Annotated in this window: 114 protein-coding genes, 3 pseudogenes and 1 riboswitch (2 of these 118 running past the window's edge); of the genes and pseudogenes, 67 read left to right on the forward strand and 50 right to left on the reverse strand. The window is 67.8% G+C overall.

The genetic code is table 11. The annotated features are described in order from the left end of the window. Positions 1–144, forward strand: the end of a protein-coding gene (locus NGR01S_RS21580) for an NPCBM/NEW2 domain-containing protein (protein ID WP_063039645.1). It extends 528 nt beyond the left edge of the window; the window shows 144 of its 672 coding nt (coding positions 529–672); its start codon lies beyond the left edge, outside the window; the stop codon is at positions 142–144. Between the two features lie 150 nt (positions 145–294). Here the strand turns inward: NGR01S_RS21580 and NGR01S_RS21585 are convergent, their stop codons facing one another. Continuing rightward, the gene (locus tag NGR01S_RS21585; protein WP_063039647.1) at positions 295–594 is read right to left on the reverse strand and encodes a DUF1540 domain-containing protein; all 300 of its coding nucleotides are present in this window, start codon (positions 592–594) and stop codon (positions 295–297) included. A 328-nt stretch (positions 595–922) separates the two neighbouring features. Between NGR01S_RS21585 and NGR01S_RS21590 the strand changes: the two genes are divergently transcribed. Further along, the gene (locus NGR01S_RS21590; protein ID WP_063039649.1) at positions 923–2,146 is read left to right on the forward strand and encodes a cytochrome P450; all 1,224 of its coding nucleotides are present in this window, start codon (positions 923–925) and stop codon (positions 2,144–2,146) included. Between the two features lie 56 nt (positions 2,147–2,202). Next, positions 2,203–2,877: a TetR/AcrR family transcriptional regulator gene (locus tag NGR01S_RS21595; RefSeq protein ID WP_307718778.1), complete on the forward strand. Its 675-nt coding sequence runs from the start codon at positions 2,203–2,205 to the stop codon at positions 2,875–2,877. 14 nt (positions 2,878–2,891) lie between these two features. On the opposite strand, the gene NGR01S_RS21600 is transcribed toward NGR01S_RS21595, so the two are convergent. Further along, positions 2,892–3,512: an antibiotic biosynthesis monooxygenase gene (locus tag NGR01S_RS21600; protein WP_084481554.1), complete on the reverse strand. Its 621-nt coding sequence runs from the start codon at positions 3,510–3,512 to the stop codon at positions 2,892–2,894. 246 nt (positions 3,513–3,758) lie between these two features. Here NGR01S_RS21600 and NGR01S_RS21605 point away from each other — a divergent pair, with 246 nt between their 5' ends. After that, positions 3,759–4,562, forward strand: coding sequence for an alpha/beta hydrolase (locus tag NGR01S_RS21605; protein ID WP_063039655.1), 804 nt, complete (start codon positions 3,759–3,761; stop codon positions 4,560–4,562). Between the two features lie 108 nt (positions 4,563–4,670). Here the strand turns inward: NGR01S_RS21605 and NGR01S_RS31135 are convergent, their stop codons facing one another. Together NGR01S_RS31135 and NGR01S_RS32020 are read right to left on the reverse strand one after the other, a co-directional pair. Continuing rightward, entirely contained in the window at positions 4,671–5,108 is a 438-nt protein-coding gene (locus NGR01S_RS31135; RefSeq protein ID WP_157107376.1) for a TIGR03364 family FAD-dependent oxidoreductase, read from the reverse strand. After that, a complete protein-coding gene (locus NGR01S_RS32020; RefSeq protein WP_063039664.1) occupies positions 5,041–5,484 on the reverse strand; it encodes an FAD-dependent oxidoreductase in 444 nt (147 codons plus the stop codon). The genes NGR01S_RS31135 and NGR01S_RS32020 overlap by 68 nt, the downstream gene beginning before the upstream one ends. Between NGR01S_RS32020 and NGR01S_RS32900 the strand changes: the two genes are divergently transcribed. Both NGR01S_RS32900 and NGR01S_RS21625 read left to right on the forward strand, forming a co-directional pair. After that, positions 5,418–5,711 (forward strand): UTRA domain-containing protein, encoded by a 294-nt coding sequence (locus tag NGR01S_RS32900; RefSeq protein WP_281179789.1) that lies wholly within the window; start codon positions 5,418–5,420, stop codon positions 5,709–5,711. The two genes, NGR01S_RS32020 and NGR01S_RS32900, sit on opposite strands and share 67 nt — an antisense overlap. A 131-nt stretch (positions 5,712–5,842) precedes the next feature. Then, positions 5,843–7,042, forward strand: coding sequence for a cytochrome P450 family protein (locus NGR01S_RS21625; RefSeq protein ID WP_063039668.1), 1,200 nt, complete (start codon positions 5,843–5,845; stop codon positions 7,040–7,042). On the opposite strand, the gene NGR01S_RS21630 is transcribed toward NGR01S_RS21625, so the two are convergent. Beyond that, positions 7,039–8,010, reverse strand: a complete 972-nt coding sequence (locus NGR01S_RS21630) for a helix-turn-helix transcriptional regulator (protein WP_169811945.1) — start codon at positions 8,008–8,010, stop codon at positions 7,039–7,041. The genes NGR01S_RS21625 and NGR01S_RS21630 overlap by 4 nt on opposite strands. A 285-nt stretch (positions 8,011–8,295) precedes the next feature. Between NGR01S_RS21630 and NGR01S_RS21635 the strand changes: the two genes are divergently transcribed. After that, entirely contained in the window at positions 8,296–8,958 is a 663-nt protein-coding gene (locus NGR01S_RS21635) for an O-methyltransferase (protein WP_063039672.1), read from the forward strand. Between the two features lie 121 nt (positions 8,959–9,079). Here NGR01S_RS21635 and NGR01S_RS21640 read toward each other — a convergent pair. Continuing rightward, positions 9,080–10,292 (reverse strand): annotated as a pseudogene (locus NGR01S_RS21640) (DUF2252 domain-containing protein). 48 nt (positions 10,293–10,340) lie between these two features. Here NGR01S_RS21640 and NGR01S_RS21645 point away from each other — a divergent pair. Continuing rightward, entirely contained in the window at positions 10,341–10,550 is a 210-nt protein-coding gene (locus NGR01S_RS21645; RefSeq protein ID WP_063039675.1) for a TetR/AcrR family transcriptional regulator C-terminal domain-containing protein, read from the forward strand. Positions 10,551–10,568: 18 nt separating this feature from the next. Here NGR01S_RS21645 and NGR01S_RS21650 read toward each other — a convergent pair whose 3' ends face one another. After that, a complete protein-coding gene (locus NGR01S_RS21650) occupies positions 10,569–10,949 on the reverse strand; it encodes a winged helix-turn-helix transcriptional regulator (protein WP_063039677.1) in 381 nt (126 codons plus the stop codon). 99 nt (positions 10,950–11,048) lie between these two features. Between NGR01S_RS21650 and NGR01S_RS21655 the strand changes: the two genes are divergently transcribed. Further along, positions 11,049–11,684 (forward strand): NADPH-dependent F420 reductase, encoded by a 636-nt coding sequence (locus tag NGR01S_RS21655; RefSeq protein ID WP_063039679.1) that lies wholly within the window; start codon positions 11,049–11,051, stop codon positions 11,682–11,684. 108 nt (positions 11,685–11,792) lie between these two features. Continuing rightward, the gene (locus NGR01S_RS21660; RefSeq protein WP_063039681.1) at positions 11,793–12,227 is read left to right on the forward strand and encodes a DoxX family protein; all 435 of its coding nucleotides are present in this window, start codon (positions 11,793–11,795) and stop codon (positions 12,225–12,227) included. 201 nt (positions 12,228–12,428) lie between these two features. Here NGR01S_RS21660 and NGR01S_RS21665 read toward each other — a convergent pair whose 3' ends face one another. The 5 genes and pseudogenes from NGR01S_RS21665 to NGR01S_RS33250 all read right to left on the reverse strand — a co-directional run. Continuing rightward, positions 12,429–14,177, reverse strand: a complete 1,749-nt coding sequence (locus tag NGR01S_RS21665) for an alpha/beta fold hydrolase (protein ID WP_063039910.1) — start codon at positions 14,175–14,177, stop codon at positions 12,429–12,431. 69 nt (positions 14,178–14,246) lie between these two features. After that, positions 14,247–14,801, reverse strand: a complete 555-nt coding sequence (locus tag NGR01S_RS21670) for a TetR/AcrR family transcriptional regulator (RefSeq protein WP_063039683.1) — start codon at positions 14,799–14,801, stop codon at positions 14,247–14,249. Positions 14,802–14,918: 117 nt separating this feature from the next. Further along, complete coding sequence (locus NGR01S_RS21675) at positions 14,919–15,917, reverse strand: oxidoreductase (RefSeq protein WP_218020814.1); 999 nt, start codon at positions 15,915–15,917, stop codon at positions 14,919–14,921. Positions 15,918–16,162: 245 nt separating this feature from the next. Further along, positions 16,163–16,363: an NAD(P)-binding domain-containing protein gene (locus NGR01S_RS32030; protein ID WP_218020812.1), complete on the reverse strand. Its 201-nt coding sequence runs from the start codon at positions 16,361–16,363 to the stop codon at positions 16,163–16,165. Positions 16,364–16,443: 80 nt separating this feature from the next. Further along, positions 16,444–16,596 (reverse strand): annotated as a pseudogene (locus NGR01S_RS33250) (hypothetical protein); the annotation flags it as partial. 83 nt (positions 16,597–16,679) lie between these two features. Here NGR01S_RS33250 and NGR01S_RS21685 point away from each other — a divergent pair. Next, positions 16,680–17,279, forward strand: a complete 600-nt coding sequence (locus NGR01S_RS21685) for a TetR/AcrR family transcriptional regulator (RefSeq protein WP_063039685.1) — start codon at positions 16,680–16,682, stop codon at positions 17,277–17,279. Positions 17,280–17,513: 234 nt separating this feature from the next. Here NGR01S_RS21685 and NGR01S_RS32655 read toward each other — a convergent pair. Continuing rightward, positions 17,514–17,618, reverse strand: a pseudogene (locus NGR01S_RS32655) (dihydrodipicolinate reductase); the annotation flags it as partial. 475 nt (positions 17,619–18,093) lie between these two features. Here NGR01S_RS32655 and NGR01S_RS31145 point away from each other — a divergent pair. Then, positions 18,094–18,549, forward strand: coding sequence for an NUDIX domain-containing protein (locus NGR01S_RS31145; protein WP_157107377.1), 456 nt, complete (start codon positions 18,094–18,096; stop codon positions 18,547–18,549). 284 nt (positions 18,550–18,833) lie between these two features. Here the strand turns inward: NGR01S_RS31145 and NGR01S_RS21695 are convergent, their stop codons facing one another. From NGR01S_RS21695 to NGR01S_RS21710, 4 genes are all read right to left on the reverse strand, one after another. Beyond that, positions 18,834–19,889, reverse strand: a complete 1,056-nt coding sequence (locus NGR01S_RS21695) for a PDR/VanB family oxidoreductase (protein WP_063039692.1) — start codon at positions 19,887–19,889, stop codon at positions 18,834–18,836. Between the two features lie 100 nt (positions 19,890–19,989). Then, positions 19,990–20,322, reverse strand: coding sequence for a DMT family transporter (locus NGR01S_RS21700; protein WP_063039694.1), 333 nt, complete (start codon positions 20,320–20,322; stop codon positions 19,990–19,992). 2 nt (positions 20,323–20,324) lie between these two features. Then, entirely contained in the window at positions 20,325–20,639 is a 315-nt protein-coding gene (locus NGR01S_RS21705; protein ID WP_063039696.1) for a DMT family transporter, read from the reverse strand. Between the two features lie 10 nt (positions 20,640–20,649). After that, positions 20,650–20,716: riboswitch (guanidine-III (ykkC-III) riboswitch) on the reverse strand. A gap of 56 nt (positions 20,717–20,772) precedes the next feature. Further along, complete coding sequence (locus NGR01S_RS21710; protein ID WP_084481556.1) at positions 20,773–21,852, reverse strand: DMT family transporter; 1,080 nt, start codon at positions 21,850–21,852, stop codon at positions 20,773–20,775. On the opposite strand from NGR01S_RS21710, the gene NGR01S_RS21715 reads away from it, so the two are divergent. Next, the gene (locus NGR01S_RS21715; RefSeq protein ID WP_063039698.1) at positions 21,851–23,299 is read left to right on the forward strand and encodes an aminotransferase-like domain-containing protein; all 1,449 of its coding nucleotides are present in this window, start codon (positions 21,851–21,853) and stop codon (positions 23,297–23,299) included. The genes NGR01S_RS21710 and NGR01S_RS21715 overlap by 2 nt on opposite strands. A 205-nt stretch (positions 23,300–23,504) precedes the next feature. Here the strand turns inward: NGR01S_RS21715 and NGR01S_RS21720 are convergent, their stop codons facing one another. The 5 genes from NGR01S_RS21720 to NGR01S_RS21740 all read right to left on the reverse strand — a co-directional run bounded on the left by NGR01S_RS21720 (position 23,505) and on the right by NGR01S_RS21740 (position 29,537). Next, on the reverse strand, positions 23,505–24,851 hold the full coding sequence (locus tag NGR01S_RS21720; RefSeq protein WP_063039700.1) for an FAD-binding oxidoreductase: 1,347 nt from the start codon (positions 24,849–24,851) through the stop codon (positions 23,505–23,507). 71 nt (positions 24,852–24,922) lie between these two features. Then, positions 24,923–26,287 (reverse strand): GNAT family N-acetyltransferase, encoded by a 1,365-nt coding sequence (locus tag NGR01S_RS21725; protein ID WP_063039702.1) that lies wholly within the window; start codon positions 26,285–26,287, stop codon positions 24,923–24,925. A 48-nt stretch (positions 26,288–26,335) separates the two neighbouring features. After that, entirely contained in the window at positions 26,336–27,634 is a 1,299-nt protein-coding gene (locus tag NGR01S_RS21730) for a cytochrome P450 (RefSeq protein ID WP_063039704.1), read from the reverse strand. A gap of 108 nt (positions 27,635–27,742) precedes the next feature. After that, on the reverse strand, positions 27,743–28,783 hold the full coding sequence (locus NGR01S_RS21735; protein WP_157107378.1) for an amidohydrolase family protein: 1,041 nt from the start codon (positions 28,781–28,783) through the stop codon (positions 27,743–27,745). Next, positions 28,773–29,537 carry a tryptophan 2,3-dioxygenase gene (locus NGR01S_RS21740; protein WP_063039708.1) on the reverse strand — a complete coding sequence of 255 codons (765 nt, stop codon included), beginning with the start codon at positions 29,535–29,537 and terminating at the stop codon, positions 28,773–28,775. The genes NGR01S_RS21735 and NGR01S_RS21740 overlap by 11 nt, the downstream gene beginning before the upstream one ends. Positions 29,538–30,003: 466 nt before the next feature. Here NGR01S_RS21740 and NGR01S_RS21745 point away from each other — a divergent pair, with 466 nt between their 5' ends. From NGR01S_RS21745 to NGR01S_RS21765, 5 genes are read left to right on the forward strand one after another with little or no spacing between them, the layout of a single operon-like run. Then, positions 30,004–31,233, forward strand: coding sequence for an ABC transporter substrate-binding protein (locus NGR01S_RS21745; RefSeq protein WP_063039710.1), 1,230 nt, complete (start codon positions 30,004–30,006; stop codon positions 31,231–31,233). 7 nt (positions 31,234–31,240) lie between these two features. Beyond that, positions 31,241–32,116 carry a branched-chain amino acid ABC transporter permease gene (locus tag NGR01S_RS21750; RefSeq protein ID WP_063039712.1) on the forward strand — a complete coding sequence of 292 codons (876 nt, stop codon included), beginning with the start codon at positions 31,241–31,243 and terminating at the stop codon, positions 32,114–32,116. Then, positions 32,109–33,875 carry a branched-chain amino acid ABC transporter ATP-binding protein/permease gene (locus NGR01S_RS21755; RefSeq protein WP_063039714.1) on the forward strand — a complete coding sequence of 589 codons (1,767 nt, stop codon included), beginning with the start codon at positions 32,109–32,111 and terminating at the stop codon, positions 33,873–33,875. Before NGR01S_RS21750 ends, NGR01S_RS21755 begins: the two co-directional genes overlap by 8 nt. Beyond that, a complete protein-coding gene (locus NGR01S_RS21760) occupies positions 33,872–34,606 on the forward strand; it encodes an ABC transporter ATP-binding protein (protein WP_063039716.1) in 735 nt (244 codons plus the stop codon). Before NGR01S_RS21755 ends, NGR01S_RS21760 begins: the two co-directional genes overlap by 4 nt. Next, positions 34,603–36,204: an AMP-binding protein gene (locus NGR01S_RS21765; protein WP_063039718.1), complete on the forward strand. Its 1,602-nt coding sequence runs from the start codon at positions 34,603–34,605 to the stop codon at positions 36,202–36,204. Before NGR01S_RS21760 ends, NGR01S_RS21765 begins: the two co-directional genes overlap by 4 nt. Here the strand turns inward: NGR01S_RS21765 and NGR01S_RS21770 are convergent, their stop codons facing one another. Then, the gene (locus NGR01S_RS21770; protein WP_063039720.1) at positions 36,205–36,822 is read right to left on the reverse strand and encodes a TetR/AcrR family transcriptional regulator; all 618 of its coding nucleotides are present in this window, start codon (positions 36,820–36,822) and stop codon (positions 36,205–36,207) included. It lies immediately after the preceding gene. 87 nt (positions 36,823–36,909) lie between these two features. Between NGR01S_RS21770 and NGR01S_RS21775 the strand changes: the two genes are divergently transcribed. The 8 genes from NGR01S_RS21775 to NGR01S_RS31615 all read left to right on the forward strand — a co-directional run bounded on the left by NGR01S_RS21775 (position 36,910) and on the right by NGR01S_RS31615 (position 44,431). Continuing rightward, a complete protein-coding gene (locus tag NGR01S_RS21775) occupies positions 36,910–37,878 on the forward strand; it encodes an amidohydrolase family protein (protein WP_063039726.1) in 969 nt (322 codons plus the stop codon). Next, positions 37,875–38,594: an SDR family NAD(P)-dependent oxidoreductase gene (locus NGR01S_RS21780; RefSeq protein WP_063039728.1), complete on the forward strand. Its 720-nt coding sequence runs from the start codon at positions 37,875–37,877 to the stop codon at positions 38,592–38,594. Before NGR01S_RS21775 ends, NGR01S_RS21780 begins: the two co-directional genes overlap by 4 nt. Further along, positions 38,591–39,412 carry an enoyl-CoA hydratase/isomerase family protein gene (locus NGR01S_RS21785; protein WP_063039730.1) on the forward strand — a complete coding sequence of 274 codons (822 nt, stop codon included), beginning with the start codon at positions 38,591–38,593 and terminating at the stop codon, positions 39,410–39,412. The genes NGR01S_RS21780 and NGR01S_RS21785 overlap by 4 nt, the downstream gene beginning before the upstream one ends. Before the next feature lie 13 nt (positions 39,413–39,425). After that, a complete protein-coding gene (locus tag NGR01S_RS21790; protein WP_063039732.1) occupies positions 39,426–40,184 on the forward strand; it encodes an SDR family NAD(P)-dependent oxidoreductase in 759 nt (252 codons plus the stop codon). Then, positions 40,181–41,860, forward strand: a complete 1,680-nt coding sequence (locus NGR01S_RS21795; protein ID WP_063039734.1) for a CocE/NonD family hydrolase — start codon at positions 40,181–40,183, stop codon at positions 41,858–41,860. Before NGR01S_RS21790 ends, NGR01S_RS21795 begins: the two co-directional genes overlap by 4 nt. Further along, positions 41,860–42,663: an enoyl-CoA hydratase/isomerase family protein gene (locus NGR01S_RS21800; protein WP_063039736.1), complete on the forward strand. Its 804-nt coding sequence runs from the start codon at positions 41,860–41,862 to the stop codon at positions 42,661–42,663. Before NGR01S_RS21795 ends, NGR01S_RS21800 begins: the two co-directional genes overlap by 1 nt. Position 42,664: 1 nt before the next feature. Beyond that, positions 42,665–43,420: an SDR family oxidoreductase gene (locus tag NGR01S_RS21805; RefSeq protein WP_063039738.1), complete on the forward strand. Its 756-nt coding sequence runs from the start codon at positions 42,665–42,667 to the stop codon at positions 43,418–43,420. A 729-nt stretch (positions 43,421–44,149) separates the two neighbouring features. Next, on the forward strand, positions 44,150–44,431 hold the full coding sequence (locus NGR01S_RS31615; RefSeq protein ID WP_169811946.1) for a DUF4254 domain-containing protein: 282 nt from the start codon (positions 44,150–44,152) through the stop codon (positions 44,429–44,431). Between the two features lie 343 nt (positions 44,432–44,774). Here NGR01S_RS31615 and NGR01S_RS21815 read toward each other — a convergent pair whose 3' ends face one another. The 3 genes from NGR01S_RS21815 to NGR01S_RS31150 all read right to left on the reverse strand — a co-directional run bounded on the left by NGR01S_RS21815 (position 44,775) and on the right by NGR01S_RS31150 (position 46,822). Continuing rightward, on the reverse strand, positions 44,775–45,668 hold the full coding sequence (locus NGR01S_RS21815) for an alpha/beta hydrolase (protein WP_063039742.1): 894 nt from the start codon (positions 45,666–45,668) through the stop codon (positions 44,775–44,777). A 77-nt stretch (positions 45,669–45,745) separates the two neighbouring features. Further along, on the reverse strand, positions 45,746–46,351 hold the full coding sequence (locus NGR01S_RS21820; protein WP_084481563.1) for a TetR/AcrR family transcriptional regulator: 606 nt from the start codon (positions 46,349–46,351) through the stop codon (positions 45,746–45,748). Between the two features lie 261 nt (positions 46,352–46,612). After that, positions 46,613–46,822, reverse strand: a complete 210-nt coding sequence (locus tag NGR01S_RS31150) for a FitA-like ribbon-helix-helix domain-containing protein (protein WP_063039746.1) — start codon at positions 46,820–46,822, stop codon at positions 46,613–46,615. Positions 46,823–47,104: 282 nt separating this feature from the next. Between NGR01S_RS31150 and NGR01S_RS21830 the strand changes: the two genes are divergently transcribed. From NGR01S_RS21830 to NGR01S_RS30450, 4 genes are all read left to right on the forward strand, one after another. Then, the gene (locus NGR01S_RS21830) at positions 47,105–48,277 is read left to right on the forward strand and encodes an aminoglycoside phosphotransferase family protein (protein ID WP_063039749.1); all 1,173 of its coding nucleotides are present in this window, start codon (positions 47,105–47,107) and stop codon (positions 48,275–48,277) included. A 292-nt stretch (positions 48,278–48,569) separates the two neighbouring features. Next, the gene (locus NGR01S_RS21835; protein ID WP_063039751.1) at positions 48,570–49,853 is read left to right on the forward strand and encodes a cytochrome P450 family protein; all 1,284 of its coding nucleotides are present in this window, start codon (positions 48,570–48,572) and stop codon (positions 49,851–49,853) included. Positions 49,854–50,059: 206 nt separating this feature from the next. Beyond that, a complete protein-coding gene (locus NGR01S_RS21840) occupies positions 50,060–51,286 on the forward strand; it encodes an acyl-CoA dehydrogenase family protein (protein ID WP_373861456.1) in 1,227 nt (408 codons plus the stop codon). A gap of 328 nt (positions 51,287–51,614) precedes the next feature. Continuing rightward, positions 51,615–52,373, forward strand: a complete 759-nt coding sequence (locus NGR01S_RS30450; protein WP_245664705.1) for a TetR/AcrR family transcriptional regulator — start codon at positions 51,615–51,617, stop codon at positions 52,371–52,373. A 264-nt stretch (positions 52,374–52,637) separates the two neighbouring features. On the opposite strand, the gene NGR01S_RS21850 is transcribed toward NGR01S_RS30450, so the two are convergent. Beyond that, positions 52,638–53,501 (reverse strand): SDR family oxidoreductase, encoded by an 864-nt coding sequence (locus NGR01S_RS21850; protein WP_063039753.1) that lies wholly within the window; start codon positions 53,499–53,501, stop codon positions 52,638–52,640. Between the two features lie 135 nt (positions 53,502–53,636). Next, positions 53,637–54,038 (reverse strand): hypothetical protein, encoded by a 402-nt coding sequence (locus tag NGR01S_RS21855; RefSeq protein WP_063039755.1) that lies wholly within the window; start codon positions 54,036–54,038, stop codon positions 53,637–53,639. A gap of 482 nt (positions 54,039–54,520) precedes the next feature. Here NGR01S_RS21855 and NGR01S_RS21860 point away from each other — a divergent pair, with 482 nt between their 5' ends. The 6 genes from NGR01S_RS21860 to NGR01S_RS21885 all read left to right on the forward strand — a co-directional run bounded on the left by NGR01S_RS21860 (position 54,521) and on the right by NGR01S_RS21885 (position 61,574). After that, on the forward strand, positions 54,521–55,129 hold the full coding sequence (locus tag NGR01S_RS21860; protein ID WP_063039916.1) for a DUF8020 domain-containing protein: 609 nt from the start codon (positions 54,521–54,523) through the stop codon (positions 55,127–55,129). After that, a complete protein-coding gene (locus tag NGR01S_RS21865) occupies positions 55,126–55,854 on the forward strand; it encodes an LppU/SCO3897 family protein (RefSeq protein ID WP_063039757.1) in 729 nt (242 codons plus the stop codon). The genes NGR01S_RS21860 and NGR01S_RS21865 overlap by 4 nt, the downstream gene beginning before the upstream one ends. An 85-nt stretch (positions 55,855–55,939) precedes the next feature. Next, positions 55,940–57,595, forward strand: coding sequence for an alkaline phosphatase D family protein (locus tag NGR01S_RS21870; RefSeq protein WP_084481566.1), 1,656 nt, complete (start codon positions 55,940–55,942; stop codon positions 57,593–57,595). A 91-nt stretch (positions 57,596–57,686) separates the two neighbouring features. After that, entirely contained in the window at positions 57,687–59,474 is a 1,788-nt protein-coding gene (locus tag NGR01S_RS21875; protein WP_063039760.1) for a GMC family oxidoreductase N-terminal domain-containing protein, read from the forward strand. 243 nt (positions 59,475–59,717) lie between these two features. Continuing rightward, positions 59,718–61,088, forward strand: coding sequence for an MFS transporter (locus NGR01S_RS21880; RefSeq protein WP_063039762.1), 1,371 nt, complete (start codon positions 59,718–59,720; stop codon positions 61,086–61,088). A 24-nt stretch (positions 61,089–61,112) separates the two neighbouring features. Next, positions 61,113–61,574, forward strand: coding sequence for a PaaI family thioesterase (locus tag NGR01S_RS21885; protein WP_063039764.1), 462 nt, complete (start codon positions 61,113–61,115; stop codon positions 61,572–61,574). Between the two features lie 75 nt (positions 61,575–61,649). Here NGR01S_RS21885 and NGR01S_RS21890 read toward each other — a convergent pair whose 3' ends face one another. Beyond that, positions 61,650–62,024 (reverse strand): Rv1352/Rv1906c domain-containing protein, encoded by a 375-nt coding sequence (locus NGR01S_RS21890; RefSeq protein WP_063039766.1) that lies wholly within the window; start codon positions 62,022–62,024, stop codon positions 61,650–61,652. Positions 62,025–62,410: 386 nt separating this feature from the next. Here NGR01S_RS21890 and NGR01S_RS21895 point away from each other — a divergent pair, with 386 nt between their 5' ends. After that, a complete protein-coding gene (locus NGR01S_RS21895; protein ID WP_245664706.1) occupies positions 62,411–63,517 on the forward strand; it encodes a CobW family GTP-binding protein in 1,107 nt (368 codons plus the stop codon). On the opposite strand, the gene NGR01S_RS21900 is transcribed toward NGR01S_RS21895, so the two are convergent. Genes NGR01S_RS21900 through NGR01S_RS21910 form a run of 3 tightly spaced genes read right to left on the reverse strand, consistent with a single transcriptional unit; the run spans position 63,469 to position 66,249 of the window. Then, positions 63,469–63,939, reverse strand: a complete 471-nt coding sequence (locus NGR01S_RS21900; RefSeq protein ID WP_084481567.1) for a molybdenum cofactor biosynthesis protein MoaE — start codon at positions 63,937–63,939, stop codon at positions 63,469–63,471. The two genes, NGR01S_RS21895 and NGR01S_RS21900, sit on opposite strands and share 49 nt — an antisense overlap. Continuing rightward, entirely contained in the window at positions 63,932–65,029 is a 1,098-nt protein-coding gene (gene moaCB, locus NGR01S_RS21905; protein ID WP_084481587.1) for a bifunctional molybdenum cofactor biosynthesis protein MoaC/MoaB, read from the reverse strand. Before moaCB ends, NGR01S_RS21900 begins: the two co-directional genes overlap by 8 nt. Next, positions 65,026–66,249, reverse strand: a complete 1,224-nt coding sequence (locus tag NGR01S_RS21910) for a molybdopterin molybdotransferase MoeA (RefSeq protein ID WP_063039768.1) — start codon at positions 66,247–66,249, stop codon at positions 65,026–65,028. Before NGR01S_RS21910 ends, moaCB begins: the two co-directional genes overlap by 4 nt. 135 nt (positions 66,250–66,384) lie before the next feature. On the opposite strand from NGR01S_RS21910, the gene moaA reads away from it, so the two are divergent. Both moaA and NGR01S_RS21920 read left to right on the forward strand, forming a co-directional pair. Continuing rightward, positions 66,385–67,443: a GTP 3',8-cyclase MoaA gene (gene moaA / locus NGR01S_RS21915; RefSeq protein WP_063039769.1), complete on the forward strand. Its 1,059-nt coding sequence runs from the start codon at positions 66,385–66,387 to the stop codon at positions 67,441–67,443. Continuing rightward, positions 67,436–67,678 carry a MoaD/ThiS family protein gene (locus tag NGR01S_RS21920; RefSeq protein WP_063039771.1) on the forward strand — a complete coding sequence of 81 codons (243 nt, stop codon included), beginning with the start codon at positions 67,436–67,438 and terminating at the stop codon, positions 67,676–67,678. Before moaA ends, NGR01S_RS21920 begins: the two co-directional genes overlap by 8 nt. Before the next feature lie 444 nt (positions 67,679–68,122). Here the strand turns inward: NGR01S_RS21920 and nadE are convergent, their stop codons facing one another. Further along, positions 68,123–68,947 (reverse strand): NAD(+) synthase, encoded by an 825-nt coding sequence (gene nadE / locus NGR01S_RS21925; protein WP_063039773.1) that lies wholly within the window; start codon positions 68,945–68,947, stop codon positions 68,123–68,125. A gap of 11 nt (positions 68,948–68,958) precedes the next feature. Then, positions 68,959–69,564 (reverse strand): TetR/AcrR family transcriptional regulator, encoded by a 606-nt coding sequence (locus NGR01S_RS21930; protein ID WP_063039922.1) that lies wholly within the window; start codon positions 69,562–69,564, stop codon positions 68,959–68,961. A 205-nt stretch (positions 69,565–69,769) separates the two neighbouring features. Between NGR01S_RS21930 and NGR01S_RS21935 the strand changes: the two genes are divergently transcribed. The 5 genes from NGR01S_RS21935 (at position 69,770) to NGR01S_RS21955 (ending at position 74,199) form a co-directional block, all read left to right on the forward strand. Next, positions 69,770–70,339 (forward strand): NAD(P)H-dependent oxidoreductase, encoded by a 570-nt coding sequence (locus NGR01S_RS21935; protein WP_063039924.1) that lies wholly within the window; start codon positions 69,770–69,772, stop codon positions 70,337–70,339. A 533-nt stretch (positions 70,340–70,872) separates the two neighbouring features. Continuing rightward, positions 70,873–71,103 (forward strand): glutaredoxin-like protein NrdH, encoded by a 231-nt coding sequence (nrdH, locus tag NGR01S_RS21940; protein WP_030521995.1) that lies wholly within the window; start codon positions 70,873–70,875, stop codon positions 71,101–71,103. Between the two features lie 119 nt (positions 71,104–71,222). After that, positions 71,223–71,672, forward strand: coding sequence for a class Ib ribonucleoside-diphosphate reductase assembly flavoprotein NrdI (gene nrdI, locus NGR01S_RS21945; RefSeq protein ID WP_063039775.1), 450 nt, complete (start codon positions 71,223–71,225; stop codon positions 71,670–71,672). Further along, entirely contained in the window at positions 71,669–73,828 is a 2,160-nt protein-coding gene (gene nrdE, locus NGR01S_RS21950; protein WP_063039777.1) for a class 1b ribonucleoside-diphosphate reductase subunit alpha, read from the forward strand. Before nrdI ends, nrdE begins: the two co-directional genes overlap by 4 nt. A gap of 116 nt (positions 73,829–73,944) precedes the next feature. After that, positions 73,945–74,199, forward strand: coding sequence for a hypothetical protein (locus tag NGR01S_RS21955; RefSeq protein WP_063039779.1), 255 nt, complete (start codon positions 73,945–73,947; stop codon positions 74,197–74,199). Between the two features lie 187 nt (positions 74,200–74,386). On the opposite strand, the gene NGR01S_RS21960 is transcribed toward NGR01S_RS21955, so the two are convergent. Continuing rightward, entirely contained in the window at positions 74,387–75,385 is a 999-nt protein-coding gene (locus tag NGR01S_RS21960) for an LLM class F420-dependent oxidoreductase (RefSeq protein ID WP_063039781.1), read from the reverse strand. Positions 75,386–75,772: 387 nt separating this feature from the next. Here NGR01S_RS21960 and NGR01S_RS21965 point away from each other — a divergent pair, with 387 nt between their 5' ends. The 4 genes from NGR01S_RS21965 to mgtE all read left to right on the forward strand — a co-directional run bounded on the left by NGR01S_RS21965 (position 75,773) and on the right by mgtE (position 79,925). After that, on the forward strand, positions 75,773–76,738 hold the full coding sequence (locus tag NGR01S_RS21965) for a fimbrial protein (protein WP_063039783.1): 966 nt from the start codon (positions 75,773–75,775) through the stop codon (positions 76,736–76,738). Between the two features lie 132 nt (positions 76,739–76,870). Then, positions 76,871–77,665 carry a helix-turn-helix domain-containing protein gene (locus NGR01S_RS21970; RefSeq protein ID WP_063039785.1) on the forward strand — a complete coding sequence of 265 codons (795 nt, stop codon included), beginning with the start codon at positions 76,871–76,873 and terminating at the stop codon, positions 77,663–77,665. Continuing rightward, positions 77,662–78,261 (forward strand): hypothetical protein, encoded by a 600-nt coding sequence (locus tag NGR01S_RS21975; RefSeq protein ID WP_063039786.1) that lies wholly within the window; start codon positions 77,662–77,664, stop codon positions 78,259–78,261. The genes NGR01S_RS21970 and NGR01S_RS21975 overlap by 4 nt, the downstream gene beginning before the upstream one ends. A gap of 299 nt (positions 78,262–78,560) precedes the next feature. Beyond that, positions 78,561–79,925 carry a magnesium transporter gene (gene mgtE, locus NGR01S_RS21980; protein ID WP_063039788.1) on the forward strand — a complete coding sequence of 455 codons (1,365 nt, stop codon included), beginning with the start codon at positions 78,561–78,563 and terminating at the stop codon, positions 79,923–79,925. A 240-nt stretch (positions 79,926–80,165) separates the two neighbouring features. Here mgtE and NGR01S_RS21985 read toward each other — a convergent pair whose 3' ends face one another. Next, positions 80,166–80,450: a hypothetical protein gene (locus tag NGR01S_RS21985; protein ID WP_218020813.1), complete on the reverse strand. Its 285-nt coding sequence runs from the start codon at positions 80,448–80,450 to the stop codon at positions 80,166–80,168. A gap of 371 nt (positions 80,451–80,821) precedes the next feature. Here NGR01S_RS21985 and NGR01S_RS21990 point away from each other — a divergent pair, with 371 nt between their 5' ends. From NGR01S_RS21990 to NGR01S_RS22005, 4 genes are all read left to right on the forward strand, one after another. Continuing rightward, positions 80,822–81,373: a DUF3558 domain-containing protein gene (locus NGR01S_RS21990; RefSeq protein WP_063039790.1), complete on the forward strand. Its 552-nt coding sequence runs from the start codon at positions 80,822–80,824 to the stop codon at positions 81,371–81,373. A 39-nt stretch (positions 81,374–81,412) separates the two neighbouring features. Then, positions 81,413–81,883 (forward strand): hypothetical protein, encoded by a 471-nt coding sequence (locus tag NGR01S_RS21995; RefSeq protein ID WP_245664707.1) that lies wholly within the window; start codon positions 81,413–81,415, stop codon positions 81,881–81,883. Between the two features lie 5 nt (positions 81,884–81,888). Next, complete coding sequence (locus NGR01S_RS22000) at positions 81,889–83,034, forward strand: WXG100 family type VII secretion target (RefSeq protein WP_084481588.1); 1,146 nt, start codon at positions 81,889–81,891, stop codon at positions 83,032–83,034. A gap of 123 nt (positions 83,035–83,157) precedes the next feature. Then, positions 83,158–83,931 carry an ESX secretion-associated protein EspG gene (locus tag NGR01S_RS22005; protein WP_063039794.1) on the forward strand — a complete coding sequence of 258 codons (774 nt, stop codon included), beginning with the start codon at positions 83,158–83,160 and terminating at the stop codon, positions 83,929–83,931. 35 nt (positions 83,932–83,966) lie between these two features. Here the strand turns inward: NGR01S_RS22005 and NGR01S_RS22010 are convergent, their stop codons facing one another. Next, positions 83,967–84,545: a hypothetical protein gene (locus tag NGR01S_RS22010; RefSeq protein ID WP_063039796.1), complete on the reverse strand. Its 579-nt coding sequence runs from the start codon at positions 84,543–84,545 to the stop codon at positions 83,967–83,969. Further along, positions 84,542–84,679 carry a hypothetical protein gene (locus tag NGR01S_RS22015; protein WP_157107379.1) on the reverse strand — a complete coding sequence of 46 codons (138 nt, stop codon included), beginning with the start codon at positions 84,677–84,679 and terminating at the stop codon, positions 84,542–84,544. Before NGR01S_RS22015 ends, NGR01S_RS22010 begins: the two co-directional genes overlap by 4 nt. Positions 84,680–85,002: 323 nt before the next feature. On the opposite strand from NGR01S_RS22015, the gene NGR01S_RS22020 reads away from it, so the two are divergent. Continuing rightward, positions 85,003–85,878 carry a helix-turn-helix domain-containing protein gene (locus NGR01S_RS22020; protein ID WP_084481571.1) on the forward strand — a complete coding sequence of 292 codons (876 nt, stop codon included), beginning with the start codon at positions 85,003–85,005 and terminating at the stop codon, positions 85,876–85,878. Then, positions 85,878–86,066, forward strand: a complete 189-nt coding sequence (locus tag NGR01S_RS22025; protein WP_063039802.1) for a DUF397 domain-containing protein — start codon at positions 85,878–85,880, stop codon at positions 86,064–86,066. The genes NGR01S_RS22020 and NGR01S_RS22025 overlap by 1 nt, the downstream gene beginning before the upstream one ends. Before the next feature lie 297 nt (positions 86,067–86,363). Here the strand turns inward: NGR01S_RS22025 and NGR01S_RS22030 are convergent, their stop codons facing one another. Then, on the reverse strand, positions 86,364–87,185 hold the full coding sequence (locus NGR01S_RS22030) for a mycofactocin-coupled SDR family oxidoreductase (protein ID WP_063039808.1): 822 nt from the start codon (positions 87,183–87,185) through the stop codon (positions 86,364–86,366). 84 nt (positions 87,186–87,269) lie between these two features. Between NGR01S_RS22030 and NGR01S_RS22035 the strand changes: the two genes are divergently transcribed. Beyond that, positions 87,270–87,890 (forward strand): pirin family protein, encoded by a 621-nt coding sequence (locus NGR01S_RS22035; RefSeq protein WP_245664708.1) that lies wholly within the window; start codon positions 87,270–87,272, stop codon positions 87,888–87,890. Positions 87,891–88,226: 336 nt separating this feature from the next. Here NGR01S_RS22035 and NGR01S_RS22040 read toward each other — a convergent pair whose 3' ends face one another. Continuing rightward, complete coding sequence (locus tag NGR01S_RS22040; RefSeq protein ID WP_063039812.1) at positions 88,227–88,646, reverse strand: TIGR03086 family metal-binding protein; 420 nt, start codon at positions 88,644–88,646, stop codon at positions 88,227–88,229. 49 nt (positions 88,647–88,695) lie between these two features. Here NGR01S_RS22040 and NGR01S_RS22045 point away from each other — a divergent pair, with 49 nt between their 5' ends. Continuing rightward, a complete protein-coding gene (locus NGR01S_RS22045) occupies positions 88,696–89,112 on the forward strand; it encodes a helix-turn-helix transcriptional regulator (protein ID WP_063039814.1) in 417 nt (138 codons plus the stop codon). Between the two features lie 34 nt (positions 89,113–89,146). Continuing rightward, entirely contained in the window at positions 89,147–90,058 is a 912-nt protein-coding gene (locus NGR01S_RS22050; RefSeq protein WP_063039816.1) for a helix-turn-helix domain-containing protein, read from the forward strand. A 72-nt stretch (positions 90,059–90,130) separates the two neighbouring features. Here NGR01S_RS22050 and NGR01S_RS22055 read toward each other — a convergent pair whose 3' ends face one another. The 6 genes from NGR01S_RS22055 to NGR01S_RS22085 form a co-directional block, all read right to left on the reverse strand. After that, positions 90,131–90,490, reverse strand: coding sequence for a hypothetical protein (locus NGR01S_RS22055; RefSeq protein ID WP_063039818.1), 360 nt, complete (start codon positions 90,488–90,490; stop codon positions 90,131–90,133). Positions 90,491–90,508: 18 nt separating this feature from the next. Next, positions 90,509–91,231, reverse strand: coding sequence for a thiocyanate hydrolase subunit gamma (gene scnC / locus NGR01S_RS22060; RefSeq protein ID WP_063039820.1), 723 nt, complete (start codon positions 91,229–91,231; stop codon positions 90,509–90,511). Positions 91,232–91,261: 30 nt separating this feature from the next. After that, positions 91,262–92,083: an SH3-like domain-containing protein gene (locus NGR01S_RS22065; protein ID WP_157107380.1), complete on the reverse strand. Its 822-nt coding sequence runs from the start codon at positions 92,081–92,083 to the stop codon at positions 91,262–91,264. Between the two features lie 412 nt (positions 92,084–92,495). Next, positions 92,496–93,458: a class 1b ribonucleoside-diphosphate reductase subunit beta gene (gene nrdF, locus NGR01S_RS22070; RefSeq protein ID WP_063039824.1), complete on the reverse strand. Its 963-nt coding sequence runs from the start codon at positions 93,456–93,458 to the stop codon at positions 92,496–92,498. Between the two features lie 171 nt (positions 93,459–93,629). Continuing rightward, positions 93,630–93,851, reverse strand: a complete 222-nt coding sequence (locus NGR01S_RS22075) for a glycine zipper domain-containing protein (RefSeq protein WP_063039825.1) — start codon at positions 93,849–93,851, stop codon at positions 93,630–93,632. A gap of 1,072 nt (positions 93,852–94,923) precedes the next feature. Next, positions 94,924–96,015, reverse strand: coding sequence for an ABC transporter substrate-binding protein (locus NGR01S_RS22085; protein WP_084481574.1), 1,092 nt, complete (start codon positions 96,013–96,015; stop codon positions 94,924–94,926). A gap of 573 nt (positions 96,016–96,588) precedes the next feature. On the opposite strand from NGR01S_RS22085, the gene ctaD reads away from it, so the two are divergent. From ctaD to NGR01S_RS22125, 8 genes are all read left to right on the forward strand, one after another. Then, positions 96,589–98,328, forward strand: coding sequence for an aa3-type cytochrome oxidase subunit I (ctaD, locus tag NGR01S_RS22090; protein ID WP_063039829.1), 1,740 nt, complete (start codon positions 96,589–96,591; stop codon positions 98,326–98,328). A gap of 607 nt (positions 98,329–98,935) precedes the next feature. Then, complete coding sequence (gene serB, locus NGR01S_RS22095) at positions 98,936–100,153, forward strand: phosphoserine phosphatase SerB (protein ID WP_063039831.1); 1,218 nt, start codon at positions 98,936–98,938, stop codon at positions 100,151–100,153. 154 nt (positions 100,154–100,307) lie between these two features. Next, the gene (locus NGR01S_RS22100) at positions 100,308–101,099 is read left to right on the forward strand and encodes an aminoacyl-tRNA hydrolase (RefSeq protein WP_063039930.1); all 792 of its coding nucleotides are present in this window, start codon (positions 100,308–100,310) and stop codon (positions 101,097–101,099) included. Between the two features lie 264 nt (positions 101,100–101,363). Next, a complete protein-coding gene (locus tag NGR01S_RS22105; RefSeq protein WP_063039932.1) occupies positions 101,364–102,197 on the forward strand; it encodes an ABC transporter ATP-binding protein in 834 nt (277 codons plus the stop codon). Positions 102,198–102,468: 271 nt separating this feature from the next. Then, entirely contained in the window at positions 102,469–103,302 is an 834-nt protein-coding gene (locus tag NGR01S_RS22110; RefSeq protein ID WP_063039934.1) for an NUDIX hydrolase, read from the forward strand. Between the two features lie 11 nt (positions 103,303–103,313). Further along, positions 103,314–104,096 (forward strand): enoyl-CoA hydratase-related protein, encoded by a 783-nt coding sequence (locus NGR01S_RS22115; RefSeq protein WP_063039833.1) that lies wholly within the window; start codon positions 103,314–103,316, stop codon positions 104,094–104,096. Positions 104,097–104,168: 72 nt separating this feature from the next. Further along, complete coding sequence (locus NGR01S_RS22120; RefSeq protein WP_063039835.1) at positions 104,169–105,149, forward strand: class I SAM-dependent methyltransferase; 981 nt, start codon at positions 104,169–104,171, stop codon at positions 105,147–105,149. Further along, positions 105,149–106,495: a THUMP-like domain-containing protein gene (locus NGR01S_RS22125; RefSeq protein WP_063039837.1), complete on the forward strand. Its 1,347-nt coding sequence runs from the start codon at positions 105,149–105,151 to the stop codon at positions 106,493–106,495. Before NGR01S_RS22120 ends, NGR01S_RS22125 begins: the two co-directional genes overlap by 1 nt. 27 nt (positions 106,496–106,522) lie before the next feature. On the opposite strand, the gene NGR01S_RS22130 is transcribed toward NGR01S_RS22125, so the two are convergent. Both NGR01S_RS22130 and NGR01S_RS22135 read right to left on the reverse strand, forming a co-directional pair. Beyond that, on the reverse strand, positions 106,523–106,744 hold the full coding sequence (locus NGR01S_RS22130; protein WP_169811947.1) for a hypothetical protein: 222 nt from the start codon (positions 106,742–106,744) through the stop codon (positions 106,523–106,525). Continuing rightward, complete coding sequence (locus NGR01S_RS22135) at positions 106,741–107,085, reverse strand: ATP-binding protein (protein ID WP_157107381.1); 345 nt, start codon at positions 107,083–107,085, stop codon at positions 106,741–106,743. The genes NGR01S_RS22130 and NGR01S_RS22135 overlap by 4 nt, the downstream gene beginning before the upstream one ends. Positions 107,086–107,432: 347 nt before the next feature. Here NGR01S_RS22135 and NGR01S_RS22140 point away from each other — a divergent pair, with 347 nt between their 5' ends. Then, complete coding sequence (locus NGR01S_RS22140) at positions 107,433–107,981, forward strand: DUF1697 domain-containing protein (protein ID WP_063039843.1); 549 nt, start codon at positions 107,433–107,435, stop codon at positions 107,979–107,981. A gap of 4 nt (positions 107,982–107,985) precedes the next feature. Here NGR01S_RS22140 and NGR01S_RS22145 read toward each other — a convergent pair whose 3' ends face one another. Then, positions 107,986–108,735: an acyltransferase gene (locus NGR01S_RS22145; RefSeq protein ID WP_063039845.1), complete on the reverse strand. Its 750-nt coding sequence runs from the start codon at positions 108,733–108,735 to the stop codon at positions 107,986–107,988. A 140-nt stretch (positions 108,736–108,875) separates the two neighbouring features. Here NGR01S_RS22145 and NGR01S_RS22150 point away from each other — a divergent pair, with 140 nt between their 5' ends. After that, a complete protein-coding gene (locus tag NGR01S_RS22150; RefSeq protein WP_245664709.1) occupies positions 108,876–110,186 on the forward strand; it encodes an outer membrane protein assembly factor BamB family protein in 1,311 nt (436 codons plus the stop codon). Positions 110,187–110,209: 23 nt separating this feature from the next. Here the strand turns inward: NGR01S_RS22150 and NGR01S_RS22155 are convergent, their stop codons facing one another. Further along, positions 110,210–110,670, reverse strand: the 3' portion of a protein-coding gene (locus tag NGR01S_RS22155) for a glycosyltransferase family 4 protein (RefSeq protein WP_063039847.1). It continues 793 nt past the right edge of the window; only the last 461 of its 1,254 coding nucleotides appear in the window; its start codon lies off the right edge, out of view; the stop codon is at positions 110,210–110,212.

A 110,670-nucleotide genomic window follows, 5' to 3' on the forward strand; every position in this document is an offset into this window, starting at 1 on the left:
CCGGTGGGGCAATCACCGACGGTGGACGTGCCGGTCGCGGGTGTCCAGAACCTGACGATCAGTTTCCTGTTCGTCGGCGGGAATATGGAGAGCTGCAGTCAGGCGGGTAACGGCGTGTGGGGTGACGCGGGGCTCACCAAGTAAGGCGATTCGGCGAACCCGCTCGGTGCCCGAGACGGTGTTCGGATGCTGTAGAGATCAACACCGTCGACGCCTTACACCGGCGGTTCGGTATTCCGGCGCAGCCGATCCGCTCCGCCGGGGTCCCCGGTGGTCGCGGAGCGGGTCGGCGGGTCAGCGCGGGGCGTAGGTCATGCAGCGGGCGGCGTGGTCGGTGCTGCCCGGGCCGACCCGGATCTCGGCGGCGGTGCATTCGAGGTCGACGTTGTGGGCGCAGTCGGTGCGCTGGCAGGCGCCGACCATGCTGGTGACGGTATCGAGTCCGCCCTTGGTCGCCAGCGGTATGAACGTCGTGCAGTCGGCGCTGCCGTTCTGCCCGGTGACATTGATCGCGTACGCGTGGCATCCGTCGTGGTTGTACGAGCAACTGTTCACTGTGCATTCGCTGACGTGCGGCATTTCCATGGTGGTCATGTGCTGCGTCCTCCGGAAGAGTTCGGGAGTCTTGCTCATGCGGCTACCCGCTGCAGGCCGGTTGGAATGGGCCCCAAACCTCATTATGGCGCTCTTTCCGCCGTTCGTGCGGGGCATTCGGCGGCGGCGGTGGAACGTAGCGAAATGGTTGCCGAACGCGGCGACCCCGTTGCCGGACGATTATGTGAACGGTATTTACTAAAACCTGTTCACAAAATCGATGTGGTGTGGTTCACTCCTCGGGAGAGGGTTCCTGCAGGGAGTGCGGTACCTCCGCCTTCGCTGCGGCCTCCGCGGACCGTATGTACCAGCTTCACAAGGAGGCACAATGACCACCGGTCTCTCTCACGACTTCGACTTCACCGATCCCGACCTCTTGGCGGCTCGGCTGCCCATCGAGGAATGGGCCGAACTGCGCCGGACCGCGCCCGTGTGGTGGGTCGATCAGCCGAACGGGGTCAGCGGGTTCGACGACGGCGGCTACTGGGTGGTCAGCAAACTCGACCACATCAAGGAGATCTCGAAGAACTCCGAGGTCTTCTCCACCCATGCCAATACTGCGGTGATCCGCTTCAACGGCGATATCGCCCGCGAGGAGATCGATATCCAGCGCGCGATGCTGGTCAACACCGACCCGCCCGAGCACGACAAACTGCGTCGCATCATCTCCCGCGGCTTCACGCCGCGTGCTGTGCAGAGCCTGCGTGACGCCCTGCACGAGCGGGCCGAGCGGATCGTGCACGAGGCCAAGCGGGCCGGTGGTGGCGATTTCGTCCAGCAGGTCGCGTGTGAGCTGCCGCTCCAGGCCATCGCCGAACTGCTCGGGGTGCCGCAGGAGGATCGCGGCAAGCTGTTCGAATGGTCGAACCAGATGATGGGCTACGACGACCCCGAATACGCCGACAGCTACAAAATGGCCAATGCGCAGGTGATGGGCTACGCCTGGAACCTGGCCGAAGAACGCCGCGGTTGTCCGGCCGACGACATCATCAGCCAGCTGCTCAGCGCCGATATCGACGGCGAGGCGCTGAGCTCGGAGGAATTCGCCTGGTTCGTCATCCTGCTGGCGGTGGCCGGTAACGAAACCACCCGCAATGCCACCACCCACGGGATGAAGGCTTTTGTTGACAATCCGGAACAGTGGGAGCTGTACCGGGCCGAGCGTCCGCGCACCGCGCCCGACGAGATCGTGCGCTGGGCCACCCCGGTCATCGCGTTCCAGCGGACCACCCTGCAGGACACGGAGATCGGTGGGCAGGCCATCGCCAAGGGGCAGCGGGTGGGTCTGTTCTACGCCTCGGCCAACTTCGACGAGGACCATTTCACCGAGCCGTTCGAATTCGATGTCACCCGCAACCCGAACCCGCACGTCGGCTTCGGTGGCACCGGTACCCACTACTGCGTGGGCGCCAACCTGGCCCGCCTGCAACTGGACCTGATCTTCAACGCCATCGCCGATGTGATGCCGAACCTGCGTCAGGTCGCCGAACCCGTTCGGCTACGGTCGGGTTGGCTGAACGGAGTCAAGAACTGGCAGGTCGCATACGAATGACACCACCCGCCCGGCGGGGCCGGATGCCCGCGGTCAGTGACGCGGACATCCGGCGCGTGGCTGTGGAGCTCCTGGTCGCCCAGGGAGCGGAGGCGCTGACCCTGCGTGCCATCGCGCGGGAACTCGGGATCACCGCCCCCGCCCTCTACCGCTATTACCCGTCTCGGGAAGAGCTGCTGGCCGCGTTGCGGCGCGATATCTGTATCCGGCTGGCCGAGGACCTCGGTGGGCAGGTGGCCGAACTACCGGACGACGGGGTGATCCGGTTGTTCGCCATCTGCCGGGCGTTCCGACGCTGGGCGCTGGCCCACCGCAACGAATTCACCCTGGTATTCGCCTCACCGGCGGCCGGCGGTCCGGGTACGGTGCGGCGTTTCGACGAAGCGTTCGGGCTGGTGTTCTTGGAAGCCGCGGGTAAGTTGCTCGCGGCCTACGACCTGGCGACTCCGCCCACCGAATCGATTCCCGAAGCGCTGCGCACCGATCTGATCGCATTCCAGAACGAGCTGCTGGCGCTGCTCGCCGGATCGGAGCAGAAGTTCCCGGCCGAGAAATTCGACCTCGGGGTGGCGTATCTGATGATGACGGTCTGGGTCCGGCTCTACGGCCACGTCACGCTGGAGGTGTTCGGCAACTACCCGATGCCGGTGAGCGACCCGGATGTGCTGTTCGACGCGGTACTCACCGACCTCGCCGCCGGTATGGGTCTCACCACAGGCGAGGCGGAGTAGACCGGTTCGCCCGGTCAGGCCATTTCCGGAACCCGCAGATGGGCGAGGGCCAGTTCGAACTCCCGCACGTCGAGCGCTTCGACGCCGGTGTGCCGGGCCGCGTCGACGCGCAGCGACGCCGACTGCTCACGGCCGGCTCGCATCGCCGCGGCGCTGTCGTAACTGGTGCAGGACACGGCACGGCCGGATTTCCGGTTGACCATCAGACTCGCACTGCAGAATCCCTCCAGGTTCTCCATGGCGGGCAGGGTGGCGGATTTGTAGATCTCGATGGCCGAATCGAGACGGCTCGGATCGGTTTTGACCCAGGTCGCACGCACGCAGGCGCCCTCGTCCGCGTGATGAGCCCGATGCAGGCCCGCGATCTCCCATTCCTCGACCTGTGCGCTACCGACGAATATCGCGAGTGCCCGATCGCGAATCGGACCGACCGGCTCCCGGCTGCGGTGCATCGCATCCACGGACTCCCACGCACTGGTGGCGATACAGTGCCCGTTGTCCCGGTCGACCAGCAGCGACAGCCCGATACACCCGGGGATATCCCGTAGGCCGGGTAGAACGACATCGCGCATATGCGTGATCCCGGCATCGATCGCGGAGGGTTGCGCTTGAATAGTGGTGGATCGCGCGAACACGAGCCACCCCCTCTCTGCTCGAGGCGGCGCCCCGGTGGCGCCACCGGTGTTCTCAACCCTGCGCTCCTCGCGTCGCGGTGGCAAGAGGCCGGTCCTCGCGACGGCCCCTCGTGGCGCGGGCGATCGGGCTCGCGCGGGTACCCCGCCCGGCTACACTGATCACCCGTATCACCTGTGCGGCGCTGCGCGTGTGCGCGCCGAACTGCTCGAATCGTGAGAAACCGAACGAGACGGGACAGGGAACCAATGACCATCATTCGCACGCTGCGTACCGCTCTGCTGAGCCTGATCATCGCCCTCATCGCGACGGCCGCCGTCGCGATACCCGCCTGGGCCGCGCCGCGGCCCACCGTGGTCCTGGTGCACGGAGCGTTCGCCGACCCGACCAGCTGGAACGGAGTCGCCGGGCGACTGCGCGGACAGGGCTACGAGGTACTGACCCCGGTGAACCCGCTGCGCGGCCCGGCCCACGATTCCGCCGCCGTCCAGCGCGCCCTGGATACCGTCGACGGGCCCATCGTATTGGTCGGGCACTCCTACGGCGGGACCGTGATCAGCAATGTGCACGACCCCGATATCGTCTCCATGGTCTACGTCGCGGCCTTCGCGCCGACCCAGGGTGAATTCGCCCAGCAGGCATTGGACCCGGTGCGGTTCCCGGGTAGCCGGTTGCTGCCCCCGGCACTGCAGGTGAAGGCCGTCGACGATCCGCAGGGCATCGCGGGACGCAATCTCGACGGCTATGTGGCACCCGAATACTTCCACGACGTCTTCGCGCAGGACGTCGCCGACGCCACTGCCGCCGATATGCTCGCCCACCAGCAATCGATCGCTCTGGCCGCCAATCTGGAAGCATCCGGGGCGCCGTCCTGGTCGGGTATGCCCACCTGGTACCTGGTCTCCGCGCAGGACCGGGTCATCCCGCCGGCCTCGCAGCGTTTCATGGCCGGCCGGATGGGCGCGCAGACCAGCGAACTCGACGCGTCCCACGCCTCTCTGGTCTCGCAGCCGGACGCGGTCGCCGCGACGATCGTGACCGCGGCGAGCTGATGTCGGCGCGGCGGCCGGGCGCGGCGGCCGCCCGGTCCGGTGCTCAGACCAGCTGGTCCACGACCGCCGGAGCCAGACCCAGTGCGGTGGTCATACCGATACCGGAGGTCACCGAAACCACGCGGATACCGGGCGCGGGCGCGGCCAATCGGTATGCGGCGAATCCGCGTAGATCCCGCGCCAGCGCCGTCGCACCGACAGCTCACCGGTCGCGAAGAGCCGGGCACCTTCGCGCAGCACCAGCCGGGCGATCTCCTCCTCGTCGAAGGGCGGATGGGGGCGGGCGTAGTGGTGGGTGTCGCCGAGAACCACCGAACCGTCCGGGCGCTGGGTGAACATCAGGTTCATCACGGCGTCCAGCGTTTCCGGCGCCCGGTCGGTGATCTCGCGCCGCACCGCGGCGGCGGAGGCGGTGGCGGCCAGACCGCCGTAGCGCAGCATGGAGTAGCCGGTGAGGACCGCCGGTGCGATGCGGATATCACCGGGCGGCGCGACCTCCAGCATCTGGAGCCGGCAGCGGCGCACCTCGTTCTCTTCGATGATCACCGGGAAGAGCCGGTCGATATCGTGGCCGGTTCGCGTGCACGATCGCGGTCGCGGTCAGATCACCGCGCGCGGCGTGCACGACACCTTCGTATACGGCGCCCACCTGGGTGTTCCAGACGAACTCGACGCCGCGTGCGGCCAGCCGGTCGGCCAGCGCCGGAATCGCGGCGCGCGGGTCGACCCGCAGGTCGAGCGGTAGATGGGCGCCGCCCACGATATCGCTGCCGGGGCCGCCGGCGGGTGGGAAGAGCCGGGCCGTTCCGGCGCGGTCGAGCAGTCGTACCTGCTCGGTACCGCGCTCGGCCGCGAATTCCTCCAGGACGCCGAGTTCGGCGGCGGTCCGGGCCACCACCACGGTGCCGGCCCGGCACACCATCGACGCGGTCGGCGCCGACGAGACCGACGCGGCCCTGTTTGGGAGTCGCCCCGGGGACCCCGCTGCTGCGGGCACGGCGGCATACCTCGTCCGCGGCCGGGGTCCCGCTCGAATACGGCGAGGACCGCTATCGGCCCGACCGGGTGACCTTCACCATCGACAACGCCCGGCCGGCCGCGGCGGGCGCCGGACAGGACCTCCGGGTGCGCAAACACGTCGAAGAGTGAGATCCCCGCGCGGAATTACGTTCCGGCGCGGTGGAATATCGGTGCGGGGCACGATGCGGCGTACCGATTGTGCGGCCCGCCCCGACATTCCAGACTCTCCCTGGTCGCATCGAAAAACTCAGGGAGACAGCATGTCCGAGCAAGTCATCCAACTTCCGACACCCGGCGAGCCGATGTACGAAACGCTGGAGCGGATAATTCGCGCGGGTGAGGTCGTGCCCATCGAACTGCTCGGCGGAGTCGGCGCCTACATCGCGGTCAGTCACCGTGCCGCCGGTGAGGTGCTCGACGACAAGGTCTTCGCCAAGCACCCGTCCAAGTGTCCCGCGCTGCACGACGGCCGGATCCCCGCCGATTGGCCGCTGCGCGCCCTGACCGACGCCGAACACATGCTGAATCAGGACGGTGCCGCGCACCGGCGGTTGCGCCAGACGATCAACAAGGCGTTCACCCCGGCTCGGATCGCGGCGCTGGAACCACGGATCCAGCAGATCGCCGACGACCTCATCAGCGCCTTCCCCGATACCGAAGAGGTCGATCTGGTCGCGAACTACACGGTCCCCTTGCCGGTCCGGGTGATCTGCGATCTGTTCGGGGTACCGCTGGAGGCGCAGCCGCAGCTCAAGGACTGGACCTTGACGATCGTCTCGGCGCACAGCACCGGCGAACAGACCCAGGCGGCCATGGCGGCGATGAGCGGCTATTTCGTCGAACTGCTCGCCCACAAACGGGCCGAACCGGGGGAGGATCTGACCTCGGCGCTGTTGCAGGCCAACGCGGCGAACGAGCTTTCCGAGGAGGAGCTGATCGGTGTGCTGTGGCTGGTCATCGTGGCCGGGCACGAGACCACCGTTCATCTGCTGGGTAATGCGGTGATCGCCCTGTACGACCATCCCGCACAGCTCGCGCGGGCGCAGGCCGAGAATCGCTGGGCCGATGTGGTCGAAGAAGCGCTGCGCTATCGCTCCTCGGTCGTCGGTGCGATCATGCGCTACCCACTCGACGATGTGACGGTCGCCGGTGTCGATATTCCCGCGGGTACGCCGACGCTGTGGTGGGGCGGCGCCGACCGGGATCCGCTGCTCGTCCCGAACGCGGAGGTATTCGATATCGACCACGAGCACCGCGACCAGCTCGTGTTCGGCCGCGGACCGCATTTCTGCCTGGGCGCACCGCTGGCCCGGTTGGAGAGCCGGATCGCGCTGCAGACGCTGTTCACCCGCTTCCCGAAGCTGGCCCTGGCCGTGCCCAGCGCCGAGGTCGAGTACGCGGTGCAGATCAGCACGGTGGGTCCGGAGAAACTTCCGGTGCGACTGAACCCCGGCTCCTAGGCCGGGTTCGGACCGGTCGGTTCACTGTGCCGGTCGGTGGAGTCGGCACGTCTGCGGCGCCGGAACTCCCGTGGCGTCACGCCGAACCGCTCCTTGAACGCCGCCGAGAACCAGGCCGGGGTGAAACCGCAGCGGGCCGCCAGTTCCGCGATGGTCAGGGTGGCGCGCGGGTCGGCCAGGAGTTCGCGTGCCACCCGCAGAGCCTCGTCGCGGCGCAGGTCTCGGAAGGTCGTCCCGGTTTCGTGCAGCACCACCCGCAGCTGCCGGGGCGACCAGCCGAGCGCGTGCGCCACCGCGGGCAGGCGCACATCGGCGCGGCCGATGTGCTCGCGCAGATACCGCCGGATGCTCTCGGCGACCTCCGCGTGATGGGTCTCCTGCGGGTCGGTCTCGCCGACGGCCATCATGCACAGCAGTTCGGTGATCCGGTCGCACACGGCGTTGAATTCGCGTTCGCTCAGCCGGGACTGTTCGGCGTGGACGCCGCGGATCATATCGCCGGCGACCCGGCCCAGACCCCGGGTCATATCGAGGACGACGTTCATATGTCCGCGCGGCCGGACCCGGGCCTCGAACTCGGTCCGCGGCACCTGGAACCCGTAGGCCGCCGAATCGGGAATATGCAGCCGGCACGGTATCTCCAGTCCGGCCACGACCGCGTGACCGCGCGGGACCCGGGTCACCTCGTCGCGGAAACGGATCGCGAAATCACCGCGATCGGGGACGACGACCCAGAAGAAGTCGTCGCCGGGGACGGTGCGGATATGCCGGTGGGTCCGTTGGCACAGGCGATTTCCGTGCTGCTCCCAGCGCAGCAGGGTGTAGGCGACCGACTCCTGGGTGGTGAGCCCGGCGTGCCAGTCCTCCGGAGCGCCGAATTCGTGTGCCATGGGCACGAAGCCGTCGGCGAGCTCGGAAAAGAATTCGGGTCCGCAGGCGGCCGCCTGATGCCAGCGCATGGTCACCATCCCCTCGATCGGACTCGGCTGCCCCGTACCACCGGCCGATACGATCGGCGTCCTCACCATACTGGGCGGGGCCCGGCCCGGTGCGCTCCGGACACGAATTATGCTCGCGGTCAGTAAGTTTCACCAGAGAGTCGGAGCCCGCCCGGCGACAGCGCGCATCCGGGAGCATCGCACGGGATCGCGGTGACGCTGATCCCGGTCGTCGGACCGATCGGCCTGGTGCCTGCAGCGCCGGGCGCGGGAGGCTTTCCTCGACGGTCTGGCGGCGGGTGGCAGACTGCGGATATGAGCACACCGGATTGGGCTGATGTGGACCGGTACGTGGTGGATCACCTGGCGCGCGACGGCGAGACGAGCGCGACGCTGCGGGCCAACGCGGACGCGGGGCTGCCCGCCATCGACGTCTCCGAGGCCCAGGGCAAATTCCTCTACCTGCTGGCCCGGTCCATCGGGGCCGGACGGGTGCTGGAAATCGGCACGCTGGGCGGTTTCAGCACATTGTGGCTGGCCCGCGGGGTCGGGGCCGAGGGCCGGGTGACGACGCTGGAGTTCGCGGAAAGCCACGCCGCGGTCGCCCGGGCGAATCTGGACCGCGCCGGTGTCGGCGACCGTGTCGATATCCGGGTGGGTGCGGCCCTGGACAGTCTGCCCGTGCTGGCCGAGGAGCAGCCCGATCCGTTCGACCTGGTGTTCATCGACGCGGACAAGGTGAACAATTCGAATTACGTGCAGTGGGCACTGCGGCTGACCAGGCCGGGCGCGGTGGTCGTGGTCGACAATGTGGTGCGCGGTGGGCGGCTGGCCGACGCGAACGATACCGACCCCGCGGTGCGGGCGAGCCGGGACCTGGTGCAATTGCTGGCCGACGAACCACGCCTGGACGCCACCGTATTGCAGACGGTGGGCGCGAAGGGCTGGGACGGGTTCGCCTTCGCGGTCGTGAACTGAGGGCGAACCCACGCGGATTCACCGGCCGCTGTCCGCACCCGGCCAGGAAGCGATCTTCCCCGGGAGGGCCGTTCGGGGTCGGCGGCGGCCCGGGCCGCGTCCGGGAAGCGAGGTCGGGCTATCACGCGTCCGGGTTCGGGGACGCGGCGATCCGGCCGTCCTCGATCGCGCGTAGCAGCGCGGCGTGGTCGAGGGCGTTCCGGTCGGCGTAGTCCTCGGCGAAATCGTCGTCGGTGCCCAGATATCCGGCGATTCCGAAACGGTCACCGCCACGGGCGTGGGCCTGGGCCAGTACCCGCGCGCACAGACGCCCGTAGAGGGCCATGAGGTCGGGGGACATGGTCTCGATCACCGCCGAGCCCTTGCCGTCGCGGAGCTGGCGGATATAGAAATCGCGAGTCACGCCGTCGGGGTCCGGGCCGGGGCGCTGCTGCCACCCGAGGAAGATATCGCTGGCCGCCGGCATCAGGCGCTGCCCGCTCACCACCCGTTCCCCCTGGTTCGTGTGCTCGGGGCCGGCCAGATAGCGCGCGAGGACCGCGGGCTGTGCTTCCTTGGCCTGTAGGAACAGTGGTTCGTCGCCGGGTCCGCGCAGCAGCACGATCCAGGTGCGGGTGCCCACACTGCCCACCCCGACCACCTTGCGCGCCGCGTGCACGTACTCGAACCGGTCCAGCAGGAAACGGCGGTCGGGTTGCAGGGTGCCGCGGTAATCGGCCAGACGTCGCAGCAGACCCCGGTGCACTGTCTCGGCGTCGGCGCCGGAGTAGAGCTCCTCCACCGGGACGATCAGCGGCGGCATGCTCACGATGCGCGGTTGCCCGTCGCACGGCGTGGTCAGCTTGGACAGCGCCTGAAAACTGTCGCGACCCCAGGCTTTGTCGATGGTCTTGCGGACGCGTTTGCGCATCGTCGAATCGAGGACCTCACGCAACTCGGCCATATCCGTCGCGGCGTCGATATGCGAGTACCAGACGGCCAGCTCACCGCGTCCGGCCTGATAGCTCATGGTCTCGCGGCACTCGGCCACGCAGGCGCGGATGATCCGGCGCCGCTGTTTCTCTTGAAGCCGTTGTCGCGCCCGGCGACCGCGAGGCTCGTGGCCAGCCTCCTTCTTCGGAGACCGCCATCCGGCCGTAGCGGACCGGGACGAGTTCGGGCACCCGCGTCGGAGTCTGCGACTCCAGCAGGGCCAGCGGGTCACGTTCGGGAGCGGCCGCCGCCGCGGCGATCGCGGCGAACGGGACACGGTCACGCTGCCGGGCGCCGTATTCGATCCGCTCCGCACGGGAGGCGATAGCGGGCCGGCACCGATCGGCGTGGGGTTCGCCCATGAGCGCACTCTAGGACGGGCGTGTCCGGCCCGTCGTCACCCGATCCGGGTGAGGGAGCCGGCGGGTGCGGCATCGTCACACGACGTCGAACGATTCCTCGCGCTGCTCACCGGACTGCTGATGAACCGGTCCGCCCACGGCACCCGTAAAGTCCCGCCCGCCGAACTCCGGGCGATCGCCACCACCGCGGTGCGGATGTTCCTGGCGGCCTACGGAACCGGCGCCGACCGACCGGAGAGTGCGCTGCGGCCACGGTGAGTCCGGGTGGGCGCACGGTCAGCGGACGCGGCGCAGCGGCGGATCGGCGCCCTCGGGGACACGCAGTTCGTCGCCGTGGTCGCGCACCCAGGCGGCCAGCGCGCGCAACGGCCCGTCCACCAGGCCGACGCCCAGTTCGGTCAGCCGGTACTCGACTCCGGGCGGCGCGTCCGGATCGGGTCGTCGGGCGACCAGGCCGCGTCCGAGCAGCCGACGCAGCGCCTCGGTGAGCGTTTTGTCGCGGATACCGCCGATTCCGATGCGCAGCTCGACGCGTCGCCGGGGACCGTCGGCGAGGGCGGCGAGGATCACCGGGTCCCAGGTGTGGGCGAACAGGTCCAGTGCGCCTCGCAACCGGCAGTCGGCGACGGGGTCGGTGCGGTTGTGATAATCGGTCATCGCCCACCAGCGTCGCGGTCCGATACGCACCGATCGGTGCGTATCCCGCTCCCTACGGTAGCCCTCGTACACAGTTCGCGACGACGGAGGAGCACGAGGGTGCGGATAGCGATTCTGGGAACGGGTCATCTGGCCGGAGCGCTGGGCGGATGCTGGACGCGGGCGGGGCACCGGGTCACCGTGGCGGGACGTTCGCCGGATAAGGCGGCGGCGCTGGCCCGGCGGCTCGGCGGCGCGACCCGCTCGGCCCCGGCCCGCGAGGCGATACGCGCAGCGGACGCGGTCCTGCTCGCGGTGCCCTGGGACGCGGCGGCCGCAGTGCTGGCGGCCGCTGGTGGGAGCAACGGAGATCTGGCGGGGATACCGATCATCGACCCGACCAACCCGGTCGAACACGGGGTGGGCGTGGTGCTGGGCCCGGCGGGCGGATCCAATGCCGAACGGATCGCCGCGGCGGCCCCGGGCGGCCTGGTGGTGAAGGGGTTCCATCTGGTGCCGTCCACACAGTGGGGGGCGGACGGCACGGCGACGACGGTCGTCTTGTGCGGGGACGACCCCGGCGCGCTGCGCGTGGTCGAAACGCTGGTGCGCGATGCCGGGGCGGAACCGGTGGTGGTGGGGTCGCTGGCCCGGGCGCGGCAAACCGAGGAGGTGGCCGGGCTGTTCATCGCGCTGGCGTTCGCCGGGGTCGACCCGCGGACCGTGGCGCCGGGTCTGCTGCCGGTGCGATCGTGACCGGGGCACGCAACAATTTTCGTGGCCGGCGATGAGTCCTGCGGCTGCGTGCCGTCGTATCGGTTGAACGCGCTACCAACCCGGCGCGACCGACCCGAAGGACCGGAAATGACTACCACCAGCCCCGCCGCCGCCTCCGCCGATATCGCCGGCCGTCCCGGCACGATCCGTAACCGGGTCCTGTGGACCCTGCAGATCCTGCTCGGCCTGTTCTTCGTCATCGCTTCGGGCGGGCCGAAGCTCGTGATACCGAACGCGTTGGCCGACAATGCTCCCGAGAATTTGACGATCCCGTTCGCGCTGCTCGTTTTCATCGGGCTGGTCGAGGTCGCGGGTGGTATCGGTCTGCTGGTGCCGCGGCTGGCTGCCCTTGCTGCCGTGGGCCTGTCGGTGCTCACCGTGCTCGCCGCCGGGACGCAGGCGTTCATCGCCGGTGAGCCCGCGATGGCGATCTTCCCGCTGGTACTGGCGGTGGTCTTCGCCTGGATCGCCTACGAGCGCCGCGCCGGCGTGGCCGCGCTGCGGGCCTCGCTGTCGCGATGAGGAATTCGTAGGTGAGACCGGCGATCGGTGGCCTGGCCATCGATCGCCGGTCGTGCGTGCTCGGGTCGATCGCCGGTCGGGTTGGCGGCGATCGATCCAGGGACCATTGCCGCGGCGGGAGCGGGGCCGACCAGGACCCCCGCGCTGCCGGTCGGCCGAGGACCGGTCGGACAGGGTCGCCCGGCTCACGCCGCGGCCCGATCACCGGCCCGGTGCCATCGCTGAACGGGTGCTGTCCGCGAACTCCTTCCGGACCGAATCGAGAACCCGGGCGACCTGTTCGGGATGGGCGAGATGCGGATAGTGACCGGCGCCCGCGATCTCGGTGATCGGGGCGGTGACCGCGGCGGTCAGCGGATCGCGGGACCCGGTCACCAGGTGGACCGGCACGCGCAGTTCGTCGAGGAGGCGGCGGGCGGTCAAGTGGGCGTCCGGTTTCCCGGCGGCGCGTAGCGCCGCGACCGTGCGCCGGGCCACCCCGGGGCGGCGCAGGTTCGCGCCGGCACTGTCCAGTGCCGGGCCCGCCGGGATACCCAGCAGCGCGGCCAGTCGCGCGGGTGGCAGGCGGCGCAGCAGCGCGGTGGCGATCGGGGTGCGGGCGAGGCGGGAGCTGCCGCGCTGCAGGAAGGCCGGGGCTACCAGGATCACGCCCGCGACGCGGTCGGGATGGGCGGCGGCATATCGGAGTGCCGGCACGCAGCCGAGGGAATGGCCCACCAGCACCGGGCGGCCGGCGACCGGCGCCAGCAGATCGTCGAGCCACCGGTCCGGTTCGCCATGCCGTGGTGCGGACCGGCCCAGGCCGGGAAGGTCGGCGGCGAGGGTGGGGGTGTCGAGGTACCCACGGACCTCGCGCCAGGCTTCGCTGTCGGTGGGAAGTCCGTGCAGCAGGACGTAGTCCGGCGTGCGTCGCTCGCCGGAGACCCAGAGACCGTGGTCGAAGCCCGCGGCGGAATCGGCTTCGGCGGCGCCGAATCGGCTGCTCACCAGGTGATCCGCCCAGTTCCGCAGTACGGCTTCGGCGGCGGGATGGACGAGTCCGGCGCGCGCGGCCACCGCGTCGGCGGCGGAGGTGTCGTAGCGATCACCGGAGATGAAGGCCAGTCGTTCGGCATCCACTCCGGTAAACCGGCGGGGCAGCCGCGCTACCAGGCCGACGGGGAGGGTGAGACGGGGCGCGCGGACGTGCATATGCCGGGCCAGCAGCCCGATCAGTTCCGGGAGCGGCGGACTGGCCGGATCGAGCACGGTGTAGGAGCGGCCGGCGGTATCGGGCTGCTGCGGGAGCAGAGTAAGGAAATCGACGAAGTATTCCAGGTCCAGGATCGGGAGCAGGGTCTCCGCGTCGCCGGGCAGCGCGGGTAGCGCGCCGTGCCACAGATCGCGGACGAGTTCGGCCAGGCCGATGTACTGACCGGGCCCGACGACGGTGCTCGGATTCGCGACGGTCAGCGGGACCGAGGCGGCCGCGGCCTGTTCGCGCAGCACGGCGTCCGCTTCGAATTTGGAGGCGCCGTAGGCACCGACGGCGTAGTCGTGTTCGGCGGATTCCGGCACGGTGACCCGGTAGCCGGTGATGTGCACGAGCCGGCGCAGCCGCGGGCGGGCGGCGGACCAGCGCAGTACGTGGAGAGCGCCGTCGAGGTTGACCGCCCGGGCCTGGGCGGGATCGAGCCCGAAGGAAAACCGCGCGGCGCAGTTGTAGACGTCGCGCACGTCGTCCCAGGGTGCCGCGCCCAGGGGGCCCAGGCCGGGATCGGTGATATCGCAGCCGAGTACGGTGAGCCGCTCTCGATCGAGATCCCGGTCGTGCAGCCAGGACAGGAGCCGCGCTTCGGTACCGGGGCGGACCGCCGCGGCGACGGTGTGGCCCTGCTGCAGCAGCCGGGCGACGAGGGCGCGGCCGATGAATCCCGCCGCCCCGAAGACGACGGTATCGGGAGTACTCATAACCACTTCCTAACTAGACTGGTCTACATATTTGTTTGGGAGCGGAAAGCCCCGGCCGGGTGGACGGGGTCAGAGCAGGGTGCGGGCGACGCGTGCGGCCCGATCCAGCGGATCGCGACTGCGATGGGTGCGGGCGAGCAGCAGCGCACCCTCGACGAGGGCGAGTAGGGAGACGGCGAGATCGTCGGCCTCGCGATATCCGGCGGCCCGCAAGATGATGCGCAGCGCCTCGGTCCAGCGGGCGTACACCTGGGCGCACGCCTGCTGTACCGCGTCGTTGGTGCCCGCGACCTCGAGGGCGACGGTGGCGACCGGGCATCCGTTCTCCCAGTCGGAGGCCTCGAGCCGCTCGCCGAGCAGGGTGATCAACCCGGCGACCGCACCGGCCGGATCGGTGAGGTCGGCCGCGTCGAGGGCGGCGTCGATCAGTCCGGAAGTCTGGGTGAGGGCCGCGGCGACCAGTTCGTCCTTACCGCCGGGGAAATGGAAATACAGCGAACCCCGCGGGGTGTCGCTCTCGGTGAGGATCTGGTTCAGTCCGGTGCCGAAATAGCCCTGACGCTCGATCGAGGACCGGGTCGCGTCGATCATCCGCTGCCGGGTCTCGGCTCCTTTGGCTCCCATAGGCAAAAAGTAGACCGGTCTTCATAAAAATGTCAAGAGCCGTCGGCAGCCGGTGACAACGCCGCAAATGTGCGTGCGACACCCCGAGACCTGCCGCATGAACCCGAACGGCAGACCCTAGTGGGACCCGGTCATCGCGGGGTAGTCCGTGTACCCCTCCGCGTCACCCGCGAAGTACGTGTCACGGTTGCCGGCGGCGAGAGGGTGGCCGTGGGTGAATCGATCGACGAGGTCTGGATTGGCGATGAAGGGGGCGCCGAAGGAAACCGCGTCGGCCAGCTGCCGTTCGAGCAGCTCGTTGCCGCTCGCTTGCGTGAAGCCGAGGTTGGCGATGACGGCGCCGCGGTAGTGGGCGCGGTAGCGGGTGAATGCGGTGAGGGTGTCGGTTCCCGTATCGGGTTCCGGGCCGAGGAGGTGGAGGTAGGCCAGGTTGCTGTCGTTGAGGCCCTCGAGGAGCTGGTCGTACTCCTCCAGCGTCTCGGCATCTGCTGTGAAGGCAGGCCCGTGATTCCAGTAGGGCGAGAGTTTGACTCCGATGCGGTCGCTGCCCCATACGCTGCTGACGGCATCCACGATGTCGATGAGGAACCGGGCCCGCTTCTCACTGCTGCCGCCGTAGGCGTCGGTGCGCTGGTTGAGCCGCGGGTTGAGGAACTGGGCCACGAGATGGGACACCTGCGCGTGGATCTCCAGACCGTCGAACCCGGCACGCAGGGCGTTGGCGGCCGCCCGCCGATAGGTGCCGATCGTGGTGGCGATCTCTGCGGCGCTCAGGGCGCGTGGGGTGAGGGAGTCCTTCGGGCCATCGGGGGTGAAGGACATCTCGTGAGGATTGATCGCTGAAGGGCCGGCGGGGAGCCTGCCGCCGTGGTGATCCGGGTGCGAGGCGGCGCCGGCGTGGCCGAGTTGCGAGACGATCCTGCCTCCCGCGGCGTGCACGGCTTCGGTGACCTCGGTCCAGCCGGCGGTCTGGCCGTCGGTGTAGATACCTGGGACATTGATGAAGCCGATCGCGTCCGTGCTGACCCAGGTCCCTTCGCTGATGATCAGGCCGGCGCCGGCGCGCTGCGCGTAGTAGGTGGCGTGCAGGGCGGTGGGGGGCCAGTTCCTCGTTATCGGCCCGGGAGCGCGTCATGGGAGCCATGACGACGCGGTTGGGCAGCTCTAGCGCGCCCAGCTGAACGGGCTGCAGGAGGGGTTGGGTGCTGGGTGCTGAGGTCCGACCGGGCATGAGGATCTCTTTCGTTGCGGAAGTCGCTCGTCGTGGGGCATGAGGAGCGCGAGCGAGTTGGTGGGATCAGTCCTGCTTCAGGGCGTGGAGGGCGGGCAGGGGGCCGCCGAGCTGAATGAGGCGCCCTCCCTCACGCAGTGTTCCGAGGTCGGAGGGGGGCGAAGCCGAACTCGACGGTCAGGTCTCTCACGGTGTTCTTGGCGTCGGCGTCGTCACCGGCGAGGAACAGCACCTGCCGCCCCGCCTCGTGGCGGGGATCGGCTGCGATGAACTGCGCGTGGAGGGCGTTGAACGCCTTGACAACGCGTGCTCCGGGAAGCAGGGAGGCCACGTATTCGCTTCCGGTGAGGTCGCCCAGATCGGCGATCTCCGGGTTCGGGGGAAGGGGGGGGCGAACTGGTTGGTGGCGTCGATGACGACGGTTTTGTCCAGGCGGGGGAGCCCGGCGACGGCGTCCGGGATCTGCGGCCAGCGGACCGCGAGCACGACGAGGTCGGCGTCGGTACCTGTGCGGCTTCGCCTTGCCGCGTGTACTCCACGGTGGGCATAAAAGCCTCCATTCAATCTTTGATGATGTTCATCATTAAAAATGAATAATGAGGGGTAACATTGAAAATGTCAAACACTGCCGACGCAGGAGGGCGGCCATGCCGCGGATAACCAAGGAAGACAAGGCCAGGAACCGGCAGAACATCGTCGAGGCGGCCGGGCGCATGTTCCGTTCGCAGGGCGTCGATGCCGTAGGGATCGCCGAACTGATGAAGGAGGCGGGCCTGACCCACGGCGGCTTCTACAACCACTTCGCGTCCAAAGGCGATCTGGCCGCCGAGGCGTGCGGTGCCTCGTTCAAAGCCTCTCTGGGCTTCCTGGACCAGGCCCTCGAGGAAGGCGCCGATCTCACCGGCCCACCGCTGAAGCGAGTGGTGGACAATTATCTTTCGGCCGCCCACCGCGATGCCTCGGACGGCGGTTGCCCCTCTGCCTCCCTGGTCACCGACGCCGGACGGCACAGCGACACGGTGCAGAGCGCCTACGCAACCGGCGTGGAGGGGTACCTCACCGGCTTCGCCGAAGAGTTCGCCCGCGAGCACGACGGGGAGATCACCTCACAGGAGGCGCGGGAGCGCGCGGTGCTGCTGCTCAGTCGACTTGTAGGGGCGATGGTCCTCGCCCGCGCCGTGAGCCACGTCCAGCCCGAACTGTCCGACGAGATTCTGCGGATCTGCCGCGCCCATGCTCTCGACTGACGGCTTCGCGCCCGCCGGCCCTGCGTCGTTCCGTCCGGCGAGCCGCACGGTCACGGCAAAGGCGCCACCCGAGTTGACGGCGGGCGGATGGTTCAAGCTGCGGCGCCCTGCCGGAAAACGATGGCGGTCTCAAAGGGTCAGCACATCACCGCTGCTCAGGTGTTCAGCGTAGGCCTCGGCAGCGCTGCGGTATCCGTGGACTCCGCAGGGCCGATGGTCGAGTTCGCGGGTGATGGCATCGAGGCCCACTTTCGCCGGTGTCCACGCATAGCAGCCGACGAGTTCGAGGGTGGGGTTCGCGACGAGGGCACGGACCGAGCTCTTTCCGGCATTGCCGGTCGTTGGACGACCCGATACCGATCATGCCGGGGCACCCGCTCGCATAGGGATGATTTCCGAATTTCGGAAATGGCATGCCCCGCTACGACCTTCCTGCGAACGCCGTGGCGCCCGCTTCGGGCGCGAGTTCGACCGTGGCTGCCGCTTCTGTAACAGCGAGGTGTCCGTCACAAGTGGATGTCACCGGAGATGGTCGCGGTGAGTGTGGATTCGTATCGGTCGCGGTGCCGGTGAGGGTATCGCCGGGAGATCGTTCGGACTTCGGAACGCGCTGGCGAGCAACCGGATTCACCGGCGCGATTCCCTCGGTGTGGACGCGTGTTCCTGCTACCGGATATACGCGGCCGGCCGGGCCGGAGCGCACTGTTGTGCAGCTCACTTCGGTTCATCCGCTGTCATCCGATGGTCACGACACGGTAATATCGAAGAGCTCGCCTACGGCGTGACCGAGGCGAGTCCGCCCGATCGAAGGTTGGTGAAACCGCATATGTCGGTATCCATGTTCGACGAGACCCTGCCGCGTGGCGAGCGGGACGGGGTCGGACTGCGGGTGGGTGCGATCGTCGACCGGGGTGGGGAAGTTCTCTTACTCGAACTGCCCAGTACCGGACCGATCAGTCCCACCCTGAAACTTCCCGGCGCAACCGTCGAACCGGGAGAATCGGTGACCGGAGCGCTCATTCGCGGGGTGCAGGAAGAGACGGGTTTGATCGTCACGGATGTCCGCCATCACATCGGCGATTTCGACTATCTGTCCCCCGCGGGGAAACCGGTGCGGCGATTGCACTTCGCCGTCGAGGTGGCGGCGACCGCGCCGGTGGTGCTGAGTGCGCACGCCGGGTACGAATGGGCGCCGCTCAACGGCGAGCTGCACGTCACCTCCTCGATCCAGAAGATCCTGGATACCTATCGCGAGTTGGTCTATCCCTGAACCGAGCGGAGTCGCCGGCCCGGCTTCGAACGGAATCCGTGCGTCGGCGTCCGGCGCGAGGTATGTCGCTTCTTCGGTGAGCGCACGGCGCGTCCCGGGCGGCGTGATGGCCGATCCTGTCGACGGGCGGACTGCGTCCGGGCGATGAGACATCAGCTGATCCCGTGCGAGTCGGCATCGAATTTTCTTGTGCGATACCGATATTCGAAATCCCAATTCGGGTGGCGTCCCGCATGCCGGCCGTAGGGGGTCCGGTAGTAGCCGGGGCATCCACCCGATCCGGCTCAGAGGTCGAGAACCAGTGCGCCGCCCGCCGCGCGCGATACGCAGGGCAACATATGGGTCGTGCGTTCGGATTCGGGGAGCGCCCGGTCGCGGTGGTCCACCTCACCGGCGAGCACCGCCGTCCGGCACGTACCGCAGAAACCCTGGCGGCACGAATAGGCGATATCGGGGACGACCCGGCCGATCGCGGTGAGCGCGGTCTCCCGCGCGCCCACCCGGACCGTACGGCCCGTCCGTGCCAGGGTCAGGTCGAATTCCGCGCCGTCGAGTACGGCGGGCGCGGAGAACTGTTCGGTATGCAGGGAGCCGGTGGGATTGTGCTCGAAGATGCTGCGCCGGGCCGCGGCCAGCATCGGCGGCGGGCCGCAGACGTAGACCGCCGCCCCGGGCGGGGCGGTCGCGAGCAGTTCCGGGATATTCGGGGGACCGTATTCATCATCGGGGCGGATATCGGCTCCGCGTAGGTCCGCGACGAACGGCATGGTGGCCCGGGAACGGCCGGTGTAGATCAGCCGGCCGCGCCCACCCGCGGCCCGGACCATCGGCAGGATCGGGGTGATGCCGATACCGCCGGCGAGGAACAGATATGCCGGGGCCGCCACGAAGGTGAAGGCGTTGCGCGGGCCCCGGGCCCGGAGCGGGTCGCCGGGGCGGAGATCGCGGTGCATCTCCAGCGAACCGCCCGCGCCGTCGTCGATCCGCCGGACCGCGATCCGGTAGCGGAACCGCTCGCGGGGGTTACCGCAGAGCGAATACTGCCGCAGCCGTCCGGACGGCAGGAAGAGGTCGAGGTGGGCGCCCGGTCGCCAGGCCGGAAGCAGCCCGCCGTCGGCCGCGCGCAGGTGCAATCCGCGGACTCCGTCGGCTTCCTCCCGGATATCGTCCACCACGAGCCGCAGGTCGAACCCGCTGCGGCGCACCGGGTTCGGACGGGACAGCAGCGGTGCCGCGGGTCCGGAGACGAAAATGTTCCGGTAGGCGTCGATGACCGCGCCGAGGACCCGCAGCGGCCGGGGTGCGACGAAAGCCGGGGCCCGGGTGCTCGGACTGACCATGCCGGTCAGCCTACAAAGCAACAAATAGGCTCGCAATGTTGAAAACCGTTGCCGTGGACCGACCTCCGCGCGGCGGAAGTACCGCCGCGCGGAGCGACCGCTACTCCTCCCGCTTCTCGTGCGGGATCAGTTCCAGCCCGATGACCGCGACCACAATCCCGGTCAGGCACACCACCTTCGCGAGCGTGACCGTCTCGCTGCCGGTGATCATGGCATAGGACACGGTCAGGGCGGTGCCGACACCGGTCCAGACGGCATAGGCGCTGCCGATCGGAATATCACGCACCGCCCGGCCCAGCCCGAGCATGCTCGCCGCCAGCGCGACGAAGAATACGGTCGCCGCCACCGGTTCGGTCAGACCCGCCGATCTGCCGAGCGCGGTCGCCCAGACCGCTTCGCAGACAGCGCTGGCCAGCAGGATGATCCACGCCATGGTCAGCTCACCGCCTTCAGGCCCACCACGGATACGATGAGCAGGGAGAGCAACAGCACGCGGGCGGTATCCGCGCGTTCGCGGCCGGTGACGACGGCCCACGCGACGGTCAATGTCGCGCCGGTACCCACCCAGACGGCGTAGGCGGTACCGGTCGGCAGATCGATCATCGCCCACGCGAGGCCGGCCATACTCAGGACAAGCGCCACTACGAACAGAACAGTGGGTTTCCATCGGCGGAAACCGTGCGAGGCCGACAGCGCGGCGGCCCAGACGGCCTCCAGCACCCCCGACAGCAGCAGGACGACCCAGGACATGACGAACCCTTCCGAGTCAGTCTTGTCGCGATGCGGGTACTGCTCCCTCGTCCGCGAGCCCGATCGCCGGGCTCCACTGCGGTAACGAACGGGGTGTGCGCCGGATTCCCGAGGGTGAGCGGAACCACCATGATCACCGGTCGGCCGGCGCCGGCGCGGGATCCGATCGCTGTTCCGGCGCGCCCGGCGCGGCGCAGCGCCGGGCGGTGGTACCGGAGATGCGCTCGGGCGGTGGCACCGAGCCGCGCCGGGGCACACCGGAACCGAGTGGGCTTGCGGCATCCGGTGTGGGGCGCGCGAGCCGGGTACGCACCGCGCCGCCGGCGCACGCGATGACCGCGAGCGCGCCCAGTGCGGTCGATAGGGTCAGGGATTCGCCCAGGAGCAGCGCGGCCCAGCCGAGGGTCAGCACCGGCTGGACCAGCTGGATCTGGCTGACCTGTGCCATCGGACCGTAGGCGAGGCCGCGATACCAGGCCAGGAAGCCGAGGAACATACTGACCACACCCAGGTAGGCGAACGACGCCCACTGTGCCGGGGAAGCGGTTAACGGCTGGGCGGCGACCGCGATACCGCTCAGCACGGCCATCAGCGGCGCAGACAGGACGAGTGCCCAGGAAATGGTCTGCCAGGGCCCGAGTTCGCGGGCCAGTAGTCCGCCCTCGGCGTATGCGGCGGCGGCCGCGACGACCGCGCCGAACAGCAGTAGATCCGGCCACTGGAGACCGGCGAACCCGCCCCCGTGGAACACCGCGAAGCCCACGGCCGCCACCGCTCCCGTCGCCGCGGCCCACCAGAACGCGCGCGGTGGTCGTTCCTCGGTCCGCAGTACCGCCAGGACGGCGGTGGCCGCCGGGAGTAGCGCGATCACCACCGCGCTGTGGCCCGCCGAGGTCATCGTGAGCGCGAAGCTGGTGAGCAGAGGGAAGCCCGCGACCACACCGGCCGCGACGATACCGAGCCGGATCCATTGCCGGCCGCGGGGCAGCGGCTGACGCGTCACGAGCAGTGCCGTTGCGGCCAGGAAGGTAGCGACGACGGCGCGGGCGGAGGCGACGAACAACGGCGACATTCCGCCCTCGGCCACCGTGACCCGGGTGAGTGGGACGGTGAGCGAGAATGCCGCCACGCCCAGTAACCCCCAGGCCGGTCCGGTGCGAGTGGACGATAGCGGTGCGCGATGCTGCCGAGTAGCGCTACTATGTTCCTTCATGTCCGACGATAGCAGTTCGCGGATCGTCGCGGACCTCCGCTCGTGGATCGCCACGGCCCCCGCCGGGGCCAGGCTGCCGTCCAGCCGCACCCTCGTCGCGCGGTACTCGGCGAGCCCGGTCACCGTCCAGAAGGCGTTGCGGGCACTGGTGGCCCAGGGGTTGGTGGAGAGTCGGCCCGGGGTCGGCACATTCGTCCAGGCGGTGCGCCCGGCCCGTCCGGCCGACTACGGCTGGCAGACCGCGGCCCTCGGTACACCGCGGGGTCGGCGCGCCCGGATATCCACCGTCCTACGGACGGTGCCCAACGACCGGATCGCCCTGCATTCGGGGTACCCCGACCGGGAACTGCTGCCGGTTCGCCTGGTCCGCGCGGCCTTCGCGCGGGCCGCGCGCGGCGATGCCGCGATCGGCCGCCCACCGACCGCGGGGGCCCCGGAGCTGCAGAGCTGGTTCGCGACCGAGCTGGCGACGGTGACCCCGGCCGGGGTGCTGCCGCCGGTGCCCGGCGAGGTGATCGTGTTCGGCGGCAGCCAGAGCGGCTTGAACACGACCTTCCAATCGCTGGTCGGCCCCGGCCGGCCGCTGCTGGTGGAATCGCCGACCTACTGGGGTGCGCTGATGGCCGCCGAGCGGGCCGGGGTGCGGGTGGTGCCGGTCCCGAGCGGTCCGCAGGGGCCACGGCCGGCGGAACTGGCCCGCGCATTCGAGCAGACCGGGGCCCGCGCCTTCTACGCGCAACCTCATTTCGCCAATCCCACCGGGGCCCAGTGGGCTCCGCAGACCGCCACGCGGGTGCTCGAGGTGGTGCGCGAGAACGGTGCCTTCCTCATCGAGGACGACTGGGCACACGATTTCGGTATCGATTCGGTGCCCGTCCCGCTGGCCGCGCGGGACGACAGTGGGCATGTGATCTATCTGCGATCGCTCACCAAGAGCGTCTCCCCGTCGGTCCGGATCGCCGCCGTGGTCGCGCGCGGGCCGGCCCGCGACCGGATTCTCTCCGATGCCCAGGCCGAATCCATGTACGTGAGCGGGCTGCTGCAGGCGGTCGCGCTCGATGTGGTGTCTCATCCCGGGTGGCGTACCCACCTGCGCGGTCTCGGACAGCGCTTGGCCATCCGCCGCGACCTGCTGCTGACCGCGCTCCGGGAACACGCCCCCGACGCGGTCCCGGAACTGGTGCCGCGGGGCGGGCTCAACCTCTGGGTCCGACTACCCGAACACACCGATCTGGCCCGGCTGGTTCGGGATTGCGAGGACGGAGGCGTGGTGGTGGCTCCCGGCGACGAATGGTTCCCCGCCGAGCCCACCGGCGCCTACCTCCGGATCAACTACTCCGGGCCGAACCCGGGCGCGTTCTCCGACGGTGCCCGGGTCATCGGCCGCGCGCTGGCCCGGCAGCATCCGAGCCGGCGCCCGCCCGACGAGGCCGACCCGGGCCGGTAGCGGCGGGTGGGGTCGCCGGGTGGAGACGACGCCGCGGCAGACGGCCCTCCGTACCTGCCCGGTCGAAAAGCCGACAGGGATTGATGACCGAAACCGGCCACCGAACTCTGCGTCATTGCCGAACTACGCGGTGCTCTCGAATAGACGCGAGCATTGCGCGTAGCGAGCAGGGCGGTGGCCGGGTGCGTGGGCGATCCGCGTCGGATCACCGGGCCGTCGGCGGGATGTTGCGGTTTCCGCGCAGGAGATTGGTCGGGTCGTAGATCTGCTTGAGCGCTGTCAGGCGTTCGTATCCGGGACCGTAGGCACTGGCGATGCGGTTGTCCTCATCGTCGTCGAGGTAATTGGCATAGCAGGCATCCATCGACAGTGGTTCCAAACTTTTGCTGAGCTCACGAGTCCATACTTTGTGGGTCTCGTCTTGCTCGGGTTCGGTCCATCCGGCGATGGCCAGAAAGGAGTACCGGGCATCGCGGCCGTGGAAAGAGGTGGCGTCCGGGCGCACCGTGGCGATCGCGCCGCCGAGGTGTTCGAGGAAGATACCGGTGAGTGGCGCGGTGATGCGTTCGCCCTGGTCGAGGATTAATTCGATGACCTCGTCACTCAGCTCGTCCAGGTAGTGGCTGCGGAGGTGGTATCGGGGGCCGTACGGAGTGCTGGTGTTGTGCAGGGCATGCAACTCGACGGCGCTCGCTTCGCGCAAGGCATCGCGCCACGGCCGGCCGAGTCCGGTGAGCGCCTCGAGCGCGCGTTCGGCGTCGACGCGGGCACCGTTGAAGCAGATGCCGATGCTGGCGGTGCGGGTTCCGTCGAGGTTGACCTTGTAGTAGAAGTCGGTGACGAGTTCGTTCGGCGCGGTCGCGGTGATCTGCCGATAGGTCCCTAGGACGTCTCGTGCCCGCGTTACCGGGTAGGAGACGACCCCGATGGTGACTCGCGGGACGGTGTGCATACGAAGGGTGAGGGAGGTGACTACGCCGAAGTTGGCGCCGGCGCCGCGCACGGCCCACAGCAGATCCGGGTCGGTGTGCTGGTTGACGGTGCGGTATGTCCCATCCGGTGTGACCATGTCGACTTCGATGATGTTGTCGCATCCGGTCCCGCAACTGCGCATCAACAACCCGTACCCGCCGTGCAGCGAGAAACCGGCCACCCCGACGGAGGCGGACGCGGCGCCGGTCGTGGCCAGTTCGTACGGGACAGCTGCGGCCGCCAGCTCACCCCACTGGACGCCCGCGCCGAGCCGGGCGACCTTCCCGACCGGGTCGATCGTGACCTGGCGCAGCCGGGCGGTGGACAATACGATGCCGCCGTCGGGAACAGACCTGCCCGCGACATCGTGTCCGGCCCCTGCGACGGCGAAGGGCAACCCCGCGTCGTGCGCGTACTCGAGTGCTCGCCGGACGTCGGTTACATCGGCGCATCGGAAGATCAGCGCCGGCTGCCGATCGATGCCCTTCCAGATGAGGCGGGCGGCGTCGTAGTCCTCGTGACCGGGTGCCAGGACCTGGCCGTGGAACTCGGCGGTCACTTTTCCCAAGTTGGCGGCCATACACATTCTCCTGTTGCGGTAGCGGGTCGAAACATTGATGTTCGGGCCGGCCGGCCCGAGGTCGGAAGCTGTCAGATGAGCGGCCAGATATCCGACTGCTGTGCGGGGAACAAGAGGGGAAGCAGCGTGCTGCCGCGAGTGGTTTGCAGGCGGCAGTCGGGGAAGGCGCGGGACAACTCGGCCCAGGTGGCGTGGCCGAAGATCATCTGGTGGAACATCTGCGCGGGCAGTGAGGCGTCCGATGCTCGTCGGCTGTGTCCTGGCCACGGCTCGACCGCGCTCAGCTTCCCGCTGTCGAAGGAAAATCGGATCCCGGCCTGATAGAGGTCGAGGTGGAGCTCTCCGCTGAAGGCCTCGGCCGCGGTACCGATCAGACGCTGCTCCAACACCGGCGCGATCTCGCGGAGTAGCGCTGCCACATCGGGTATGCGGAGGAACCAGCCGATCTCGGGCGGTCGCCGGATCAGCAGGTCGCCGAGTATGTCGTAGGCGGGGTGCGCTCGGCCCAGCCACAGCATGTAGCTTTCCGGCTCCCCTCGGTCGGGCAGGGTGAGTTGCCGGAGCACGCTGGGCACGACGTCGAACCAGGAAACCTCTGGTCCCAGTTCGAAGCGGGCGATCGATACCGCCGGTTCCGGGCACGGTAGGCCGGGCAGCCAGCCGGGAATGGGGAAGCTGGGGGTGCCGCCGTAGCCGAGCACCAGATACCCGACCGGTCCGCCGGTCGTCTCGATGATCAGTATCCGACTGTGCACCATACTGCCGACGTCGCGGCCGCACAGCTCATGGCGCCACTGCGCCTCGTCGCGGAGGCACGAGATGAGCCCCCTGTTCATCGCCCGAGCTTCGGTATCGACGAGGAACGCGATGTCGTCGACTGTTGCGGCTCGAATCGCGACCGGTTCACTGCCTTCGCGGACCGCGGGGAGCTCTCGAATATGCCCACCGCGACCGGCTCGTTGGGTGATCGCCGGGAGCAGACCTGTATCGCTGCGGAAAGACAAGATATCGGTAATGCCCTGGATCAGGTCCCCGCGCCATGTGCTCAGCTCGAGTAAAGCGGTCAGCTGTGTTTTCGACAGTCCGTGGCCGCGGTAGTCGGGTCGGGTGGCCGCCAGCTCCATGAGGCTGACACCGACGGGTACTCCCGCATACGACCAGGTTTGCGGAACCATCAGAAAACTGGACACCAGCTCGCCGTGTGGGTCCTGTACGACGAGCATGTCTTCGGTACCGATCGTGGGATGGCCCTTGTCGAACAGATCCCGCTGCCAACGTCCGACGGTGGCGTTCGGTGTCCCGTCCGGCGCTGCGTGTACCGACGCCAACAGATCACCGAGCGCGTCCCGATCCTGCGGGACGGCGTGGCGCAACAGTAGCCCGTCCGAAAGCATCCGGGGTAGCTGCGCCGGGAGGTGCGGGTGCTTGTCGGGCATGGTTCCTCCAGTGGGTTCGGGCAGTCGGTAGTTCTTCCGGTCCGGCGGTCAGCCGTGGTGCGGGGCGGTGCGGTGCGGGCACGACAGATTCTCCGAACTTCTACGGCCCGAACGGTTTTCGATGGGTCGCCCCAGAGTGACCGGCAGAGTGTCCAGGCCGCGGACGTAGCCGCGTCGGCGTTCGGGCTCGCCGGCGAGCTCCATATCGGGGAACCGCCGGCTCAACTCGGCGAAATAGACCTCCAGCTCGGTCTGAGCGAGGGCATTGCCCAGGCAGACATACGCGCCCCCACCGAAGGTCAACGGTCGCGGCCCGGACCGCCGGATATCGAATCGGTCCGGATCCTGGAACACCTGCGGGTCCCGGTTGGCGGCGCCCAGCAACGGCGCGATCACCGAGCCACCGGGCACAGTGACGTCTCCGATCCGGATGAGCTCGTCGGTCACGCGAATCACTCTGTGCAGCGCGCAATCCCACCGCAGGGCCTCGCTCACCGCGCCCGCGGCCAGCGAAGGATCATTGCGCAGCAGGTCGTACTGGTCGCGGTCGGCCAGTAATGCGTAGGTGCCGGTACCGATGGTCAGCGTAGTGGTTTCGAAGCCGGCAGTGAACAGGAGAATGACCAGGCTGAGCAGTTCCTCTTCGTTGAGCCGGTCCCCGTCCTCGTCGCACGCGGCGAGCAGGCCGGAGGCGAGATCGTCGGCCGGGTGCTCACGGCGATACCGGAGCAGTTCGGTGAAGTATTCGCGCACCTCCACCATGGCGGCATTCGCGCGGGCCAGGGTCGTATCGTCGACCACCAGGTCCATCACCCGCAGGATATCGCCGAAAACCCATCGGAACCGGGGCAGATCGGTATCGGGCACACCGACCAGGGAGGCGATGACCGCGACCGGCAGCCGGAACCCGACCACATCCTGGAGATCCACCACGGTGTTGTCCGAGCCGTGTTCTTCGAGCGTATCGAGTAGCCCGGTAACCACCTGATGTATCGCCGGCACCAGAGAGTCCACCCGGCGCCGCGTGAACGCCTTGTTCACCAGTCGCCGGATCCGGGCGTGACTCGAATGGCCTTCGAACGGCAGACTGGTGAAACACCAGACGGCCGCCGGATGCTCTCGCCAGTCGGGCATGATGCGGTCGTGCCAGACATGATCGGGAACCCGCACATGTGGACTGCTCAAAGCCCGGTGGCAGTCCTCATAGCGGGTGATCAGGTACATGTCCAGGGAATCGTCGAAGAACACCGGCGAAGAGTCGCGTAACCGAGCATAGGCCGGGAACGGGTTCGTGGGCGCGCCCGCGAGAGTGCGGACCGCTGCGGCTGCCTTATCCAGGTCGGACATCAGAACCTCTCGAGATCTGAGCAGATCGATAACACGGGGATACGAAGGATATGGATAGGGAGCCGGACAGGTCTGCCGGCCCGGATCAGGAAGAGTTCCACGGCCGACTCATCCGATCGAGCCGATGATGCTCTGCCCGGCCTTGAGGACAGCGCGCGCTTGTCCGAGGACGGCGGGGTCGGCAAGGGGGTCGCCGGGCACGACGCTCAGGTCCGCGGGGGTGCCGGGCCGCAGCGGTGCGCCGGTGATCGCGGCCAGCACATCGGCTGGGTTCAGCCCGGCGTCGGTGAGTGCGATGATCTCGCGGGCGTTCACGCCGGGAGGCTGCGGGCCGTTACCGAGATCTGTCCCGTACCGTACGACGCCTCCGGCGCGGTGGAAGCGGCGCAGGTTCTTCAGGGCGATCTCACGGTCTGGGGTGGGTTCGCCCCAGCCGTGGATGTCGATTGTGGAGATGATCGTTGTGTCGCGGGCCAGATCCGAGATGAGTTGGTCGTCGAGGGTTTCGGTCCACGGTGTGTGTGCGAGTACCCGCACCCCGGCCAGCTGGGCTCGCCGTGTCTGGCCGGGGCCCTGCGTATGCGCGGTGACCGGAATACGGTGGGCGCCGGCCTCGTGGACGATGCTACGCAGGGTGGCGTCGTCGACCACCGGGCCCGCCTGGGAATTGAGTGTGACCTTGATGGTGGCCGGGCGATGAGCGACCAGTGATCGGACCGCTCGGCTCGCGGCCGCTGGATTGTCGACTTCGATCGCGACCAGCGGCGGCGCCCACGGCTGCCGGGAAGGATAACCACCGGGGGCGGTGAGGAACGGTCCGGCGGCATGGATATGGGGTAGGCCGGGGTCGTGTCGTGCGCGCTCGACCAGCGGCCAGATCTCGGCGGGGGCCCAGCCCAGATCCATTATGGTTGTCACGCCCGCCGCCAGCAGTTCTTCCGGCCGGATCAGTGCGGCGTGTACGTGATAGTCGATGAGCCCGGGCAGCAGCACGCCCTCGATATATGCGCAGCGCGCGCCGGCAGGGGCGGCCGAGAGCGGTCCGATCCAGCCGATCTCGCTTCCCCGCACACCGATGGCCGTGGGTCCGGCGAGTGCCCGCCCGCCCAACCATGCGGCGTCGGCGGTGAGGAGGCGATCAAACATCATGCGGCTTCACCAATTCGGGGAAGTACAGCGCATCCAGCGTCCCGTTGAGGTACTCGGCGCCCGAGGTTCCTCCGGTGCCCGGCTGGTCGGCGAGGTGCTTTCGCACGATTTCGAGATGCCGTAACCGCCACTCCCGCAGATATGCGTCGATACCGGCGAGTTGCTCACAGATCTCGTATTCGACGCCGTGATACCCGGCGGTGTAGATGCTTCGGAAGATACCGAGCAATTCTGGGGTGGTGTCGCGGCCTCGGCGCCAATCCCGTTCGAGCAAACGCTTTTGCACCGGATGGCCGCGCCGGTGCAGGTAGCGGATCAGTTCGTCGAACAGACTCGGGCCGTCGGCATATTCCGGAGCGAGATCCCGCCATTCGGGATGCCGTTTCCCGAGTAGGAATTCCAACGCTCGATACTGTTCGGAATACATGCCGGACGCAGGACCGAGAATCGGTCGAATCCGGTGGAACGCGGCGGGCGTCATGGTGTCGAGAACCAGCCATTGATTGTTCAGCAGCAGCAGTATCTGCTGTGCGCGAGCCAACTTCGGCACCACGGGGGCGTCCCTGCCGAAAGCCTCGCGCGCCGCGGTCAGCTCGTGTAAAAGGAGCTTGAACCACAGCTCGGTAGCTTGATGGTAGATGATGAACAGCATTTCGTCGTGCTGTTCCGGTTCGGTGCGCACCCGCTGGGCATCGAGTATCCGATCCAGGCCCAGGTACTCCACATAGGCCGCTCTGGCTTGGTCTTTGGTCATGGACCGGGCTCCGCTCATCTGGTTGGTGCCGCCTCGGGCGCGGGACGTGCCGGGCCTGGACTCGGTGGGCTGCCGCCGGGGGAGGTGAACCAGCGCACAGGTCTCGCTCGAGGGTTGTGTCGGGCTTCGCCACCGAGGTGAGTGAAACACAGCCGGCGACTGCACGGGCCGCCGATGCACTGCCCGGCGATCGGCGCGCACGTGAATGTAGCTCCCGAAACTCGGTCGAATCGGACAGGTGACTTCCCATGGTTGGGCATTGATGTGTCCGGCTCTGGTCGCAGTTCTCGGGCTTGACGGCCGGGGTGACACCCTCACCAGCCGCCTCGCGGGAGAGTCGCGGTCTCCGCGGTCGAGCTCGCGGTGATGGATCACGGACCGTTCCGGTCGTCCGATTCGGTTCGGGGAAGGTATTGACTATGTCTCATATCACATATACAAACGTTCATATACCTGAGGAGGTTGTATGTCGGAGCTCATCAGCGCGCCTTTCTCGCGTCGGACGGCGCTTGCCGGGTTCGGGGCCCTGGCCGCGGCCGGTGCGCTCGCGCTCAGTGGTTGCGGGAGCGGGGCCGGGGGCACCGGGAAGGTGGGGGTGGGGTGGATCGAACCGAAGACGGGGCGCCTCGCCGCCGCGTACAAGCCGATCTACGTGGGTGGGAGGTTGGCGCTCGACGACATCATTGCCGGTGGCGGCCTGCTCGGCGAGGCGGCCGAGCTCACCGAGATCGATGACAAGGGCAGTCCCGCGACACAAGCGGCGATCGCGCGACGCGTGGTCGGCGCCGAGCCCACCTTCGTAGTCGGCCCGACAGGGAGTTCGCAGGTGCTCGCCTCGGCGAGTGCGCTGGCGCAGAAGGGATTCATCCAGTCGGGCTGGGGTGGCAGCGCGAACCTGGGAAACGGGAAGGAATTCCCGTACTTCTATCAGCTCGTCTACAACACCACGCAACAGGCCGAGGCCGCCGTGCGATTTCTGCGGGAGGCGCGTGACAAGAAGCGGATCGGTCTGATCGTGGAGAACTCCGAGTTCGGAGAGTCGATCAGGACGGCGGCCATCGACTACCTCGCGTCCGAGTACTCGACCACCCCGGTAGCGGTGGAGACCTTCGAGGTCGACGCGAACGATCTGACCCCCTACGTCCGCAAACTGGAAGCCGCGAAGGTCGACGGGTTGGGGCTGTTCACCGGGCAGCCGCAGGCGACCATCCTGATTCTGCGTGCCATGCGAGCGAGCGGTTTCGCCCCGACGATCGTGTCCCATGATCTGAATTACGTTGACGCGCTCTCGGAATTCCGCGGCGAGCTGCTGGACAACTTCTTCGGCACGACGTATCGCGGGTTGACCTACACCGCCACCGAGACCCCACATGAGCGGGTCGTCGCCCTCGCGGGACGTATCGCTGAGCACCCCGACACCGCAGGTCTCGGCTACTCCGCCATCACGAGTCCGTATTTCGACTACCTCACATTGATGGCCGATCTCGTCGCGCAGGAGAACACCGCCGATCCGCGGGCACTCAAGAAGGCGCTCGACGGAGTCCAGGGCTATCAGGGTGTGCGCTCGAAGATCGGCTTCACCGCCGACAACCACACCGGGATCGCCGACGAGGAAATCACGATCGGAACGCTGACCTCGGCGCTGGAACCGGAGTCACTGGGTGGCTTGCTGCGCCGCCGGGCCGACGGGCTGTGAGGCCGGAATGCTGACAGATATCGTCGTGCCGGGCCTGACCTTCGGCAGTATCTACGCGCTCATCGCCATGAGCTTCAATGTGTCCTATCGGCCGACCAACGTGGTCAACTTCGCGCAGGGCGAGCTGGTCATGGTCGGAGCGATGGTGGTCGCGGCGACCTCGCTCGGTGGACTGCCGTGGGGGTTGGCCGCGGTGGCCGTCATGGTTCTCGTCGGCGCGATCGCCCTGGTGGAGGAACGGATCGCGGTGACCCCGGTGTTGCGCCGGTCGAGCCACGCGACCGGCTGGGTCATTACGACTCTGGCGTTTTCGCTGGTGATCGGCGAGGTGGCGGGGAAGCTGTGGACCGATCAGCCTCGCGCTGTCGCACCGCCCGCCCCATTGTCGCTGGACCGGATCGACCTGGCAGGCGTGAGCTTCAACTCCTATCAGGCCGCGGTGGTGGTCGCGGCGGTGCTGGTCATGCTCGTGCTGCAACGTATCGACCGGACGCCGCTCGGATGCGCGATGCGCGCCGTTGCCGCCGACCGCGACGGCGCCCGCCTGCGCGGCGTGAATCCGTCTTCGCTGACCCGGCAATCGTTCTTCATCAGTGGTGCGCTCGCCGGGCTGGCCGGGCTTTTGGCCGCCCCCTTGCTGCTGGCCTCTCTCGGCATGGGTTTGGCGCTTCTCATCAAGGGTTTCGCCACCCTGGCCATCGGCGGTATCGGATCCAACAAGGGCGCGCTGCTCGCGGGCTGGACGCTCGGTCTGGTGGAGGCCATCGGCACCAACTACGTGAGTCCCGGGCTCCAGACCGTGGTGCTGTTCGTCTTCATGCTCGCGTTCCTGCTTCTTCGCCCGAACGGGGTACTGGGCCAGAAGGTGATGCGCCATGTCTGATCGTCGCACGGTCCGGTTCGCGCTTATCGGCGCCGCAGTTGTCCTGCTCCTCGCGCTGCCGCTGGTCAATGCGCATCCCTCGTTCATCTACCTCGCGGCGATGGTAGGAATTCTCGCCCTCGTCGCGATGGGCCTGAATGTGACGATGGGCTACACCGGACAGGTCTCGCTGGGGCACGGTGCGCTGGTAGCCGTCGGGGCGTACACGGCGGCGATCCTGATGACCGATCAGGGTTGGTCGTTCTGGTTCGCCGCCGCGGTCGCCACGCTCACCGGCACGCTGGCCGGAGCGGTCATGGCACTGCCCGCATTACGACTGTCGTCGTGGTACATCGCGCTGATCACCCTGGGCTTCGCGATGGTCGCGCGCACCCTGATCGTGGAGCTCGAGTGGCTCACCGGCGGGTATGCCGGGATCGTCGGCATCCCGCGTCCGAGTGTCGGGGCGATCGAGCTCGGTGACCGCGGGGTGTACTGGCTGGTGATCGTCGTCGACCTGATCGTGCTGGCCTTGATCGCGAGCACGGCCCGCTCCCGGATCGGACGGTCGATGATGGTGGTGCGGGAATCGCCGGAGCTCGCGCGCGCCGTCGGTGTCGACGCCACCGTGGTCAAACTGGCCGCTTTCGCCGTGGGTGGTGCCGCGGCGGGGCTCGCCGGGGCGCTGCTGGCCGCCAACAACGGGATGGTCTCGCCCGACGACTTCACCCTCGATTTCTCCATCTTCTTCCTGATCGTGGTGATCATCGGCGGTGCGGGTCGGTTGTGGGGGCCGATTGTCGGCACCCTGGTGTTCTTCGCCGTGCCGGAGCTGCTTACCTCGCTCGATCAGTGGCGTGGGCTCATCTACGGTGTCGGTCTGCTGTTCCTGATGGTGTTCGCACCACGCGGCATCATCGGTGCGGTCGAGGCGTGGCGGGATCGCCGTACCCGGCGCTCGGACCCCGTCCCGGAGAAGCCGCTGCTCGCCCGGTCCGAGCATATGGCGTCCGGCGCGCCCGCGGCACTGTCGATATCGGAGGTGTCGAAGTCCTTCGGCGGTGTCCGAGCGCTCGACGGCGTCAGCGTCGAGGTGGTGCCGGGATCGGTGCACGCCATCGTCGGGCCGAACGGGTCCGGTAAGACCACGCTGCTCAATATTGTCAGTCGCATGCTGGTCCCGGATTCAGGGCGGGTGCGCCTCGACGAGACCGACCTGCTGTCGACCCGGGCCGAGCGGCTGGCCGCTTCCGGTGTCGCACGGGTCTTCCAGACACCCAAGCTCCTTCCGGAGGCGTCCGTCTCCGACAACGTGGTCCTCGGCGGATACGCGCGCCGCACCGCTTCGGTACTGGGGGTCGTCCTGCGGACTCCCGGTGGACGTCGGGAGGAACGGGAGGTCCGTGCGCACGCGCACGAGGTGTTGGTCGAACTCGGCCTGGGATCCTCGGAATCGTCGCAGGCCGATCTCCTGCCACACGGGCGGCAGCGGCTGCTGGAGTTGTGTCGCGCGCTCGTCGCCCGGCCTCGCCTGCTGATTCTGGACGAGCCCGCCGCGGGGCTGGCTCCCCATGAGCTCAGTGCGCTGGAACAGTTGATCGGCTCGATTCGGGACGGCGGGACGACGGTACTGCTGGTCGAACACCATATCGAGCTGGTGGCGCGGGTGGCCGACACGGTGACCGTGCTCGATCGCGGCCGATTGGTCGTGACGGCGACACCTGGCGAGGCGCTGGCGGATCGCCGGGTTGTCGAGGCCTATCTGGGAGTGAGCTCATGAGCGATGATGTTGTTCTCGTAGCGGAGAACGTGCACGCGGGTTACGGTCCGGTTCCGGTGGTCGCGGCGGTCGATCTGACTGTGTCGCGCGGAGAGATCCTGGCCGTCGTGGGTGCCAACGGCGCGGGCAAGACCACCCTGCTCAGTGCCCTGTCGGGATTGCTGCCGCCGGCCGAAGGACGACTGATCGTCGACGGTGTCCCGGTGCGGAAAGCGAGCCCGGACCGGCTTATCGAGCTGGGGGTGGCGCTGGTGCCCGAGGGCCGGCGGCTGTTCAACGGGCTCACCGTGGACGAGCACCTTCGGATGGGCCTGTGGAAGCAGCGGCTGCCCCGCCGGATCGCCGCCGAGCGGCGGGAGCGGGTGGTCGAGCTCTTTCCGATTCTGCACGAACGACGGAATTCGCCGGCCGAGGTGCTCAGCGGCGGAGAGCAGCAGATGCTGGCCATCGGGCTGGCGCTGATGCGCGCACCCCGGCTGTTGATGCTCGACGAACCGTCGATCGGACTCGCGCCGGTCATCATCGACCGGGTCTTCGACGTGCTGGCCGCGCTGCGCGCCGAAGGGCAGGCGATCATCATCGTCGAACAGCGGGTACAGAAGGTGCTGGAGCGGGCCGACCGGGCTGCCGTCCTGCAGAACGGCCGGGTGGTCGTCACCGGTCCGGCTGCGTCGCTGGTGGACGATCCGCGACTTCGGGCCGCGTATCTGGGAACAAAGGAAGTGCGATGACGAGTTGGTTGCGTCCCGCGGACGAATGTGTCCTCCCCACGGTGCTGCGGTGGCGGGCAACCGAGCACCCCGACCGGGTTTTCGTGGTCTTCGAGGATGGCGTCGAGTGGACCTACGCGCGGATGTTACGAGAGGCCGAGCAGGTGGCCGCCGGGCTGGCGACGCTCGGCGTCGGCCGGGGCGATCGAGTCGTCTCATGGTTGCCGAACGGACCGGACGCGCTTCGGGTGTGGTTCGGCGTCAACATACTCGGTGCGGTCCTCGTGCCGCTCAATACCGCCTATCGCGGCGGGCTGCTCGAACACGCCATCCGGCTCTCCGGCGCCGAGGTAGCGGTCGTGCATCCCGACCTGCTGCCGCGGTTGCGCGAGATCGATCTCCACAGCGTCCGCGAGGTGGTCGCCGTCGGTTCCGGTGATCCCGGTCCGCTCGCTGCCACCGTGCACGATGCGGCGATCTTCGCGGGCGGTCGGGCGAGCCCCCCTGCGGTGGACCTCGCACCGTGGGACACCTACGCGATCATCCTGACCTCGGGCACCACCGGTCCGTCCAAGGGGGTGATCTGTACCTACGCGCAGCTCAGCGCCTGCGCGGAGGCTGCTTTCGAAGATAATTTCGGTGCCGATGATCGGTACCTGGTGACCCTTCCGCTCTTCCACGCCGGCGGCACCATCGGAGTCAACGCGGCAGTCGTGCTGGGCGGCAGCATCACACTGACCACCGAGTTCCGGACCTCGGAGTTCTGGAATCTGGTGCGGGCCACCGGTTGCACCCATGTCACGTTGCTGGGGGTCATGGCAACCTTCCTCGGCAAGCAACCGGAGTCCCCCACGGATACCGAGCATCCGTTGCGCCGGGTCTTCATGATTCCGCTGTCCGATGACGCGGCGGAGTTCGCGCGGCGGTTCGACGTCGATCTCGTCGCTATGTTCAATATGACGGAGGTGTCGATTCCCATCATCTCCGAGCCCAACCCGTCTGTCGTGGGGACCTCGGGCCGGGTACGACCGGGGGTGGAGGCCCGGCTGGTGGACGAGCACGACCGCGAGGTCGCGGACGGGACCGTCGGTGAGCTGATCGTGCGAGCGGATCGCCCCTGGATCATCGCGAACGGCTATCTGGGCAGGCCCGAGGCGACCGCGGCGGCGTGGCGCAATGGATGGTTCCACACCGGTGACGCGTTCCGGCGCGTCGACGGGGAGTTCTTCTTCGTCGACCGGCTCGGTGACACCATTCGTCGGCGTGGCGAGAATATCTCCTCCTTCGAGGTGGAAAGTGAGATCCTCGCGCACCCTGATGTGCAGGAGGTCGCGGTGGTGGCGACGCCCAGCCCGGATGGGGAGGATGAGGTGCTCGCGGTGGTGGCGCCCGTCGAGGGCCACCGGATAGATGTCGTGGAGTTGCTGGAGTTCGTCCGTCCGCGCATGGCGCATTTCATGGTGCCGAGGTTCGTCCGAGTTCTGGACGCGCTGCCCAAAACGCCCACCAGCAAAATCCAGAAGCACCTGCTGCGGACCGAAGGCATCACCGCGGACACGCTGGATCGGGAGGACCTCGGTGTGGTGGTCAAGCGCGGCCGGTTGGGCTCGCGAGAGTAGTCAGTGTTGTCTCGTCCCCACCATGAGCATGACGATCTCGGTGTGCTGCCGGGCCAGCTCGGCTGAATCGAGTCGGCCCGCGGGCCGGAACCACTGGCCGGCGTTCATGCACAGATCGAGAATCGACTTCGCCGCGATGTCCACGTCGATGCCCCGTTCCGGAAAGGTGAAGGTGTCATTCTCCACGCCGCGGCGCAGGCATTGTTCGAAGATCTCGCGAACCTCGCGCTGGCGCTGGAGAATTGTCGCGCCGCGGTCCGCGGGCAGGTGCCGCCATTCGCGCTGACTGACCATCCCCTCGATCTGGCGCTCGGTGTGGAAGGTGGAAATGGCCGCCACGATGGCCCGGAGTTGTTCGGCCGGGTCGTCACCGGCGGTGGCGAGTCCGTCGCGTAGCGCGGTGAGGGTGTCGTCGTGTGATCGCTCGAGGATCGCGAAGAGGACGTCTTCCTTCGATGCGTAGTGGTTGTACAGCGAGCCGGCGGTGACCTGGCACGCCGTCATGATTCGCCGTACCGAGGTGGCGGGGTAGCCGTCTCTGAAGAACAGCCCGGCGGCGACGTCGAGGATGCGCTGGGCGGTGTCGGTCGTGCGGGCATCGCTACGAGGTTCGGTCACATCCCGAGATTAGCAGTTATATGAACGAACATTTGTTGACGTACTTTCCGCATGCTGGTAAACAAACGTTCATAGATATTTGGAGGTATGGTGAAACAGCAGTCCGTGATCGACATGTGCGATGTCGTTTTCGACGAACAGGGCTGGCGGGCATACCTCCACGCCCTGCTCGGGAACGCACCTCGCTATCTCGAGGTCTTCGCCGGTCGATTCGGGCGGCTCAGCGGGCGATCGGCAGCGAGTGTGATGAAGGCATTCGCTGCCGATCCCGGCAACACCATCGGTTGGCTGGCCGAACGGCTCGGGTCGACCGAACCGCATGCGCACGCCGCGCGCCTGGCCGCGGACGGCATCCGGGCGCAGGTCGTGCACGGCGGTCCGTGGCCCACCACGCACGGCACGGTCAACGACCTGGTTGCCGCGCAGGTCGCCGCACACCCGGAATGTCTGATCGGCTGGGCGGGAGTGAGTCTGCGGGAGCCGGGTCCGGCGTTGACCGAGGCCATCCGAGCACTCGGAGAATTGCGGCTGACCGGTCTCTCGATCATCCCGTTTCTCGACGGAATCGACGTCGGCGACCAGGTCCACGATCCGCTGTGGCGACTATGCGTGGAACACGATGTGCCGGTCTGGATACACAGCGGCCAGCACTTCCGCACCACGGTCCCCGCGGGGATCTCCGCTCCTTCGGTGATCGACCGGATCGCCGGACGCCACCCCGATCTGCGCATCGTCATGGGACACGGTGGCTGGCCCTGGGTCCTCGAGGCCATCGCGCTGCTGCAACGCCATCCGCGCGTGTACCTCGAGTTCTCCTCCCACGACCCGGCGACGATGGCCGCGGCCGGCTCCGGCTGGGAACCGCTGTTCCTACACGGTGCTCGCTCGATACAGCGCCAGATCATGTTCGGCTCCACCAGTTGGACGCACGGACGATCGGTGCGCGAGATCGCCGATCGGGCGGACCGGCTGCCCATCGACGAAGATGTGCGGCACGCCTGGCTGTACGGCAATGCCGAACGGATGCTCCGACTCGACGCGGTGGTGTCGCGATGACCGGGCTTCTCGACGGTCGCCGGATCCTGGTCACCGGCGCGCTCGGGGGTATCGGTACGGCGGTGACCCGGCTGATCGAGTCCGAGGGCGGCACGGTGGTCGGCATCGATCGTCCGGAGTCCGTGGCACGCGCCGGCGCACCCGCGGCGTACGGTCTCGACCTGACGGCCGCGGGAGCCACGGCCCGGGTCCAGCAGCTCTGCCGGGAGCTCGGTGGCATCGACGGACTGGTCAACAACGCCGGGATCGAGTATCGGGCCGCGCTCGGTGAGCACACCGACGACGACTGGTCACGGGTCATGGCTGTCAATCTCGACGTGCCGTTCCGGCTCGGCCGCGACCTCGCGGGCCTGCTCGAGTCCCGAGTCGACGCGGCGATCGTCAACATCTGTTCGATCGCGGTCACCGGATTCGCCGGCCAGGTGGCCTATGACGCGAGCAAAGGAGGCCTGCAGACACTGACCCGCTCGCTCGCGGTGGAACTCGGCCCCCGGGGCATCCGCGCCAACGCGATCTGTCCGGGATTCATCGATACTCCGATGCTCGACACCGGCTCCCTGCGCGGCCTCGCCGCCAAGGTGGCCCGCGGTCTGCCGCTGCGTCGGCTCGGCATCCCCGACGATATCGGGCACGCCGTGGTGTGGTTGCTCAGCGGTCGTTCCCGATACATCACCGGACAGTCGCTCTACGTCGACGGAGGCATGACGCGCTCATGAAAGCCCAGGACGAGCTCACCGCACCGCAATCCACACTGCGGGTCACGCTGCCGGGCCCCGGCATCGTCTGGATCACCCTGAACCGCCCGCACCGCCTCAACGCCATCGATCGCCGACTCGGAGCCGAACTGTGCGCCGAACTCGAGCGGCGCTTCGCCGACCGCGCGACCCGGGTCGTCGTGCTCACCGGCGAAGGACGTGCCTTCTGTGCCGGTGACGATCTCGGCGCGGTCGAGGAACATTTGCGCGGTGACCGCACCAACTCGCCGGTGGTGGGTGACACCGCCGATCCCATCTACCTGCGCATCATCGAGATGATTCTGACGGCCCGGGTGCCGGTCATCACTTCGATCAACGGCTTCGCTGCCGGGGCGGGCGCCGAGCTCGCCTGTGCCGGTGATCTGCGCATCGCTGCCAGCAGCGCCCGCATCGGCAGCGGCCTGCTGCGGGTCGCCCAAGCGGGCAGCGTCGCCATGCTGGGCCGCCTGGTCGGCCCGGCGCGGGCCACCGAGATCTACCTCTCCGGCGAGTTGCTGGACGCGGCCGCCGCCGAGCGGGCCGGAATCTTCGGCCGCGTGGTACCGCCGGCGGAACTCGTGGCGGTCACGCTGGTCGAGGCCGAGCGGTTGGCCCGATCGGCCACCGCCGCGATCGGATTGTTCAAAGAACTGCGCGAACGCTGTATCGGTCAGCCGATCGAAATGGCGTTGCGCCTACAGAACTCGGTGCACATTCGTAACAACGTCGAAGTCGCCGACGCCCACGAGGGCGCGATGGCCTTCCTGGAAAAGCGTGACCCGCACTTCGTGGGCAGATAAGGGGCACAACGCCATGAACATCTTCGGTTCCTTCGACCAGCACGTCGCCGTCATCACCGGCGCGGCCAGCGGTATCGGTGCCGCCTCGATGAAGTTGTTCCGGCAGGCCGGGGCGACAGTCGTCGGCCTCGACCTGCACGCCGGCCCGGACATCCTCGCGTGCGACGTCTCCGACCCCGCAGCCGTGGACGCGGCGCTCACCGAGGTGGTGGACCGCCACGGCCGGCTCGATATCGTCCACGGCAACGCGGGTATCAATATCGCCGGTCGCGCGCATTCGCTCTCCGACCAGGACTATCGCCGGGTGATGGGTGTGTGCTGCGACGCCAACTTCTACCTCGTCCGGTCCGCGGTCGGCCATATGCGCGAAACCGGTGGGGTTTTCGTCTTCACCACCTCGATGTGCGGTGTGGGCGCCACACCGAGGTCGCCGGTGTACAACATGGCCAAACACGCGCTGATCGGTCTGACCCGGTCGGTGGCGGTGGATTACGGCTCCCAGAACATTCGCGCGGTGGCGCTGGTCACCGGCCCCACCCACACCGCGATGGTCGACGAACTGTGGCCCGAGGGCCTCCTGCGGCAGACCCTGGTCGACTCCACGTCCGTCGGACGACTGAGTACCCCGGAAGAACAGGCGCGGGTCGCGGTGTTCGCCGCGCTGCCCGGCTCGGCCTACCTGACCGGTGGTGTCCTCACCGTCGACGGCGGCGCCACCGCGGGATGGAACGAGATGGCCACCCGCATGCTGACCCTCACCGCACAGGCATGAACCCCGACGCGAGCTGGCACAGCGATGTCGAGAGCCCGATGCGGGACGGCGTCGTGCTGCGTGGCGATCTCTGGCGACCGGCCCGGCCCGCGCCCGTGGTGATCTTCCGAACTCCCTACGGCCGCCGCAAGATCAGCTCCGATGTCCTCCGGCCGATGGACTGCGTGGAGTCCGGTTACGCGGCCTTCGTCCAGGACACCCGGGGACGGTTCGGCTCCGACGGTGCGTGGAAGCCGATCATGTGGGATCAAGAGGCCCTCGACACCCACGATACGGTCGAGTGGGCAGCGGCCCAGCCCTGGTGTGATGGGACGGTGATCCTGGCGGGCACTTCCTATGGCGGGATCCTGTCCATGCTCGGCGCGGCCACGCGCCCGCCACATCTGGCCGGTGTGGCCGCGGCCATGGTGACGACCGGCAGTCGTGACCGGGCGGAGATGGGCGGCGCGCTGCGGCTGGACCACCTGTTCGGCTGGATGATCTACATGGCCGCCGACTGGCTCGCCCGCAATCCCGAGTACGCAGACGCCGACAACGTCGCCCTGCTCGGGTCGTTATTCGCCGACCCGATGGCGGCGATGCGGTCGTGGCCGCCGTCGGCGAATCCGCTCGCCCGGCTGCGTGGCTTTCCGCTCGATGTCGAGCAGTTGCTCGCGGGGGCCGGGACAACACTGCCGGAGTGGGCGCCGGAGGCGATCGAGGTGCCGGTGTTCGTGAGTACGGGCTGGTACGACGTCTACGCGTCGTCGACGATCGATACCTTCACCGCCGGGGCGGCCGCGCATCCCGAGGTGCCGTATCGGCTGGTCATCGGGCCGTGGGCGCATACCGGGCCCCTCCAGCACATCCAGGGTGAGGTCAACTTCGGTGTGTCGGCCTCGGCGGCGGCGATCGGCCTGCCCACCCGGCAACTGGAATTCTTTCGGCGATGCGCCGACACCGCACCAGTGCTGCCGTCACGGCAGGTCGACTACTTCCTGATGGGCGCCGACGAGTGGAGGTCCGACGATCGGTGGCCGCCGAGGGAAGTGGTGTCGCAGCGATTCCGGTTGATTTGTGGCGCGGCCGAGGGCCGGGCCGGCGGACTGGTTTCCGAGGAGAATCGGCAAGGCGAGGACGGTATCGACACCTACGTCCACGACCCGCTCTCGCCGGTGCCGAGCCGGGGCGGCCGGCTTCTGCACCTGGGTCGCCTCGCTCCGGGGCCGATCGATCTCGGCCGGCATTGCGCGCGCGCCGACACGCTCCACTACCTGTCCGCGCCGCTGGAACAGGCCGTGGATGTGGTGGGCGCGGTATCGATGACGGTGTGTGTGAGCCTCGACCGCTCCGACACCGACCTGTTCATCAGGCTGATCGACCGGCATCCCGACGGTCGGCTGCTGCCCGTGGCCGAAGGCAACACCCGGGTGCGGTTCCGTGACGACCTGACCACCGCGCGTCCGTTGCCGCCTGGCGAAACAGCTGTCATCACTGTCGATCTGGGCAATACCGCCCAGCGGTTCGCGGTCGGGCACCAGCTCGGCGTACTGGTGACGAGCAGTAACTTTCCGCACGTCGATCGTAACTTCGATATCGCACCGGTCACCGTCGACCCACCGCCGGTCACCGTGAGTCTGCACACCGCGGGCTCGATGCTCACCCTCGACATCCTTCCTGGCGAAAGGACCCGATGATGTCGGTCTGGACCGAACGACACGAGGCCGCAGTGGCCGTGCTGTCGTACCGAAACCCACCCCGGAACTTCCTCACTTTCGCCGCGCTCGCCGAACTGGGGGAGATACTGCGGCGGATCGCCACCGACGACACGATCTCGGTGGTGGTGCTGCGCAGTGAGGTTCCCGGCTACTTCGTGGCGCACGCGGATCTGGCGGAACTGGCCCTGCTCGCCGCTGGCTCCGTGCCGGAGGCTCGTTCCTGGTACACCACCATGCGGCTCGTCGAAACCATGCCGCAGCCGGTGATCGCCGCGATCGACGGGCAGGCCTGGGGCGGTGGTGTCGAACTCGCCCTGTCCTGTGCGTTGCGCTGGGCGAGCGAGTCGGCGCACTTCGCGTTGATCGAGACATCGCTGGGCATCATCCCGGGAGCGGGCGGGACACAACGGCTGATGCGGCTCGTCGGCCGTGGCGACGCCACCGAAATGGTGTTGAGCGGAGAACCTGTCGATGCCGGGCGGGCGCGGCAGATCGGATTGATCGGCCGGGTCTTCGCGACCGAGGGCTTCGACGAGGCCGTTCTGGCCGCCGCCACGAGGCTGGCTCGGAAGCCACGGGCAGCGCTCGCGGCGGCGAAACGAGTGCTGCGCGACGGCGCCGAGCTGGGTGTCACCGATGCTTTCCGTCTCGAGGGTGCCGCCTTCGCGGAGCTGCTCGCGACGCCGGAATCCGCTGCGTTGCAGGAGCGTGCGCGACACGCCTATGCCACCGCAGCCGACGACGACCCGGTGCACTTCGGCACCTACCGAGAGGAGCGCTGATATGCCCGGCGGCGTCGCGGTCGTCACCGGTGCGAGCCGGGGAGTGGGCCGCGCGATCGCCCTCGAACTCGCCGACCTGGGCTATGACATCGCCGTGGGTTACTACTCCCGAAATGGCGATGCCGCCGACGTGGTCCGCGCGATCGAGCGCTTCGGCCGGTCGGCGTGTGCGGTGCAGGTCGATACGCGCGATCCCGGCTCGTGCCGTGCGATGGTCGACCGGGCGCGCACGCTGGGGCCGGTCCGGGCTGTCGTCGCCAACGCGACCGGATTCGCCGACTCCTCGCCCGCGCTGACCTCGACGGTGCAGACTTCGATCGAGACCTACACCGAAATGTTCACTGCCCGGGTGGGCTCCGTGCTCGGCCTGGTCGAGGCGGCGGGCGACGATCTACGCAATGGGGGTCGAATCGTCGCCGTCAGCAGCACCGGTACCCGGCGATACGTTCCCGGGTACGCACCCATCGCGGTATCGATGGCGGCGACGGAAGCCGTGATCCGCTACTTGGCCGTGGAGTTGGGCCGCGTAGGCGTCACCGCGAATATCGCCAGCGGCGGGGTCATCGACACCGACGCCTTGTCGGCCGTCTCGCCGGACCCGGAGCGCCTCAAGAGACTGGTCGCCAAGTCGACTCCGCTCGGCCGGGTGGGCCGGGCCCCCGACCTCGCCCGCCTGGTGAAGTTCCTGTGTGGCGACGACGGCGCATGGGTGAACGGCCAGACCGTGATCGCCGACGGCGGCAATCTGATCGCGTAACCCGCTCGGTGCGCGGACGCCGAGCCGCTGATCGTCGAATGCGGCGCCGGCGCGCTCAACCGGCCTTGATCGGGGGCTCTGATTTTGTGGTTGACGTCACACCTTGGATCGATTATTTTTCATTACAACGCGTAATGTAATGAAAGGAGTGGTTCGTGCGCGACGAGGTGCGATTCTTCAGTGGCGGGGTAAAGCCGCGGGGCGGAGTGAGTGCGCGATGAGTAGACGACCCCGCCCGAGGCGGCAAGGTGGCGAACGCGCCCGTCCCGCCGATGCGGCCACGGGGCTGACACTGCACGACCTGCAGATCGTCAGTCGCGTGCTCGGGTTCGGTAGTGCCGAGGATCTGGTCGGCAGCGAGCTGTGGCTCGGCCCATCCGGCAGTCGGCCATCGAAGGAGGGTGTTGCCGACCCGCCGACTCGGCCGGCGCTGTCGCCCTCGGCGGGTGAGGGCTGTCCGGGTGGATGCGAAGGCGGCCGGCATCATGGTCGCAACGGTTGCCGGCACCTCGCCACACCGCGGCGGTGATTCGGATGCCGGCGATCATCTGTTCTACGCTGCCCACCTGTTCGGCGCGCCCGGCGCACTACGCGTTACCGACCGGGGAGGAACTGCTGTCGGCGATCCGAGGTCATCACGTCGGACCTCACCCGCTGGCCCGGGTCGCCTGTCGGCTCGGACGGCTTCATCGTCCGGATGCACGGAGTTCGGTCCGCGCGAAACGATACTTGCGCAACGCCTTGGCGCGGCAAGCCGACCGGTGGGTGGCCGACCACGCGCCGGCACCGCATCCCGCCGCCACCCTGCACTCGGAATCCATGGGCGCGGTGATCGATCGACTCGCCCGCCAGCAGGTCTACGCATATCACCTGCTGATGACCACGAAGCCGTCCGACCCGGTCGTGCACGCGCAGTGGTACCGGCTCGCTCAGCTGATCGACGACTACACCGATCTGGCCACCGCGGTGACGACCGGGGCGCGACGCCTGCCGATTACGCCGATCGCGTAGGTGGCGAGCGCCTCGACCACTGCCCTCGAAGCCCCGAGAGGCTGCCTCCCGGGGCTTCGGCAACCGGCGATGAACTCGCGGGTGCCGCGGGTGCCGCCGGTGGCCGCCTCGGTCCGGCCGCGTGGAAGCGGCGAGCTGCGTCGCAGGCCCATTCGGTCATCGCGCGCGGTCGACCGGACGCAGCATCCGTGGTTCGCATACCGCAGATCGCTTCTCGCTGCATTTCGCCTCGACCTCGCAGCACGCGGCCGATCCGTCGTCCCTGCGGGGGCGCCGCTGTCGGGGTCGCGATCTCATGACGTCGAGGCTGCGACTCGATTCGATCGCCGTGGGAGTCGGTCCGTCACTGCTCGGCGAGGTTCGTCAGCAAGAAGTCGCGGGCGGCCGAGGCCGCCTGATCGAATCGCTCACCGTATACCGCGAAGTGACCTCCGGGGATCAGGGTGAGCTGTTTGGGCTCCAGGGCGTCGGCGTAGCTCTGTAGGGCGATATCGCTGGGCGTGAGGGTGTCTTTCTCGGCGATCACCATCAGTAGGGGAGTCGGGGAGACTCGGCGTAGGAACGCCTCTGGTGCGTAACCCTGGAATTTGTCCACGCTGGAGAGCGTGACCTCGTTGCGCCAGGTCGGTACCTGTGGGCCGTTGGCCAGCAGCCATTCGTAGACCTCCGTTCCCGGCATCGCGACCAGTTCGGTGGGGTCGTCGGAGGCGGCCTTGATCATCTGGTGCGGTTCGCCCGCGGCGCGGGCCGACCGGTCCGCGGCGATCGCCTGATGTACGGCGGGCAGCATGATCGATGGCACGAGGCGGCCGAAGGTCGCCCAGCCGTTGGTCAACGGGACCTGCGACACAACGGCTCGGACTCGGCGGTCGGTGGCGGCGACGACCAGGACGTGGGCACCGGCGTAACTGGTTCCCCAGATGCCGATCCGATCGCTGTCGATTCCGTCGAGTGTCTGTGCGTAGGTCACCGCGTCGCGATAACCCTCGATCTGTGCGCCCGGGTCCACCTCGAAGCGCGGTTCGCCGTCGGAGGTGCCGAATCCGGGATGGTCGTAGACCAGGCAGGCCAGCCCGGCGGCGCTGAATACCTCGGCGAACGGTGCGACCCATTCCTTGACGCCGGCGAATCCGTGTGTCATCACCACCAGGGGCACGGCGCCGGTGCGGCCTTCCGGTCGATACAGCCACCCGCGCAGGGAGACACCACCGCTGAGGAACTCCACGTCTTCACGCATCGCGAAACCTTTCCATTACATTGCGACGTGTAATGGAACTTAGGCGAGCCGACGATATGAGGTCAACCACAGAATTATCAGCGCTGGTATCGACCTACGGCATCGAGTGCGGACTGCACCGTGCGTTGTACGAATTCCTCGTCGATCGGCCCGAGTTCGGGTAACAGTGCTCGCATGAGCATCGGCCCGGTGATGAGATCACACACCCATTCGGAATCGAATCCGGGTTCGATCTCGCCGCGGGCGGTCGCGCGTTCCAGGATCGTGGCCGTGGAACGCCGGCGTGGTCGTAGGAACTGCTCTTGGAATCGTCGTGCGGCCTCCGGGGTGCGACCGAGCTCTTCCAGCAGGCCCGGCACTGCCCGGCGCAGCACCGGATCGTTGAACAGGTCACGCTGATGTTGCTGGATCGCGAGCAGCTCGGCCTCGATCCCACCCAGGTCCTCGGCGCCGGGCTGCAGTCCGTACCGGTCGATCAGTACCGAGACCACGAGATCGGCCCGGGAACTGTACCGGCGGTAGAGTGCGGGCCTGCTCGTCCCCGCCGCATCGGCGACGGCCTGGAGGGTGAGCGCGCCGTAACCGCGTTCGGCGATCAGTTCCGCGGCGGCCTCGAGCAGTGCGGCGTCCACTCGGCTGTCGCGTGGACGGCCGGTGCGCGGACCAGCGGAGTTATCCAGCATGGCTTCACCGTACCGAGGTGATCACCGACATCGCAGAACGGTCGCGGGGCGGGACACGGAGCTACACCGTTGATAGCGTTCTCGCTTCGCCGGGCCCGAATGGGTGGATCGCACCGTTCGGCTTCGGCGGTTTCGTGTCCCAGCGGAATGTGGGGTCATGATCCGGTTCTCTTCCGGCATTGGTGCGATCGTGGCCGGCGGACGGGGCGAACAGGTCGTCGACCGACCACTGATAGTCGGCGTGCGCTCCGACGCCGAGCGTCAGTCCGCGGGTTCGGCCTGCTCCGGGTCGTCTTCGGGGTGCTCCCCGGACAGGACCTTTCCCAGGCGAACTCTCTCCGGGGAGCGCGTCACTACCTCCTCCAGAATGGCGAGGACCTCCGCCTCGGTGCTGCGACCGTGATTGTCCGCGCGAATCCGCAGGGCGCGATACACCGCGTCCGGTACATGTCGAACAGATAGCGTCACCATGGCGGGCGTCTTTCGTCGACAGTGGTCGGTGACCCGATTATATTTCGCGCTCCGGCAAACCGCCGGTGCCGGTGGCGTCTCGGTCCGATATATGCCGCGCGCGGGGCCCGAATGGGGCGCGCCGGGCCGATCCGCCGCCGCATCGTAGAGTAATTCGTCGAAACCTGTTCCAGCGCAGCGAATATGGCGCAAAATCGGAAATCGTCTGTGTGAAGGAAAAGTCCGGACCGGACGGTTCGGCACGGTGCGCGCTTTCGCGCGCATCCGGAAAGTGAGGCGGAAATGAATCACAAGCTCTGGTTGCTCGGCCGGCTCGTCGCGGTGGGCGGGCATATCCTCGGCGAGAAGCTCACCGGGCACCGGGCCCGCACGATCGACGATGTGCCCGCGTCCGGCGCCGCGCTCACCGCGGAATGGCTCACCGCCGTGCTCTGCCGGGACGCACCCGGTGCCGAAGTGGTCTCCTTCGACATCTCGGGTGGCAGCAGCGGTACCTCCACCCGGGTGGCGATCCGGGTGGAGTACAACGAGGCGGGCCGGGCCGCGGGGCTACCGGAGGCGTTGTTCGCCAAAACCACGTCTTCGCTGAGTCAGCGGATTCTGCTCGGCGGCGGCAAGATGATCGACGGCGAGACCCGTTTCTTCCGCGATTTCCGGCCGAAACTGGAGATCCAGGCCCCGCTGGGCTACTGGGGGGCGTCGGATCCGGCGTCGTGGCGGTCGATCGCGCTGATGGAGGATATCGCCGTCACGCGGGGCGCGGTATTCAGCGAACCGACCGCCCCGATCGGCCGTGCCGAAATGGAGGATCTGGTCCGCAATCTCGCCCGGCTGCACGGGACCTTCTGGGAGGATCCCGCCATCGAGGTGCTCAAGACCACCAACGAGGCGTTGCAGGCCTATCTCGCCGCGATCGATATGAAAACCCGCTGCGCGGTGGGTCTGGGCCGGGCGGCGGAAGTGGTTCCGGAAAGCCTGCACGGACAGGCGGACCGGTTGTGGTCCGGCGTCGAGCGTGCCGTGGACCTGGCCACGACCGAACTCCCGCACACCCTGCTGCACGGCGACCCGCATATCGGGCAGACCTACCGGACCGCCGAGGGACGGATGGGTTATGTGGACTGGCAGGTCGTGATGCGCGGCGGCTGGGGGCACGATTTCGCCTATACGGTCAATTCCGGTTGCGAACCGGAGGACCGCCGGGCCTGGGCCGAAGAACTGCTGCGGGCCTATCTGGAGGAACTGGCCGAGGCCGGCGGGGTGGCGCCCGATTTCGACAAGGCCTGGCTGATCTACCGGCAGCAGTCGATGTTCGCCTACGCGGCATGGGCGTTCACCATTGGCCGGGCCGCGTATCAGCCCGAGATGCAGTCGAGGGAGACCTGTCTCACACTTTTGCGGCGGATCACCTCGGCCATCGACGACAATCGATCGCTGGACGCGCTCGGCGTATGAGAACCGTTGCGCCGGCCGGGTTTCGGATTTGCCGAGCCCGGCCGCGTCGCGGCGGCGAGAATGGCCGGCGGAATATTCGGACCAGACCGATCGAAATTGTGCGGACTAGTCCAACAAAAACTCGAAAAAGACGGCCGTACAACTTGTTTCTGAATCGATCAGATTTCGTGACCATGTCGTACCATCGCCTGGTTCCGGCTCGAGTCAGCTGATTCTGCAGGAGGAGCCTCGAACCGGGATCGGCCGGTGGAAAACCATCGGCGCCGCAACCGGACGGTATGGAGTTTCGTTCTTGACTACCTCGGATCACCGAAGACACGCTCAGGCCCACGTGCACGGTTCGCCGATCGATTCCGATGATCCGCGGATACCGCTGTACCTCCCGGAATTCGCCGCCGATCCGCACCGGTTCTACCGGGAGATGCGGGGTCGGTACGGGTCCCTGGCGCCGGTGGAACTCGCCCCCGGCGTGCCCGCCACCCTGGTGATCGGATACAACACCGCCCTGCGGGTGCTCAACGATCCGGATCGCTTCCCCGCCGACCCTCGGGTCTGGCAGAAGGATATTCCGGCCGAGTGCCCGATCCTGCCACTGCTGGAATGGCGGCCGATGGCCAGCCGGTGCGCCGGACAGGAATTCGTGCGCTACCGGCAGGCGATCACCGCGAGCATGGACGAAGTGGACATGTACGCGATCCACACGGTCGTCGAGAACATCGCGGGCCCGTTGATCAACTCGTTCTGCGAGGACGGTCACGCGGAATTGATCCAGCAGTACGTGTTCCCGCTGGCGTTCCAGGTGATCAACTATCTGCTCGGCTGCCCGCCGGAGATCGGGCAGCAGGTTGCGGCCGGGACGGCCGCGCTGCTCGAGGGCGTGGACGCCGAAAGCGGCAGTCGTATGCTGGGCGAGGCCCTGATGAACCTGGTGTTGCTCAAGCGCGAGCAACCGGGCACCGATATCACCTCGGTGCTGCTGCAGCATCCGGTCGAGCTGTCCGAGGAGGAGGTCTCCCACCACGTCTCGCAGGTATACGGCACCGGGATCGAATTCGAACTGAACCTCATCGTCAACACGCTGCTGCTGATCCTCACCGATGAACGGTTCGGCGGCAGCGTCCTCGGCGGGAACCTCACCTCCCGCGACGCCTTGGACGAGGTGCTGTTCAACGACCCGCCGCTGGCGAATCTGCTGATCACCTATCCGCGGATGCCGATCCTGCTCGACGATGTGTGGCTGCCCGCGCATCAGCCGGTGGTGATCAGCATGGCGGCCTGCAACAACGATCCGGCCATCCGCACCTCGGAGCTGACGGGTAACCGCGCCCACTTGGCGTGGGGTCTGGGTCCGCACGCCTGCCCCGCTCAATCGCTGGCCTATATGGTCGCCGAGGGTGCCATCGATCAGCTGCTGGACGCGATACCGGAGATGCGCGCGGATTTCCCCGACGGTGAGCCGGTCTGGCGGCCGGGCCCGTTCCATCGATCGCTGGCGGGTTTGCCGGTGACATTTCCCCCGCAGATCCCGCTGCCCGGATACGCGGACACCGCCGCCCGGCCCGCGGTCCGGGCCTGAGCCCGGCAGGCGGCCACTTGCGACGGGGCCCGGACCCGGCGGGTTCGGGCCCTGCGCGGGACTGCGGCGGCTCCGGTGGTGGTGTGCGGCGCCGGGGTCGCGGGGGCCCGGTACGGCACCGCCGAAGTACTTGAATTCGGATTCAAGTTTGGGCTACCGTCGGGAGGGCTTGAAGCCGCGCCCCGACGATCGGAGTTCTCGTGGAACTGTTCACCTCGACCGAGCGTGCCCGCGAGTACCGGCGCACCCTGCTCGCCTTCATGGACGAGCGCGTGTATCCGGCCGAGCCGGTCTATGCCGAGCAGATGGCCGCGGCGGGGGATCCACATCATCACCCGCAGATCCTCGAGGACCTCAAGGCCGAGGCCAAGGAGCGGGGATTGTGGAATCTGTTCCATCCGCACCCGGAGTGGGGCCCGGGCCTGTCCAATCTGGAGTACGCGCCGCTGGCCGAGATCATGGGTCGCAGTCCGGCGCTGGCGCCCGAGGCGTGCAACTGTTCCGCGCCCGACACCGGCAATATGGAGGTCTTCACCCTCTTCGGTACCGAGGAGCACAAGCAGCGCTGGCTCGAACCGCTGCTGGCGGGCACCATCCGGTCGGCGTTCGCGATGACCGAGCCCGGGGTCGCCAGCTCCGATGCCACCAATGTGGAGATGCGGATGGAACGCGACGGCGACGAGTACGTGCTCAACGGCCGGAAGTGGTTCGCCTCCAACGCCATGCACGCCAATTGCAGGGTGCTCATCGTCATGGGGAAGACCGATCCGGACGCGCCCAAGCATCGGCAGCAGTCGATGATGGTGGTGCCGATCGACGCCCCGGGTGTCACCGTCGTCCGCAATCTGCCGGTGTTCGGTTATGTCGATCGCGAGGGGCACGCCGAGATCGAGTTCACCGATGTGCGGGTCCCGGTCACCGATGTACTGAAGGGCGAGGGGGAGGGTTTCGCGATCAGCCAGGCCCGGCTGGGCCCCGGCCGCATCCATCACGCCATGCGCGCGATCGGGATGGCCGAACGCGCACTGGAACTCATGTGTGCCCGGGCGGATTCGCGGACCACATTCGGGCGCAAGGTCAGCGAACGGGCCAATATCCGGGACTGGATCGCCGAGGCGCGCATCGATATCGAACAGGCGCGGCTACTCACCCTGAAAACCGCTTGGATGATGGATACGGTCGGCAACAAGGAGGCCCGCACCGAGATCGCCGCGATCAAGATCGCCGCGCCGGTGATGGCATTGCGGATCGTCGACCGTGCCATCCAGGTGTACGGCGCGGCCGGTGTGACCGAGGATTTCCCGCTCGCGAGCATGTACGCCCATCTGCGTACCCTGCGGATCGCCGACGGTCCCGACGAGGTGCACAAACTGACTATCGCCCGGGCCGAGCTCGGTAAGGCCCGCGCGGCGGCCGAAGCCGCCGGCAGCTAGTGGTGCCGGCCCGGGTCCGGGGATGTGGCCCGGGCATTCCGGTCCGCCGCCCGATACGTTGGATATGTCCGCTCGGTGCCCGGCTGTTCCCCCGACGAGACCCTGCGGGCCGAGGTCGGCCGGGCGACCCCGCGCGATACCGGGAACTCCGATCGGATCACCACGCCGGCGACGGGCCGCCTGTTCGCGGCGTGAACGCACTATCCGAGCCTGTTCGCGCCCGCCACCACCGCCTTCCGTATTCCGCCCGGCCTGCGATCCCGGAGTTCGTTCGCGCCCGTCGCCGGATTCCGCGATCCGGCCGGCCCGCGACGACTGCGAGTGGCCGGTGAATGCTCGGCAGGAGAACATATCCGGGGCCCGGACGAGCGGCGGCGGAGCCGACAGCGTATCCACGGGTGGGAAAACCGGCGAGGGAGCTGCGCGGGAGCTCACGGCGGCCGGTCATCCGACCCGGCCCGCCCCGAAGAGCCGCCGCGGGATCCGCACCCGGGCGGCGCTGCTCACGGCCGCCCGTGCGGTTTTCGAGGCCGACGGGTTCGTGGATGCGCGGATCAGCGACATCACCCGGACCGCCGGGGTGGCCTCGGGGTCGTTCTACACCCATTTCGACAGCAAGGAAGAAATCTTCGCCGAGGTCGTCGATCAAGTCCGGGAGGAGATGCTGCATCCACACGTCCGCGCGCGCGCCGGGAGCGACGATCCGCGCGACTGGATCGCCGCCGCGAACCGGGAGTACTTACGGTCCTATCGGCGCAACGCGCGGTTGATGGCCGTCCTGGAGCAGGTGTCCCGGGTGGACCCACAGTTCGCCGCGCTGCGAGCCGAGCGGGCTTCGGCGTTCATCGATCGCAATGCGGCGTTGATCCGGGATCTCCAGGAGCGCGGTCTGGTGACGCCGCGGTTGGACGCGCGGGTGACTGCACTGGCGTTGTCGAGCATGGTGAGCAAAGTGGCGTATCTGGTGTTCGTGGACGAGGAGCGGATCGAGTTCGAGACCTTGCTGGAGACGCTCGACTGGATCTGGTGCAACGCTCTCCAACTGCCCGAATCACCCGGTGCGGGAACCGAGTCCGATCGGCGATGAGAGTTCGTGCTCCGCGGCGCGGGGGGCGCTCGGGGCGAGCTGTGGCCGTGTCGGGCCGGATTCCGGGGATTTGCGTGAGCTACCGCAGTGGCGGGCCGGTGGGTGCGTCGCCGGAGTGGCTGGATACGCAGGTCAACTTACGCGCGGGGTCGCGCGTAAGCGATAGCCCGCCCGGGTGGCTCACCCCGGGGCGTCGCGGATCGGCTACCGGACAGGATGCCCGGCGCGAACCCGGGCATGCGTCCGGCGCAGGGCAGTCTGTGGTTACTCCGCTCGCGGGGTCGCGGAGAAACCGCGGAACCGGCGCAGGTAGCCGATGATGCGGCGCAGCGGTACCGCCCGCGGCCAATCATCCGGACGGAAATAGGCGTCGGTGCCGCCGTCCACGAAAATCACGCTACCGCAGAGGAATTCGGCCGATGGCGACAACATCATGCAGACCCAGTCGGCGATGTGCTCCGGCTTGCCGAAGCCACCGGTGGGGACCGGGAACGCATTGACCGCCTTGGCCTCCGTGGGGGAGGCGAGCTGGCCTTCGAGCAGCGGGGTGAGGATCGCGCCGGGGGCGATGACATTGAGCCGGATACCGGCCCCGGCCCATTCCGGCCGGACGGCCCGGCGGCGCACCCAGCGGCTGACCGCGATCTTGGAGGCCGCGTACACGAACGGCCCGGCCTGCTTACCGAAGATCTTCACCGTCCGGACGGCGCGTTCGGTATCGCCGGCCAGGAACGCCGCCACCGTCCGGCGCGGCACCGCCGGGACCGTGGTGGCGGAATTGCTGCCGAAGGCGACGACCCGCGCGGATCCGGTCGCCGCGAGCGCGGGCCGCCAGCCCTCCAGCAGTTCGACTGTGCCGAGATAGTTCACCGCGGCGATCACCGGCAATCGGGCGGGATCCGGTACCGGCCCGAGCCCGGCCGCGAGGACGGCGCCGTCGAGCCGGCCGTCCGCGGCGGCCAGTACCGCGTCGATCGCGCTGCGCCGGCCCGCGGCGGTGGCGAGGTCGGCGACGATATCGGACTCCTGGATATCCACCCCGATCACGCGGTGGCCCGCGGCGGTCAGTTTGTCGGCGACCGCCCTGCCCATTCCCGACGCCGCTCCCGTGACCGCGTAGACACCCATTCGAAATCCCTTCTTCCGGGCCAGGACTGCCGTCCCGGGGCCATTCGACGGAGTCTGTCAAAAGTACGGAATCTGTCAAGCGGCCTGGAGTGATGCGGGCGGCGATCGCGACCGGCCGCCGGTCCCGTCCACGGGTCAGCCGGGCAGGTGCAGATACTCGGGCAGGGTGAGGCAGACGAGGCCGAAGTCGTAACCCTTCTGCACGTACACTTCGGTGCCCACCCCGTCGGCCGATACCGAATGCCGACCGGGCACAGTCGGCGCCCAGTCCGCGGTGAAGGTGCCGGGTCCCGCCTGCTCGAGCGGCCCGAAGGTGCCGCCGGGCTGCCCGTCGGCCCGGTCCTCCAATGCGCCCACCCCGTCCCCGTGGACCGTGACGGTGTAGGTGCAACCGACCCCGTATTGGACGAAACCGAGGCCGAAACCACCGGAGATGCTCACACCCGTCACCGCGGCTGCGGCGCCGGGGGCCGGCCCGAACGCGGTCGCGGCGGCGAGGGCGCAGGCGGTGAGCAGTGGGTATGCGGCGGTCGTCATAGGGCGTGCTCCGGTCGGATCGACGGTGGGGACACGGTGGAACGTCCTGTAAGAAGTGCAGCACCGCGAGGTCGCGCGGCACAGTCCTCGTCGATCACGAAGTAGTTCCGTTTGTCACCGGCGGACCCGGCCACCCCACCCGGCGCCGGTCGGTGCATTCCGGCGGGTTGTGTAACACCCGCAGACCTTCCGCTGAATAACCGGGCGTAAAAGTTGCGGCCCCTGGCCGATTGCCGGCGGAATGCTGCCGGGGCCGGTGCTGGTGCCACGGTGATATCGCAGAGTCGTATAACCGTTGACCGAGCCGAGTATCGCGGAATTCCCGCGGTACCGCGCGGTTATTGATCAGCAATTTAAAGGACGCATTTTCCGTTTAATTCTTGATATGCATTCGAACTCCGAATATCGGTATGGTCCTGTGCGCGAATGAAATCGCAGCCGCCCGGCCCAGGGTCGGTTCACGTGAGAAGGAATTGAACGCAATGAAGTTCGGCACTTTCGCCGCTACCGCACTTCTGTCCGTCGCCGCTGTAGGGATTTCCGCCGGCGTGGTGCACGCCGAGCCCGCGGCTCCGGCTCCGGAGATCAAGAGCGAGGGCGTCGACCAGGGCGTCGCCTACGAGACCAGCGTCGACCAGAAGACCCAGACGATCACCACCGAGGTCCACGACGGGCGGTTCGAACTGACGCCGGACGGCGCCAAGGCCGTACTCAAGGCCGTCAGCGGTGCCGTGGTGGCCGAAGTGCCGCTGCAGTACGAGATCTCCGGCAGTGAGATGGCGGTGGCCCACGAGATCAGCGCCGACGGGACCACTCTCGAGCTGACCCCGACGGTCACCGCCGAGAACATCGGCGAGATGCGGCCGGTCAGCTCGATGACCCGGCTGACCGCCGAGCTGCAGGAGAACGTCGTCGGTGTCGCGGCGGGCGCGGTACTCGGCGGTCTGCTCGGCGCGTTCGTCGGGCTCGGATTCTTCAGCATCATCACCGGTCCGATCGGTCTGGTCGTCGGTGCGGTGGCCGGCGGTTACATCACCGGTGGACAGCCGTTCGCCGACGCGGTGACCGCCGTGCTGCGCGGCGAACCGTGACCCAGCCGGGCCCGGACGAGGACGGCGGGCGTCCGCCGCTCTCACCGCAGGACAAACGCGCGCGGGTCGGCGCCACCGCCGCCGCGATCGCCATCGCGGCCGTGGTGACCTCGATCGTGCTGGGAATCGGTGTGGCCGCGCTGCTGGCCACCGCCGGCAGTGACGAGACGACCGAGGATCTCGCCGCGCCGGCGGCCGTCGAGACGACAGCCGGCACCGGCGTGACCCAGACCTCGCCCGCCCCGGTGGCCCCGCCGTCGGTGCTCGTGCCGTCGGCGACCGTCCCGCCTACCACCACCCCTTCCGCTGTCGGTATCGCGGGTTCGGCCAATAAAGAGGCCAAACAGGCCCCACCGAAGGTCGAGGTGGTGGCCGGGGAGTGCCTGAGCGCGCTCGGCGAGAAGGAGGTGGCCAAAGCCTCCTGCGGTAGCCCGGAATCCCGTTACAAGGTGGCCGCGGTCGGCCCGGCGGGGACCGCCTGTCCCTCGGACGCCGACTCCGCCCACACCATCGGCGAGACGACCCTGTGCCTCGATATCGACTGGGTCGTCGGCAGCTGTGTGGATGTCTCGGGCGACCAGCCGCAACGCACGGAATGTGGACCGGGCGGGGTGCAGGTGATCAGCATCCTGCCGGACACGGTGAACGTGAACGCGTGCCCGTCGGCCGACCGCGGGTTCGTCTACGACGAACGCCGGTTCGTGGTCTGCATCGGCGATCGATAGAACGGTCCGGTCGCCCGGTGACCGGACCGGGCGACCGGACTCCGTCGCGGCGCTTCCGGCGATCCGGGCCGGGTTAAGCTGATTCATGGCTCTGTCCCGACGGCGGTTACTGCAGGCAGGCACCGCCGGTGCGGCCGCGCTCCTGGCCGGCGCGGGTCTCGCGAGCAGCGCTCCGTACCGGGCGCCGCGATGGCTCGGCGATCCCTTCACCCTGGGCGTGGCGTCCGGGGATCCGCTGCCCGACGGGGTCGTACTGTGGACCCGGCTGGCGCCGGACCCGTTCGCGCCCGATGCGCTCGGCGGCACCGCCCGGGCGCCGGTCACCGTCGAGTACGAGGTCGCCGAGGACGAGCAGTTCCGCCGGATCGCCGCCCGCGGCAGCGCGCTCGCGACCCGGGAGCTGGCCCACAGTGTGCATCCGGAGGTCCGTGGACTGGCACCGGATCGCTGGTACTACTACCGGTTCCGCGCCGGTGCGGCGATCTCCCCGGTGGGCCGTACCCGCACCGCACCCGCCGCGGGTGCGCGGGTAGCGCGTTTGCGCTTTGCCTTCGCCTCCTGTCAGCACTGGAGTTCCGGCTACTACACCGCCTATCGGCATCTGTGCGACGAAGACCTCGAGTTCGTGGTGCATCTGGGCGATTACATTTACGAGAAGGAGTGGGCCCGCGGCCGCGCCGGGGTATCGATCCCGGAGACGCTGCGTGCGGAGGCCGCCGATCTCACCGGTTATCGGCTGCGGTACGCGCAGTACAAGGCCGAGCCCGAACTGCGGGCCGCACATGCCGCGTTCCCCTGGATCTGCACCTTCGACGATCACGAGATCGATAACAACTGGGCCGGTTTCGACCCGGGCACCGGGATCGATATCCACCTGTTGCCCGCCCTGTTCCGGCGGCGCCGCGCGGCCGCATTCCGGGCGATGTACGAGCATTTGCCGCTGCGGATCGAACAGCTACCCGCCGGCCCCTACGTTCGGATGCACCGTCGCTACGCCTTCGGTGATCTCGCCGATCTCACCATGCTCGACACGCGTCAGTACCGAACCTCGACGGCCTGCGGTGACGGCGGGAACCTGGTGGTCGACTGCCCGGATCGCTTCGCGGCGGACCGCACGATCCTGGGCGCGCCGCAACGCGATTGGCTGATCGACGGACTGACGCGCTCCCCGGCCCGCTGGCAGATCCTGGGCAATCAGGTCGCGATGGCGCAGTCCGATTACGACCCGGGCCCGGTGGTCGCGGTGGGCACCGACGCCTGGGATGGTTATGTCGCCGACCGCGATGCGGTACTCGCGGCGGCGGCGGCGCGCGGGCGCGGAAACCTGGTGGTGCTCACCGGCGACCGGCACGAGAACTATGTGGTCGATCTGCGCGGGAACTACCGCGACTCGCACTCCCCGGTGGTGGCCACCGAGTTCACCGGGACCTCCATCACCACCGGGCGTGACGGCGCCGACCTCCCGCCGCGGGGCCGCACGCTGCTGGCCGCCAATCCCGATATGAAGTTCTTCAACGGCCAGCGGGGTTATGTGCGGGTGGAGGTCGATGAGCGGTTGTGGCGCAGCGAGTACCGGGTGGTGCCCTATGTCGGCCGGCCCGGGGCGCCGATCCGCACTCGGGCGGCCTATGTCGTGGAACACGGCAGACCGGGCGCGCAGGCCGCCTGGGATCCCGGGGCCGCCGTGCCGCCCGACGCAACGCTTTCCGGCCCGGCGCCGGCGGCCGGAGCCGGACGGTGAACCAACCGCTCGGACAGGTTGGCCGAAAGTGTCGATTTCGTGTCCGCGGGTATGTTCCCACGACGGTGATCCAGGCCATAGTCTCGGAAAGATGTCCAGTTCCGCAACGAGCACCGGCACCGGCGCCGGGCCCGGCCAGACCTTCGACTACGACGTCCTCGTCATCGGCTCCGGATTCGGGGGCAGCGTCAGCGCCCTGCGGTTGACCGAGAAGGGATACCGGGTCGGCGTCCTCGAGGCCGGCCGCCGCTTCGCCGACGACGAATTCGCCAAGACATCCTGGCGTGCCAGGCAGTACCTGTGGGCGCCATATCTCGGCTGCTTCGGTATCCAGCGGCTCGCGCTGCTGAAGAACACCCTCATCATGGCCGGGGCGGGAGTCGGCGGCGGGTCCCTGGTCTATGCCAACACCCTCTACGAGCCGCCGGAGAAGTTCTTCCGCGACGGCCAGTGGGCGGGGATCACGGACTGGAAAGACGAACTCTCGCCCTACTACGACCAGGCCAAACGCATGCTGGGCGTGACCACGAATCCGGCGACCACGCCGACCGATCGGGTCTTCCTAGAGGTCGCCGAGGAACTGGGCGTCGCCGATTCCTATCAGCGGACGCCGGTCGGCGTCTTCTTCGGCGGTCCCGGAAGCCGGCCCGGCGAAGACGTGCCGGATCCGTATTTCGGTGGCGCCGGGCCCACGCGCCGCACCTGCACCCACTGCGGCGAATGTATGACGGGCTGCCGCCACAACGCCAAGAACACCCTGGTCAAGAACTATCTGTACCTGGCCGAGCAGGCCGGTGCCACGGTGCACGCGCTGCGCACCGTCACCGATGTGGAACCGCTGCCCGGTGGCGGCTACACGGTGGCCACGGTGACGACCGGGCGCTGGCTGCGCAAGAAACGCACCACCTTCACCGCCGAGCAGGTGATCTTCTCCGCGGCCTCCCTGGGCACCCAGCGGCTGCTGCACAAACTGCGCGATTCCGGGTCGCTGCCCGATATCTCCGGACGACTGGGGTTCCTGTCCCGGACCAATTCCGAGGAACTGCTCGCGATCCGCAGCCGGGACAAGAGCAGCGATTTCACCAAGGGCGTGGCCATCACCTCCTCGATCCACCCCGATCCCGACACCCATATCGAACCGGTGCGCTACGGCAAGGGCAGCAATGTCATCTCGCTGATGGGCAGTGTCATGGTCGACGAGGAGCCGGGTGTGTCCAAACGCCGGCTGTGGTTGCGCGAGATCTGGCGCAACCGCCGCGACCTGCCACACCTGCACAACCCGCGGGGCTGGTCGGAGCAGATGATCGGCCTGCTGGTGATGCAGTCGGTGGACAATTCGATCACGACCTACACCAAACGCGGGCTGTTCGGCCGCAAGATGACCACCCGGCAGGGTGAGGGCGCCCCGAACCCGACCTGGATCCCGGCCGGGCACGAAGTGGGCCGCCGGGTCGCCGACAAGATCGACGGTATCGCCGGCGGTGCCACCAGCAGCGTGTTCAATATTCCGATGACCGGCCATTTCATCGGCGGCTGTGTGATCGGGGAGAGCGCCGAGACCGGTGTGGTGGACCCCTACCAGCGGCTCTACGGTTATCCAGGGCTGCACGTGATCGACGGATCGACCATTTCGGCCAACCTCGGCGTCAACCCCTCTCTCACCATTACCGCCCAGTCCGAACGCGCGGTGGCGATGTGGCCGAACAAGGGCGAGACGGATCCGCGGCCGCCGCTCGGCGCGCCCTACCGGCGGCTCGCCCCGGTCGCCCCGGTGTCCCCGGTAGTGCCGGAGTCGGCGCCCGCGGCGCTGCGGCTGCCGCTGGTAGAGGTGAATCACCGCCCCGATCCCGCCGCCGTCGGCGGGGAGGAGTCCCACTGAGCGGCCGGGGAAACCGGCCCGGGGCGAAGGCGTCGCAGGCGTGTCCGGGGCCGGTTTTCCCGCAGGTGTGAGCGTCTTCACATACGCTGGCGAGTAGCTGATGAGAGGTGCCCGGTGACGCGGGTCCGGGGCTGCGGGCGTTTACCCAGGAAAAATCCCGGGTAACGGATTGAGGTCGATACTCGCCGTAACCCGGTCGCCGGCGAGCGCGACGTCATGGGTCGGCCGGGCCGACACGGACGCATGCGCCGGAGAGGACTGACCGTGACGGACCAGCAGCCGCAACCAGCACAGGTCGAACCACCACAACTCAAGAGGTCGGTGGCGGCCTCGGCAATGGGCAATGCCACCGAATGGTTCGACTACGGCGTCTACGCCGCCACCGCCACCTACCTGACGGACGCATTCTTTCCGGGGGAACTCGGCACCCTCGGCACCATGCTCGGCTTCGCCGTCTCCTTCGTTCTGCGGCCGGTCGGCGGCATGGTCTGGGGTCCGCTGGGCGACCGGGTGGGGCGCAAAGTGGTGCTGGCCACCACCATCCTGCTCATGGCGGCGGCCACCGGCCTGATCGGTGTGCTGCCGACCCACGGCCAGGTCGGGGTGCTCGCCCCCATCCTGCTGATCCTGCTCCGCGTGGTGCAGGGTTTCTCGACCGGCGGTGAGTACGGTGGCGCGGCCACCTACCTGGCCGAATGCGCGAGCGATAAGAAGCGCGGCTTCTTCGGCAGCTTCCTGGAGTTCGGCACGCTCGGCGGTTTCGTCGGCGGTTCCGCGGTCGTACTGCTGTGCCAGCTGATCCTCGGTTCGGACGCCATGCACGATTGGGGTTGGCGGATCCCGTTCCTGATCGCCGTCCCGCTGGGCGCCATCGGCTGGTACCTGCGCACCAAGCTCGACGAATCGCCGGTGTTCACCGAGGTCAACGAACAGGAGCATCCCGAGGGCGGGCTCCGGGTGCTGCTCACCACCTACCGGCGCGAGCTGCTGACCCTGTCGGGCCTGGTGATCGCGCTGAACGTCGCGAACTACACGCTGCTCACCTACCAGCCGACCTATCTGCAGAACACCATCGGTCTCGGTGAGTCCACCACCACCGCCATGATGCTCATCGGCCAGGTGGCGATGATGGCGTGCGTCCCCTTCTTCGGCCGGTTGTCCGACCGCACCGGGCGGCGGCCACTGTGGTTGTTCTCGCTGGTCGGGCTGGCGGTGTTGGCCGTGCCGATGTACTGGCTGATGGGTGTGGGCACCGGCTGGGCGATCGTGGGCTTCGTGGTACTGGGCCTGCTGTACGTCCCGCAGCTGTCCACCATCAGCGCGACCTTCCCGGCGATCTTCCCGACCCACGTGCGGTATGCCGGGTTCGCCCTGGCCTACAACGTGTCCACGGCCGCGTTCGGCGGTACCGCCCCGCTGGTGAACGAGGCGGTGATCGAAGCCACCGGATGGAGTCTGTTCCCCGCCCTCTACATGGTGGCCGCCGCGCTGATCGGTCTCGTGGCATGGTACTTCCTGCGGGAGACCGCGGGAACGTCGCTGCGCGGCACCGAAGTGCCCGATGCCGCCGAACCCGAGCCGCCGACCCCGGAAGAAAAACCAATCGTCGCGTGACCCATCGGAAGGGCCGACCCTGTTATGAGTGAAGTCCGCAACCCGCCCATCGCCGAGGTCGTGAACTCGGCGCTGGAACAGACCATCCCGGTGGCGCACCGGATGGGGGTGCACGCCGAGGAGGTGCGCCGCGGGTACGCCGCGGCCACGGTGCCCGTGGAGGGCAACGGCAACCATTTCGGTGTCATGTACGCCGGGGTGCTGTTCACCGTCGGCGAGATCCTGGGCGGGGCCATCGCGGTGGCCAGTTTCGACACCACGCAGTTCTACCCGCTGGTGAAGGATCTGCGAATCGTGTTCCGGAAACCGGCGACCACGGCGGTTCGCGCCCAGGCCACCCTGGACGACGCCGAGATCGAACGGATCGCGACCGAGGCCGCTGCCAACGGTAAGGCGGATTTCACGCTGCGCGCGGTGCTCAGCGATACCGACGGTGTGGTCGTCGCCGAAATGGAAGGGTTGTACCAGCTGCGCGCCCATCGGTGACGGGCCGCCGTGGCGGCTCCGGCCCGGCTATTCCGTCGCGGGGGAGCCGGGCCCCGGTCGGTGGTGGGGTCAGCGTCAGCGTCCGGACGAACCGGTCGGCGCCGGCGCGGGCGGGACCATCCGCCAGGCTCCGCAGTTCTCGGTCTTGAAACCCGCGTCGGCCGGTTTCACCGTGACCCGGATCGGGCCCAGCTTCGTGTAGTTGTTCTCGATGATGTAGCTCATATCCGTGTTGTCCCCCTCGATCAACCGCAGCCGTCGCCAGTCGCAGCTGCGGTCGGGATCGGCGGGCCCGGCCGATTCCCACGTTCCGGGCCGGATATCGACGCCGACCCGGTAGACGCCGTCGTGCGCTATGTGATCCGCGGGCTCGGCCGCCGCGATACCGCCGCCCAGCACGGTCGCCGCCGACAACACCGCACCGGCGATCAGAAACGTGCCTGCACGCATTCGTTCTCCTCCGTATTTCTTTGTTTCTCGATACAGTGAGATCCTCCCGATCTCCCCGGCACGTCTACCAGAGTCGGCGCTACCGATCTCGGAGAATCGAGATATTTCCGGAGAATCGCGAAAAGTGCCTCGGGGTCTGGAACCGAGCGGCCCGGTACCGGTCGTCGGCAGCTGCGCCGCCCCTGCCGCGTCGCCGGGCGCAGGTCACCCACCCGCCCACCGCGCGTCCGTCCAACGATCTTCCCCGGGTCACCTGCCACCGGCTCTCGATGTACGCGGTGGAGGCTATGCCGTCGAGAGCCGACACCGGCCGGTGGCGATGCTCTGTGCCGAGTCTCACGAGGCCCATACCCCTCGCGCCGAAGGCGCGCCAATACTATTGCCCGGTGGCTGAGCGTATACCCGTGGTGATCGTGGCCGGATTCCTCGGCGCCGGAAAGACCACCTTGCTCAACGACCTGTTGCGCAACAACCGGGGCACCCGGATCGGGGTGGTGGTCAACGATTTCGGTGCCGTCAGTATCGACGCGATGCTGGTGGCCGGTCAGGTCGACGCCATGGTGTCGCTGGGCAACGGCTGTGTGTGCTGTGCGGTGGACGTCTCCGAACTCGACGAGCTGTTCACCCGGTTGACCGATCCCCGTGCCGGTATCGATGTGATCGTGGTGGAGGCCAGCGGTCTGGCCGAACCACGCAATCTGGTGCGCATGGTGGTGGGCAGCGAGAACTCCCGGATCCGTTACGGCGGGCTGCTCGAAGTGGTGGACGCGGGGGAGTTCGCTGGGAGCCGGGCACGGCATCCGGAACTGGCGAGTCATCTGCGCCTGGCGGATCTGGTGGTGGTGAACAAGGCCGACCGGGTCGGCGCGGCGCAACTGGACGAGTTGCGCGCCGAGATCACGGAACTGACCGGGGGCGCACCGGTGTACGCGACCACGCGCGGGCGGGTCGATCCGGGACTGCTGTTCGATCCGCGCCGTCGCGGCGAACCCCGCATCGGCGAGCAGTTGAGTCTCGACGAACTGCTGCGCGAGGAGCACCCGCACGACGAGCACGACGATGATCACCGGCATCTACACGACGATTACACCAGCGTGGTGTTCACCGAGACCGCGGCGCTGCATCCGCGCCGGTTGATCGAGTTCCTGGAGAAACCGCCCGCCGGACTGTTCCGGGCGAAAGGTTTCGTCACCTTCGCCGCGCCGGGACCCCGCCGTTTCCTCCTGCACCTGGTCGGCCGCGCGATCACGCTGGAACCGGTCGATCGGGCCACCCGCGGCACCGGAGCGGAACTGGTGCTCATCGGCACCGGTCTGGATACCGACACGGTACTGGGACGATTGCGCGCGACCGTGTACGGCGGACCCGAAAGCCTGGACGACCAGGAGATGCTCGCGGTCTGGCGCTACGTACCCGATATCGCGCGGGAGGCGGCCGACGACGACTACCCGCAGGCGTTGACCCATTCGGAGAGCCCGTCGGCGAACAGCTGACGTTTCCAGATCGGCACTTCGTGTTTGATCCGGTCCACCAGCGTCGAGCATGCCGCGAAGGCCGCGGCTCGATGCGGCGCGGCCACCGCCGTCACGATCGCCAGATCACCCACCACCAGATCGCCGACGCGGTGTACGGCCGCCACCGGCAGACCGCTCGATTCGGCGACCGAGGCGCAGCATTCGCGCAGAAAACGGATCGCTTCCGGATGCGCCGAGTACTCCAGCGCCGAAACCTCCCGGCCGCCGTCGTGATCGCGGACCACGCCGGTGAACAGCACCACCGCCCCGTGGTACGGACCGCGGACGGCGGCGTCGACCGCCGTGGGATCCAGGGCGTGGTCACTGATCTCGGCGAGCCGTACTCCGCCGACCGCCGCGCGGTGTTCGCGGCCGGGGGTTCCGGTGGACAGGTCAGGCATGTGCGCTCTCGTTCCCGATACTCTTCTCCCGCAGCGCGTCGTATTTCGCCCGCGCACTGTCGTTCTCGTGCGCACCGCCGCCGGCCACCTGCGCGAGCAGATGGGTGAGCAGCGGTTCCAGCACCGCGATACCGTCTTTCACCCCGCCCGGGGAACCGGGCAGATTCACCACCACCGAACGGCCGGCCAGACCCGCGACGCCTCGGCTGAGCGCCGCGAGCGGGAATTTCGCCGTGCCGCGTTGCCGGATCGCCTCGGCGACCCCGGGCAGCTCCCGGTCCAGCAGGGCCGCGGTCGCCTCCGGGGTGTGGTCGGTGGGGGAGGCGCCGGTACCGCCGGTGGTCACCACCAGGTCGGGGGCGGTGTGCAGCGCGTCGGCCAGGCCGTCGGCGATCTCGGCGTCGGCGTAGACGAGGGGGCCGCGCACGGTGTATCCGCGATCGCGCAGCCAGGACACCAGCCGTGGTCCGGTGGTGTCGGTCCGGGTTCCGGCCGCCACGCCGGTGGAGGCCACCAGCACCACCGCGGTGCCGCTGATATCGCTTCGGGGAGTGGCCGCATGCGTTTCCGCTTCGGAGTGCGGCACCGGATGCGGGGTGGTGCCGGTCGCGGCCGGTGACTGCGCGCGGGTCCAGTGACCATGTTTCCCGCCCTCTTTGCGGATCAGGCGAACGCCGTTCAGCTCCGCCGCCGGGTCGACCGCTTTCACCATGTCGTGCAGGGTGAGGCCGGCCACGGCCACCGCCGTCAACGCTTCCATCTCCACCCCGGTGGGCCCGGTGGTCTTGGCGGTGGCCTCGATGGTGATGGTGGAGTCGGTGAAACCGAATTCGACCTTCACCGAGGACAGCGCGAGCTGATGGCACAGCGGAATGAGTTCCGCGGTTTTCTTGGCACCGGCGATCCCGGCCAGCCGGGCGGTCGCGAGCACATCGGCCTTCGGCATATCGTCGGCGCGCACCAACGCCACCACCTCCGCGGTGGTGCGCAGTTCCCCACCCGCGACGGCGATCCGCGCGGTATCGGCCTTGGCGCTCACATCCACCATGCGGGCCCGGCCTTCGGCATCCACATGTGACAACTCGCTCATAACGTCCACACTCGCACAGTCGCGCCCGGCGCGAGTTCGGTCACCGCGGCCGGGATATCGATCAGCACGTCGGCCGCCGCCATACTCGCGACGAGATGGGAACCGGGTCCGGAAACCACCTCCACGGCGTGCGGCCGCGTTCCGTTGCGGACCAGCCGCCCGCGCAGGAACTGGCGGCGGCCCTCGGGCGAGCGGCGCACCGCGCCCAGCAGCGGGAGTTCGTACTCGGGTACCGGGTCCAGCCCGGAGAGGTGCCGCAGGATGGGCCGGGCCAGCACCTCGAACGACACCACCGCGCTCACCGGGTTCCCCGGGAAACTCAGCACCGGCACCCCGTCGACGACCGTGCGGCCCTGGGGGCCGCCCGGTTGCATGGCCACCGAGCCGAACTCGCCGCCGAGCGGGATGAGGACCTCCCGGACGACCTCGAAATCACCCTTGGACACTCCGCCTGTGGTGATCACCAGATCGGCGGCGGCGGTCGCGGAACGGAGCAGTTGCCGGAACTCCGCGGGTTCGTCACCGCAGTGCTCGACACCGGCCACCGCGACACCGTTGGCGGTGAGCGCGGCCGCCAGCGCGATTCCGTTGGAGTTGTAGATCTGCCCCGGCCGCAGCTCGGTTCCGGCGGGCACCAATTCGCTCCCGGTGCTGATGACAACGGCCCGCAGCGGTGCGAACACCGGGACCCGGCCCACACCCGCCGCGGCCAGCGCCGCGATATGCCGCGGCGCGAGCACGGTCGCGGCCGGGACCAGTTCGGCACCCGCGCGGATATCGCTGCCCGGCTCTCGGACGAATTCGCCGGCCGAGCGGCCACGGGTGATCCGCACCGAATGCTCGTCGGCGGTCGTATCCTCCACCGGAACCACGCAGTCGGCGCCGGCCGGTAGCGGCGCCCCGGTCATCACCTTGCGCGCGGTCTCCGGGGCCAGTGCTTCGTGGCCGGGATCACCGGCGGCGATCACCCCGGTGAGTGGCAGGGTCACCGGGGTGATCGCGACATCCTGTGCGCGCACGGCGTAGCCGTCCATGGCGGAATTACGGAAAACGGGCAGATCGATCGGCGCGTGCTGATCCTGCGCGAGCCGGCGTCCGAGCGCCTCGGCGATCGGGGCGTACTCCACCGGCCGGGCGGCCAGCGGCCGCAACAGCTGTTCGATGGTGTCGCGGTAGTCGTCGGCCGACCGGACCGGACGACTGGCGGGCCGAGAAATCATAGGCCCAGCCTAGTGGCGCCGGCCGGCCGATCGCCGCCCGTCGGGGCCGGCGACGACGCGCGGGCCGGGCACCCGATATCGGCCGATACTGCCGAGGCTCGATATCGAGATGGACCCGGCGTACATAATGGAGGCGTGACGCTGGTCGAAATGGGGATCCCCACCGTGCGGTCCGGGCGCCCCTCTTTCGATGGACGTCCGGAAACGCCGCTGCTGGTGGATCGATTCGGCCGGACCGCGCGGGATCTGCGGGTGTCCATCACGGAGAAGTGCTCGCTGCGCTGCACCTACTGCATGCCCGAGGAAGGGCTGCCGGCCATTCCGCCCGCGGAATTGCTGACGGCCGCCGAGATCGTGCGCCTGGTCACGCTCGCCGTCCGCGATCTGGGTGTGCGTGAGGTGCGGTTTACCGGCGGTGAACCGCTGATGCGCCGCGATCTGGAGGAGATCGTGGCTGGCTGTCACGCGGCGGTCCCGGAGGTGCCCCTGGCCATGACCTCCAACGGTATCGGCCTACGGCATCGCGCGGCCGGGCTGGCCGCCGCCGGATTGAGCCGGGTCAATATCTCCCTGGACACCGTGGACCGGGCCGACTTCGCCCGGTTGACCCGCCGCGACCGGCTGGATTCGGCGCTGTCGGGTATTCGTGCCGCCGGCGCGGCCGGGCTGGCGCCGGTGAAGGTGAACGCGGTCCTGATGCGGCAGACCCTGCACGGTGCCACGGACCTGCTGCGCTGGTGCCTGGACGAAGGGTGCGAACTGCGGTTCATCGAGGAGATGCCGCTGGACGCCGACCACGAATGGGCGCGAGCCAATATGGTGACCGCCGCCGAACTGCTGGACGTGCTGGGCGCCCGGTTCCGGCTCACCGCGGGCGGTCGCGACGATCCGGCCGCGCCCGCGGAGACCTGGCTGGTCGACGGAGGTCCCGCGACCGTGGGCATCATCGCCTCGGTGACCCGGAAATTCTGCGACACCTGTGACCGCACCCGGCTGACCGCCGACGGTATGCTGCGGTCCTGCCTGTTCAGTGACCAGGAGTTCGATCTGCGTGCGAGTCTGCGCGCCGGGGCGAGCGATGCGGAACTCGCGCAGCTGTGGCGCGGCGCGATGTGGCAGAAATGGGCGGGTCACGGTATCGATGCCGAGGGTTTCGTGCCCCCGGAACGCACGATGGGAGCAATAGGTGGTTGAGGTCCGCTACTTCGCCGCCGTGGCCGACGCGGTCGGCAAGGACACCGAGACCCTGGACCTGCCCCCCGGCGCGACGATCGCCGACCTGCGTGCCCGGCTCACCGAGACCTACGGTCCGGACCTGGGCAAGATGCTGGGTGTCTGCGCGTATCTGATCGGCGACGAACTCACCCGGGACAGTGGCACCACGCTGACGCGGCGGGTCGATGTCATGCCCCCCTTCGCCGGCGGCTGATCCGGCGCGGTTCGAGCAGCGCTACCGGGGTGATCGCCGGGCTCGGGTCCCGCAGCCGCCTTCGGCCCACGATTCATGCCACGGCAGGATGCTTCTGTGGAGGCCTCCACGCCGATGAGTTCCCCACCCGGGCCGCAGAAACAACCGGCCACTGCACAGGCAGGCGAAAGGAGTCGTGCAGCCCGCCCGCCCGCTGGTGTCATGGTTGCTTCGGTATTCGACCGGGGGCAACCGGACGAGGCGGGATCTGTCGTCGCCGCCCGGTCGATCCGCGGGGCGAGAAACAGCCATGAGAAAAGTCGCACTACGGCCGAGGGGACCGCGCCGTGGACAGGTCCGGCTCGGCGCGGCGTGTCATGTACCGGGCGTACCGCTCCGCTACGTTGCGACCGATCGTGCCCGCGGACCGCTCGACTCGGCGGCCGTGGTGTGCAACCACCGCGCTCAGCGCCACCATTCGTCGAGCGGGGTCACCGGGACCGTGCGCTTGTGCCGGGTGGTGCGGTAGATGGTCTCGATGCGCTTGGCGACCTCGTCGGTGACATCCCTGCCCTCGAGGTAGTCGTCGATCTCGCTGTAGCGCAGGCCGAGCGCTTCCTCGTCGGGCAGTGCCGGGCGGTCGTCCTCCAGATCCGCGGTCGGCACCTTGGACGACAGGCGGGCGGGTGCGCCCAGTTCCTCGAGCAGCGCGGCACCCTGCCGTTTGGTCAGACCGGTCAGCGGGGTCACGTCCACGCCGCCGTCGCCGTATTTGGTGAAGAACCCGGTGACCGCTTCGGCGGCGTGATCGGTACCGATCACCAGCAGATTCTCCTGGCCGGCGATGGCGTACTGGATCACCATGCGCTCGCGGGCCTTGATGTTGCCGCGCACGAAATCTCGTAGTTTGCCGACCTCGAGGGCCGAAGCCACCTCTGCCGCCACGGCATTGGCGCCCGGCCGGACGTTCACCACCACCGAGTCGTCGGGCGCGACGAAGGTCATGGCGACGCGGGCGTCGGCTTCGTCGGATTGCACGCCGTAGGGTAGCCGCACCGCGACGAATCGGACCTCGTGACCTTCGGCGCGCAGTTCCTCGGTGGCCAGCTGGCACAGCCGTCCGGCGAGGGCGCTGTCCTGGCCGCCGCTGATGCCGAGCACGAAACCTTTTGCCGGTGTGGCGCGCAGATAGTCCTTCAGGAAATCGACGCGGCGCCGAACCTCGTCCTTCGGCTCGATGTTCGGCAGCACACCCAGTTCGGAGATGATCTGTTCACGCAGGCTTCCCATGCCGGATCACTCTACTGCTCGGTGGAAACGGCCACGCGCCGAACAAGGGCTTCCCAGTTGTCGCCGATCTGCTCGCGCGTGTAACCGAGTGTGCGGAGTTGGTGCAGTACGAGCGCGGCGCCGAGCGCGGCCAGCAGGGTGTCGGCCAGCAGTGCGGGATCGCCGGGGCCGCCCGCATCGCGCAGCAGCATCGCCACATGGGTTTTCAGTACGAGGTAGGGCCGGCTGCTGAAATGGTCCTCGGAGGAGCCGAGTTCGGCCGCGCGATACAGTTCGCCCGCCACCTCGAGGTCCAGCAGCCGGGCCCGCCCGAACGCGACGAGTCGCTCCACCGGTGGCGCGCCCGGCCCCAGCGGCGGCGGGCCGAAGATGAACGCCTCCTGCGCCTGGGTCTCGGAGTGGTCCAGCAGCGCGTACATCAGGCCGGTCCGGTTGCCGAAGCGCCGGAACACCGTGCCCTTGCCGACGCCGGCCCGTTTGGCGAGCGCGTCCATGGTGAGGGCGTCCACGCCGTGGTCGCGGACGAGTTCCTGTGCGGCGTCGAGCAGCCGGCGCCGGTTGCGCGCGGCATCGGCGCGTTCGGCCGGTTCGGCGGTACCGGGGAGTTCGGGCCCCACCCCTTGCGGCCGGCCCCGTAGCGCGAGCGGTTCGGCCGGCGCCGGGGTTCGGCGCGGGCCACCCGGGGTTTCGGATCCGGCGGAATCCGGACTGAGTGTGTCGTAGTTCACGGCGCTGTGCGTCCCTCCGGAGGAATGTAGCGGACCGCGGTCCGGTTAACCTGGGCAGTGCGATCGTCACACAACTAGTACCGCAGGAGTGAACATGAGCCAGACCCGTATCGTCGCCCTCGTAGGCAGCCTTCGTGGCGCCTCGGTCAGCCGGCGGATCGCCGAGGCGGCGGCCTCCACCGCGCCCGCGGGCGCCGAGGTCTCGATCTACGAAGGTATCGGTGATATCCCCTTCTACAACGAGGATATCGATATCGCGGGTTCGGTACCGGCCGCTGCCCAGGCGCTGCGCGATGCGGTCGCGGCGAGCGACGGTCTGCTGTTGGTCACCCCGGAATATAACGGCACCCTGCCGGCGGTGCTGAAGAATGCGATCGATTGGCTGTCCCGGCCCTACGGTGCGGGCGCGATCGGCGGCAAGCCGGTGGCCGTGCTCAGCGGTTCGATCAGCCCCAATGCCGCCCGGTGGGCGCACGCCGACGCGGTCAAGTCCGTGGGCATCGCCGGCGGGAAGATCGTCGAGGAAGCGCATCTGCACTACGCCACATGGGGTGAGCGCTTCGCCGCCGGCCATCCGCGTGAGGATGCCGAGGTGCAGCGCGAGCTGGCCGAGTCGATGCAGGTTCTGGTCACCGCCGCCAGCGGGGAGCTCGTCTCCGCCTGATCTCCGCGCATCGCGAGGGCCGCTCCGTCCGATGGCGGAGCGGCCCTCGCGTTTCCGGTCGGTCGGTTTCCTACGGGACCGGAGGGCCTGCTGGGGCCCGGAGCGGCTGGTGTTACAGGCGTAACCTCCTGCGTTTGCTGAAAGAGAACTGGCCCGGATGATTTGTGATCTGGACCACGGCGAATACGGCGTGTCGAGTTGCTGTCCTGCGGCTTACAGCGGTGAAATCACATGGTTGTGACTCGCAACATCTCGTGTTGTTTCTTTCTGTCGGCCACTAGGTGTAGTGTCATCGATGCCTGGAGGCGGCGGCGCGATCGGCCCGCCGACACCGGGTGGAACCGGCCCGGACGTGGCGTTTCAGGGTCGGTCCTCGGAGTTTGCGCAGATCATCCGATCGTGCCGACACACCGCACAACACAGACGGGTCACCGGCTGGATCAGGTATGCGGTGAGCTCGGCCCGGAGGGCGGCGGACCGTCACCACGAAGGACCGCGAACACCGCACATAGGCACAGGAGAGAGGGACTCGAATGATCACCGTGTACACCAAGCCCGCTTGCGTGCAGTGCAACGCCACCTACAAGGCCCTCGACAAGGCCGGGGTGGAATACCAGGTCGTCGATATCTCCACCGATGCCGACGCGCGCGACTACGTGATGGCCCTCGGCTACCTGCAGGCCCCCGTCGTCGTCTCCGGTGACGAACACTGGTCCGGTTTCCGGCCCGACCGCATCAAGGCGCTGGCCACCGTAGCCGCCTGAGTGCGTCAGGCCCGGAGGCGGGAGCGCAGCGTAACCACGAAGGACCCGGGCTCAGGCGCGATGGACATAGTCCGAGCGAACAGCGCACCCGACCGGGTCTTGGCAACAGGGGAGGTGAGATGTCCGAGTCGCATACGCTGGTCTACTTCTCCAGTGCGTCGGAGAACACCCACCGATTCGTCGAGAAGCTGGATATCCCGGCACTCCGGATTCCCCTGCACACCACCGACTCGCTGCGGGTCGACGAACCCTACGTGCTGATCGTTCCCACCTACGGGGGCGGTCGGCACGTATTCGGTTCGACACGTTCCGACAAGGAATTCGTCCCGCGCCAGGTCGCCAAGTTCCTCAACGATCCGCACAATCGCGCGCTGCTGCGCGGGGTCATCGCGGCGGGGAATACGAACTTCGGCGACACCTTCTGCTTCGCAGGTGATGTCATCTCGCGTAAATGCGGGGTGCCCTACCTGTACCGCTTCGAACTCATGGGAACCGCCGAGGACGTCGCCCGCGTCCGTGAGGGATTGGGATTGTTTTGGCACCAACAACGACAGCACCAGCAGGTATGACGGCCCGTCTGGAGCAGCCCCCGCAGCGTGCCGGTGAGCCTGGTGAGGTCCTGGACTACCACGCCCTCAACGCGATGCTGAACCTGTACGGTCCGAACGGCGAGATCCAGTTCGACAAGGATCGCGAGGCCGCGCACCAGTACTTCCGGCAGCACGTCAACCAGAACACCGTCTTCTTCCACAACCTCGACGAGAAGCTCGACTACCTCGTCGAGGAGAACTACTACGAGTCCGAGGTGCTCGAGCAGTACAGCCGGGCCTTCGTCAAGAAGCTGTTCCAGCAGGCCTACGCCAAGAAGTTCCGGTTCCCGACCTTCCTGGGCGCGTTCAAGTACTACACCTCTTACACCCTCAAGACCTTCGACGGGAAGCGCTACCTGGAGCGTTTCGAGGACCGGGTGTGCATGGTGGCGCTGACCCTGGCCGCCGGTGACGAGGTGCTCGCGGGCAAACTCGTCGAGGAGATCATCGACGGCCGGTTCCAGCCGGCCACCCCGACCTTCCTGAACTCGGGGAAAAAGCAGCGCGGTGAGCCCGTTAGTTGTTTCCTCCTTCGCATAGAGGACAATATGGAGTCCATCGGGCGCTCCATCAATTCCGCGCTGCAGCTGTCCAAGCGCGGCGGTGGGGTCGCGCTGCTGCTCAGTAATATCCGTGAACACGGTGCCCCGATCAAGAAGATCGAGAACCAGTCCTCGGGCGTCATCCCGATCATGAAACTGCTCGAGGACTCCTTCTCCTACGCCAACCAGCTCGGTGCGCGCCAGGGTGCGGGCGCGGTGTACCTGCACGCCCACCACCCCGATATCTACCGGTTCCTCGACACCAAGCGGGAGAACGCGGACGAGAAGATTCGCATCAAAACGCTGTCGCTGGGCGTGGTGATCCCCGACATCACCTTCGAACTGGCCAAGAAGAACGAGGACATGTACCTGTTCTCGCCCTACGACGTGGAACGGATCTACGGCAAGCCGTTCGCCGATGTCGATGTCACCGAGAAGTACTACGAGATGGTCGACGACAAGCGGATCCGCAAGTCCAAGATCAAGGCGCGTGAGTTCTTCCAGACCATCGCCGAGCTGCAGTTCGAATCCGGCTACCCCTACATCATGTTCGAGGACACGGTGAACCGGGCCAACCCGATCGCCGGCAAGATCACCCACTCGAACCTGTGCTCGGAGATCCTGCAGGTCTCCACCCCGTCGATCTACAACGACGACCTCACCTACGCGCATGTGGGCAAGGACATCTCCTGCAACCTGGGATCGCTCAATATCGCCAAGGCGATGGATTCCCCGGATTTCGCGCGCACCATCGAGGTCTCGATCCGGGCGCTGACCGCCGTCTCCGATCAGACCCATATCAACTCGGTTCCCTCGATCGAACAGGGCAACAACTCCTCGCACGCCATCGGCCTCGGTCAGATGAATCTGCACGGCTACCTGGCGCGCGAACATATCCACTACGGGTCCGAAGAGGGCCTGGACTTCACCGATATCTACTTCTACACCGTCGTCTATCACGCCCTGCGGGCCTCGAATATGCTTGCGCGGGAACGTGGTACGTACTTCGGCGGGTTCCCCGAATCCAAGTACGCCTCGGGTGAGTACTTCGACAAGTACACCGATCAGGTATGGGAGCCGAAGACCGAGCGGGTCGCGCGGCTGTTCGCCGACGCCGGTATCCGTATCCCCACCCGGGACGACTGGCGGGAGCTGAAGGCCGCGGTCATGGAGCACGGCCTCTACAACCAGAACCTGCAGGCCGTCCCGCCGACCGGGTCGATCTCCTACATCAACCACTCCACCAGCTCCATCCACCCGGTGGCGTCGAAGATCGAGATCCGCAAGGAAGGCAAGATCGGCCGCGTCTACTATCCGGCCCCGTACATGACCAACGAGAACCTGGACTACTACCAGGACGCGTACGAGATCGGCTACGAGAAGATCATCGACACCTACGCCGCGGCCACCCAGCACGTGGACCAGGGCCTGTCGCTGACCCTCTTCTTCAAGGACACCGCCACCACCCGCGACCTGAACAAAGCCCAGATCTACGCTTGGCGCAAGGGCATCAAAACCCTCTACTACATCCGCCTGCGGCAGATGGCGCTGGAGGGCACCGAGGTCGAGGGCTGCGTGAGCTGCATGCTCTGAGAGGCTGGGGCGCAGATCTAGCGGTCGCGACATCGGCACCACCTTCGTAACGGAAGCGTGGTGCCGATCGTCGTTATCGCATGAAAATCGATAGCGTCGATCGTTATCTTGGGTGAATGACCAGGACGATCAGTCATACCGAGCTACGCGACGGCAGCGCGGGCGTAATGGCTGCGCTGGACGCAGGTGAGGATTTCGTCATCACCTGTAACGGCCGGCCCATCGCTGAAATGCGCCCGATCGCCCCGCGACGCAACATGACGACCGCGGAGTTGAAGAAGCGACTCGCCAGGTTTGGGGACACCGCGAACGCGGCGGGCGAGCGTGCGGAAATCGACGCTTCATCCGGAGAAGACAGGCTGGATGGCTGAACCGGAATCGAGCACCACCGATACGGGGCCTGTCGGACTGCGGATGGACCGTCATATCCACCGGGGCGACGGGGCCATCCACTGAACTGGCTGCCTCTACAGCCGGAATACGGTTAGGTCAGAGGGGAGGTGTCCAGATGTGCCGTGATACGGGTGGGCGCGCCCGGAGCGAAAATGCGGGCGCGACTCAGTCGGTCAGTGCCGGGAGGACTTCGCGTTCGAAGAGTTCGATACCGCTGGTGTCGTAGGCCGCTTCGGGGAAGTTGAAGATGGCGTAGCCCAGCCCGCGATCGCGGACGGCGGACAGTTTCTCCACGATCTGCTCCGGGGTGCCGGCCGCCGCGCTGCCATTGTTCAGGTTGTCGACATAGGCGCGGGCCTTCTCCTCGCCCAGGACCGGGGCGATCCGGGCGAGGTGCTCGGCTTTTCGCTGTTCGACCTCGGCCTCGGTGGCGCCGATGGCGACATTGAAGTTGGCGCTGCGCACGATGGCGTCGAAGTCGGTGCCGACCTCGGCGCAATGCGCGCGCAGGATCTCCGATTTGTGGGTGAACTCGTCGGGGCTGTTACCGGCGAAGTTGGTGTAGTTCGCGTACTTCGCGGCGATACGCAGGGTTTTCTTCTCGCCGCCGCCCGCGATCCACAGCGGCAGGCCGCCCTCCTGGGCGGGTAGCGGGCGCACGATCGCACCGTCCGCCTGGTAGTAGCGGCCGTCGAGGGTGGCGGTGCCGGTCTGCCAGGCCTGACGGAAGATCTGCACCCCTTCGTCGAGCCGGCCGAGCCGCTCCCCGGCGGTGGGGAAACCGTATCCGTAGGCACGCCATTCGTGTTCGTACCAGCCACCGCCGATACCCATTTCGGTGCGGCCGCCGGAGATGAGGTCCACCGTCGCCGCGACCTTGGCCAGGTAGGCCGGGTTACGGTAACTGATCGCCGTACACATCTGCCCCAGCCGCACCCGGGTGGTGGTGGCGGCGAAGGCGGACATGAGGGTCCAGGCCTCGTGGGTGGCTTCCTCGCTGGGCTCCGGAACGGTGTGGAAATGGTCGTACACCCACAGCGACTCCCATACCGGGTTCGCATCGGCGCGGGCAGCCAGACCCCGCATCACCTCCCAGTGGGTAGCGGGTTCGAGACCTACCAGGTCGAGACGCCACCCCTGCGGGATGAAGATTCCGAAGCGCACAGCACTCTCCTCAGATGTCGGGCCCGGGGCCACCGCGAGATATCTCGGTCTCCACTCTGGCAAGCCCTGGGCGGGTGGGCAACGTTTGTACGCTGACCGCGCCGAATTGCTGGTGCCGCCACCGCCCGCCCGCACCCGAGTGCGGCTGCCCGGTACGGGCGCCCCCTGCCCGAGTCGCATTCCACGGGTGGTACCGCCTGTCTGAGGACTGCTCCCCGTGGCGAACGGGCCGACGAAATCCGTCGATCGGGCCCGGGCGGTCGGCGTGGTCACGCCGTGGACGCCATCGGCCACCGTTGCGTCACCTCTGCCGAAGGTGACAGCCACGGCAGTCTTGTGCGACATTGCTGTCGATAGACGGAACACCAGCGACACAGGGAGTTCTCCGTGCGCCCGATGACCGGTCCCGAAGGTATCACCGAGGTCAAAAGCCGCCTCCTGAAAGCTTTCACGGGCTGGTCGGGTGATTTCAAAGACAAGGTAAGTGACGTCAGAGCGGGGGCATTGAAGCTCGAAGGACTGCTGGCCGATGCCGAGCGGAAAAGTCATCTGACGCTGACGTTCGCTGTCGACAGAAGTCCTCTACTCGGCAGTGTGCCCGGAAGCCGCCGAGCCGATGACATCGGCGAGAATTCGGCGCCGCTGGATGGCTCGCACATCGGCAAACCGGACGCCGGGCGAGGGCAGACCATCATCGACTCCCATATCGAACGCGCAGGCTGGGTGACACCAGGATCGAAAGAGCTACGCACGTACGAGACCGACAGGGGCACCAGAATCCCGCCGCGCACCTGGGAAACGATCTCGCACCTGGCACCCGAAGGGCCCTGGTACTACCGAACGCCAGAGGGTCTGAAAGGGCTGTTCTACCTGGAGCGAGATCTCGGTCAGCAACTGGACCACTTCGAACCACGGGGCAAGATCAATCCACACTTCAATTGCCACGGCTATACATTCAGCCGTGACGGTGCAGCCGGCTGGCTTCCCGGCGCGAAAGTCGACGACATTCTGGCCGACAACGGGTTTCGCCGGGTGACCGACGAAAGTTCCGCTACCCCGGGGGATGTCGTTGTCTATCGGGCAGGAGACGGAGAGGAAGCCGGCCGCGGCGTGGTCAATCACACGGGCGTGGTCGCGCAGGTCGGCCCCGATGGAATCATGGTCGATTCCAAGCTGGGCGCACTGTCGATTGCCCGGCATGAAATCGGCGAATTCGACGACCGGCAGGGACCACACGAAATCTATACAACCGATCGCCCCGATGGACGATTCCTGACCCCCGTCCCCGGCTCCGAAACCGCCGCCCCCCCATGGCCATACGAACCCGGCGAGGCATCGGACGGGGCACGGTGACGAGAGTGTGACCGAGCTCGCAGCCCCGTACGGCATAGGACGAACCGGAGCCGGACGCCGGCGGGCCCGGTGTGTCCGATTCCAGGTCCCAGTACTTGACTGCGACGTAGCGTCACACCCGAAGCTGATGGTGTGAGAATCAGCGAGATAGCCACCGCCGCCGGAACGACTCCCCGCGCCGTCCGCCACTATCATCGGCTGGGCCTGCTGCCCGAACCGGTCCGCCCCGACAGCGGCTATCGCGACTACGGACTGGCCGAGCTGGCGCGACTCATGCGTATCCGCTGGCTCGCCGACAACGGGTTGCCCCTGGGTGCGGTGGCCGCGGTGTTCGAGACCGAGCGCGGGACATCGGATACCGATGACCTCCGCGCGGATCTGGCGGCCTTGCACGACGAGATCTCCCACCGCGTCGCCCAGCTCGTCCGTAAGAAGGAAGGGCTCGGCCGAATGCTGGCCGCCGTCGACGCCGGCCGTACGCTCACCGCGCTACCCGCAGAGCTCGCCGACGTGCTCGACGCTGCCCGGGACCAGGCCGACGATCTGGAACGCCCGGCACTCGACCGGGAGCGCGATCTCCTGGAGATCATCGCCATCTCCGGCGACACTCCGGAGGAGATGTTCACGTGGTTCGCGCGCGCGTTCTCCGATACCTCGGCACGGGAGAACTACCGGCGGATGCTGCGGGGCTGGGAGCAGTTGAGCGGCCGGGCGGTGGAGCAGTCCGGGGAGTTGATCGAACGGGTGGCATACGAGCTCGCCGGAGGGCTGCGCGCTGCCGACTTCGAATCGCTGGCGGCTTCGACCGCGTCCAGCGACGCGAGCGGCCCCGATCTGTCGCTGATGGCACTCGTGCCCGATCCGGCCCAGCGCCGCGCGGTACTGCGGGCGATCGAACTGCTCACCGGCACGGACGTTCGACCGTGACCGGGCGCCCAACCAGGTTCCTGCGGAACCAGGGCCGGGCCTACCGCGGGGTCTGGTTGTGGTTGCGTCGTCGCACCGATTGCGACGGCCGGGAACGTGAACCGTTGCCCGGCACGCGGGGCACGCTGGCGATGCCCCTGGCCTTTCTGGCGGTGACCCTGCTGGAGATGGCTGTGCTCCACCTCCTGATTCCGTGGACGTGGCTGAGTATTTCGCTGGGCGTGCTGTCGCTGTGGTCACTATTGCTGCTGTTCGCGGTGTTCGTCGCGGATATCGCCTACCCGCACTACGCCACCGATCGGGCGCTGGTGCTGCGCCGCGGCGGCCGCGAGATCGCGACCATCGCATTCGACCGGATCGCGGCCGTCACCGAACACCGGCGTTACAACCACACCGGGACAGCACTGGACGGCGACCGCCTGTTCCTCGCCGGACCGGACGGCACCACCATCGATGTGACGCTGCGCGAACCGGCCGATATCCGGGTGGAGTCACCGGTACCCAGCGGTCGGATCTCCGCCGCGGTGACCCGGATCAGCCTGTTTCTCGACAATCCCGAGCAACTCCGTGGCGCGCGGACACGCCCGGAAGTGTGAAACGCCGTGTGACGAACCTTTCGATGCGGACTTCCCATGGTCAGGATGTATTCTGATCAAGAATGCGTTCGCATTCATAGACAGTTATCCGGATCGGGCGTGTACCCACGCGCGCGGCGGCGACCTAAGAGGAGGTGGTGTTGCAATGCGCAGCGAACCTCCCAGTCGAAGGCCGCGCGGCGCCGTCCGCCCGCGCTTCCGCCAGCAGTAACTGTCGGCGGAGCGGCCCGGCTCGGCGCCTCGCGGTGTGACTTTCCTTCGAAATCACTCGCAACTCACTGCTGTGCCGAGGACTTCTCATGTCGCAGATCGATCTCATCGAAGTGCCGACGACGCTGTCGGAATCCCTCCAGGACGTGGTCGAGAGCCACCGCGTCGATGCCGCGCTGCACTGGCTGGACAACCATCCGCCGCACGTCATCGCCGACGAACTCGCGCGGATGAATGCCGTCGAGGCCGGGGTCGCGTTCCGATTGCTGGACAAGGATCTGGCACTCGCGGTGTTCGAGGAACTCGAACCCGTCGATCAGCAGCAGATCCTGCAGGGTCTGCGGGATCAGAGCTTCCGCGAACTCGTCGAGGGCATGGCACCCGACGACCGCGCCCGCATGCTGCGCGAAGCGCCGGCCAAGGTGGCGAAGAAAGCCCTCGCCGGGCTGAGCCCCCGCGAACGCCGGATGACCGCCGCACTGCTCGGCTACCCCGAGGGGTCGGTCGGCCGGTACATGTCGCCCGAGGTCGTCGCCATCCCCGGCACCCTCACCGTGGCCGACGCCCTGCGCACGGTCCGGCTCAAGGGCGGCAACGCCGAAACGGTCTACACCCTCCCCGTGGTCGACGCGGGCCGCCGCCTCCAGGGCATCGTGGAACTGCGCGAACTCGTCCTCACCGGCCCCGACACCATGGTCGCCGACCTCGTCGTCACCGAACCCGCCTTCGTCCGCGCCACCGATTCGGCGGAGAAGGCCGCGCGCCTCATGCGCGAGACCAACGACATCAACCTGCCCGTTGTCGACAGCGAGGACCGGCTGGTCGGGCTGCTCACCATCGACGACGCCGTCGAGGTCATCGAGGCCGCGGACAGCGAGGATGTCGCCAAACAGGCCGGTTCGGCGCCCTGGGAAGGCCACTACATGGCCGCCGGGGTGTTCCAGCTCGCCCGCTACCGCGCCCTGTGGCTGATGCTGCTGCTGGTGGCGGCCACGCTGACGGTGAGCGTGACCGGTTTCTTCGAGGCCACCCTCGAACAGGCCGCGCAGCTGGCGCTGTTCATTCCGCTGCTCATCGGCGCAGGTGGTAATGCGGGCGCGCAGGCCGCCACGGCCTGTGTCCGTGCGGTCGCGGTCGGCGAGGTACGCGGCGGTGACCTGTTCAAAGTCATCTGGCGGGAGTGCCGGGTGGGGTTGGTTCTCGGGACCATGCTCGCCGTGGTCGGCGTGGTCATCGGCGGGTTGTTCGTGGGCCCCCGGGTCGCGGTGGTCGTCGGTGTCACGCTGGTGCTGATCTGTGCCTGGGCCGCCACCATCGGCGGCACCATGCCGCTGCTGGCCAAGCGGCTGCGGATCGACCCGGCGGTGGTGTCGGCGCCCATGGTCACGACGCTGGTCGACGCGACCGGGCTGATCATCTACTTCACCACGGCGAAGCTGGTGCTGGGGATCTGAGCGGGGCAGCGTCGGGTCGAGTCCGGCGCTGGGACGGCCCGGCCTGTGCCATAGGAGTGATGGTTCGCGGGGTGCTCGTTCGTCGACAGCGCGGCGAGGCCCGTGCGGGGAATCGAAGGCCTATTCACCGCAGAATCTGCGGTGAATAGGCGTATTGATCGCCGCACTCGCAACTGGGCCATCACCACCAAATGCTCTCGGGACACCGCGCTGCGCGATATCAACGAACGTGCGACGCTCTCAAATCACCTCGGCGACCGGCCGGATGAGCAGCTCGGTGACGTACCGGTCGTCGGAGTCGAGCCATGCCCCGAAATCTCTGTCACGGTAGGCGGTCGCCAGCGTGAGCCACCCCAGGAAGAACCCGGTGCCGCCGCAGGCGGCGCTGCCCCCGTCACCACCACAGACGACGGCCGGCTCGCTGGTGAACTCGTGCCTGTATGGATCCTGGCCGATCATCAGATCCCACAGGTTCGCCTCACGGTGTGGCCCTGCCGAATGATCGAACGGATAGCCGCCGTCCAAGCTGTCGTCACCCCAGCGGAACAGGGTGGAGGATCCGGCACCGCAGGCGTACTCCCACTCGTCCGGGGTGCTCGCCCGGCCGGTGGGAGTGGTATTCGACGTAGGCCACTCGACAGTCCGCGGACAAGAAGCAGAGTGGAGAACACCGCGTTTTCCCAGGCGCGCAGAGGATTTGGTCGCCGCTCGACGTGGGTTGGTGAGCAGGGTGACGAATTCGCCGGCGCGTTGACTATGCGTGCAGGTCCGGGAGGCTTGGACGGTTGCGTCGAGTTTTTGGCGCCGGTAACGTCTGAGCGAGCCGGCAGCAGGGGGCGGAGACGCCGGTCCTCCCCAAGGGTCGGACGACTGGTGGTATCGGCGGTGGAGGTCGGATGGTGGCCGCGGGGAAGCGTAAGGCGTTGATCGCGTTGGTGGGTGCGGCGGTGCTGGTGCTGACGGGGTGTGAGTCTGCTACCGAGGGCGCGGAGGGGCCCGAGACGCCGAGCGTCGCGACGGAGGTGCCTGCGGGATTCGATCCGTGCACAGATATCCCACCGGAGACCCTTAAGTCGGAGGGGCTGCGAGATCCTGTGCCGGATGATGCAAGCGCGAACGGGATAAAGTGGAACGGGTGCATGTGGATACAGACAGATGGGTATTCGGCTGCCATCCGGACGACCAATATGACCCTCGACATGATCAAAGACAAGGGTTTTCCTGGAACGCAGGAATTCGAGACCGGTGGACGGTCAGCAATCGTTTCGCGGCAGGGTAAGACCCACGTCGAAGCTTCGTGCAATGTCAACGTTGCACTTGTCGGGGGAAGCCTTGAATTCTTGCTCACCAACCCGTCGTCTCGCAGTAAGACCGGGCATCTCGACACTTGTGAACTCGCCCGGAACTTGGTTGAGAAGCTTGCGCCGAACATCCCGGCAGACGCGTGAGTAAGCCGAGTATCGGAATCACGCTGCGGAAGGACGGATATGAGTGACGAGCCCGCACCGCGGCCGATGGCCAACATGCTCGATGCGGCAACCAACGGTCAGACATCGGTGCAGATGACACCAGAAGATTTCATATACCTTGAACGCGACTGTCAGTTCTTCAAAGATCAGATTGTGCGGATCCAAGGTAGCGCGGAGGAAATCTCTCAGCAGGATCACTGGGGTCTGGGGGAAGCCAACGATGACCTGACTTCCGCCCGAGCCATGGTCGGTCGCTACAAGGTGAAGGCGAAGGGTGCCCCAGATGGCAACGGCGTCTGGGAGATCATGGATCAGCATTACAAGATCGTCGACGATATTCAGAACGTCTTCCGGATCATGCGAGATCAGATGATGCAGGCCGACAGCGAGTTCGCCGCCGCGTTCAATTCTTTGAACGAGTCCCTGCCGGAAAGGCCGCCTGCCGGCCCGGTCCTCGACTTGAATACCTTTCTCGGTGGGCCGGCATGAGCGAAATGCCGCAGTATGAAAACGCGATCATCCCGAAGGGTGGAGAGCATCCGGACGGCTGGGATCATCCCAAGATCAGTGGCGCGTTCAGTCCGCTCGATGTGAACGATGCGACCGGTCAGGCAGGGAAGTATCTGCTGATGAAGCTGATGTGGGAGCAGGGTTTCGAAACGTTTCTGCGATCCACTCAGGCGTCTCTTGCGCAGGCATGGTCCGGCCCGGCCGCTGAGCAGTCCAAGCAGGCCATCCAGGATTACATCGACAGGCACGCCCGTCCTGTGACTCCTGCCCTCGAAGCGCTGGCGAACGGAATCCGGGCTGCGGCCGATGCGATCGTGGAGACGAAAAAAGCCATACCTGAGCCGATGGATGCCGGGGGGTGGGTCAACAGGCATTGGAACCAGTTCTGGCATGACGAGGAAATCGGTCGGCGGACCGAGGAGGCGCGGGTGGTGATGAAAACCCATTATGTCGACCGGTTCGGGGAACTCGATACCCAGATCCCGGTGATTCCGGTCCCTGTCGGTCCCACCTCCGCCACCGATATCCCCGCCCCGCCACCCGGCGGATACACCACCGGCACAGGGAACCCGGGCGCTACTTCCCCAGAGAGCCCCACCGGTACAGCAGGGGAGAAGCCTGCGGGTGAGACGCCGGGGACTCCGGAGGGCGAGACGCCGGGCGAGACCCCTGGCGAGGAGACGACGCAGCCGACCACCACCGACCCCGGCGATACCGCCACCGACCCCGCGTCCACCGCAACCCCCACCGGCACCACCCCCACTGTCCCTGCGGGCACAACCCCGTCCGGTGTGACCACAAGTCCCGGCTCGCCGGGCGGCACACCTCCGGGGGGTCCCGGTTCCTCCGGTACTCCCGAGTCGCAGACGCCCGGTCGGACCGTCCAGGGCGCACCGAATACCGCCGCCGGCGTCCCGGCCGCTGCGTCCGCCGCCGCGGCGAACGCGGCGGCCAACCGTGGGATGACGGGTATGCCGATGGGTGGCGCCGGTGCGGGACGTGGTGGTCAGGATGACGAGTCGAAGCGTTCGACACCCGATTACCTGATCAACCAGGAGAACACCGAGGAGTTGCTGGGCGATATCCCGCCCACCATCGCCGGTGGCGTGATCGGACGCAACCCCGACTAGAAGCCGAGAGTTTCGCCGTACGAGCCGCTCGGTCGGCCGGCCGAGCGGTGTTCGGCGCGGTACCGGAACGTCGTCAATACATCGCGGGAATTGTTGTCCCGCAACGAAAAAGAGGAATGATCGATGTCCGAGTGGACGTGGGAGCCGGATGATTTCGCGGCGCTGTGGTACAGCGACGCCTACGACCGGTTCCCCAGCCCACTGCGCTACACCAGCCGTTTCGCCTTCAACGATGAAGCCCGGGCGCATCGTCTCGCGGTGCGGGAGCGGTATACGCGGGAGGAGCGCGCCACTATCCAGGTGGCCCTGGATACGCTGGGCACCTCGACAATGCATATCGCGATCTTCGGTGGCACCGTCGCGCACAAACGCAGCACCGGACGCGGCGATATGCGCAACTACCGGATTGTGGGCGCGCGCACCGAGAGCCATGCGGTGACGATGAGCCAGGCCGGTAATGCCGACGACTTCGGGTCGATTCAGGTGCGACTGTTGCGGCCGGAGCAGCTGGCGGCCCGGCTGGTGACCACATTGCCCGGGTGTGCGCCCGGGACAGCCGGACCCGAGACCTTCCATCCCGACGATGTGGACTCCCGGCCGGAGCAGTTCGAGAATCCGCAGCGCACTCGCGCGCGGGACCGGTATCGGCGGCTGGTCCGGAGAGAGGCCGACGGTGGCGGTTGTGCGGTGCTGCGAATGGGGCGATTCGATGCGAATGCCGACCCGCTCCGATTGCTGGAATGGCACGATATCACCGGCGACGGCCGCTACATCGAACAGCGCGGCACCCACGTGACGGTGCGCCCGGCCACCCCGGCCGAGTTCACCCGCCATTTCGGCAGCTGGATGGATCTGGGCTGGCGCCGGTTGGCGGAGGAGCACGCCGAAGCCTGGTGAGCACGGGCTTCGGTGCGGGCGGAACCGGGTAGCACTCACAGTCCGGTCCGTTCGCGCGGGTTCGTGATCCGCAGCCTCAGTAGATGCGGATGGTTGGCGGCGTCGAGAGCGAGTGCGGCGGTCCACAGGGACGCGTCGATGGATTCGGGTAGGCGCCAATCCGGTGGTGCGACTGCGGGGTACCGCAGGAGTACCGGGTCGGCGGCGCACTGGTGGGGGCGGACTGCCCACCACTGGCGACCGGCGGCATCGATGGTGGCGGCCGCGAGCACATCCGGCCCGGCGGGCAGTCGCGCCGCGGCGGTACGGACAGGTGCCGGGATGTGCCGTGCGGCATCGCGGGAATCCAGTTGATCGGCGAAAACGAGGAAGACGAAACCGAATCCGAACATGCAGGGGCCGAGGACGGCACGCACTCGGGCGGCCGCCACATGGATCGGATTCGGATCCATGACGCCCCGACTCGGATCGACCTCGGCGCATTCGGCGTGGATCGTCTCGCCGTCGAATCGGAATCCGAACAGTACGGGCAGCGATCCGGCGGGTACGACCGGCAGGAAATGCGCGGTGATCTCGGCGACCGACTCGTCGTCGGGGTAGCGGATTGCGGTCATCCGAGCAGTCCCCGCGCGACGGTATGCGCCCAGAACTCGTGGCGGATCGTATCCCACAGCAGGGCGTATTCGGGGAACCGCTCGCGCATATCCGCGAGGTCGGTGCAGGTGTGGGCGGGCAGCGGCATGCTCACGCCCGAAGTGTCGCGCACCTCCAGAATCCGGATCGCCCCGCCATCGAGTCGCCAGGCCGCCACCCGGCCTTCGCATTCGGTGTGGCGCGTCGGCGCGGGTGCACCGGCGGCGCCGGAGCCCGCCGGGAAAGCGTCTTTGCGACAACGTCTTCCGTATCTCTCGGACATGCGACTATGTTGCTGCAGGTCACAGACTCGGCGTGGGTCGGCGGGAGGCCGTCACGGGATCGATCGGAAGTCGCAGCACGTTTCCCGGTACCTGCCTACGATTGTTCTCGACCTGAGAAACGCCGGGCGATTCGTTGAGAAACAGGGGAGGCACGATGCCGAGCAAGGCGGATCTCAGCGGCACCACACTGCCGCGGCGGCAACTGGGGAGAGCGTTGCGCGACGCGCGTCACGCACGCGGTTCGACGCTCGAACAGGTGGCTCGGGAGACCGAGTTCAGCCGGGCGACATTGAGCCGGATCGAACTGGGGCAGTACGAGCGGATCAAGGTTCGGGAAGTCGAATACCTCTGCCGTTACTTCGATCTGCCGGACGATCGCACCCAGTATCTGATGGCCATTGCCGCGGAATCGAATACGAAGGTCTGGTGGCAGAACTATCGACATTTTATGCACGAGGGATTCAGTTCCTATCTCGAGCTGGAGGCCTATGCCACCGATTTGCGGTTCTTCCAACCGCTTGTGATTCCTGGCCTTCTTCAAACGGCCGACTATGCCAGAGCTATCTACCGCGCCTACGCGCCGGACGACCGCGAGCAGCAGATAGACAGCCGGGTAGAGATGCGGATGCAGCGTCAGCGACGGCTCGCGCAGCGGCGGTCGAAGACTGGGATGGAGTACTTGCTGCATGAGAACGTGCTGCACACGGTGGTTGGTTCGAAGCGAATCATGGCAGCTCAGTGCCGGGCAATCGCCGATACGAGCACCCACGACAACGTCACTTTGCGGGTACTGCCTTTCGCCGCCGGGCTACCGACCGGTGATGTCGTCCAGCCTTTCATCGTGCTCGACTTCCCGGATAGCGAACCGGCCGTGGTCCACTCTGAGGGTGCCATCGGCTCCATGACTTTCGAGGACGCCGATGATGTGATGCGGTTTCGCTCACTGTACGAAACGCTCCGGTCCGCGGCGCTCGATGAGGTGACTTCACGAGATCGAATAAGAGGAATCGCAAGGAGATACGACCAGTAATGGGCGAATTATCGGGTGTGCAGTGGTTCAAGTCGTCGTACAGCGGGGGTGGTGGCGACTGCGTGGAAGTCGCATGGTTGGGATCAGGACGGGTAGGTGTCCGGGATTCCAAGAACCCGGTCGGTCCGGCGCTGGACTTCGCGCCTGCGGACTGGGACGCCTTCATCGCCCGGATGCGCGGGGACTGAAAACGATCTCCCGTCGTCTCAGGGCGCCGGGAACTGTGGCGCGGGCCCGCCCCACCTCGGCCTGATCCGGGCCGAAGGCCGTGACCGTCGGAACCAGATCACCGGTGACAGGCGGTCCGGCTACGAATGTGTACCCGATATGGCCACCGGCGATAACAGGGGTGGCGAAGAACTCCCGATAGTCCCAGTGAGCGTCGCGACACCTGGACGATTTCATTGTGTCGGCTTCATCCTGTCGGTCCGGACTCGAAGGTCTCTGCCGCGGTTCGCCAATCCAGTGGATCCGAATAGATCCGCTCAGACCGTGTGGGTGCTCAGGCCGCCGGAGATTGTCAGCGCTTCGCCGTTGTAGCGGCCGCCGGAGTCGGAGACGAGTAGCAGGATCAACTCCGAGACCTCTTCGGGCTGGATCAACCCGCCCCCGGCCTCGAACATCGCCATGGCGTCCTCGCGGGTGGGGTTCTCGTGGTCGGGCATCAGTTCGCGGTAGGTGGCGGGGTTCATGATCATGTCGGTCTGTACGCCCGAGGGGAGGACCGCGTTCACGGTGATGCCGTGTTCCGCGACCTCCTCGGCCAGTGATTTCACCAGGCCGACCACACCCCATTTCGCGGCGGCGTAGTGGCCGGATCTGCGGGCGCCCATGCGGGCGACGATGGAGGCGGTGGCGACGATGCGGCCCGCGCCGCGCTCGATCATATGTGGGACGACGGCGCGGAAGCTGTGGTAGACGCCGGTCAGGTTGACATCGATCATGTCCTGCCAGGTCTGTTCGGGCATTTCGGCGATCAGAGCGTTGGATGCGATGCCCGCGTTGGCCACGAGGATGTCGATACGGCCGAATTCGTCGATGGCGCGGTCGGCGACGGCGTAGAGCTGTTCCTGATCACGAACGTCGGCGGTGACGGGTACACAGCGGCGGCCGGTGTCGCGGACCAGTTTCACCGTATCGGCGAGGTCGTCTTCCGAACCGAGTGCGTAGGGCACGCTCGCGATGGGCGCGGCGATATCGCACAGCACGATATCGGCGCCCGCCGTGGCCAGCGTCACGGCGTGCGAGCGGCCCTGCCCGCGGGCGCCGCCGGTGACGACAGCGACTTTTCCGTCCAACTTCCCCATGGTTCCTCCCTCGTCGGCTCGATGCCCCCATCCTCACATTGCCGGCGCGCGTTGCATGCCGGTTCGGAGTATCGCCAGTATTTGATGCCGGTGATATCCGGCGATTCCGGCGCCCTGCACGGCGTGCAGCTCTGGTACGCGACGAGGTTCAGCGAGAACGCCTTCGCGCACTATGCGCCGGAATCGGTGACACGCCCCGGCGTCACGGCACGTGTGTTCATCGGAGCGCTGCTCGGATCGAGCTCCCCGGTCGACACGCGAACCCCGGACCTGCTCGGTGCCGAACCGGTACTCGAGCCCGGTGCCTCGACACAACTCACCGTGCGGGCCGACTTCGAACACGCCGTCCTCGCCGAGAGCGCCGAGGTCACGGTGAACTCGGCCGCCGTCGACCACCGATCACTCGCCTACATACCGCCCGGATCCGACACCTTGGTCATCACCGCGGGCGACACCGGAGCCCGCGTCATCCTCCTGGGAGGCGTCCCGCTGCGGGAGCAGATCGTGATGTGGTGGAACTTCGTCGGACGCGATCACCAGGAGATTGTCGAGTACCGGCGCCGCTACCAGGCCGAGCTCGGTTTCGAACCCGCCGACCCGAGGGATGCCGGAAAGCCTGCTCTGTTCGGCGAGTCCCCACCCCACCAAAAGCCGCCACTACCGGCGCCACCGCTGCCGAATGCCAGACTCCGCCCGCGCGAGTAAACCGCGGGCGAGCCCGACGACCATGCCCGGACACCTGCGTTCGCCGGGCCCGTACATCCTCGACGGCGGCCTCCGGTTCGGCCACGCGCCGGCCGTGACGAACACGTACGCCCAAGCCCGCCGGTCGAACGGCGGTGACCCCGCCGGCTCCTCCGGCGACCACTGAGGTCTTGCCAACCAGCTGTCCCGCGCTCGAACGGCTGTACTCGCGCCACGGGTTGACGGACCGGCATTCGGGAGACCGGCGCGAATTCGAAATGGTCCTCGGCCTGTAGGGCGGCCTGCCCACCGCACCGGCCCGATCTGCGACGCGGTGCGACGGGCGCGCGGAAACCGTCAGCGGCTCTCGGGCCGGCTGCGGCCGAGGAAGGCGGCCAGTCGCTCCGTCGGTCCGGCCTCGGCGGGCGGCTCGACGCGAATACCGAACGGTGACCCGGGACCGCGGAACGCGTCGCTCAACGCCCGGTCGGCGATGGCCTGCGCCTTGGCCACCAGTGCCGGGTCGGCTTCCGCGGGCTGTCCGATGGATACGGCCAGGTCCCAGCCGTGCGCGACGGTTTCCATGAGGTATCCGCCGACGGCGAGTCCACCGGGGGCCTCGCCCCAGGGCGCGATGAGTGTGCGGGTCAGCATGGTGTCGTCGGCCCACCGGTCGAGGGCGGCGCTCGACCGTTTCAAGTAGTCCTCACCGGGCCGGTTCGTGTCGATATCGGCTCGGGCGGGGAGCGGGCGTGGGTCGGCGCCGGTTGTCGGCACGACCTGGTATCTCGTCGCCGCCCATCGGGGCAGGCCGCGCAGCTACCGGGTGTCCCGGATCAGCGCCGTGCGCCGGCTCGGTGAACCCGGCCGCCGGCCGCCGGACCTCGATCTGCACCGGGTGTGGCGGCAGATGCGCGACGACTTCCGTGCAGCGCCCGCCACCGAGATCGTGTTGCGCGTGCACCGGCCGCGACTATCGCTGGTGTTGCGGTCCCTGGCGGTGACCGCGCTCGGTGACCCCGATCCCGTCCCTGGCGAGCCGGATATGTACCGGCTGCCGGTGCGCAGTGTGGAAGTGGCCGCGGCCATGCTGGTGGGTTTCGGCGCCGAGGTCGATATCCTCGCCCCGGCGGAGTTGCGGGACCGGATCATCGCGATCGCGGGGGCCGCCGGCGAACATCATCGGAAAGCACCGGGGCAGCCGGATCCTGCCGACGTGCGATTCGGACGAAATATCTGTTGACTCTCCATCTACTGGAAGGTTCAGGCTGATTCCCGTGAGTGACCACGAGGGACTGTTCACCATCGGTGAGTTGGCACGCCGCACCGGACTCTCGGTGCGGACCATCCGGTTTTGGTCGGACTCCGGAGTCGTACCGGCGACCGATCGGTCGCCGTCCGGCTACCGGCTCTACGACACCGAAGCGGTGGCCCGGCTCGATCTGGTGCGCACGCTCCGTGAGCTGGGCCTGGACCTGCCGACTGTGCAGAAGGTGTTGCGACGACAGGCCACCGTGGCCGAGGTCGCCGCATCACACGCCCGCGCCTTGGACGCCGAGATCCGCACCCTGCGGATCCGGCGCGCGGTCCTGCGTTCGGTCGCTCATCGAGGAAGCTCGACCGAGGAGATGAGAATTATGCACAAGATGGCCGAACTGTCCGCCGCCGAACGGCAACGGTTGATCGACGACTTCGTCAACGCCATGTTCGACGGGATAGCGGACGACGCGCCGGGCGCGACTATCGCGCACGGGATGCGCATGCTGCCCCCTGAACTCCCCGACGACCCGAGCCCGGAGCAGGTGAACGCCTGGATCGAATTGGCCGAACTGGTGACCGACACCGACTTCCAGGCCCGTTGCCGGCAGATGGCGGTGGTCGGCGCCACCGGCGAGACCGGGCCGGAGAGCGACATCGATCCGGATCGTGTGTCCGAGTACGCCGGGCGCGCGCTCGACGAAGGCGTGACACCCGGATCCGTCCGCGGCAAAGAGGTACTGGAACAGATCGTCGACGCCGCTCTGCCCGCGGCGGCACGCCGGCGATTGGCCGATCGGACCGAGGTATTCACCGACCGCCGGGTCGAGCGGTACTGGGAGCTGCTGGCAGTACTCAACGACTGGCCGCGGCGGGAACCTCGCGTTCCGGCCTGGGAGTGGTTCATCGACGCGTTGCGTGCCCACGCCTGATCGGTGTCTTCCGGTGCGGTGACACCGTCGCCGCACCGGAGACGCGTTCTTCCACACGCACCGACGACCGATTCATCCCCCCGCTTCGAGCCTGGCCCGGACCTCCTCGATCTGGCCGGCCAACTCGGCTTCGTCGATGACTCCTCTGGCGATCAACGAATGCGCCAGCGCGACGAGCTGATTCTCCGGAAACGGCAGCGCCGGATACACCTCCTCGGTGAGACGGTCCTCCTCGTCACGCCGGGTGAGCAGCGGCAGTGCCGCCCCTTCGCGGTCGAGGGCGTCGCATATTCCGTCCAGACTCGATTTCCACGGTGGCGACGGGTTCTCGACGCCGTACTTGTCGGCCATTCGTGACCACACCTGCCCCCGGGCGATCATCTCCTCCAACAGCGGCACTCTGACCCGCGTAATGTCCTCGCTCACTGGCATCTGTTGTCCTCCGGTCCGTCAGTAGTTCTGCGCCGGGTGCACCGCGGTGTGTACGGGGCGTTCCACATCCGCGGTGCGTCCCGGCTTGGGCAGGGCGACGCCGATCAAACAGTCACGTGTCACGATCTGGGTGAGCTCCTCCTCGCTCCATCCCTGCGTGCCGTCCGGGCGTACCGGTAGGACCATGAACCGATGCTTGGAATTGGAGTCCTCGACGCGGATCTCGACATCTTCGGTGAGGTAGAGGCCGAATTCGGCGAGAACCTGACGCGGCCAGCGGACGAGCCGGCGGCGGTAGTTCGGGGTCCGGTACCACTCGGGCGAATTCCCGAGCAGCGGACGGGGGTAGCAGGAGCACAGGCTGCAGCAGACCACGTGATGCAGCGTCGGTGTGTCCTCGAGGACGTGCAGCGCGGTGAAATCGCTGGGGGTTCCGAAGCCGGTCGGTTTCAGCCAATCGATGCCGACCTCATGGCATGCGGTGATGGCGTCGTCCAAGGCGAGCTGCTTGAAGTCGGGGTCGGACCACGCCTTGGCGACGAACCGGGCACCCGGCGCCGGACCCAATTGCTCGAAATACTCGGTGTACCGGCGGTGGTCCTCGGCGGTGAACAGTCCCTTCTCGATCGCGAGTTCGCGTAGCGCGACCTCGAGCACCTCGAAATCGGTGACCTCCTCCACCATCGGCGCCGCGTGCCGGGGTGCTTCGGTGTCCTCGCCTTCGTTCGATATCCCGCTCATCGTGTTCCTCCCACTGAGGTGTAACCCGGTCTACGAGATCGCCTGGAGCCAGGGCTCCGATATTTCCGCCTGCAAGGTGTCGCCGGGGGATCCTCGATACGGATCCCACAGATCTGTCATATCGAAGCGCACGATGTAGAACCATTCGGGGCGCCGGTCCTCGCGGTCGAACGCCTCGTCTTCCGGTATCGGGCTCTCGTACGACACTTTGACGACCGTCCCCGGTTTGCCGCGCAGATACTCCTGGGTGCGGGTGTAGAAGATGGTCGGAAGATCACGCACCAGTACCCGGTCGCCGACTCCGAACCGGGGAGTTTCCGCCTGCCCGGCGAAACATTGGGGATCGCCGTGACCGACCGCGTCACGGTGATGAATATTCCGGGCCACCTCGGTACCGTCTCCGGTGCCACGGGGCGCGGCCGTCAACGGGCCGGAGCTGCCCGCGCTGCGCTCCCGGACCTCCTGGGTTCGTTCGAGCAGTTCACGCAGCGTGATATGCCGTTTGTCGATGAGGCAGCGAGCGACGGCCAGCACCCAGCGGCCGTAATAGGGAAACCCGAGATATTGCGTACGCCCGACATCGACATTTCCCAGCCGGCGACGTTCCTCGGAAGTCCAGATGCCCCGCCAGCCCAGCACCTCGCAGGTGATGAACGTATTGAGCTCCCAGACCTCCTCTTCCTTCTCTTCGAAAACAGCCGGCGCATCGGGCTCCCCGCCCACATCGTGCGGGGTTTTCATAATTGCCCGAAAGAGCGCGTGATCGATCTGATCGGGGTAGGGCCAATCGCGGAGCTGGTGTAGCGCGACGCGCAGTTGACTGACGTAGTCGTCCATGACCGAATTTGCCATGATCGCCATCTCCCTGAAGTGGGTAGGTCGCCCTCAACCTTAACGGCGGTCGGTCGGATTCACCGGTTTCGAAACCATCAAATCTGTGACTCGGTTCCGAGGGTGACGACCAGCCGATACTCCGGTTCGATAAAGGTAAGCCGGCTGCGTCGGACGCCGAGCGTGTGGGCCGCTACCGCACCTACCCGCACACCGAGCATCGGCTCGGCGCCGTACTACCGGTCGGCTGCCAGGACACTGCGACCGCCGGGTGGAGCCGAATCGACGCCCGGCTCCACCCGGTCTCCGGACGTTTCGCGAGTCTTCGCCGCTCGCTGACCATCGATACTCATCGCCGCGACCCCGATGCGGCGGTCCCGCTCGACAGGATGCCTCGAATCGTCCGCTCAGCCGGATATCGGCGCCGTTCCGGTCAGAACTCCCAGTCCTCGTCCTCGGTGTTGACCGCCTTGCCGATGACATAGCTGGAACCCGAACCCGAGAAGAAGTCGTGGTTCTCGTCGGCATTGGGGGACAGGGCCGAGAGGATGGCCGGATTCACCTCGGTCTCGTCCTTCGGGAACAGGCCCTCGTAACCCAGGTTCATCAGGGCCTTGTTGGCGTTGTAGCGCAGGAACTTCTTGACGTCTTCGGTCAGGCCGACCTCGTCGTAGAGGTCCTGGGTGTAGTCGACCTCGTTGTCGTAGAGCTCGAACAGCAGCTCGAAGGTGTAGTTCTTCAGCTCGTCGCGTTCGGCCTGGGTGACCTGTTCGAGTCCGCGCTGGTACTTGTAGCCGATGTAGTAGCCGTGCACCGCCTCGTCCCGGATGATCAGGCGGATCATATCGGCGGTGTTGGTGAGCTTGGCGCGTGAGGACCAGTGCATCGGCAGGTAGAAGCCGGAGTAGAACAGGAAGCTCTCCAGCAGGGTGGACGCGACCTTACGCTTGAGCGGGTCCTCGCCGCGGTAGTACTCGAGAACGATCTCGGCCTTGCGCTGGAGGTTGCGGTTCTCCTCCGACCAGCGGAAAGCGTCGTCGATCTCGCGGGTCGAGCACAGGGTGGAGAAGATCGAGCTGTAGCTCTTGGCGTGCACCGACTCCATGAACGCGATATTGGTGAGCACCGCCTCCTCGTGCGGGGTCAGCGCGTCGGGGATGAGGCTGACCGCGCCGACGGTGCCCTGGATGGTGTCCAGCAGGGTGAGGCCGGTGAACACCCGCATGGTGAGTTGTTTCTCGTCGGCGGTGAGGGTGTTCCAGGAGGGGATGTCGTTGGACACCGGGACCTTCTCCGGCAGCCAGAAGTTACCGGTGAGCCGATCCCAGACCTCGGCGTCCTTCTCGTCGGGTACCCGATTCCAGTTGATGGCCGAAACCCGATCGATGAGCTTCATGCTGCTTCCACACCCTTCCCAACGAATCCGACGACTGCTCAGCGCGTGCCGTAACACTACCCCTTGGGGGTTGAATCGCCGAGCACTACCACAACTTGTGTTTCACGCGTCGAATGCGCTAGGGAGCGGGAGATTTCGGCGCGCGTGGGCCCCGCAGGCGCCGAGCGTACTTCAGTCGTCGGACGGTGGTTTGTGGTGGCCATCGGATCTGTCGTCACTCGACGGTGCCATGGCGAGACCGAAGGCCAGCCCGAAGCCGATACCCAGCCCGATTCCGAGGACCAGGTTGTTCAGCACCACGAGGCCGAGCGGGATACCGATCGCCAGTCCGATGGCGATCCCGATACTCAGCCGGCTCGCGAGTGAGCGATCACCCTCAGTGTTGCCGCCCATACTTCGACGGTACGCCGGTTAAGGCTGTTCACCTGCGGAAACAGGGTCTCGGAACGGTTGATGTCCGATTGCGGACCGGTGCCTTCGGCGGTGTGCGGGATCCGGTGGGCCGTGTTCCGGTCAGCCGGCCGGACCAGCGTTCCGCGGTTCTACGCCGGGCCCGGTGCCGGAGGCGGTGCCGTCGCCGGGAGGTGGGCCTGCGGGCGGAGCACCACCGGGCCCCGCGCCACCCGCGGGCGGAGAACCATCGGGCCCCGCGCCACCCGCGGGCGGTTCCGGCGGGGGCCGCTCTGTCCGGGACCACCGTCGGCTCGGTTCGCCGACTTCTCGGCTAAGCGATGGTGAGCGAGATCTCCATCCCGCTCCCGGGATCGCCGGTCACCGTGGCCGGCTCGGCGTCCCGGCCGTCACCGAAGACGTTGTCCCGGGCCGGCGTCACCTCCCCCGAGGTTCGTCACACTGCGGGCATAACCGGAGTCGGCACCGAACACCTGCTCGCAGGCTCCCCGCGGCAGCGCGATCTGGGCGGTCAGCCGGGCGTTCTCCCCCGCGCCCGCGGTGCCGCTCGCGGCGGTGAATGCTGCCGAACCGGTGGTGCGGTGCCGGTACCTGACGAGCAGGCCGCGGCCACGGATGCGGTCCCGACCGCGCCCATGATCCACAGCGCCCGCCGGCGGCCCAGCATCACCGACATATCGTGGGCGAGCCCGAGATCGTGTTCGTAGGGTAGTTCCGTCCGTGGCCGTTCAGGTCGTTTCCGCACGTGGGCACCTCTTTCCGATGGGGTGAGAACCACGGTAGGGACGCTGTCTGGCGGATTACTGGAGCCGCACTGTGAGTCCTCTGTGGACCGATCGGCGCCTATTCGGCGGGCGATGCCGCCGCGCGGTACCGGGCTCCGGTCCTGCTGTGCGGTGAGACCCGGCGGGTGGCTCGCACGGAGTGCCGGGCGGCGGCCCCGTACCGGCGACCGCCACCCCGACCGGGTGTGCGGGCAGCGTCGGTCCCCACGAGGTGGAATGCCGACCACGTACCCGAGGCTGCCCACCTCGACCGGGCGTGCGCGGGAGCGTCAGTCCATGACGTAGGCGTTCAGGGTGTCGCGGATATCGGTGAGAACCGCCCGCGCCGCCGTGAGGCCGGTGGTATGCCACAGCGCGTCGTCGACCACGAAGGTGCGATTATCGACCACCGCGCCGAGTTCCTCCCACGGTTGCGAGCGCATCACCGATTCCCCGTGCTCCTGCCCGTCCGGGCCCGCGAACAGTACATAGATCAGATCGCCCTCGGCGGCCACGGGATCGGATTCGTCGATCGGGGCGGAGGTGTCGCGCTGCGCGGTGGGCCGGGTGGCGCCGGTATCGGCGAGGATCTGCGCGGCGAAGGTTTCGCTGCCCAGGTACTCCGTACCGCCCGGGGTGAAACGCACGATCGAGGCCTGGACGTAGCGGGCGTTGATGGTGGCGCCGGTATCGGCGGCTTCGGTGTGATAGGCGTCCAGCGCCGCCGCGCCCGCACCCTGCCGGCCCATTGCGCCCGCGAACGCGGTGAACTGCTCCTCCCAGTTCGGCTCCGCGCCGACCAGCACCGTCGGGGCGATCGCGCTCAATGCTTCATAGCCGGCGCGGCCGGCGGGGACCTCGCCGATGATCAGATCGGGGTCCAATTGGGCGATGAGTGCCGGATCAGGATCGGCGGCGGTACCGACACCGGGGATCTCGACCACCCCGTAACCCAGATAGCCGGGCTGCGGCGCGGGACCCGGGACCGTGGTCGTGCCGACCACCCGCTCCCACAGCCCGACCGCGCAGGTGGCATCGAGCGCGGAGGTCCCCAGCACCACGATGCGCTGCGGATCCGCCGGAACCCGGGACTCGCCCGACGCGTGCCGGACGGTGCGGGTCGGGCCGTCCGCCGGATCGGGCGGGGACGGTAGCGGGCAGGCCTGCGTGGTGTCGCGTTCGATACCGACCACCCCCGCACCTGCGATTTTCGTCGTGGTGCGGATGATCGAGGCCGAATCGTCGGGATGATCCGCGCACGCCGACACCGCCAGCGCGGTACAGGCGAGCACGGCGCCCAGAAGCCGGCCGAACCGGCCGGTCCGCCCGGAGATCCAGGGCTCACGCGCGGCGGGGTTGTGGACAGCGGGGCTCACCGGCATGCGGGGAAGGGTACACGGCTGTGTTTTTTGGCGCCGCCTTCGGCGTCGCGGGATTGAGGCCCCCTTGGTCTCGCCGTTTCGGCCTCGAGACTCCAGCCTTCGGCTCCTGCGATGTGCGGTGGGCCGTCCGTAGAGCGCGGCCGTTGAGCACCTTCGGTCAAGGGGCGAGACGGGCCTCAACCCTTCGCGGTATCTCGTACAACTCGACGCGTACGGGTTACATCTGTTTTGTGCGGCATGGACGGCGAGATGGGCTTCGCCCCTCGGCGGTGCTTCGTAGGACTCGGCGCATGGGGTTGTGTCTGCTCTGTGCGGCTGCGTGATAGGGACGGTGAGCCGGGTCGGTGTACTCGGGGCCTGCTGCTGCCACCGGTGACCGGCGGGCGTTCGCTCGGGAAAGAGTGCTCGGCGGCCCCGAGTACGACAGAGAGTAGGACCCGGGGGACCCCGCTTCAGCGGAAGGTTTACGATTCGAGAAGCGCAAGCTAACCGTTGGCCGCCCGGGCACACCGGGCGGCGGGCAAAACAGTGGAGCCTGCGGAGCGGACTTTAAAGGCACCTTCAGGAGGATCAGTGACTGCCGTAGAGCCCAAACCAGTCCCGCAGGGGGTGGAAGCGACTCGGCCATTTCCGGCGCGAACAGGGCCGAAGGGGTCGTTCATCTACAAGATGGTGACCACCACGGACCCCAAGGTCCTGGGTGTCATGTACTTGACCACCTCGATGGCGTTCTTCCTCATCGGTGGCCTGATGGCCCTCATGATGCGTGGTGAGCTCGCTCGTCCGGGCCTGCAGTTCCTGTCGCCCGAGCAGTTCAACCAGCTGTTCACCATGCACGGCACGATCATGCTGCTGTTCTACGCGACCGCGATCGTTTTCGGCTTCGCCAACATCATCCTGCCGCTGCAGATCGGCGCCCCCGACGTCGCCTTCCCGCGCCTGAACGCCTTGAGTTACTGGCTGTACGCGTTCGGCGCCACCATGGCGACCGCCGGCTTCATCACCCCGGGCGGCGCCGCGGACTTCGGCTGGACGGCCTACGTGCCGCTCACCGATATCCTGCACTCGCCGGGTGTCGGCACCGATCTGTGGATCATGGGTCTGGCCGTCTCCGGTCTGGGCACCATCCTCGGCGGTGTGAACATGCTGACGACCGTGGTCTGCCTGCGCGCTCCGGGTATGACCATGTTCCGGATGCCCATCTTCACCTGGAACATCGCCGTCACCAGCGTGCTCGTCCTGCTCGCCTTCCCGCTGCTGACCGCCGCGCTGATGGGCCTGGCCTACGACCGGCACCTGGGCGGCCACATCTACGACCCGGGCACCGGCGGCATCCTGCTCTACCAGCACCTGTTCTGGTTCTTCGGGCACCCGGAGGTCTACATCATCGCGCTGCCGTTCTTCGGTATCGTCTCCGAGATCTTCCCGGTCTTCAGCCGTAAACCGATCTTCGGTTACACCACCCTGGTCTACGCGACCCTGGGCATCGCGGCCCTGTCGATCGCGGTGTGGGCGCACCACATGTACGCCACCGGCGCGGTGCTGCTGCCCTACTTCTCGTTCATGACCTTCCTCATCGCGGTCCCGACCGGTGTGAAGTTCTTCAACTGGATCGGCACCATGTGGAAGGGGCAATTGACGTTCGAATCACCGATGTTGTTCTCGGTGGGCTTCCTCGTCACCTTCCTCTTCGGTGGTCTGTCCGGTGTCATCCTGGCCAGCCCGCCGCTGGACTTCCACGTCACCGACTCCTACTTCGTGGTCGCGCACTTCCACTACGTGCTCTTCGGCACGATCGTGTTCGCCACCTACGCCGGTATCTACTTCTGGTTCCCGAAGATGACCGGCCGCATGCTGGACGAGCGGCTCGCGAAATGGCATTTCTGGACCACGTTCCTCGGCTTCCACCTCACCTTCCTGGTGCAGCACTGGCTGGGCGCCGAAGGTATGCCCCGCCGTTACGCCGACTACCAGGCCGGTGACGGATTCACCACGCTGAACACCGTCTCCACCATCGGTGCCTTCATCCTCGGCGCCTCGATGCTGCCGTTCCTGTGGAACGTCTTCAAGAGCTACCGATACGGCGAAGTGGTCACGGTGGACGATCCGTGGGGCTACGGCAACTCCCTGGAATGGGCCACCAGCTGCCCGCCGCCGCGGCACAACTTCTACGAGCTGCCGCGAATCCGCTCCGAACGTCCCGCCTTCGAACTGCACTATCCGCATATGGTCGAGCGGATGCGTAAGGAAGCGCACGTCGGATTCACGGGGGATGCCAAGCATCATCCCGAGGAGACGCTGGTCAAGTCCTGACCTTCGGTCGTTCACGAATGCACCCGTCGGCTTCGGTCGGGGGGTGCATTCGTCTGTGGTCGGCGTCGGATGTGGGCGAGGGATTCTCGGTTCGCCTCGGAGCGGGGCTGCGGTCCCGGGATACGCGAGAGCGCGCAGGCAGGCAGTTCGTGAAGGTGAGAGATGCCGGTTTGTTCGTGAAGGTGCTGTGTTTTTGGCGGAGCCCTGCGGCGCCGCGGGGTTGAGGCCCCCTTGGTCTTGCCGTTTCGGCCTCGAGACTCCAGCCTTCGGCTCCTGCGATGTGCGGTGGACCCGTCCATAGAGGGCGACCGTTGAGCACCTTCGGTCAAGGGGCGAGACGGGCCTCAACCCTTCGCGGTGTCTCGTAAGACTCTCGACGCATGCGGGTTGCGGCGGCATTCGACAGCCGGGGTGAGTGTGTTGGTTCGCGGGGATGTGGTGGTGGGCTTGTCCGAGGCTTCTGTGTGGGCGTGCGGGGAGGGGGCCGTCCGTAGACCAGGTGGCGGGTGTACTTACATTGTTGTGGGCAGGCCCGCGAGTCCTGCGATTGTGCGCAGCGTGGCGCTTCTTCCTGGCGCGGAGGCGCCGCCAAAGATAGGGGTTTGTTTTGGCCGAGACCACCGTGCTGGTCACCGTTACCGGGCCCGACCGTCCCGGTGTGACATCGGTTCTGCTGACGGCCATGTCACGGCACCGGGTGAGTCTGCTCGATATCGAGCAGGTGGTGATCCGCGGCCGGCTCACCCTGGGTGTGCTGATCAGCTGCCCGTCCGACCCCGAGTCGCTGCAGGACGAGCTCGAGGAGGCGATGAACACCGTCGGTATGCAGGTGGACGTCGATATCGACGCCCAGGTCGCGCGGGCCCCGGTGTCCACGCACGCCGTCGTGGTGCTCGGGTCGCCGGTGACGGCGCGGGCGTTCAGCGCGGTGTCCCGGGAACTGGCCGGTCTCGGCGCGAATATCGACACCATCCGCGGTATCGCCGACTACCCGGTGACCGGGATGGAACTCATGGTCACGGCCTCGGATCACGGCGGGGATACCGATTCCCGGTTGCGGACCGCGCTGGCCGATGTGGCGGTCATCGAACAGGTCGATATCGCGGTGGAGCGGGCCGGACTGGCGCGCCGGGCCAAACGACTGATCGTCTTCGATGTGGATTCCACCCTGATCCAGGGTGAGGTGATCGAGATGCTGGCCGCCTACGCGGGGGTCGAGGAACAGGTGCGGGAGGTCACCGAGTCGGCGATGCGCGGGGAGATCGATTTCGCGGAATCGCTGCGGCAGCGGGTGGCGACGCTGGCCGGACTGGACGAATCGGTGATCGGGGAGGTGGCGGCGACGATCGAGCTCACCCCCGGTGCGCGGACCACCATCCGGACGCTCAAACGGCTCGGCTTCCGGTGTGGGGTGGTCTCCGGTGGGTTCCGGCAGGTGATCGACCCGCTCGCCCGCGAACTGGACCTCGATTTCGTCCGGGCCAACGTCCTGGAAGTGGTCGACGGGAAGCTCACCGGCCGGGTGGTCGGGCAGATCGTGGACCGTGCCTACAAGGCGACCGCGCTGCGGGCCTTCGCGGCCGAATCCGGGGTGCCGATGGAGCAGACGGTCGCGGTGGGTGACGGCGCAAACGATATCGATATGTTGAACGCGGCGGGCCTGGGCGTGGCGTTCAACGCCAAACCCGCGCTGCGGGAGGTCGCCGACACCGCGCTGTCGCAGCCGTACCTGGATGCCGTGCTGTTCATCCTGGGCGTGACCCGCGACGAGGTCGAGGCCGCGGACGCCGAGGACGGCCTGCTGCGGCGGGTACCACTGGGGTGAATTCGTATTTGTCTGCGGCCCCGCCGGACTCGGCACCGCGAGGGGTGGGGTGTCGGTGCGTGGGTAGGCTGTCGTCCGGTGAAGCTCGGGTGTTGGGAGGGTTGGTGGAATGCCGGATAGCGGCGTGACGGAGGTAGCGGCGAACGGTCGCGAGATGGATGCGGAGCCGGACTTCCCGGAAGACGTCGATCCCGAGTTCCTCGCGGACCCGGGGTTTTCCGAACGCCACGCCGAACTCGCCGCGGGATACGGGAAGCTGGGCGATCCCGAGGATCCCGCGCAGGTACAGGCGATGCAGATGGTGCTGCACCTGCCCAAGACCGATCCGCCCGCGCGCAGCGATGTGCTCGCGGCCGCGGCGGCCGCGGCGGTCATGCTGTGCCTGGACCCGCGCGTCGGGTACGAAGGTGAATGGGAGCAGCGGTATCTGGCGTGGAAGCGCGCACGGATCAGGAAGGTCGCCCGGCGGGCGCGTGGGGCGCAGTGGGCGGCCGCGAACGAGGTCCCCGGAGTGACCGTCGAAAGCGGCGGCGCGCTGGTACGGGCCCTGGTACCGGGACCGGTGGGGGAGGTCGACCCGCGGATCCGGCGCCTCCAGATCGGCGGCACCGATCTGGAATCCGACGATCCCGGTCCGGTGCCCCTGGATGTTCCCGTGTTCTGGGTCAATGCCGAACTCGGGATGACCGTCGGCAAGGCCGCCGCGCAGGTCGGGCACGCGAGCATGCTTTTCGCCGGCGCGCTGCCGGTGGAACAGGCCCGGACCTGGGCGCAGCGCGGATTCGCCTGCGCGGTCCGCGAGGCCGGGCCCGACGAGTGGCAGATGCTGCGGGCGGCCGTCACCCGCAGCGCGGCGACCGCGGTGCGCGACGCCGGTTTCACCGAGGTCGCGCCGGGTTCGACGACCGTGATCGCCACCCGGCCCGCGCGGCCGGACCAGTGGTAGGAGCCGCGCACCGTCCACACGGCCGGCCACCCGGAAGCGATGTATCACGTCGACCGGGTGGTCGGCGGCCGACATCACTCCCGGCTCACCGCCGCCGCGGGTGAACGCGCCGCGGTGGCCGTCGCGCGGCTTCCCGAGGCGTCGGCGCCGATGTGCTCTCACCCGTCCTGTTTGTCGGATACCGCCGGTCCGGGTGGTCTTCCGCGCCGGGGCCGCGGCGAATCGCGGGTGCCGGTGCCGCGAGCGTGTTCGCCTCGAGACAAGATGGAGCGCGTGGCGCACCCCGATCCAGATCTGCTCATCGACTTCACCAATGTTTCCATCCGCCGCAACGGGCACAATCTCGTCGGCCCGCTGACCTGGCAGGTAGAACTCGACGAACGCTGGGTCGTCCTGGGCCCCAATGGAGCCGGTAAGACCTCGCTGTTGCAGGTCGCGGCAGCCGAGACCCACCCCTCCTACGGCACCGCCTACGTACTCGGTGAACGACTCGGCAAAACGAATGTCAGCGAACTGCGGCCCCGGATCGGCCTGTCCTCCGCAGCCCTCGCCGCACGTATCCCCCCGGAGGAGCGGGTCGCCGACCTCGTCGTCTCCGCCGGTTACGCGGTACTCGGCCGCTGGCGTGAGAAATACGACGACCTCGATACCGACCGGGCGATCGACATGCTGGAAAGCCTCGGCGCCGAACACCTTCTGGATCGCACCTACGGGACGCTGTCGGAAGGCGAACGCAAACGCGTCCTGATCGCCCGCGCCCTGATGACCGACCCGGAGCTGCTGCTGCTGGACGAACCGGCCGCGGGCGTGGACCTGGGCGGCCGTGAGGAACTGGTGGAGAGCCTCGGCGATCTGGCCGCCGACCCCGACGCTCCGGCACTGGTGCTGGTAACCCACCACGTCGAGGAAATCCCGCCGGGCTTCACCCACTGCATGCTGATCAGCGAGGGCGAAATCGTCACCCAGGGGTTGCTCGACGACGTGCTCACCGCCGAGAACCTGAGCGAAGCCTTCCGCCAGTCCATCGCCCTCGACCGCATCGACGGCCGCTACTTCGCCCGCCGGAAGCGCCGGTTGGGCCGCCACCGGTCGCGGTAGGGGATCCACCGGGGGCCGGAAAGCGCGAGACTTCGGGAACGGTGATGAAACCGTGGGCGAACGACAACCGGCACAGCGGAAGGCCGGGCACGCATGCGCCATGGTCTCAGGCCTGGGGGCTGTGCGGCCAACTGGGAGCGGGAGACTGCGGTTGCCCGTGTCGCCGGCTATGCGCCGCCCCGCCCCCACAGCTAGTGTGCGAAGGGTGAGTGAGACGACTGTGCCGGATTCGGTGGCGGAGGTGCCCGAGGCCAAGGACGCCTCCACCGTGATGCTGGTGCGTGACGGCGCCGCCGGTCCGGAGGTTTTCCTGCAGCGGCGGGCCGGGGCAATGGATTTCGCCGCCGGAATGACCGCTTTCCCGGGTGGCCGGGTGGATCCCGTGGACGCGGAGCTGGCGATCGACTGGGCCGGGCCGTCGCCGCGCTGGTGGGGGGAGCGGTTCGGGGTATCCGCGGCGCGGGCCAAGGCGCTGGTCTGTGCGGCGGTGCGGGAGACCTTCGAGGAGTGCGGGGTGCTGCTGGCCGGCCCGACCGCCGATACCGTGGTCGCCGATACCACCGGGTACCGCCGGGAGCGGGAGCGAATCGAGGGCCGGGATCTGACGCTGTCGGAGTTTCTGGCCGAGCAGCGGCTGGTGTTGCGCGCCGACCTGCTGCGGCCGTGGTCGCGCTGGATCACTCCGACGGTGGAGCGCCGCCGCTATGACACCAACTTCTTCGTGGCGGTACTGCCCGAGGGGCAGTTGGCCGACGGTGCGACCACCGAAACCGATCTGGTGCTGTGGTCCACTCCGGCGGCGGCCCTGGAGACGTGGCGGGCGGGTGAGCATATGCTGCTGCCGCCGACCTGGTCGCAGTTGACGTCGCTGGCCGGTTATTCCGATACCGCGCTGATCCTGGCTGCCGAACCGGCGATCGATCCGATTCAGCCGGTATTCGGTGAGGTGGATGGTAAGCAGCTGCTGCAGTTCCCGGAGAATACGCGCTACTTCGCCGACCTGCCGGACCCGTCGCGGCTGGTCGGGTCCAAGGGGACGCGTGATACCGATCCGTCGCTGCTGGGCGGCTCCGGGAATGCGGGTGGCGCCGCCGGCGGCCGGTAGCGTAACTGTCCATGGCGGAATTCGTATCCCTGTCCCGGTCCGGCGCGGCGAGCGGGTCCGGGCGTGGTGTGGCGGTGCTGCGTATCGCCCGCCCGCCGATGAACCTGTTCGACACCCAGCTGATCCGGGAGATCGGAGAGGCGGCCGCCGCCTGCGGCGCCGATCCGGAGATCGCGGCGCTGGTGGTCTACGGGGACGAGCGGGTGTTCTGCGCGGGTGACGAGCTGGCGGAGCTGGCCGAGCTGCCCGCCGAACAGGCCGCCGCCATGGCCGGTGACCTGCAGACCGCGCTGGGCTGCCTGGCCGCGATCCCACAGCCCACGGTCGCCGCGATCAGCGGCTACGCCCTCGGGGCGGGGCTGGAGCTGGCGCTGGGGGCCGACCGGCGCATCATCGGCGACAATGTGAAGCTCGGATTCCCGCAGATCGATGCGGGCCTCATACCGCTCGCGGGGATCCGGCGGCTGTCGCTACTGATCGGTCCCGGGGCGGCGAAGGATCTGGTGTACAGCGGACGTTTCGTGGAGGCCGACGAGGCCGCAAGGCTGGGTCTGGTGGATCAGGTGGTCGCGCCCGACGATGTTCTGGGGGCGGCGATCGACTGGGCCCGCCGATTCACCGACGGTCCGGCGCGGGCGCTGGCCGCCGCGAAGGCGGTGTTCGAGGCGGGGCCGCACGGGCCGGAACGGGCCCGTGCCGAGTGGGCGGGGCTGTTCGACACCGCGGACCAGCGCCTCGGAACCCGCTCCTACCTGCGTGACGGGCCGGGGTCGGCCGTATTCACCGGGCACTGAACGAGTCGCGGGTCACCCGAACCTACCCGGCGGTATCGGAAGATCGGCCGGGAAAGGATAGGCTCTCCGACCATGACGGTACGCCCCGACGACCCCGCACCCCATCCGCACGCCACCGCCGCGGAGGTCGAAGCTGCATTCGAGGACACCAAGCTCGCCCAGGTGCTGTATCACGACTGGGAAGCCGAGACCTACGACGACAAATGGTCGATCTCCTATGACGAACGCTGTATCGATTACGCCCGTGGCCGGTTCGACGCCGCGGTCGGCACCGACGCGGAGCTGCCGTACGAGCGCGCTCTGGAACTGGGCTGCGGTACCGGTTTCTTCCTGCTGAACCTGATGCAGTCCGGGATCGCGAAGAGCGGTTCGGTGACCGATCTGTCGCCCGGCATGGTGAAGGTCGCGCTGCGCAATGCCGAGCATCTGGGCCTGGATGTGGACGGCCGGGTCGCGGACGCCGAGACCATCCCCTACGAGGACGACGCCTTCGACCTCGTCGTCGGACACGCTGTGTTGCACCACATCCCGGATGTGGAGCAGTCGCTGCGGGAATGCCTGCGGGTGTTGAAGCCCGGTGGCCGTTTCGTCTTCGCCGGCGAGCCGACCACCATCGGCAACTTCTATGCCCGCAATCTGGGCAATATCACCTGGAAGGCGACCACGGCCGTCACCAAACTCCCGTTTCTGCGGGATTGGCGCCGCTCCCAGGAGGAACTGGACGAATCGTCGCGGGCCGCCGCGCTGGAGGCCGTGGTCGACCTGCATACCTTCGACCCGACCCAGCTCGAGGAGATGGCGCGCTCGGCGGGCGCGGTGGACGTGGCCGCGCACACCGAGGAACTCGCCGCCGCGCTGTGGGGCTGGCCGGTGCGGACCTTCGAGGCAGCCGTTCCGGACGAGAAGCTCACCTTCGGCTACCGGATGGCGATGTATCGCGCCTGGCTCGGGTTGAGCTGGGTGGACGAGAACGTGATGCGCCGGGTGGTGCCGCGACAGTTCTTCTACAACGCCATGATCACCGGCGTGAAACCGGCCGCCGCCGGGAAATAGTGGGGTACGGCTTCAGCGCGGCCGATATCGGCTACCTCGGCTCGGCCGACGGTACGGCCGCACTGGCCGGGGTAGCGGAGCTGGAACTCACCTCCGCCTCGCAACTGCGTGATGTGGCCGCGGTGCGCCGGACCTACGGTGAGCGCGCCCCGGCGCTCATCGAGACCGTCCGCCTGCGCCGCCGGGCCGCGGCCAAACTGTCCGGTGCGCAACATTGGCTGTTGACCGACGACGCGCTCCAGCAGGCCACCCCGACCCCGGTCGCCCGGCACCGGGCGGCCCGGCTGGCGGGTCGCGATGTCCACGATGTCACCTGCTCGATCGGCGCGGAAATGGCCGAACTGGCCCGCGTATGCCCGCGCGTGGTCGGTAGCGACCTGGACCCGGTCCGGCTCGCCATGGCCCGCCACAACCTGTCCCATCCGGTCCCGGCGCCGGCTGCTCCCGCGCGCCACAGGGGGACTTCCGTGGCCGGCGCCGCCGCAACGACGGAGTGGAGAGGTGGCGAACCGGGGGCACCCGGGCTCGGCTTCCGCGGTGCCGCGGGCGAGGGGGATGAACACAGCTCGCCGGTGCCCCCTCCCACGCTGCCGCGGGCGACGCCGAATACTGTGCTCGTGCGCGCCGACGCCCTGGTCCCGTGCACCTCCGGCACGGTCGTCGTCGCCGATCCGGGGCGGCGGGCCGATGGGAAACGCACCCACGATCCGGCCGCGCTACAACCGCCGCTACCTGATCTGCTGTCGGTATACGCGGGTCGTGATCTGGTCGTGAAATGCGCTCCCGGACTGGATTTCGATACGCTGGGCTGGGACGGCGAGATCGAGGTGGTCTCGCTGGACGGTGGGGTCCGCGAAGCGTGCCTGTGGTCGGCGGGCCTGCGCGAGGCCGGTGTGGGCCGCCGGGCCACCGTCCTCACCTCTGCCGGCGCGGTGACCACTCTCACCGATGCCGACCCGAGCGAGATCCCGGAGCGCGAACCGGGGGAGTGGATCGTGGACCCGGACGGTGCGGTGGTCCGGGCCGGCCTGGTCCGGCACTACGCGGCCCGCCACGGTCTGTGGCAGCTGGATCCCCGGATCGCCTATCTGACCGGCGACCGTCTTCCGGCGGGGGTGCGTGGCTTCCGGATTCTCGACCGCTGCGTACTGCGGGAGAAGGTGTTGCGGGCCGCACTGCGCCGCCGGGACTGTGGGCCGCTGGAAATCCTGGTCCGCGGTGTGGATATCGACCCCGACGTCCTCCGGCGACGCCTGAAGCCCACCGGAACCCGGCCCTATACGCTGGTCATCACCCGTATCGGCACCGGGGCTGCTGTCTTCCTGTGTGAGGCGGCGCGGGCCTGATCGGGTGACCGGCGGCGCCGAAACTGGTTACGGAAGTTCGACGTAACGCGGCGGCTCCCCGTCCAGGGCCTCCAGGATCGGAATGGGTTTGTTCGTCGGTAGCCCGTTCTCGTCGAACGAGAGCACCCCGACGGCCCCGCGCACCGCGGTGGCCCCGTGTAGCCGTTTCATGGCCTGTAGCACCTGGTCGGAGTGCACGGTGTTCCCGGCGTAGCCGGCCGCCTGCCGGATCGCCTGGACCGCCGTCACCACCGCGTTGTGTTCCATAACGGCGGCGAAGTCGTCCAGCACAGTTGTGGGAAAGCGATCCGGCCGAACTGGCGACGGTAGTGGCCCAGCTCGAACGCGAGTTCGCCGAACACTTCGCGCGGCGCGCGTTCGCCCTGGCGCAGATCCACATGGGCGAGTGGAAGTTTCGCGCAACGCTGCGCGAGTTCTTGCAACAGAACGGTTTTGCCGCTGCCGGGCGGCCCCACCGCCACCACCACCGGCAGCGATCGGCTCCGGCCCTGCGGCCGCTGGACCAATTGTTCGATCAACCCCCCGGTGATCGGCTCCAGCCCGTGCAATTTCGAGCCTTCTACAGGCATCGCCCCTCCCGGTTCGGCATCGATATCCGGCATATCGATTTCCCGGCACCGCGTGGACGCCCCGGTCATCCCGGCCTGAGCTGGGCAAACCGGTCGAAGATATCGATCGGTACAGCCATCCTGGGCGTACCGGCGCCACCGTCGTGGCCGTGCGCGGAAACAGCCCGACATTTCGATCACCGAGCCGGCGCGCCCGAACCGGGGCAATTACCGTTGGAAGCACCGGAAAGCTGGATGTGAAATGCGAGCGTACGAATTGTCCGCGCGTGATCGAGTAGGTGGCATCGGCGCGCGGTCGCGGGCGCCGGTCGGGCGTGGGTGTCGGAGAGGCGGGGTACGGTCGCGTCATGACGATGTACGCCGCGCTGCTGCGGGGGATCATGCCCAGCAACCCGAATATGAGCAACGAGAAATTGCGCGGCGTGTTCACCGGGCTCGGTTTCGACTCGGTGGCCTCGGTGCTGTCCAGCGGCAATATCGTTTTCGCGACCGAGCAGACCGGGGTCGCCGAACTCGAGGATCGCATCCAGGTGGCGCTGAGCGCCGAACTCGGTATCCCCGGCGGCACGATCATCCGCACCGAGGCCGAACTGTGCGAGCTGCTCGACCGGGACCCGTTCGCCGGTTTCACCCACGGCCGTGGCACCTATCTCACCGCGACCTTCTTCAAGAAGCAGGGTGAAACTCTGCCGGCGATGCCCGCCGACGACGATCCGCTCACGACGATCATCGGCTACGACGCGGCAGCTCGTGTCTTTCTCTCGGTCGTCGACAACAGCACACCGAGGACGCCGAATTTCATGGCGTGGCTCGACCGCGCCTACGGCAAGGACATCACCACGCGCACCTGGCTGACGGTGCAGCGGGTGATCAAGAAGATCGAAGCGGTGAAGTAGCGGCTCACGCCTCCTGCGCGACGCCCTTCTTCTTCCGTTCGATATCGGCCAGCGCCGCCTCCCGCGCCGCCCGCTGGGCCGCGCCGGCCTCCCAGGTGGATTTCCGGTTCTTCACCACCCGCGCCGGTGCGCCGACCGCGATGCTGTAATCCGGGATCTCACCCTTGACCACGGCGTGCGCGCCCAGCACACAGCCGCGGCCGACCCGGGTCTCGCGCAGCACGGTGACCTTGGCCGCGATCCAGGTGTCGGGGCCGATCCGGACCGGGCTCTTTACGATGCCCTGGTCCTTGATCGGCAGCGTGATGTCGTCCATGCGGTGATCGAAGTCGGTGATGTAGCACCAGTCGGCGACCAGGGTCGACTCGCCTATCTCGATGTCGAGGTAGGTGTTGACGACATTGTCCTTGCCGAATACCACCTTGTCGCCGATCCGCAGCGAGCCCTCGTGGCAGCGGATGGCGTTCCCGTCACCGATATGGACCCAGCGCCCGATCTCGAGCCGGCCGAGTTCGGGGGTCGCGTGGATCTCCACATTGCGACCGAGGAACACCATGCCGCGCAGGACCACGTGCGGGTTGGCGAGCCGGAATTTGAACAGCCGGTAATAGCGGACCAGGTACCAGGGTGTGTAGGCCCGGTTGGCCAGCACCCAGCGTAGCGAGTCGAGGGTGAGGAACCGGGCCTGCCGCCGGTCGCGGCGCCGGGAGCCCTGCCAGCGTGAGCGCAGCGGCGCGCCCCACATGCTCGTCACGAACGTCTCTCCTCGTATCCTGTGCTGCCCAGTACTGCCGAACAGCCTACTTTCGTGCTCGGCGACCCCGGCCTATACCCTTCCGTTAATCTTCCACACACGTGGGCCCGGGGAGACAGGACGACAGAGGAGACCAGCAGGTGCGTATCGGCAGCGGCGTACGGACCGTGACCTGGCTTGCGGCGGCGGTGGCCGCCACGGGGGTGCTCACCGCCTGCGGCACCGATGTCGACGACATCACCGTCGGCCGCGGCCTGGGCTGGCCCGCGCCGGGGCACGAGAGCCGCAACAGCGGCACCACCTCGGTGACCGGTTCGCAGGCGCTGAGCCTGCAGTGGTCGCGGCCGGTGGGCGGACCGGTCGCGCAGCCGCCGACGGTGGGGTCGGACGGGCAGATCTTCGTCACCAGCCGCACCGACGCGGAATGCGATATCTTCTCCTACCAGATGCCCACGGGGCGTAAACGCTTCTGCAATCCGCTGGGCCCCAATGCCATCTATTCGCCCACCCTGCTCGACGGCGCGAACAATGTGTACGTCGGTCTCGACAGCGGCGTGGAATCGGATAATCTGCTCGGCCAGCCGCGCTGGCGGACGCCGGTGGCGGGTGTGCCGGTCGGGATGCAGTTCACCGGTGACGGTCATCTGCTGGTGATCACCCAGTCCGGCCAGGTCGATGTGCTGGAGCGGCAGACCGGCAAACGGATGGTTCCCACGCAGCAGTTGCTGCCGCAGCCCGATTTCCTGCAGTCACCGAATCTGGACTGGCCGCCGGCCGGTGCCGGCCTGGAGGACTGCCACACCGGCGGCCCGGACTGCGCGGTCGCCACGGTGGCGGCGATGGATATCGGCACCGGGCGGATCTACGCGACCGTCCGCAAGCCCGGGGAGTCCAAGGCCGCCCTGGTGGCGCTGCGCTATGCCGACGGGAAGGTCGAGCAGGAGTGGAGCCGGGAGATCCTGGCCGGTGGCAGTGCCACCGATCCGGCCTTGTCCGCCGACGGCGCGACGCTCTACGTCGGCGACAACAGCAAACGCCTGATCGCGGTGAACACCGCCGACGGCACCCCGAAATGGGAGGCGCAGCTGGACTGGGAGCCGCGCCGGGGGATCTCGGTCTCCGACGACGGCCTGATCATTCCCGCCGGTGACGACGGCTATCTGCTCGCCCTGCAGGACACCGGCGACAGTTTCGAAAGGGTCTGGGAGCGCAAGGATCTCGCGCTGCGGGGTAACCCGGTGCAGACCGCGGGCGGGATCGGCTACGTCACCGCCGCCATCGGCACCGGACTGAACCTGGTCACCTTCGATACCGGCACCGGTGCCACCCTCGATTCCGATGTCCTGCCGGGAGCTCAGGGCACCACCACCGGCACCGCGGTCGGTGCCGAGGGCGAGGTCGTGGTCGTCACCCGGATCGGAGAGATCTTCGCCTTCGCGGAGAACGACTGATACGTCGACGCCCCCACCGGGTGCTACTTCGGATCCCGTTCCGGGAGCGGGCGTTCCACGATCACCGGGCGGCCGAGTGGATTGCGCACCCGCCGTTTCGCGTCCGAATAGATATCGGCTGTTTCGGCCGCCACCACATCCCAGGCGAAATCGGCGGTCAGCCGCTCCCGTGCGGCGAACGCCCGCTCCTGCGCGGCCACCGGATCGTCGAGTACCGAGATCACCGCGTCCACCAGACCGTGCACATCGGCCGGTTCGAAGGACGCCCCGGTGATCCCATCGATCACGGCTTCACCGAGCCCGCCGGCGGTCGAGGTGACCAGCGGGGTCCCGGCCGCGGCCGCCTCGAGGGCCACGATCCCGAACGGTTCGTAGCGGCTGGGCAGCACGATCGCATCGGCGCCGTGCAGCCAGCCGAGCAGTTCGGTGTGATCGAGCTGCCCGGTGAAGTGCACCGCGCGGGCCACCCGGTGTGTCCGGGCGA

It is taken from the genome of Nocardia grenadensis NBRC 108939, assembly GCF_001613445.1.
GTDB classification, from domain to species: domain Bacteria; phylum Actinomycetota; class Actinomycetes; order Mycobacteriales; family Mycobacteriaceae; genus Nocardia; species Nocardia grenadensis.

What these genes read in the sequence shown, in the direction of transcription:
- NGR01S_RS21585 (WP_063039647.1), bottom strand. Translation starts at nt 594, where the DNA reads ATGACCACCATGGAAATGCCGCACGTCAGCGAATGCACAGTGAACAGT.
- NGR01S_RS21590 (WP_063039649.1), top strand. Translation starts at nt 923, where the DNA reads ATGACCACCGGTCTCTCTCACGACTTCGACTTCACCGATCCCGACCTC.
- NGR01S_RS21605 (WP_063039655.1), top strand. Translation starts at nt 3,759, where the DNA reads ATGACCATCATTCGCACGCTGCGTACCGCTCTGCTGAGCCTGATCATC.
- NGR01S_RS32020 (WP_063039664.1), bottom strand. Translation starts at nt 5,484, where the DNA reads ATGGTGTGCCGGGCCGGCACCGTGGTGGTGGCCCGGACCGCCGCCGAA.
- NGR01S_RS21625 (WP_063039668.1), top strand. Translation starts at nt 5,843, where the DNA reads ATGTCCGAGCAAGTCATCCAACTTCCGACACCCGGCGAGCCGATGTAC.
- NGR01S_RS21630 (WP_169811945.1), bottom strand. Translation starts at nt 8,010, where the DNA reads ATGGTGACCATGCGCTGGCATCAGGCGGCCGCCTGCGGACCCGAATTC.
- NGR01S_RS21635 (WP_063039672.1), top strand. Translation starts at nt 8,296, where the DNA reads ATGAGCACACCGGATTGGGCTGATGTGGACCGGTACGTGGTGGATCAC.
- NGR01S_RS21650 (WP_063039677.1), bottom strand. Translation starts at nt 10,949, where the DNA reads ATGACCGATTATCACAACCGCACCGACCCCGTCGCCGACTGCCGGTTG.
- NGR01S_RS21660 (WP_063039681.1), top strand. Translation starts at nt 11,793, where the DNA reads ATGACTACCACCAGCCCCGCCGCCGCCTCCGCCGATATCGCCGGCCGT.
- NGR01S_RS21665 (WP_063039910.1), bottom strand. Translation starts at nt 14,177, where the DNA reads ATGAGTACTCCCGATACCGTCGTCTTCGGGGCGGCGGGATTCATCGGC.
- NGR01S_RS21670 (WP_063039683.1), bottom strand. Translation starts at nt 14,801, where the DNA reads ATGGGAGCCAAAGGAGCCGAGACCCGGCAGCGGATGATCGACGCGACC.
- NGR01S_RS21685 (WP_063039685.1), top strand. Translation starts at nt 16,680, where the DNA reads ATGCCGCGGATAACCAAGGAAGACAAGGCCAGGAACCGGCAGAACATC.
- NGR01S_RS21695 (WP_063039692.1), bottom strand. Translation starts at nt 19,889, where the DNA reads ATGGTCAGTCCGAGCACCCGGGCCCCGGCTTTCGTCGCACCCCGGCCG.
- NGR01S_RS21700 (WP_063039694.1), bottom strand. Translation starts at nt 20,322, where the DNA reads ATGGCGTGGATCATCCTGCTGGCCAGCGCTGTCTGCGAAGCGGTCTGG.
- NGR01S_RS21705 (WP_063039696.1), bottom strand. Translation starts at nt 20,639, where the DNA reads ATGTCCTGGGTCGTCCTGCTGCTGTCGGGGGTGCTGGAGGCCGTCTGG.
- NGR01S_RS21715 (WP_063039698.1), top strand. Translation starts at nt 21,851, where the DNA reads ATGTCCGACGATAGCAGTTCGCGGATCGTCGCGGACCTCCGCTCGTGG.
- NGR01S_RS21710 (WP_084481556.1), bottom strand. Translation starts at nt 21,852, where the DNA reads ATGAAGGAACATAGTAGCGCTACTCGGCAGCATCGCGCACCGCTATCG.
- NGR01S_RS21720 (WP_063039700.1), bottom strand. Translation starts at nt 24,851, where the DNA reads ATGGCCGCCAACTTGGGAAAAGTGACCGCCGAGTTCCACGGCCAGGTC.
- NGR01S_RS21725 (WP_063039702.1), bottom strand. Translation starts at nt 26,287, where the DNA reads ATGCCCGACAAGCACCCGCACCTCCCGGCGCAGCTACCCCGGATGCTT.
- NGR01S_RS21730 (WP_063039704.1), bottom strand. Translation starts at nt 27,634, where the DNA reads ATGTCCGACCTGGATAAGGCAGCCGCAGCGGTCCGCACTCTCGCGGGC.
- NGR01S_RS21735 (WP_157107378.1), bottom strand. Translation starts at nt 28,783, where the DNA reads ATGATGTTTGATCGCCTCCTCACCGCCGACGCCGCATGGTTGGGCGGG.
- NGR01S_RS21740 (WP_063039708.1), bottom strand. Translation starts at nt 29,537, where the DNA reads ATGACCAAAGACCAAGCCAGAGCGGCCTATGTGGAGTACCTGGGCCTG.
- NGR01S_RS21745 (WP_063039710.1), top strand. Translation starts at nt 30,004, where the DNA reads ATGTCGGAGCTCATCAGCGCGCCTTTCTCGCGTCGGACGGCGCTTGCC.
- NGR01S_RS21750 (WP_063039712.1), top strand. Translation starts at nt 31,241, where the DNA reads ATGCTGACAGATATCGTCGTGCCGGGCCTGACCTTCGGCAGTATCTAC.
- NGR01S_RS21755 (WP_063039714.1), top strand. Translation starts at nt 32,109, where the DNA reads ATGTCTGATCGTCGCACGGTCCGGTTCGCGCTTATCGGCGCCGCAGTT.
- NGR01S_RS21760 (WP_063039716.1), top strand. Translation starts at nt 33,872, where the DNA reads ATGAGCGATGATGTTGTTCTCGTAGCGGAGAACGTGCACGCGGGTTAC.
- NGR01S_RS21765 (WP_063039718.1), top strand. Translation starts at nt 34,603, where the DNA reads ATGACGAGTTGGTTGCGTCCCGCGGACGAATGTGTCCTCCCCACGGTG.
- NGR01S_RS21775 (WP_063039726.1), top strand. Translation starts at nt 36,910, where the DNA reads ATGGTGAAACAGCAGTCCGTGATCGACATGTGCGATGTCGTTTTCGAC.
- NGR01S_RS21780 (WP_063039728.1), top strand. Translation starts at nt 37,875, where the DNA reads ATGACCGGGCTTCTCGACGGTCGCCGGATCCTGGTCACCGGCGCGCTC.
- NGR01S_RS21785 (WP_063039730.1), top strand. Translation starts at nt 38,591, where the DNA reads ATGAAAGCCCAGGACGAGCTCACCGCACCGCAATCCACACTGCGGGTC.
- NGR01S_RS21790 (WP_063039732.1), top strand. Translation starts at nt 39,426, where the DNA reads ATGAACATCTTCGGTTCCTTCGACCAGCACGTCGCCGTCATCACCGGC.
- NGR01S_RS21795 (WP_063039734.1), top strand. Translation starts at nt 40,181, where the DNA reads ATGAACCCCGACGCGAGCTGGCACAGCGATGTCGAGAGCCCGATGCGG.
- NGR01S_RS21800 (WP_063039736.1), top strand. Translation starts at nt 41,860, where the DNA reads ATGTCGGTCTGGACCGAACGACACGAGGCCGCAGTGGCCGTGCTGTCG.
- NGR01S_RS21805 (WP_063039738.1), top strand. Translation starts at nt 42,665, where the DNA reads ATGCCCGGCGGCGTCGCGGTCGTCACCGGTGCGAGCCGGGGAGTGGGC.
- NGR01S_RS21815 (WP_063039742.1), bottom strand. Translation starts at nt 45,668, where the DNA reads ATGCGTGAAGACGTGGAGTTCCTCAGCGGTGGTGTCTCCCTGCGCGGG.
- NGR01S_RS21820 (WP_084481563.1), bottom strand. Translation starts at nt 46,351, where the DNA reads ATGCTGGATAACTCCGCTGGTCCGCGCACCGGCCGTCCACGCGACAGC.
- NGR01S_RS31150 (WP_063039746.1), bottom strand. Translation starts at nt 46,822, where the DNA reads ATGGTGACGCTATCTGTTCGACATGTACCGGACGCGGTGTATCGCGCC.
- NGR01S_RS21830 (WP_063039749.1), top strand. Translation starts at nt 47,105, where the DNA reads ATGAATCACAAGCTCTGGTTGCTCGGCCGGCTCGTCGCGGTGGGCGGG.
- NGR01S_RS21850 (WP_063039753.1), bottom strand. Translation starts at nt 53,501, where the DNA reads ATGGGTGTCTACGCGGTCACGGGAGCGGCGTCGGGAATGGGCAGGGCG.
- NGR01S_RS21855 (WP_063039755.1), bottom strand. Translation starts at nt 54,038, where the DNA reads ATGACGACCGCCGCATACCCACTGCTCACCGCCTGCGCCCTCGCCGCC.
- NGR01S_RS21860 (WP_063039916.1), top strand. Translation starts at nt 54,521, where the DNA reads ATGAAGTTCGGCACTTTCGCCGCTACCGCACTTCTGTCCGTCGCCGCT.
- NGR01S_RS21870 (WP_084481566.1), top strand. Translation starts at nt 55,940, where the DNA reads ATGGCTCTGTCCCGACGGCGGTTACTGCAGGCAGGCACCGCCGGTGCG.
- NGR01S_RS21875 (WP_063039760.1), top strand. Translation starts at nt 57,687, where the DNA reads ATGTCCAGTTCCGCAACGAGCACCGGCACCGGCGCCGGGCCCGGCCAG.
- NGR01S_RS21880 (WP_063039762.1), top strand. Translation starts at nt 59,718, where the DNA reads ATGCGCCGGAGAGGACTGACCGTGACGGACCAGCAGCCGCAACCAGCA.
- NGR01S_RS21885 (WP_063039764.1), top strand. Translation starts at nt 61,113, where the DNA reads ATGAGTGAAGTCCGCAACCCGCCCATCGCCGAGGTCGTGAACTCGGCG.
- NGR01S_RS21890 (WP_063039766.1), bottom strand. Translation starts at nt 62,024, where the DNA reads ATGCGTGCAGGCACGTTTCTGATCGCCGGTGCGGTGTTGTCGGCGGCG.
- NGR01S_RS21900 (WP_084481567.1), bottom strand. Translation starts at nt 63,939, where the DNA reads ATGCCTGACCTGTCCACCGGAACCCCCGGCCGCGAACACCGCGCGGCG.
- moaCB (WP_084481587.1), bottom strand. Translation starts at nt 65,029, where the DNA reads ATGAGCGAGTTGTCACATGTGGATGCCGAAGGCCGGGCCCGCATGGTG.
- NGR01S_RS21910 (WP_063039768.1), bottom strand. Translation starts at nt 66,249, where the DNA reads ATGATTTCTCGGCCCGCCAGTCGTCCGGTCCGGTCGGCCGACGACTAC.
- nadE (WP_063039773.1), bottom strand. Translation starts at nt 68,947, where the DNA reads ATGGGAAGCCTGCGTGAACAGATCATCTCCGAACTGGGTGTGCTGCCG.
- NGR01S_RS21935 (WP_063039924.1), top strand. Translation starts at nt 69,770, where the DNA reads ATGAGCCAGACCCGTATCGTCGCCCTCGTAGGCAGCCTTCGTGGCGCC.
- nrdH (WP_030521995.1), top strand. Translation starts at nt 70,873, where the DNA reads ATGATCACCGTGTACACCAAGCCCGCTTGCGTGCAGTGCAACGCCACC.
- nrdI (WP_063039775.1), top strand. Translation starts at nt 71,223, where the DNA reads ATGTCCGAGTCGCATACGCTGGTCTACTTCTCCAGTGCGTCGGAGAAC.
- nrdE (WP_063039777.1), top strand. Translation starts at nt 71,669, where the DNA reads ATGACGGCCCGTCTGGAGCAGCCCCCGCAGCGTGCCGGTGAGCCTGGT.
- NGR01S_RS21955 (WP_063039779.1), top strand. Translation starts at nt 73,945, where the DNA reads ATGACCAGGACGATCAGTCATACCGAGCTACGCGACGGCAGCGCGGGC.
- mgtE (WP_063039788.1), top strand. Translation starts at nt 78,561, where the DNA reads ATGTCGCAGATCGATCTCATCGAAGTGCCGACGACGCTGTCGGAATCC.
- NGR01S_RS21990 (WP_063039790.1), top strand. Translation starts at nt 80,822, where the DNA reads ATGGTGGCCGCGGGGAAGCGTAAGGCGTTGATCGCGTTGGTGGGTGCG.
- NGR01S_RS21995 (WP_245664707.1), top strand. Translation starts at nt 81,413, where the DNA reads ATGAGTGACGAGCCCGCACCGCGGCCGATGGCCAACATGCTCGATGCG.
- NGR01S_RS22000 (WP_084481588.1), top strand. Translation starts at nt 81,889, where the DNA reads ATGCCGCAGTATGAAAACGCGATCATCCCGAAGGGTGGAGAGCATCCG.
- NGR01S_RS22005 (WP_063039794.1), top strand. Translation starts at nt 83,158, where the DNA reads ATGTCCGAGTGGACGTGGGAGCCGGATGATTTCGCGGCGCTGTGGTAC.
- NGR01S_RS22010 (WP_063039796.1), bottom strand. Translation starts at nt 84,545, where the DNA reads ATGACCGCAATCCGCTACCCCGACGACGAGTCGGTCGCCGAGATCACC.
- NGR01S_RS22020 (WP_084481571.1), top strand. Translation starts at nt 85,003, where the DNA reads ATGCCGAGCAAGGCGGATCTCAGCGGCACCACACTGCCGCGGCGGCAA.
- NGR01S_RS22025 (WP_063039802.1), top strand. Translation starts at nt 85,878, where the DNA reads ATGGGCGAATTATCGGGTGTGCAGTGGTTCAAGTCGTCGTACAGCGGG.
- NGR01S_RS22030 (WP_063039808.1), bottom strand. Translation starts at nt 87,185, where the DNA reads ATGGGGAAGTTGGACGGAAAAGTCGCTGTCGTCACCGGCGGCGCCCGC.
- NGR01S_RS22035 (WP_245664708.1), top strand. Translation starts at nt 87,270, where the DNA reads ATGCCGGTGATATCCGGCGATTCCGGCGCCCTGCACGGCGTGCAGCTC.
- NGR01S_RS22055 (WP_063039818.1), bottom strand. Translation starts at nt 90,490, where the DNA reads ATGCCAGTGAGCGAGGACATTACGCGGGTCAGAGTGCCGCTGTTGGAG.
- scnC (WP_063039820.1), bottom strand. Translation starts at nt 91,231, where the DNA reads ATGAGCGGGATATCGAACGAAGGCGAGGACACCGAAGCACCCCGGCAC.
- NGR01S_RS22065 (WP_157107380.1), bottom strand. Translation starts at nt 92,083, where the DNA reads ATGGCAAATTCGGTCATGGACGACTACGTCAGTCAACTGCGCGTCGCG.
- nrdF (WP_063039824.1), bottom strand. Translation starts at nt 93,458, where the DNA reads ATGAAGCTCATCGATCGGGTTTCGGCCATCAACTGGAATCGGGTACCC.
- NGR01S_RS22075 (WP_063039825.1), bottom strand. Translation starts at nt 93,851, where the DNA reads ATGGGCGGCAACACTGAGGGTGATCGCTCACTCGCGAGCCGGCTGAGT.
- NGR01S_RS22085 (WP_084481574.1), bottom strand. Translation starts at nt 96,015, where the DNA reads ATGCCGGTGAGCCCCGCTGTCCACAACCCCGCCGCGCGTGAGCCCTGG.
- NGR01S_RS22100 (WP_063039930.1), top strand. Translation starts at nt 100,308, where the DNA reads ATGGATGCGGAGCCGGACTTCCCGGAAGACGTCGATCCCGAGTTCCTC.
- NGR01S_RS22105 (WP_063039932.1), top strand. Translation starts at nt 101,364, where the DNA reads ATGGAGCGCGTGGCGCACCCCGATCCAGATCTGCTCATCGACTTCACC.
- NGR01S_RS22110 (WP_063039934.1), top strand. Translation starts at nt 102,469, where the DNA reads ATGCTGGTGCGTGACGGCGCCGCCGGTCCGGAGGTTTTCCTGCAGCGG.
- NGR01S_RS22115 (WP_063039833.1), top strand. Translation starts at nt 103,314, where the DNA reads ATGGCGGAATTCGTATCCCTGTCCCGGTCCGGCGCGGCGAGCGGGTCC.
- NGR01S_RS22120 (WP_063039835.1), top strand. Translation starts at nt 104,169, where the DNA reads ATGACGGTACGCCCCGACGACCCCGCACCCCATCCGCACGCCACCGCC.
- NGR01S_RS22135 (WP_157107381.1), bottom strand. Translation starts at nt 107,085, where the DNA reads ATGCCTGTAGAAGGCTCGAAATTGCACGGGCTGGAGCCGATCACCGGG.
- NGR01S_RS22140 (WP_063039843.1), top strand. Translation starts at nt 107,433, where the DNA reads ATGACGATGTACGCCGCGCTGCTGCGGGGGATCATGCCCAGCAACCCG.